This is a genomic window from Klebsiella sp. HMSC25G12, from assembly GCF_001807705.1.
Classification (GTDB): domain Bacteria; phylum Pseudomonadota; class Gammaproteobacteria; order Enterobacterales; family Enterobacteriaceae; genus Klebsiella; species Klebsiella variicola.
On sequence record NZ_KV789908.1, the window covers coordinates 355579 to 469522 of the forward strand.

A 113944-nucleotide genomic window follows, 5' to 3' on the forward strand; every position below is an offset into this window, starting at 1 on the left:
CTCCGGCGGCCAGCGCCAGCGGGTGGCGATGGGCCGGGCCATGGTCAGAAACCCCCAGGTTTTCCTGTTCGATGAGCCGCTGTCGAACCTTGACGCCCAGCTGCGGATGGAGCTGCGCGCGGAGATCAAATCCCTTCACCAGCGCATCAATACCACCATGATCTATGTCACCCATGACCAGGTGGAGGCGATGACTCTGGCCGATCAGATTGTGGTGATGCGCGACGGGCAGATCGTCCAGCAGGGGGCGCCGCTGGCCATTTACGACCAGCCCTGCAATACCTTCGTCGCCCGCTTTATCGGCTCCCCGCCGATGAATCTCCTGCCCGGTCAGCGCGCCGTGCGCGACGGTCAGCCCGGCGTCGCCTGCGGCGCGCTGTGGTTTCCGCTGGCCGAACGCTGGCATCAGGCCGTGGCGCAGCAGGGCGATGCCCCGCTGATTGTCGGTCTGCGCCCGCAGGATATTCTGCCGGATGCGCATGGCGCGCCGGCAACGGTAAACATCATGGAGGTGACGGGGGAATCCACCCTGTTGCATCTCGACTGGCAGGGTTTTCCGGTGCATGTGCAGGTTGCCGGCAGGGTGGCGGTCGCGGCGCAGCAGACGCTGGGGCTGACTCTCCGCCGCGAAAACCTGCATCTGTTTGATGCCGCCAGCGGCGAGCGGCTGGCGGAGACGCGCTAAGGGCGAAGGGAGCCGGTCATCATCCGTGTGGCCGGGCTCCGGGCGAGGTCGTGTTCCAGGGCTACTCCTCTTCCCGCTCCGCTGGGGTCCAGGTCGGCAGCGTCTGGAAGGTGTGCAACAGCCCTTCGGACCACGCCTTGCGGATGCGGTTGAAGTAGGGATCGCTGTCGGTGATGCGATGCTGCCCGGCACTGCTCAGGCTGCCGCTGCGGTAGAGCAGCGTATCCAGCGGCAGGCCGACGGACAGATTACTGCGCAGCGTCGAGTCAATGGAGATCAACGCGCAGCACATCGCCTGCTCCAGCGGCGTATCGATGGTCAGCACCCGATCGATGATCGGCTTGCCGTACTTGCTTTCGCCGATCTGGAAATAAGGTGTGTCGCGGGTGGCTTCAATAAAGTTGCCCTCCGGATAAATATGGAACAGACGATGGGTTTCGCCGGCGATCTGACCGCCAAGCAGCAGGTTGCAGTTGAAGTTGGTGTTACTGCAGTTCTGCTGGTTGCTGCTGTCGCGCTGGATCACCTCCAGCAGCGTTTTACCGATCAGCATCGCGGCGTCGTAGAGGGAGGTGACCTGCATCAGATTCGGCTCCTGCTGGGTACGGATGCGCGCGCTGAGCAGGCTTATCACGCTCTGGGTGGTAGCCAGGTTGCCAGCGGATTGCAGCACCAGTACCCGTTCCCCCTCCTGATGGAAAACGTGCAGCTTTTTAAAAGTGGCAATATGGTCGACGCCCGCGTTGGTGCGGGAGTCGGAAGCAAACACCAGTCCATCCGCCAGGCACATGGCCACACAGTAGGTCATTGCGGTTTTTCCCGTATTATTGCTGCTGCGCCTGCTGGCTGTGTTCGCGCACTTCAGCGTTGGTTAACATAATCTCCCCGCCGCCGCCCAGCCGGGTGCCCCGTACCGGGCAGGCGTCGAGATAATCCAGCCCGGTCGCCAGCCGCAAATGCTGATTCAGGCGACGGGTATTATTGGTGATATCAAACGACAGCCAGCGGCCGTCGAGCCAGACTTCCGCCCAGGCGTGCATCGCCACATGCTGAGCGTTATCGCTGTAAACATAGCCGCTGACGTAGCGCGCCGGGATCTCCAGTGCGCGGCAGCAGGCCAGAAAAACATGGGTATGATCCTGGCACACTCCCTTCGCGCGGGCGAAGGCGTCGGCGGCGGAGTCCTGCACCTGGGTCGCGCCGGGGGAGTATGGCATTCTTAACAGCAGATCCGCCATCAGTTGATTCAGACTTTCTTCCGCCGCATCGGGACGATAGAGGCGCTGGGCAAACTCACGGATCGCCGTATCGGCGCGGGTTAGCGGCGTACAGCGCAGAAAAACCAGCGGCGACAGCAGCTCGGCCTCTTCATCACGCGTCTCCTCCCCTTCGTCGGCGATATCGACAATCCCGCTGGCGCGGATAGTGATTTCCTTGTGCGGGTTATCCAGCGTCAGCACATGCAGCACATTGCCCCAGCCGTCGGTAGTGGTCACCGCCGCCCCGTCCGGCAGGGTCAGCGTCCAGGCGGTGATAGTCTGCCGGCCGGTACTGCGCGGCGTCAGGCGCAGATACTGGGTGGAAAACTTCACTTCTTCATCGTAGCCATAGCGGGTGAGATGATCGATGACCAGTTTCATAAGGCCTCCAGATAGGTTTGTCTGATGCTGTCGGACAGCGCGTTAATTCTCGCCAGCAGGCCGTTAAGGGTGGTCTGCAGGTCCGCCTGCGCCAGGTCGTCGCGGGTGCTGAAGCGCAGGTCAACGTTGAGCTGATGGGCCAGGCGCAGCGGTTGATAGGAGCGATCGTTGGCGATCTTCTCCAGCTCACCGACCAGATCGGCAATGCTGGCGCGCAGCGAACGCGGAATATCGTTACGCAGGATCAGCAGCTCCATCACCGTTTCGCGACTGACTGGCTGGCGATAGAGGCTGTTGTAGGCTTCGCGGGCGCTGACCGCATTGAGCAAGGTATCCAGTCGATAGTATTCCCGCACCGGATCCGGGTCGTTGGTCAGTTGTTGATCCTTAATCAGCAGCAGCTGGGTGGTGGCGAAGGCGCGCTCTATCAGCGTGCCGATGCCGATAAAGCTCAGCGCGTCGTTGCGCAGCAGCGTGCCAATCACCGCCCCGCGAAACAGATGCACCCGCTCTTTCACCCACTCGAAAAAGCCGTCGCTGCCGAGTTCGCCCAGCCCCTGCTGGCGCAGGGTTCGCAGCTCGATGCGGGTGGCGTTGATGCTCTCCCACACCTCGGCCGACAGACTGCCGCGCACCGCGTGCGCATTGTTCCACGCCATCTCCACGCAGCTGTAAATACTGCAGGGGTTGTTGCCATCGAGGGCAAAAAAGTTGAGCAGGTTGCTCATGGTAAAGCGGGCATGGCGCGCCTGAAACAGCTCGTGGGTCATCGACAAATTCAGCGGCAGCGCCAGATCCCGCGACTGCTGGCTGTGCCGGGGGATCATCGATAATTTCCAGGTCACGTCCAGTACCCGGGCGTAGCTTTCCGCCCGCTCGAGATAGCGGGCCATCCAGAACAATTCACTCGCCGTACGACTTAGCATGATGCGTCATCCTCCATCACCCAGGTATCCTTGGTTCCGCCGCCCTGCGACGAATTGACCACCAGCGCCCCTTCGGTCAGCGCCACGCGGGTCAGGCCGCCGGGCACCAGCCGCATCTCCTGCCCGGACAGCACGTAGGGCCGTAAATCGATATGTCGCGGCGACAGACCTTCATCAACGAAGGTGGGGCAGGTCGACAGCGCGAGGGTGTCCTGGGCGATATAGTTGGCCGGATTGGCCAGCAGGCGCTGGCGGAAGGCCTCTCGCTCCTCTTTAGTCGAACGCGGGCCAACCAGCATGCCGTAGCCCCCGGCGCCATGGACCTCCTTGACCACCATCAGCTCAAGGTTACTCAGCACATAGCGCAGGTCCTCTGCTTTCCGGCACTGCCAGGTGGGGATATTGCTGAGGATCGGCTGTTCGCCGAGGTAAAAGCGGATCATTTCCGGAACGTACGGGTAGATTGATTTGTCGTCGGCGACGCCGGTGCCGATAGCGTTGGCCAGCACCACGCCGCCGGCGCGATAGACTGACAGCAGCCCCGGTACGCCGAGCATGGAATCGGCGCGGAAGGCCAGCGGGTCGAGCCAGGCGTCGTCGATGCGGCGATAAATCACATCCACTCGCCGCGGCCCCTCGGTGGTCCGCATATACACCGCGCCGTTCTTAATGAACAGGTCGGCGCTCTCCACCAGCTCGACCCCCATCTGCTGCGCCAGGAAGCTGTGCTCAAAGTAGGCGCTGTTGAAGCGCCCCGGGGTCATCACCACGACGCAAGGGTCATCCACCAGCGAGCTTTCGCGCAGGGTCTGCAGGAGGTAGCTCGGGTAACGCTCCACTGGCGCAATGTGATGCTGCTCGAACATCTCCGGATAGAGGCGCATCATCATCTTACGGTTTTCGAGCATGTAGGAGACGCCGGACGGCGTACGCAGGTTATCCTCCAGCACGTAGTATTGACCGTCGTTATTGCGCACCATATCGACGCCGGTGATATGGGCATAGGTGTTGTTTGGCAGGTTGATGCCCTGCATGCATGGCTGATACTGCTCGTTGGCCAGCACCTGCTCGGCCGGGATCAGCCCCGCGCGCAGAATATTCTGCTCATGATAGATGTCATAGAGGAAGGCGTTCAGCGCTTTCACCCGCTGGCGAATGCCGCGGTCAATGCGCTGCCACTCCCCGGCGGGTATGATCCGCGGCACGCTATCAAACGGGATCAGCCGCTCGGTTCCCTCATCCTCGCCGTACACGTTAAAGGTGATGCCGATACGGTGAAAAAGCAGTTCCGCTTGCGCTTTTTTCTGCCGGATAGAGAATTGATCGGTGTTGCGAAACCATTGCCACCAGGCATTATAGTGCGGCCGCTGTTCACCCTGCGCGGTCAGCATCTCGTCATAATAATGCCCGTCAGGTAGCGTAATTTTAATCATGGCTATCCCCTCCGGTTGTACTCACTTTGTGGTAATCCCGGTAAGAGATAAGCATTAATTATGCCAGGTCATCTACCGCCGCGGCGTTGTGCAAATCTGTTCTGACCCGCCGTCTGATTGTGCAAAAAATCGCCAGAACAGCCGCCCGCGCCCGGCTGCGGTTGCACCGTCGTGAGGCAGCGCTACGATTTTTGCGCCATCGTGGACGCCAGCGCCTTCAGCCAGGCGGCATAGGCCGTGGGCCAGGCGGTCGTCGGCGTTCCCGGGCGCCCCATACCAAAGCCATGGCCACCGCGGGTATAGCGGAAAAGCTGCACAGGAACCTGATGCTGGCGGCAGGCGTCAGCCATCAACAGCGTATTGTGCGGATTGGAAATCGGATCGTCCTGCGCCTGTACCAGAAAACAGGGCGGTGTGGCCGTTGTCACCCAGGTTTGTACCGACCAGGCGCGGTCGGCCGCCTCGCTCGCCTGCGGCCCCACCAGCAGACGATGGGTCGCCGTATGGCTCCAGGGCGGCAGGAGCGTGATCACCGGATAGATCAGCGCGGCGCCGTCGGCGGTGGCGGGCTGGTGGTCCAGCGCATCCTCCGGCGGGTAGCTGGCAAACGCCGGCCGACAGGCGGCCATCCCCAGCAGATGTCCCCCCGCCGAAAAACCGAGCACGCTGACCTGCGATTCCCGGGCGCGGATCAGCCGCAGGGCCCGCTGCGCATCCTGCAGCGGCGCCAGCGCACCGGCCTGCCAGCCCTCCCCCGGCAAGCGGTAGCTCAGCACATAGGCGGTATAGCCGTGCGCCGTCAGCCAGTGCGCCGCAGGCCAGGCCTCACTGCCCATCTCGATCCGCTGGTATCCGCCGCCGGCCGCCACCAGCACTCCGTGGCCAGTGGCCCGGGCGGGTTGCCAGACCGTCAGCACAGGACGAGGGATATGGCTCAGCGCACCGCGGGCGGATAACCGAGCCTCGCCCCCCGGCCCGCCTCCCCCCGGCGGTTGATCCGACCACAGCGGCAGCGTCAGCGCCGGAGCAGTGGCCGCCGCGCCCCGCACCGCAGACAGCGCAGCGGCGCTAAACAGCAGAAATTGACGTCGATTCATGACTGGCTCCCGGGCGCGTTGGCTTGCCTGTAAACCTAACCGCTTTGCTGGTGGTTATATCAGAAAACCTGGCAGGTAAATCCTCTGTTTTCGCGCAAAATGTTACCCCTGACACGCGCAGCGGCAGATATTCGTCTAAGGTTTCTGGATGGCCAAACGTCGTGGCCCGCAGTCGATAATGATAAGGAGAACTCCCCATGACGAGTACTGATGCACATCGTCCCGCTGCTTTGCCCTGTACCCTGCGCCTGGCGATCGGCGGCGCCCTGCTCGCCCTGATGAGCCTGAATGTCCAGGCGGAAGACGGCAAAACCGCGCCGCCCCCCTCGCCGGATATTCTGCTGGGCCCGTTGTTCAATGATGTCCAGAGTGCGAAGCTCTTTGCCGATCAAAAAACCTTCGCCGACGCGATCCCTAACAGCGATCCGCTGATGATCCTTGCTGATTACCGGATGCAGAAAAACCAGGCCAGCTTTGACCTGCGCCACTTCGTCGAGCTGAACTTCACGCTGCCGAAAGAAAATGACACCTATGTGCCGCCTAAAGGGCAAACCCTGCGTCAACATATCGATGGCCTGTGGCCGGTCCTGACCCGCAGCACCGTCGAGGTGGAAAAATGGGACTCGCTGCTGCCGCTGCCTAAGCCCTACGTGGTCCCCGGAGGACGCTTTCGCGAAGTCTATTACTGGGACAGCTATTTCACCATGCTGGGTCTTGCCGAAAGCGGTCACTGGGATAAAGTCGAAGATATGGTCGCCAACTTCGCCGCGGAAATTGACACCTGGGGCCATATCCCCAACGGCAACCGCACCTATTACCTCAGCCGTTCGCAGCCCCCCTTCTTCTCCTTTATGGTGAGCCTGCTGGCGACGCACGATGGCGACCAGGTACTGAAAACCTACCAGCCGCAGCTGGAGAAGGAGTATCGCTACTGGATGGCCGGAGCGGACGCGCTGGCCCCCGGCAGCGCCGACAAACGGGCGGTGCGGATGGCGGACGGCGCGCTGCTCAACCGCTACTGGGACGATAACGACACCCCGCGCCCCGAGTCCTGGCTTGACGACGTCAAAACCGCCAAAAGCAACCCGAATCGTCCGGCAACCGAGATCTATCGCGACCTGCGCTCCGCCGCCGCCTCCGGCTGGGATTTCAGCTCCCGCTGGATGGATAATCCGCAGCAGCTCGCCACCATTCGCACCACCTCGATTGTCCCGGTCGATCTCAATGCCCTGATGTTCCATCTGGAGAAAACCCTCGCCCGCGCCAGCAAGGCATCCGGGGACAGCGCCGGCGCTACGCAGTACGATGCGCTGGCTAATGCCCGCCAGCAGGCCATCGAGAAATATCTGTGGAATGATAAAGAGGGATGGTACGCCGATTACGATCTGAAAACCCGCAAGGTGCGCAATCAGCTGACCGCGGCGGCGCTGTTCCCGCTGTACGTCAATGCGGCGTCACGCGAGCGGGCGACGAAAGTGGCCGCCGCCGCTGAGTCGCGGCTGCTCAAACCCGGCGGGCTGACCACCACCACCGTCAACAGCGGTCAGCAGTGGGACGCCCCGAACGGCTGGGCGCCGCTGCAGTGGGTGGCGGTCGAGGGCCTGCAAAACTACGGCCAACAAAAGATCGCCATGGAGGTCAGCTGGCGCTTCCTGAGCAACGTTCAGCATACCTATGACAGCAAGCAAAAGCTGGTGGAGAAGTATGACGTAAGCTCGACCGGGACCGGCGGCGGCGGTGGCGAATATCCGCTACAGGATGGCTTTGGCTGGACCAACGGTGTCACCCTGAAGATGCTGGATCTGATCTGCCCGCAGGAGAACCCCTGCGATGCCCTGCCCGCCACGCGCCCGGCGGCGGCCCCTTCCGCGCAGAGCAAGCCAGCCGCCAACGACCCCGCACCGGCGGCAGCGCAAAAAACCGGCGCCTGACGCTTTTCACGCACCCCCTACCAAATTCGGTAGGGGGTAGTCGTCTCCCTGCTGACAACGTCCCCGTGCAGCCCCGCTCTGCGGCCCGCGGGAAGCACGTCACTCCCCCCATCGCCCTGAACCGGTCACCTTTCGCTTGATCACATAAATACAAACAATAATAATTCGCATTACTTTTTAACGAACAATGACAGATTCGTTTTTCCCGCGGCGGCGTACAGGAGTACCAGACCGCGTTGGTTCAGGATGATCTTATGAACGTGGCTATTTTCCGAAAACGCCCGAGGCTGCTGTACGCCCTCGTGGTCGCCCTTCCCCTCACCGCGCAAGCTGAAGAGACCGTGGTGGTCACTGCCAGCCCGCCGGCGTCCGCCAGCGCGCCGACTGAAGGCTACAGCGCCAGCACTTCGCTCGGGGCGACGAAAACCGACCAGCCGTTAATCACCACCGCCCAGTCGGTATCGGTGGTCACCCGCCAGCAGATGGCGGACCAGGGGGCGAATACCATCAGCCAGGCGCTGGAATATACCCCGGGGGTCTACTCCAGCTTCGGCGGCGGCGCGACCCGGTTCGACGCTATCTCCCTGCGCGGCTACCACGGCGGCGACGTCGATAACCTGTTCCTCGACGGTATGCGCCTGATGAGCGACGGCGGCAGTCATAACGTTGTGCAAATCGACCCGTGGTTTATCGAACGCGTCGATGTGATCCGCGGCCCCTCCTCCGCGCTCTACGGGCAGAGCGTGCCGGGCGGCGTGGTCAACCTGACCTCCAAACGCCCGCAGTTTAGCCAGCAGGGCCACGTCCGCCTGACCGGCGGTACGCAAAATACCAAAGGCGCGGCCTTCGATTACACCGACGCCATCAACGAGCAGTGGGCATGGCGGCTGATCGGGATGACCCGCAGCAGCGACACGCAGTATGACCATACCCGCGAAGAGCGCTACGCGATTTCGCCTTCCCTGCTGTGGCAGCCGGACAGCGACACCTCGCTGCTGCTGCGCGCCTATCTGCAAAAAGATCCTTCCGGCGGCTACCACGGCTCTTTGCCGCTGGACGGCACCCGCTACGCGCATAATGGTCGTAAGCTCTCCCCCAGCACCAACGAGGGCGATCCGGGAGATGGCTATCAGCGCCGCCAGCAGATCTACAGCTATGAGTTTGACCACCAGTTCACCGACGTCTGGTCGGTCTATTCCGCCGGGAGCTACACCCACACCAACGTCTCCCTCGATCAGGTCTATCAGGTCGGCTGGATAGATGACAGCGACATGCTGGCCCGCGGCTACAGCGGTTCGCGCGGTTCGCTGGACGGCTGGTCGACCGATAACCGCCTGCGCGCCGATTTCAATACTGGCGACCTGGCGCATACCCTGATCCTCGGCGCCGAATATCATCGCTTCCGCAACGATCTGTGGACCGGCGCCGGCGGTGCGGCGCCGCTAAACCCGTTTAGCGGCTATACTGCGCAGACCGGGCATACCGTCACCTATAGCGATGACAATCATCGCCGCTATTATCAGACCGGGCTGTATCTGCAGGATGAGATGGTCTGGAACCGCTGGCATGTGGATGTTTCCGCACGCTACGACCGCATCGTTTCCCAGCAGGTCAGCGATACCTTCGGCACCTCAAACCGCCGTTCAGACGACCATATCAGCGGCCGCGCCTCGCTGTTGTACGCCCTGGATAATGGCCTTTCGCCTTATCTGAGCTACAGCCAGGCGATCACCCCGGCGATGCTGCCGGGCGCGGACGGCAAACCGCTGAAACCGACCACCGCCGAGCAGGTCGAAGCCGGTCTGAAGTTCCAGCCGCCGGGCAGCCGCGACCTCTATAGCATTGCAATTTACGACCTGACGCAAAAGGATGTCGCCACCCGCGACCCGAACATCGCCACCGCCACCTATATTCCGGCGGGTAAGGTCCATTCCCAGGGCGTTGAGCTGGAAGCACACCACCAGATCACCCCGCAGCTGAGTACTATCGCCTCGTATACCTGGAATCGTCTGCGCTTCCAGGACACCAGGGACGGTACCGATAACAACACGCCGCAGCTGACCCCGGATCAGATGGCCTCCTTCTGGGCGCGCTATCAGTTCCCGGCGGGGATCTCGGTGGGCGCTGGCGTCCGCTACATCGGCAAACAGTGGGCGGATGATGCCAACACCGCGCGGCTGCCGTCGGTCACGCTGATGGATGCCATGATGCGGGCCGACCTCGGCGTCTGGTCGCCAACGCTGAAAGGCGCTTATGTGCAGGTTAACGCCAACAATATCGGCGACCGCGAGTATATTTCCGGCTGCTACGGCACCGGCAACTGCTACTGGGGAGCAGAGCGCAGCGTCATGGCCACCGTGGGCTACGACTTTTAACTGACCGCAGCAATATAAGCCTCCGGCCATGACGGCGGAGGCTTTCATGAAGACTTTTATCTCGCTTTTATTGCTGAAATTAACTTAAAAATGCCACCCCATTATTTCACTTGCCCCCCGCGGATGAGAAAGCTTACTATGCTGGCGCAAACCGGTTATAGCGCTCACAAGGAATAAAAGTGAACCCCGTCATTAGCTATATTGCCAATTTACATCCGTTATCATTTATGGGTTATTATGTATTATCCACCACAGTGATATATATTCTGCTGAATATGATTATTGTGAAGACCCGCCCTGCTGGAAATACCACCGCCGTCCCGGCGCCCTATTCTATCTCCCCCTCTTTTTTAGCCTGGCTACGTCATCGCGCCACCCGCGTCATTCAGCTGGCCATGTTCCGGCTGTTAAGAAAAAACTATGTCACCCTCATCCATTCTGCTGAAGATATTCAGCTCTGCGCCAATCAGCAGTATGCCGAATGCAAAATGACCTGCGTGGAAAAAATACTGTTTGACCATTTCGCTACGCCAAAATCCTGTCACCAGGATCTCCCGCTTTCTCTGCACGTCGCTGAACAAAACCACTGGGCTACCGATCCCCACTGCAGTGGGCTACGGCTAAGCCCAACGCACCAAACGTGGAACATGATAGTGATTGCCGCCCCCTCCCTGCTGTTAATCGCTGTGCTCGTCTGGAAAACACTATTTGATCATCAGGCGATAATTCACTCCAGCGTATTGAGCTGGCTGGTGATGTTTATGGTTTCCGGACTGTGGTGGCTGTGGCTATTATGCATCACCTTAAATGCCACCCGGCTCGACCGGGAGGGGATCGCTATTAATATTCTTCACCACTATATTGATACCCTGAAAGAGACGCTTATTGCTGACGCAGATACCCTGACCGATGAAAACGCCGATTATTGCGTGGCGATTGGTACAACCACCCTGCTTCCCGAAAGATTTGCTGAATATGTAAAAATCATCAACCTTATTCAGTATCCCTTTTGTCTGCAGCGCCTGGATTAACGAGGGGACAGTATGTGGAATTTTATGATGCATCTGCATCCACTGCTGTTTCTTGGCGGATTTATGTTTATCGTCCCGGGTATCTATATTGCTATCGGTACGACGATCGTCGTGACACGGCCAGCGGCTCAGCCCCAGCCGCACGCGACGGAGGTCAGTCCATGGCTGCTGGCCTGGCTGACCGGAGAAGGGACCCGGGTGATCCAGCTGGCGATGTTCAGCTTACTCAGTAAAAAGTATCTGTGGATCCCGGAGGCCGGGCAGGTTTTGGCCAACGGACGCTATGCAAACCAGGAAATGAACGTCATTGAAAGAATACTGTTTGACCATTTTGAGGTGCGAAAGCCGTGTCATGAAGATCTGCCCTGCAGCCTGAGTATTGCCGGACGTAACCTCTGGCAGGAACAGATAGCGAGCGCGGGCTTAGCCTTAAGTCCGCTGCGCCGCGGGTGTAATATGCTGGCCATCAGCATCCCTTCGCTCGCCCTCGGCATTATCGTTTTCAGTAAGACCTTTATCTGGCTCGACTTCACCGCGTACAGCATCTTTAGTTGCCTGCTCATGCCCACGGGTTGCGTTTTGTGGGGCGGGTTATGGATAGAAGCCATTAGCAAAACCATTCGTCTCGATATCTGCGGCATCTCACATCATGACGCCCATGCCTGCATCGATGCGTTACGAGAAGCGTTAGCGCTGAAAGGCGATCAGGAAGATGACGCGACAGCCATGCTCTGCGTGGCGGTGAACGGCCCAGGATCCCTTCCCGAGCGCTACCGGGACTATAAAACGCTCATTGCGCCGATGAGCGCTATCTCCTCGCTGCGTACCGAGGATTAGGCGAGTGAGAAGCACTCACCCCGCCAGGTCAGCGGGGTGAGCGTAGGCCTACATGGCGTCCAGCGCTTTCTGCAGTTTCCAGATATAGCGCGGCGCCTGCGGTGCCGGGTGTTTTTTCACCACATGCTCGAAGAACTCATCGGCGTCGAGATCGTTAATCTCATCGATGGCGTCCTGGCGATCCGACGAGAAGGTGCGCAGCAGGGCGCCGGCACCGTTGGCATAGGAGACCACCACCGCGTAGCGCATCACCTGCGGGTCTTTGATCCCCGCCAGCGGACCGTTCTCCAGAATGCTCAGATAGGCGGCCCCCATCGAGATATTACGTTCCGGGTTTTTCAGCTCACTGACCGACGGCTCGCCGCGCCAGCCCATCCGCCGGTAGACATCGCGTCCGGAGGTCGACGGCTTGAGCTGCATCAGCCCGACGGCGCCGGATTTACTCACCACCGCAGGATTACCGCCCGACTCGATGGCGATGATCGCCGTGATCAGCTGCGGGTCCACGCCCCAGGCGGCGCCGGCTTTTTCACTGATCGGCATCCACTGCATCGCCCGCTTCACCGGGACCTCGGGGTTCCACGGCGGGTTAGTGTAATCATGTTTCGAACTACAACCGGCCAGAAAAACGACTAAAATAAGCAACCATCTCAATTTCACACATCTATCCTTATCTACCCAAACGCCATCATGCTGCAGAACGACGGCAGCGGTACGTCCCCCGCCGGCCGACAACCTGAAGGATGACGGGTGCGGACTGAAGTTAGCCACCTGGAGATGACAATCGCCATTCCAGGCGGCATCATAACCCTTTCATTCATAGCAAGGAATTATCATGTCTCAGTTTTATCTGGTCGCGCCATCGGGTTATTGCATCAACCAGCAGGCGGCAGCCCGCGGCGTCGAGCGTCTGCAGCAGGCCGGACATGAGGTGGCCCACCAGCAGGTCATTCCCCGCCGGCAGCAGCGTTTCGCCGGAACTGAACAGGAACGCCTGGCCGATATTAACCAGCTGGCCCAGCTGCCCGGGCGCAACCGTATCGTCCTCGCGGTGCGCGGCGGCTACGGCGCCAGTCGCCTGCTGCCGCATATCGACTGGCAGGGACTGATTGCCCGCCAGCAGCGCGACCCACTGCTGATTTGCGGCCACAGCGATTTCACTGCTATCCAGTCGGGCCTGCTGGCTACGGGCAACGTCATCACCTTCAGCGGGCCAATGCTCGCGGGCAACTTCGGCGCGGAGACCCTCGATCCGTTTACCGAGCACCATTTCTGGCAGGCGCTACGCCAGGCGGAATTTACCCTCGAATGGCCGGGCGAAGGGCCGAACTGCCAGGTGGAAGGCACCCTGTGGGGAGGAAATCTGGCGATGCTGACCTCGCTTATCGGCACGCCGTGGCTACCGGCGATCCGCGACGGCATCCTGGTGGTGGAGGATATCAACGAGCACCCGTTCCGCGTCGAGCGCATGCTGCTTCAGCTGTTGCACAGCGGCGTGCTGGCGGCGCAGAAAGCAGTGATCTTCGGCAGCTTCACCGGCAGCGCGCCAAACGACTATGACGCGGGGTACGATTTGCCGCAGGTCTTTGATTACCTGCGCCAGCAGCTCTCCCTGCCGTTGATTAGCGGACTGGAGTTTGGCCACGAGCAGCGCACGGTGACCCTGCCGCTGGGCGCCCGCGCGCGACTGGTGAATCAGGCAGCTACCACCACTCTGACGATCAGCGGCCACCCGGTGCTGACAGAATAAATTTCCCGGACGCATAGGCGGATCCCCTGCGAATTGTTAAAATAGTGTCACTTTTAGCCATTTTTTCACGCCAGTCAGGGAGTACGTGAACATTGGACGCCGCTGCGGTCATTAGTCTGTTTATTCTGGGTTCTGTTTTAGTAACCTGCAGTATCTTATTGAGCTCCTTTTCTTCGCGCCTTGGCATCCCGATTCTGGTCATCTTTCTGGCCATCGGGATGCTGGCAGGCATTGACGGCATCGGTGGCATCCCCTTCGACAACTACCCCTTCGCCTATATGGTGAGTAACCTGGCGCTGGCGGTGATCCTGCTGGACGGCGGGATGCGCACCCAGGCCAGCTCCTTTCGCGTCGCACTATGGCCCGCGCTATCGCTGGCGACGGTCGGGGTACTGATCACCTCGGCGCTGACCGGGATGATGGCGGCCTGGCTGTTCAAGCTGGATATGATCGAAGGCCTGCTGATCGGCGCCATTGTCGGCTCCACCGACGCTGCGGCGGTTTTCTCGCTGCTCGGCGGCAAGGGGCTCAACGAGCGCGTCGGCTCAACGCTGGAGATTGAGTCAGGCAGTAACGACCCGATGGCCGTCTTCCTGACCATCACCCTGATCGAAATGATCCAGCAGCACCAGACCGGCCTCAGCTGGATGTTCGCCGTGCATATCATCCAGCAGTTTGGTCTCGGGATCGCCATCGGCCTCGGCGGCGGCTACCTGCTGCTGCAGATGATCAACCGTATCGTGCTGCCCGCCGGGCTCTATCCGCTGCTGGCGCTGAGCGGCGGGATCATGATTTTTGCCGTCACCACCACCCTCGACGGCAGCGGTATCCTTGCCGTCTATCTCTGCGGCTTTCTGCTGGGCAACCGGCCGATCCGCAACCGACACGGGATCCTGCAGAACTTCGACGGCCTGGCATGGCTGGCGCAGATTGCCATGTTCCTGGTGCTGGGCCTGCTGGTGACGCCATCCGACCTGCTGCCGATCGCCATCCCGGCGCTGCTGCTGTCGATGTGGATGATTTTCATTGCCCGCCCACTGTCGGTGTTTGCCGGCCTGCTGCCGTTTCGCGGCTTTAACCTGCGCGAACGGGTGTTTATCAGCTGGGTTGGCCTGCGCGGCGCGGTGCCCATCATTCTCGCGGTGTTCCCGATGATGGCCGGGCTGGACAACGCCCGCTTGTTCTTCAATGTCGCCTTCTTCGTGGTGCTGGTGTCGCTGCTGCTGCAGGGCACTTCGCTGTCGTGGGCGGCGAAGAAAGCCAAAGTGGTGGTGCCGCCCATCAGCTGGCCCATCTCCCGCGTCGGGCTGGATATTCACCCGGAAAACCCGTGGGAGCAGTTTGTCTATCAGCTGGGCGCCGATAAGTGGTGCATCGGCGCGGCGCTGCGCGATCTGCATATGCCGCCGGAGACGCGGATTGCGGCGCTGTTTCGCAACAATGCCCTGCTGCACCCCACCGGCAGCACCCGCCTGCGGGAAGGCGATATCCTGTGCGTCATTGGTCGGGAGCACGACCTGCCGGCGCTGGGCAAAATGTTCAGCCAGTCGCCGCCGGTGGCGCTCGATCAGCGCTTTTTCGGCGACTTTATTCTTGATGCCGAGGCCCGCTTCGCCGATGTGGCGCAAATCTACGGCCTCGATGGCGGAGAGGAGTTCCGCGAGCATCAGCAGTCGCTCGGGGAAGTGGTGCAGCAGCTGTTGGGCGCGGCGCCGGTGGTGGGCGACCAGGTGGAGTTCGCCGGGATGGTGTGGACGGTGGCAGAAAAAGAGAACGATCACGTGCTGAAGGTCGGGGTGCGGGTCGCGGAAGACGAGGCGGAGTGATCCGCCCCGGAATAGGTTACAGGGTCACAACCGGCACCCGCGGCGCCAGGGCGCACATCAGCTCATAGCCGACGGTGCCGCTGCTGGCCGCCACGTCGTCGATTTTAATCTCTTTGCCCCACAGCTCGACCGGCGCGCCGATCCCGGCCTGCGGACAAGGCGTTAAATCGACCGCCAGCATATCCATCGATACGCGTCCAACGGTAGTGGTGCGTACGCCATCCACCAGCACCGGCGTGCCGCTCGGCGCCACCCGCGGATAGCCATCGGCATAGCCGCAGGCGACGATGCCGATCCGCTGCTCCTGGGTGGTGCGGTACAGGCCGCCATAGCCAATCGCCTCGCCGGGGCGCAGGTTCTGCACGCCGATGATTTCGCTGCGCAGCGTCATGACCGGCTTCAGCCCGGTGTTCGCGATGTCCTGCCACTGCCCGGAAGGCGACGCGCCATACAACACGATGCCCGGACGCACCCAGTCAAAATGCGCTTCCGGATGCCAGAGGGTCGCCGCCGAGTTGGCCAGCGAGCGCGGGCAATTCAGCCCCTCCGCCGCCTGTTCAATACGGCGCATCGGCTCGACAATCCCCTGTGGGTTCTCCGCCTCCGCGAAGTGCGACATCAGCGTCATCTCGCCGACGTTGCTTATCGCCCGCAGCTGCTGCCAGACGGTATGCACCCGCTCCGGCATAAAGCCCAGCCGGTTCATACCGCTGTTCACCTTGAGATAGATATCCAGCGGCGCGCGCAGCTTCGCCTGCTGCAGCGCCTTAATCTGCCAGTTGCTGTGGACGCTGGTGGTTAAGCGATATTGATCGAGCACCGCCAGCTCATCGGCATGGAAGAAGCCCTCCAGCAGCAGGATCGGACCTTTCCAGCCCTGCTCGCGCAGCAGGATCGCCTCTTCCAGGTTGAGCAAGGCGAAACCATCCGCCCCGCTTAACGCACTCCATACGCGCGCAACGCCGTGGCCATAGGCGTTGGCTTTGACCACCGCCCACAGGCGCGACCCGGGGGCCGCGCGACGCACTATCTGTAAATTCTGCCGCAAGGCCAGCAGGTCGATGCTGGCCACTACCGGACGGGTCATGCAAGCTCCTTAGTTGTGTGCGCCATGCAGATGCTGCGGACGCACCGGGGTGAACCCGGGGCTGTAGCGGGCGACCGCCAGATCGTCGTAAGGGATCGCCGGCGTGCGCCCGGAGATCAGATCGCTGATAAGCTGCCCGGAGCCGCAGGCCATGGTCCAGCCAAGCGTGCCGTGGCCGGTGTTGAGCCACAGATTTTTATACGCCGTGCGGCCGACCACCGGCGTGCCGTCCGGTGTCATCGGCCGCAGGCCAGTCCAGAACGTCGCCTGCTCCACGTGGCCGCCGCGCGGGAACAGATCGCGCACCACCATCTCCAGGGTTTCGCGACGCGGCTGCAGCAGCGCTTTGTTAAAACCGACAATCTCGGCCATGCCGCCGACGCGAATGCGCTGATCGAAGCGGGTAATAGCGATTTTGTATGTTTCATCAAGGATAGTGGAAACCGGCGCGCCGTCCTCCTGGGCAATCGGAATGGTCAATGAGTAGCCTTTCAGGGGATAGACCGGTATATCCACCAGCCCTTTAAGCATCGCCGTTGAGTAGGAGCCGAAGGCCATCACATAGGCATCGCCCTTGATAATCTCATCGCCGCATTTCACCCCGGCAATGCGATCGCCCTCCTGTAGCAGGGCGTCCACTGCGGTGTTGAAGCGGAAAGTGACCCCGGCCTGTTCCGCCATTGCCGCCAGACGGGTGGTAAACAGCTGGCAGTCGCCGGTTTCATCGTTGGGCAGGCGCAGGCCGCCGGTCAGTTTATGGCTGACTTCCGCCAGTGCCGGCTCCACCTCCGCCAGCCGCTTCGCTTCCAGCAGCTGGTACGGCACGCCGGCGTCTTCCAGCACCGCGATGTCGCGGGTGGCATTTTCATACTGTTTGGCGGTCCGGAACAGCTGCAGCGTCCCGCCCTGACGCCCTTCATACTGAATGCCGGTGGTGTCGCGCAGCGCTTTCAGGCAGTCGCGGCTGTACTCCGCCAGGCGCACCATACGGCCTTTGTTCTCCATATAGTGGCGGGTGTCGCAGTTACGCAGCATCTGCCACATCCACTTCAGCTGGAACGACGTGCCGTCAAGACCGATCGCCAGCGGCGCATGGCGCTGAAACATCCATTTGATCGCCTTCAGCGGCACCCCCGGCGCCGCCCAGGGCGCCGCATAGCCGGGAGAAATCTGCCCGGCGTTGGCCGCGCTGGTCTCCTCTGCCGGACCGGGCTGACGGTCGATAACCGTCACCTCATGACCCGCCTGACTCAAATACCACGCGCTGGCTACCCCAACCACTCCACTTCCCAGTATGACGACACGCATAGCGACTCCGTAACAGTTAAAGAACAATCATCTAATTACAAATTGATAACTCAGTTGAAAATATTATTCAACATACGCTTTATTTATGGTGACTTAACTCACAGCAAACCGCACCAGCCCTGCGCTGCGAGATTTACGATCTCATGCTGCGCTTTATTTTTACCCAGCATTAAATTCTGTAAATAAGCGCAAAAAACGGCTTTGAGATGGGGAAATCGCGAAGAAAAGAAATTGTCTGACGATACAGTTTGCCATCCGGTGTTCTATGCTTGTTTAGAGGTTTTCCGTTCAGAGAAAACCAACAACAACGAGGGCGCGCTAATGGCTACGATTGACTCCATGAACAGGGACACCACCCGTTTAAGCGATGGACCCGACTGGACGTTCGAGTTACTGGAGACCTACCTGGCCGAAGTGGACCGGGTCGCCAAGCTCTATCGTCTTGACACCTACCCGCACCAGATCGAAGTCATTACTTCCGAGCAGATGATGGACGCCTACTCCAGCGTCGGCATGCCCATCAACTATCCGCACTGGTCGTTCGGCAAGAAATTCATTGAGACCGAGCAGGCCTATAAGCACGGCCAGCAGGGCCTGGCGTATGAGATAGTCATCAACTCCAACCCCTGTATCGCCTACCTGATGGAAGAAAACACCATCACCATGCAGGCGCTGGTCATGGCGCACGCCTGCTATGGGCACAACTCATTCTTTAAAAATAACTATTTGTTTCGCAGCTGGACCGACGCCAGCTCGATCATCGATTACCTGATCTTCGCCCGCAAATACATTACCGAGTGTGAAGAGCGCTATGGTGTCGACGAAGTGGAGAAACTCCTCGACTCCTGCCACGCGCTGATGAACTACGGCGTCGACCGCTATAAACGTCCGCAAAAAATCTCCTTGCAGGAGGAGAAAGCGCGGCAGAAAAGCCGGGAAGAGTATCTGCAAAGCCAGGTGAATATGCTGTGGCGCACCCTGCCGAAGCGCGAGGAAGAAAAAGCGATTGAGTCCGCCCGTCGCTACCCTTCCGAACCGCAGGAGAACCTGCTGTACTTTATGGAGAAGAACGCCCCGCTGCTCGAATCGTGGCAGCGCGAGATCCTGCGCATCGTGCGTAAAGTCAGCCAGTATTTCTACCCGCAGAAACAGACCCAGGTGATGAACGAGGGGTGGGCCACCTTCTGGCACTACACCATCCTCAACCATCTCTATGATGAAGGGAAAGTGACGGAGCGCTTTATGCTGGAGTTTCTCCATAGTCACACTAACGTGGTGTTCCAGCCGCCGTACAACAGTCCGTGGTATAGCGGGATTAACCCCTACGCGCTGGGCTTCGCCATGTTCCAGGACATCAAGCGCATCTGTCAGTCGCCCACCGAAGAGGACAAGTACTGGTTCCCGGATATCGCCGGTTCTGACTGGCTGGAAACATTGCATTTCGCCATGCGTGATTTCAAGGACGAGAGCTTTATCAGCCAGTTCCTGTCGCCGAAGATCATGCGCGATTTCCGCTTCTTTACCGTGCTCGACGACGATCACAACAATTATCTCGAGATCTCGGCGATCCACAACGAAGAGGGCTATCGCGAGATCCGCAACAAGCTCTCGGCGCAGTATAACCTCAGCAATCTTGAGCCGAACATCCAGGTATGGAACGTTGACCTGCGCGGCGACCGCTCGCTGACCTTGCGCTATGTGCCACACAACCGCGTCCCGCTGGACAAAGGCCGGCGCGAAGTGCTGAAACATGTGCATCGTCTGTGGGGATTCGATGTGCTGCTGGAGCAGCAGAACGCCGACGGCAGCATTGAGCTGCTGGACCGCTGCCCGGCGCGCCCGAACGCGCTATAACATTGCGGGACGATGAAAACGACGAAGGGGGCCACTGGCCCCCTTATTGTGTTTATCGATCGCCAATATCCGGCTTAACGCATATTCATGGCTAAATCGCCGGGCAGCGATTTCTGCATCCGATGCCAGATCTCCCCGCTGTCATGGCCGTAGCGACGGACCAGCTCATACACCTGATCGTGCAGACCGCCTTCGCACACCTTCGCCAGCTGATGATAAAAGCCCAGCGCCAGGCTGCGCGCTTCCGGACTGGAGAAATAGTGGCGGCCGATGCGGGTATACAGCCCCTTCATGCCGTTGAGGATCAGGCCGTAAATCGGGTTGCCGGAGGCAAACGCCAGACCACGGAAAATGTTGTAATCGAGGTCGGCAAAGGCGTCGGCGTGATCTTCCACTTCCCGGGCGCTGTCCAGTACCGCCAGCGCTTTATCCGGATGCTGACGGAACGCGGTGCGAATAAAAATCGTGGAAATATTGGTGCGCACGGAGAGCAGGTTATCAATCAGCTGCGGCACGCTGTCGTGATCAAGGCGTGCCAGCGTTTCGAGGATATTCAGCCCGGAGGTCTCCCAGAAGTTATTCACTTTGGTGGGTTTGCCATGCTGAATGGTCAACCAGCCGTCACGCGCCAGACGCTGCAACACTTCGCGCAGAGTGGTGCGGGTGACACCGATCAGCTCAGAAAGCTCGCGTTCAGCGGGGAGAATCGATCCAGGTGGGAAGCGGTTATTCCAGATGCTCTCAATGATATACTCTTCCGCGAAACCCGCAGGGCTCTGCGCCTTAATGACCATAATAATATTTCCATTACACATTGTTGCAATTGCACTCATCATACCAGAGCCGCTATAGCGCAGATAGCATCGCAAGTGAATTAAAAAGGGATCGCCGTTTCATTTTCCGTTTTTACTTTGCGCTTTTCCTTATCACCCGTCACCGCCGCCGCGGTGCGAAGAAAGTTGCTTCTCATTTTGCTCAACTGATACTCTTGCCAATAGTTACGCACAAAATCATGTACTAATTGACGGGGAAGGATTCTGTCGTGGAAATTTCATATGGCCGCGCGCTGTGGCGCAATTTTCTTGGCCAGTCGCCGGACTGGTACAAGCTGGCATTAATCATTTTCTTAATCGTAAACCCGCTGGTGTTTGCCGTGGCGCCGTTTGTCGCCGGCTGGCTGCTGGTGGTTGAGTTTATCTTTACCCTCGCCATGGCGCTGAAGTGCTATCCGCTGCTGCCGGGCGGCCTGCTGGCCATTGAGGCGCTGCTGATCGGCATGACCAGCCCGACGCATGTGCGGGACGAGATCGCCGGCAACCTTGAAGTGCTGCTCCTGCTGATCTTCATGGTCGCGGGCATCTACTTTATGAAACAACTGCTGCTGTTCGTCTTCACGCGCCTGCTGCTGGGGATCCGCAGCAAGATGCTGCTGTCGCTGGCCTTCTGCCTGGCGGCCGCCTTCCTCTCCGCCTTTCTCGATGCGCTTACCGTGGTGGCGGTGGTGATTAGCGTCGCCGTTGGGTTCTACGGCATCTACCACCGCGTCGCTTCAGCTCGCCCTGATGATAACGATCTGCTGGACGACAGCCATATCGAGCAGCACTACCGCGAGGTGCTGGAGCAATTCCGCGGCTTTCTGCGCAGCCTGATGATGCACGCCGGCGTCGGGACCGCCCTCGGCGGAGTCATGACCATGGTTGGCGAACCGCAAAATCTGATTATCGCCAAAGCGGCGGGCTGGCATTTTGGCGAGTTCTTTATCCGCATGGCGCCCGTCACCGTGCCGGTGATGGTGTGTGGGCTGTTGACCTGCCTGCTGGTCGAAAAGTATCGCCTGTTTGGCTACGGCGAACCGCTGCCGCCCACGGTACGGAAGGTGCTGCAGGACTTTGACGACCGCAGCCGCGCCCAGCGCAGCCGTCAGGAGCAGCTGCGGCTGCTGGCCCAGGCGGTGATTGGTGTCTGGCTGATCGTCGCCCTCGCCTTTCATCTGGCCGAAGTCGGGCTCATTGGCCTGTCGGTGATCATCCTCGCCACCACGTTTTCCGGGGTGACTGATGAGCACGCCATTGGCAAGGCGTTCACCGAGGCGCTGCCCTTCACCGCGCTGCTGACGGTGTTCTTTGCCATTGTGGCGGTGATCATCGACCAGCAGCTGTTCACCCCGGTCATTGAGTTTGTGCTGCAGGCCTCGCCGCACGCGCAGCTGTCGCTCTTTTACCTGTTTAACGGCCTGCTGTCGTCCATTTCGGATAACGTTTTTGTCGGCACGGTCTACATTAACGAAGCGAAAACCGCCCTCGAACATGGCGTTATCAGCCTGCCGCAGTTTGAGATGCTGGCGGTGGCGATCAATACCGGCACCAACCTGCCGTCGGTCGCCACCCCCAACGGCCAGGCGGCATTCCTGTTCCTGCTGACCTCCGCGCTGGCGCCGCTTATCCGACTCTCCTATGGCCGCATGGTATGGATGGCGCTGCCCTACACTCTCGTACTGACGCTGGTCGGCCTGCTGTGCGTCGAGTTCACCTTGATGCCGGTCACCAACTGGCTACTGGCGCACGGCTGGGTGACCACGCCCACGCTGCCCTGACCCGATCCTGGCCCGGATTCATCCGGGCCATTCAATAACCCGTTACGTAATATTTTCTGCCGGGCCGCTGGCGTCGGTTCGGTTTTCGTTTACACTGCCATGATTTAGCATCTTCCAGGGAAATGATTATGTTGCAATATTTAAACCAGTGCTCAAGGGGACGCGGTGCCTGGCTCCTGATGGCATTAACCGCTTTTATTCTCGAACTCGTTGCGCTGTGGTTCCAGCATGTGATGCTGCTGCAGCCGTGTGTGATGTGTATTTACGAACGCTGCGCGCTGTTCGGCATCATGGGCGCGGGGCTGGTCGGCGCCATCGCCCCCAAAACGCCGCTGCGCTATGTCGCCATGGTGATCTGGTTGTACAGCGCAATACGTGGACTGCAGCTGGCGTGGGAGCATACGATGATCCAGCTGCACCCTTCGCCGTTCCAGACCTGTGATTTCGCCGCCCGCTTCCCAACCTGGCTGCCGCTGGATAAATGGCTGCCGCAGGTTTTCGTCGCGTCCGGCGACTGTTCAGTGCGTCAGTGGCAATTTCTGTCGCTGGAGATGCCGCAATGGCTGGTCGGTATTTTTGCTGCCTATCTGCTGGTCGCCATCCTGGTGATCATTGCTCAGCCTTTCAAAGCGAAAAAACGCGATCTGTTTGGCCGCTAAGCCGCTGCGAGTACCGCACACAATGAAACGCCCTGCGGGGCGTTTTTTTATGTCTGCTGCGCATCGTTGCATCGTTTCCTGCCTGTGGTTGACCACAGCCCCTAAAAGGTGCATATTAAATACATCTTTTAAAGCCCCACAGGAGCTCACATGTCATCTTTACTGATCCCCGCAGACTGGAAAGTTAAACGCTCCACCCCGTTCTTTACTAAAGAGAATGTCCCCGCCGCCCTGCTGAGCCATCACAACACCGCGGCCGGCGTCTTCGGTCAGCTGTGCGTCATGGAGGGAACGGTCACCTATTACGGTTTTGCCGATGAGCAGGCGACGGAGCCGGAAAAGAAAGTGGTCATTCATGCCGGACAGTTTGCCACCAGTCCGCCGCAGTACTGGCACCGCGTCGAACTCAGTGACGACGCCCGCTTCAATATTCACTTCTGGGTGGCCGAAGAAACCGACGGTGAAAACGGGCTGTTTCACGCGAAGAAAGCGTGATCCGGCGCTTAACGCGCCCTGTCAGGCAGATTGAGGATATGATCCTGCCAGTCGACGACGGTGGACTCGGGCACCGCAATATGGCGAACAGAGATGCGTTCGCCATGCATCGCCGCTTTTGAGCCGGTCAGCAGCGGATGCCAGGCCGGCAGCGATTTGCCCTCCGCCAGCAGGCGATAGGCGCAGGTCGGCGGCAGCCATTCGAAGGTTGGCAGGTTTTCGCGGGTAAGCTTGATGCAGTCTGGCTCGTACTCGAAGCGACGTTCGTAGTTACGGCACTGGCAGGTTTTGATATTAAGCTGACGGCAGGCGACGTTGGTGAAGTAGATCTCATCGGTGTCTTCATCCATCAGCTTGTGCAGGCAACACTGGCCGCAGCCGTCACACAGCGATTCCCACTCCGCGTCGGTCATTTCATCCAGTGTTTTTTGTTGCCAGAAAGGTTGTTCGCTCATCGGAGTGTCCGTCGTTGCCAGTTAAGGGTGCACCTTATAACCAGTCTGGCACGCCGATGCAAGTTTTGCCGCCCCAAGAGGCGGCAAGCAGCGCTTACAGCACGCGGGTGGTGAGCGACAGGCCGTTGAAGCCAACTTCCAGTTCGTCACCGCTATGCAGCGGCCCCACCCCTTCCGGGGTGCCGGTGAGGATCACATCCCCGGCTTTGAGGGTAAAGAAGCGCGACATATAGGCGATCAGCGGCACAATCTTATGGATCATGTCGGCTGTGGTTCCCTGCTGGCGCACTTCACCGTTAATCTTCAGGCTTAACGGCGTATTCTGCGGGTCGCCGTGGAACTCAGCGGCCGGGATAAAGCCGGAGATTGGACTGGCGTTATCGAAGCCTTTCGCCTTCTCCCACGGTTGCCCGGCCTTTTTCATCTTAGCCTGCAGGTCGCGCAGGGTGAGATCCAGCGCGACGCCATAGCCGGCGATCCCTTTCTGCACATGCTCTTCCGTCGCCTGACGCAGCGTGCTGCCGATCAGCACCGCCAGCTCGACTTCGTGGTGCACTGAGCCCAGCCCTTCAGGAAGCACCAACGGCTGACGGAGATCGCACAGCGCGGTCTCAGGTTTAATAAACAGCACCGGCTCTTCCGGCGTCGCACTGCCCATTTCCTTGATGTGTTTTGCATAATTACTGCCGACGCAAACCACTTTGCTCACTGGATAATCCAGTAGCGCACCCTGCCAGTTATGATGTTGGTACATTATTTTCCCTCGTGGGTTAATCGGATTGTTTCCCCTGTTCCGCCAGGTGTTTCTTTAGTAGATTTTCAGATGGCGGGGGAAGTTGCAGGTAATAGCCCTGCTCGCTCAACGCCTGTTTCACTTTTTCCAGGTCGGCGTTAACCAGCTTTTTGCGCCCATCCAGCGGCAGCAGCATCGCCATTTGCGGCGTGCCGAAGCCGCGCATTAGCTCGTCAGGAACGCGTGAGAAATCGTCTTTTTTTTCGACGTATAAATAGGTTTGTTCACGTTTAGTACTTCGATAGATCACACAAAACATAGTTTTACTCGGAATTAGACCCGTGGTCACTTGCCTCAATATATGAGTGACTATAACATGCCTTTTAGTCTTCGGAATATCACCGCACTTCTGCGGTTGATAAACAGCAAATTGAGTAAGGCCAGGATGTCAAATACGCCAATCGAACTTAAAGGCAGTAGCTTCACGTTATCTGTCGTTCATTTGCACGATGCAAATCCCGAGGTTATTCGTCAGGCGTTAGAAGACAAAATCGCCCAGGCTCCCGCCTTTTTACGCCATGCGCCGGTGGTGGTGAATATCGCCAGCGTGGAGGAGGAGGTCGAATGGCGCGCCATTAACGAGGCCATCGCCGCGACCGGTTTACGCATTATGGGCGTCAGCGGATGCAAAATCCCGCGCCTGAAAACCGAAATCGATCGCGCCGGGATCCCGTTATTAACCGAAGGGAAAGAGAAAGCCCCTCGTCCGGCACCGTCCGAACCCACCCCTCCGCCGCCGCCAGTTGCTAACCAGATCACAAAAACGCGTTTGATTGATCAGCCGGTACGTTCCGGTCAGCGCATTTATGCGCCACACTGTGATCTTATTGTTACAAATCATGTGAGTGCCGGTGCGGAACTTATCGCTGACGGCAATATCCATGTATATGGCATGATGCGAGGACGCGCGCTGGCAGGCGCCGGTGGCGACAGAGACGCCCAGATATTTTGTACCCACCTTGCGGCGGAGCTGGTCTCCATCGCCGGGGAATATTGGCTGAGCGATAACATCCCGGCCGAATTTTATGGCAAAGCGGCACGCCTGCGTTTAGGTGAAAGCGCTTTGACAGTTCAACCGTTGAATTAATCCCTTTTTAACAAGGAATTTCTATGGCACGCATTATTGTTGTGACTTCGGGTAAAGGGGGCGTTGGCAAGACCACCTCCAGCGCGGCCATCGCTACAGGTTTGGCCCAGAAGGGAAAGAAAACCGTCGTTATCGACTTCGACATCGGCCTGCGTAACCTCGATCTGATTATGGGCTGCGAACGTCGCGTCGTTTATGATTTTGTCAACGTCATCCAGGGCGATGCCACGTTGAACCAGGCGCTGATCAAAGATAAGCGCACGGAAAATCTCTACATTCTCCCGGCCTCTCAGACCCGGGATAAAGACGCCCTGACCCGCGAAGGCGTCGACAAAGTTCTCGAAGAACTGAAGAAAATGGACTTCGATTTCATCGTCTGTGATTCACCGGCAGGTATCGAAACCGGTGCGCTGATGGCGCTCTATTTTGCTGATGAAGCCATCATCACCACCAACCCGGAAGTCTCCTCCGTTCGCGACTCCGACCGTATCCTTGGCATTCTCGCTTCGAAATCCCGTCGTGCGGAAAATGGCGAAGAGCCGATCAAAGAGCATTTACTGCTGACCCGCTACAATCCAGGCCGCGTCAATAAAGGCGATATGCTGAGCATGGAAGACGTGCTGGAAATTCTGCGCATCAACCTGGTGGGCGTGATCCCGGAAGACCAGTCAGTTCTGCGCGCATCCAACCAGGGTGAGCCCGTGATTCTGGATGCCGCGTCGGACGCAGGCAAAGCCTATGCCGATACCGTTGAACGTCTGCTCGGAGAAGAACGCCCTTTCCGCTTCATTGAAGAAGAGAAGAAAGGATTCCTCAAACGCCTGTTCGGAGGATAAATTATGGCTTTACTCGACTTTTTTCTCTCGCGAAAAAAGAACACGGCTAATATTGCGAAAGAACGCCTGCAAATCATCGTCGCCGAGCGTCGCCGCGGCGACGCGGAGCCGCATTACCTGCCGCAGTTGCGCAAAGATATTCTGGAAGTGATCTGTAAATACGTGCAGATCGACCCGGAGATGGTCAGCGTGCAGCTGGAGCAGCGGGATGGTGATATTTCGATTCTTGAGCTGAACGTGACCCTACCCGAAACGGAAGAGTCGAAACCCTGACCCTGTTGTTCCGCCCCGAAAAAAACCGGCAACGCCCTGCGCCGCCGGTTTTTTATTGCCTGGAACTGGCCGTTCGTTAACGCGGATAGTCGTTTAACAGCGACTTCAGCCGCCCGGCCATCAGTTCGCCACGCCAGCCGGAAATCAGCTCAGGCTCACCGGCTTGCGTTTTCAACTGCCAGTGCCAGTTCAGCAGCTGGTTGATCTGCCGACGCGAGGCCAGCAGTTCCGCGCTCACGCCCTTATCGGCGCTCACTTCCTGCACCAGCGCTTTAATATCTTTAAAGGCTTTGCGGTAACCCGGCATGTCAATGAGGTTCTGCAGCGGCGCCGGCAGGGCCGACTCCGGCAGCGCCTGGGCTTTCTCGACCAGATTAATCAACGTTTTGCCGTGAAAGCGAATTTCACTGCCGGACAACCCGAGGCTGTCGAGCTCGCCGAGGCTGGTGGGCATATAGCGCGCCACGCTCCACAGATGCTCTTCCCGCACCACAAAGTTCACCGCCAGGTCGCGCTCACGCGCTTTGCGCAGACGCCACTCTGCCAGCAGCTGCAGGCAGCCCAGCTGGCGGGTACGCAGCTGCCAGGCGTTGCCGATGTCGCGCCAGGCCTCGGCCGGGTCAACCACCTCCTGACGACGCTGCTGCATCAGACGACATTCGTCCAGCGCCGCCGATAGCCAGCCTGCGCGGTCGGTCTCCGCCATTAATTGGCTGGCGATCGGCAACAGGTACCAGACGTCAGCTGCGGCGTATTCACACTGACGCTCGGTCAGCGGGCGCGCCAGCCAGTCGGTGCGGGATTCACTTTTATCCAGCGCCACTCCGGAATATTCTTCCACCATAGAGGCAAAGCCCCAGGACATCGGGCGGCCGCAGAACGCCGCCAGGATCTGGGTGTCGATCAGCGGCTGCGGCATCAGGTTGAACGCATTGAGGAAGACTTCTAAATCCTCGCTACCGGCATGCAGATATTTAGTCACATCCTGGTTGAGCAGCAGCTCGCGCATCGGCGCCCAGTCGCTAATCGTCAAGGGATCGATCAGAGAGACCTGGGTGCCGTCGAACAGCTGCAGCAGGCCCAGCTGCGGATAGTAGGTACGGGTACGGACAAATTCCGTATCCAGAGCGACGGCGGAGGCCGCGCTTGCCGCTTCGCAGACAGCGCGCAGGCCATCGTCGGTGGTGATCATCTGATAGTTCAAAGCATACTCTCTTAACTTGCGCCCATAAAAAACGCCGGCGTAGCCGGCGTCAGGCGACTCATTCGTTACTTAGCCTTTATTGTCCACTTTAGCGCGCGCTTCGTCACGCAGTTCTCGCCGCAAAATTTTCCCGACATTGGATTTCGGCAGTTCGTCACGGAATTCCACCAGCTTCGGCACTTTGTAGCCGGTGAGATGGCGGCGGCAGAACGTAATCAGCGCCTCTTCGGTTAGCGCGGCCTCTTTCTTGACCACGAAAATCTTCACCGCTTCACCGCTGCTGCCGGACGGCACGCCGATGGCCGCCACTTCGAGGACGCCGCTGTGCTGCATGACCACATCTTCGATTTCATTCGGATAGACGTTAAAACCCGACACCAGGATCATATCTTTTTTCCGGTCAACGATGCGCAGGAATCCCTCTTCATCCATCACCGCGATGTCCCCGGTGTGCAACCAGCCGTCTTTGATAATCTCATCCGTCGCGTCAGGACGCTGCCAGTAGCCCAGCATCACCTGCGGCCCCTTGATACAGAGCTCGCCCGGCTGACCCGGCGCCACTTCGTTATCGTCGTCGTCCACCAGTTTGGCTTCAGTGGAAGGCACCGGCAGGCCAATGCTGCCGCTGTGGTAGTCGATATCGTGCGGGTTGACGCTGACCAGCGGCGAACATTCGGTCAGGCCGTAGCCCTCCAGCAGATATTGTCCGGTCAGTTTTACCCAGCGCTCGGCCACCGCCTGCTGCACCGGCATCCCACCGCCGGCGGACAGGTGCAGCGAGGAGAAATCAAGCTGCTGAAACTCTTTGTTGTTCAGCAAGGCGTTGAACAGGGTATTGACCCCGGTCATGGCGGTAAAGGGATATTTCGCCAGCTCCTTCACCAGCCCGGGAATGTCGCGTGGGTTGGTGATCAGCAAATTTTGCCCGCCCAGTTCGATAAACAGCAGGCAGTTCATGGTCAGGGCGAAAATGTGATACAGCGGCAGCGCGGTCACCACGAACTCTTTGCCGCGATGCAGCAGCGGGCCGTAGGTGGCATTGACCTGCTCGAGGTTCGCCAGCATGTTGCGGTGGGTCAGCATCGCCCCTTTGGCCACGCCGGTGGTGCCCCCGGTGTACTGCAGAAACGCCAGATCTTCCGCAACGATCTCCGGCTTCACGTACTGCATGCGGTAGCCATGCTGCAGCGCGCTGCGAAACGAGATGGCATCCGGCAGGTGGTACTTCGGCACCAGTCGCTTGATGTACTTGACCACGAAGTTCACCAGCGTGCCTTTGGCGGTGGAGAGCTGATCGCCCATGCGCGTCAGGATCACGTGCTTAACCTGAGTTTTCGCCACCACTTTTTCCAGGGTATGGGCAAAGTTGGAGACGATGACGATCGCCGCCGCGCCGCTGTCGTTGAGCTGATGCTCCAGTTCACGCGGGGTATACAAGGGGTTGACGTTGACCACGATCATCCCGGCGCGCAGGATGCCAAACAGAGCCACCGGATACTGCAGCAGGTTAGGCATCATCAGGGCCACGCGATCGCCCTTCTGTAATCCTAACCCCTCCTGAAGGTAAGCGGCAAAGGCGCGACTACGCTCTTCCAGCTTACGGTAGGTCATCACTTCACCCATATTGATAAACGCCGGTTGGTCAGCGTAGCGGGTGGTGGCATGCTCAAACAGTTCAACCAGGGATTGATAGCGGTCAGGGTTTATCTCCGCAGGAACATCTGCGGGATAACGGTTTAGCCAAACCTTTTTCACTGCATCACCTCTGAAATAGTTATTCGTCGTCATCACAGCCCCTGGTAAATACATTTTGTTAACATTATATTAACTCAGCGTACCAGTTTATTAATTAGGCAATGAGCAGGTTGCGAAGCGCGTCACTATTTTTTTTCTTATTCGAATGAAAACAAAGAAACAGCGGACCGGCCGCTGTTTCTTTGAACTAACATAAACAACAGAATCATTCGGTTACGACGTTTCTCACCTCAGCAGGGCCGGGGTTGTACCAGCCCCAGCCGCCATAGCCGTAACCCCAGGGGCGCGGACCCAGCATCCACGGATCGATGGGCTGCGGGGGCATCACCACCTGCTGCACCACGTTCCAGCGTTTGTAACCGATGGCGTTCATCAGCATAAATTTATACGGCGTGCTGCCCACTTTGCCGTCGACCACGCCGGCAATCGGCCCGACCACGGTGACCAGCTGGCCGCGGTAGTCGACCGGATCGAGGAAGCCGTTAACGTCGGCATAGATCCGCCCACGAGACGGTTCGCCCAGCACAGGCCGTGCGCCGCTGTCCAGCGGTACGGTGGCGATTTCTAAGCGGGTTTTACCCTGCTGGTTCTGCACATTGACCACTTTGCCGCCAAAGCGTGCTTCCTGGCCAACGTACAGCTGCGGGGCGTTCATCACCCGCACTAAATCCTGCTGCGGCGTAGGGCTGGTGCCTTTGATGGCATCCGGCACTGACACGCAGCCGCTTAGCGCAACGGCAACCGCCGCGGCTAACAGCCAGCGAACGCCCTGTTTTTGACCCGCCATGATGCGACTCCTTTTCTCAGTCTTCTTGTTACTGAGATTCACTCGCGGCCTGGAAGTTTCTTCCACGCCACCTCGTTTCGCAAATAAACCGGCTCCGCTTTCTCCACGGCCACGGTTTTCCCCGCCGCCAGCAGGTAACAGGCTAACGGCAGCATATCCTCCGCCGCCGGCAGTTCAATTTCGCCGCTGCTTAAGGTCAGTCCGCTCGCTTTCGCCAGATCCGGCCACGCCTGCCATCCGGTGCCGACGGTGGCCCATTCGCCGGAAAGCTGTGCCAGCCGTTCGGCTACCGCTTCCGGTTTGAGCACCGCTTCCGTCTCTTCGCCATGCCAGACGCCCTGCTCGTCACGCTGGTACTCGGCCCAGTAGACTTCGCCCATTCGCGCGTCAATGGCCGCCAGCACGCGGGTGGCGCCGGTTTTGCGCCAGGCGCCCTGCGCCATGGTGGCCAGCGTCGAAACGCCGATCATTGGCAGCTCAGCGCCCAGCGCCAGCCCCTGAGCGATACCGATGCCGATGCGCACGCCGGTAAAGCTACCCGGACCGCGGCCAAAGGCCAGCGCGTCCAGCTCGGTCAGTGTGGCGCCGCTCTCGGTGAGGACCTCCTGCACCAGCGGCAGGATACGTTGGGTATGTTCGCGGGGACAAATTTCGAAATGAGCACTAAGGGTGCCATCATTCCACAGCGCCGCGGAGCAGGCCTCTGTGGCGGTATCGATAGCCAAAATTCGCATGGGTGGTCACGCTCTCGTTACATAGTTCAGGCCTTCAGGCAGCCTGTTTTCCGGCAAACGGCCAACCCGCCGCCATGCCGCCCGAAGTCTATTGGGAACCGCTAATTAACAAAATGGCGCGCAGCTTAACACATTTTAGTGCGGATTACCTTGCCGGCGGCACGGCGAGGAAGCGCACCGCCCGGCGGATATCGCGGGTCCGCGGCGCGGGCGGCAGGCTGGCCAGGAACACCGCGCCGTAGGGGCGCATCACCAGCCGGTTGTCGCAGATCACCAGCACCCCGCGATCGTCGATATCGCGGATCAGACGCCCCACCCCCTGTTTGAGGGTGATGACGGCTTCCGGGAGCTGTACTTCATCGAACGGATCGCCGCCGCGCAGCCGACAATCTTCCATGCGCGCTTTCAGCAGCGGGTCGTCCGGCGAAGTAAACGGCAGCTTATCGATAATCACCAGCGACAGCGCATCACCGCGCACGTCGACCCCTTCCCAGAAGCTGCTGGTGGCCACCAGCAGGGCGTTGCCGGCGCTGACGAATTGCTGCAGCAGTTGGCCTTTGCTGGTTTCCCCCTGCAGCAACACCGGTAGCGTCATGGTGGCGCGGAACTGCTCCGCCAGATCGCGCATCATGGCGTGCGAGGTACACAGCATAAAGCAGCGACCGTCGTTGGCCTCGATCAGCGGCTTGAGCATCGCCGCCAGGTGGCGCGCCGCGCCAGGCTGGTTCGGCAGCGGCAGATTGCGCGGCACGCAGAGCAGCGCCTGATGTTGATAATCAAAGGGGCTCGGCAGCAACAGGGACTGCGCCTCGTCGATCCCCAGCCGGGCAGTGAAGTGATGCAGATCGTCGTTCACTGACAGCGTCGCCGAGGTAAAGATCCAGCTCCCCGACTTCTGCGCCATCACCTCTTTAAACTTCTCGGCCACGGTCAACGGCGTCAGGGCGAGAGTAAAGTGGCGCGAGGTGCACTCATACCAGTAGCTGTAGCCCGGCTGGTTAATCTCTTTCAGCCGCTTTAAGCGCCCGCGATAGAGGGTGGCGCGCTCAAAGGCGGCATCGAGCAGCGCCGAGCGGCCCAGCGAAAGTTTGGCGACGTCATAGCATAGCTCGAGCGCGTCATCGAGCAGCAGCAGCGCGCGCTGAATGTGGCTATCCGCCAGCAGTTCGCGCAGGTTGCCGCGATAGCCGGGATCCCCCAGCTGCAGGCGAAAATCCTGAGCGCTTTGCGCCAGCCGGTCGGCGCATTTTTGCAACTGCTGGGTGTCTTTCAGTTCGGTGCGGTAGGCAATGGTGATGTCTTTCGCCAGATCCAGCAGCTGGCGGCTGGAGAGCGACTGACCAAAGTACTGACTGGCGATATCCGGCAACTGATGGGCTTCATCGAAGATCATCACTTCCGCCTCGGGGATCAGCTCGGCAAAGCCGCTCTCTTTGACCACCATATCGGCCAGGAACAGGTGATGGTTGACCACCACCACGTCGGCGTCCATCGCTTTTTTACGCGCCTTCACCACGAAGCAATCTTTATACAGTGGGCAGTCGCTACCGAGACAGTTATCGTTGGTGCTGGTGACCAGCGGCCAGGCCTGGGAGTCTTCCGCGACGCTGGCGCAAGTGCTGATATCGCCATCCTGGGTTTGATTCGACCAGGAGCGCAGGAGGATCACATCGCTGAGGGTTTGTACCGGCAGATCGCCGCCCGCCAGCGCCTGCTGCTCAAGACGTTCAAGGCACAGGTAGTTGGAGCGCCCTTTAAGCAGCGCCAGTTTACCGGTGAATTTGAGCGCCTTGGCGACGGTGGGCAGATCGCGGCTATAGAGCTGATCCTGCAGCGCTTTCGAGCCGGTGGAGATAATCACCTTTTTTTTCGCCCGCAGCGCAGGCGCCAGGTAAGCGTAGGTTTTACCGGTTCCGGTCCCCGCTTCCACCACCAGCGGTCGGGAGGCCTCAATCGCTTCGCTCACCGCTTTCGCCATCTGGCGCTGCGGCTCGCGCGGCTTAAATCCCGGTATGGCTTTGGCTAACTGGCCGTCTGCTGCAAAATCGTCGATCACATTGCCCCCTGGTTATTTGGACAGTGATTATGTCAGGGAGGACGGCGTTTCGCCAGTCCAGGTAGTGACGCGAGCGGAACATTATGGCAGTCTTGCCGCAGCCGAATGGAATGCTCAAAGAGGAAAAAGAAATGACAATTACGCGTATTGATGCCGAAGCCCGTTGGTCAGACGTGGTGATCCACAACCAGACCCTGTACTACACCGGCGTGCCGGCAAATCTTGATGCCGACGCCTTCGAGCAGACCGCCAATACCCTGGCGCAGATTGACGCGGTGCTGGAAAAACAGGGCAGCGACAAGTCGCGTATTCTTGACGCCACCATCTTCCTCGCCGATAAAAGCGACTTTGCGGCGATGAATAAAGCCTGGGACGCGTGGGTGGTGGCCGGTCACGCCCCGGTGCGCTGCACGGTGGAAGCGACGCTGATGAACCCGCAGTATAAAGTTGAGATCAAAATTATCGCCGCGGTGTAATTAGTCGTCCTCATCTTCGTCTTGATCTTCATCCTCATCTTCAAAGCGCGCGACGATCTGCTCGCCGGTATGCGTTGCGCGCAGCTCTTCCGCCACCAGGGCAATCGCCTGGCCGCTGCTCATCCCCTGGGCCATTAGCTCATGGATACGTTCGACCGCTTTTTGCTGTTGCTCGTGGCTCAGCGAAGGTAAACCTGCAAACATCTTTTACTCCTGCTACATTGTGGGGCGTAATTATTTCACGCCGTCCCCGCCTACGCCAGAGGGACGGCAACGTTCAGGATCGAGAAAGATGTTGTCCCCCGCGATTATTACCCTGCCCTGGCGCCCGGATGCGGCCGAACACTATTTTGCGCCGTTAAGCGCCCTGCCCTGGGCGATGCTGCTGCATTCCGGCTTTGCCGACCATCCGCATAACCGCTTTGATATTCTGGTGGCTGCCCCGCGCGCCACGCTGCTGACGCGCGGTGAACAGACGTGGGTCGATGACGGCGAAACCGCTTTTGTCTCCGCGGAAGATCCGCTGCAACTGCTTCAACAGCAGTTGGATCGTCAGCCGTTCACGCCGCAGCCCCATGACGATCTGCCGTTTCTTGGCGGCGCGCTGGGACTATTCGGGTACGATCTGGGCCGTCGCTTTGAGCGTCTCCCTTCGCACGCCCAGGCCGATATCGCGCTGCCGGATATGGCGGTGGGGATCTATGACTGGGCGCTGATTGTCGACCATCAGCGCCAGCAAATTTCGCTGCTCAGCTATGACGATCCGCAGCAGCGCCTGCAGTGGCTGCAGTGGCTGCAGGCGCAATCCCGTCCGGCGATGAAACCTTTCGCCCTGACCTCTGCCTGGCAGTCAAATATGAGCCGCCAGCAGTACGGCGAGAAATTTCGCCAGGTGCAGGCCTATCTGCACAGCGGCGACTGCTATCAGGTCAACCTCGCCCAGCGTTTTCAGGCCCGCTACGTCGGTGATGAATGGCAGGCCTTCCGCCAGCTGAACGTTGCCAACCGCGCCCCCTTTAGCGCCTTTATTCGCCTCGAGGAAGGGGCGATTTTAAGCCTGTCGCCGGAGCGATTTATTCAGTTGCGCCAGGGAGAGATCCAGACGCGCCCGATAAAAGGTACTCTGCCGCGGCTCGATTCGCCGCAGGAAGATGCGCGGCAGGCTGAGAAGCTGGCGAACTCCCCGAAAGACCGCGCCGAGAATTTAATGATTGTCGACCTGATGCGCAACGACATCGGCCGCGTCGCCGTGCCGGGCAGCGTGCGGGTCCCCGAGCTGTTCGTGGTGGAGCCGTTCCCGGCGGTCCATCATCTGGTCAGCACCATCACCGCCCGCTTACCGGCGACGCTGCATGCCAGCGATCTGCTGCGCGCCGCCTTCCCCGGGGGATCTATCACTGGCGCCCCGAAGGTCCGGGCGATGGAGATTATCGATGAACTGGAACCTCAGCGACGTAACGCCTGGTGCGGGAGCATTGGCTACCTGAGCTATTGCGGCAATATGGATACCAGCATCACCATTCGCACCCTGACGGCCTGGCAGGGGCAACTGTATTGCTCCGCTGGAGGCGGTATCGTCGCGGACAGCGAGGAAGATGCGGAATATCAGGAAACTTTTGATAAAGTTAATCGTATCCTGCACCAACTGGAGAACTAGACCATGGCGGACCACGCCCTCAATCTGGATGATTTTCTGTCCCGCTTCCAGCTGCTGCGCCCCCAGCCTTCGCGCCATGCGCTCAATCAGCGGCAGGCGGCGGTGCTGGTGCCGATCGTGCGCCGGCCGCAGCCCGGCCTGCTGCTGACCCAGCGTTCGCCGTTGCTGCGCAAGCACGCCGGTCAGGTCGCCTTTCCCGGCGGCGCGGTAGATAATACCGATGCGACGCTTATCGCCGCCGCCCTGCGCGAAGCCCAGGAAGAGGTCGCGATCCCGCCGGAAGCCGTCGAGGTGATCGGTGTTCTGCCGCCGGTGGACAGCGTCACCGGTTTTCAGGTGACGCCGGTGGTGGGCATTATTCCCCCCAATCTGCACTATCACGCCAGTCAGGACGAAGTCTCAGCGGTATTTGAAATGCCGCTCGCCGAAGCCCTGCGCCTGGGGCGCTACCATCCGCTCGACATCCACCGTCGGGGTAACGACCACCGCGTCTGGCTCTCCTGGTACCAGCATTATTTTGTCTGGGGAATGACCGCCGGGATCATTCGCGAACTGGCGCTGCAAATTGGCGCTCGACCTTAGCTATACTGTTTATGAGAGAGCGCTCTCACTATTAGTAAAATCGCGGTTATCCATTAGTTTAATTCATGTGAATAGTTCAACTGGCAGCGCGCTTCCCTCTTACACTATGCGCAGTTATTACATCGTTACCGCACCCGCGGTAACCCTGTCAGGAGTATTATCGTGATTAGTCTATTCGACATGTTCAAGGTGGGGATTGGTCCCTCATCTTCCCACACTGTTGGCCCGATGAAGGCCGGTAAACAGTTCGTCGATGACCTGGTCGAAAAAGGATTGCTTAATGCGGTGACCCGAGTGGCGGTTGACGTCTACGGCTCGCTGTCATTAACCGGCAAAGGCCACCATACGGACATCGCCATTATCATGGGACTGGCGGGCAATCAGCCCGATACGGTCGATATTGACGCGATCCCGGCATTTATCCGTGACGTCGAGGCGCGCGGCCGACTGCTGCTGGCCAACGGCCAGCACGAGGTCGACTTCCCGGCGGATGACGGCATGCGTTTTCGCAGCGACAACCTGCCGCTGCACGAAAACGGCATGACCATTCATGCCTGGGCCGGCGAGAAAGAGATCTACTGCAAGACCTATTACTCGATTGGCGGCGGCTTTATCGTCGATGAAGAGCACTTCGGCAAAGAAAACGCCAACGAATTGCAGGTGCCCTACCCGTTTAAATCGGCGCAGGAAATGCTGGCGTATTGTAAAGAGACCGGCCTGTCGCTCTCCGGGATGGTGATGCAAAACGAGCTGGCGCTGCACAGCAAAAAAGAGATCGAGGACTATTTCGCCAACGTCTGGCAGACCATGCGCGCCTGTATCGACCGCGGGATGAACACCGAAGGCGTGCTGCCTGGTCCGCTGCGCGTGCCGCGTCGCGCCTCGGCGCTGCGTCGTCTGCTGGTGGCCAGCGATAAGCTCTCCAGCGATCCAATGAATGTCGTTGACTGGGTCAATATGTTCGCACTGGCGGTCAATGAAGAGAACGCCGCCGGCGGTCGCGTGGTGACCGCGCCGACCAACGGCGCCTGCGGCATCGTTCCGGCGGTACTCGCCTATTACGACCACTTTATCGAATCCGTCAGCCCGGAAATTTATATCCGCTACTTTATGGCCTGCGGGGCGATCGGCGCGCTGTACAAGATGAATGCCTCCATTTCCGGGGCGGAAGTCGGCTGTCAGGGTGAAGTGGGCGTTGCCTGCTCGATGGCGGCGGCGGGCCTGGCTGAACTGCTCGGCGCCAGCCCGGAACAGGTTTGCGTGGCGGCGGAGATCGGCATGGAACACAACCTCGGCCTGACCTGCGACCCGGTCGCCGGCCAGGTGCAGGTGCCATGCATTGAACGTAACGCCATCGCCTCCGTCAAGGCAATCAACGCCGCGCGAATGGCGATGCGCCGTACCAGCGAACCGCGCGTCTCGCTCGACAAAGTGATCGAGACCATGTACGAAACCGGTAAAGACATGAACGCCAAGTACCGCGAAACCTCCCGCGGCGGCCTGGCGATTAAAGTTCAGTGTGACTAAACTGTTCGTCCCCCCCTGCGCCCGCAAAGCGCGCAGGGGGATAACCCTGGTGACTGAAATCTCCCTGATGCGCCTTCAACGGCGCATTTTCTTTTTTCTATACCTGGCGATATTCTGCCACTACAATTGCTCTATTAAATAAGCCACGCTTAACCACTCGTCCTGTCGACAGGGTGTCGCACATGCAGACTGCACAAAAAGTCATTACGGCCTATCGTCGCAAACGCATTATTGTCTGCCTGCTGGTAGCCCTGCTAACCTGGGTACCACCTTAGCTATCCGATTTATTTCACAGCGTAGCGTAAATGAAGAGTACATTCGCACTGCCGCCAGCCAGCGGGTCACGGCGCTGGATAACATCCTGCGTCCGCTGAGCGCAGAGCGGGCGACGCTACTCTCCCTGGTCGACAAACCCTGCATGGATATTCATCTCACACTGCGCAAAATGGCGGCCTCGCTGCAGACGGTCCGCTCCGTCGCGCTGGTGGCGTCAGGGATGATCTACTGTTCCAGTATCTTTGGGCAACGGCAGGCGGATCTGCACCAGCTGCAGCCCGCGCTTCCGGCTCACCACCCCTTACTGCTCTTTTCTACCGACAACTCACTGCTCAAAGGCACACCGGTGCTGATCCAGTGGTATCCAGCCTCGGAAAGCGGCTTCGACGGCGTGATGTTAATTGTCAATATCGAGCTGCTGGGAACCTTAATTCTCAAGGAAAAATCGCCCCTGATCAGCGACGTCAGCCTGCAGGTCGGCGACCATTATTTTATCAGCGGCCTCGGCCTGATTGACAAAGCGCACGCCCCGCAGGCGTCGGTGATTTATCGCCAGCGCTCCACAGAATTTCCCTTTACCATCAACATTAACGGTCCGGGTGCCGCGACTATCGCGCTGGAGGAGCTGCCCGGTGAGCTGCCGCTGGCCCTCATCTTCAGCCTGTTGATGACCGGCATCGCCTGGCTGGCCACCGCCGGCAGAATGAGTTTCTCGCGAGAGATAAGTCTCGGCATCACGGCCCGGGAATTTACCCTCTGGTGCCAGCCGCTGCAGGATGCGCGCAGCGGACGCTGCTGCGGGGTGGAGATCCTGCTGCGCTGGAACAACCCCCGCCGCGGCGAGATTTCGCCCGAGGTATTTATTCCCATCGCCGAAGGGGACAATCTGATTATTCCCCTCACCCGCTATGTGATCGCCGAAACCGCCCGCCGCCTGGATGCCTTCCCCAGCGAGCCGCATTTTCATATCGCGATTAATGTCGCTGCCCGTCACTTTGCCCACGGTTTGCTGCTGCATGACCTGCACAATTACTGGTTTAGCGTCAATCCGGTACAACAGCTGGTGGTTGAACTCACCGAACGCGATGTCCTGCAGGATGGCGACCAGCACATGGCCGAACATTTGCATTTAAAAGGGGTCCAGCTGGCGATAGATGATTTTGGCACCGGTAACAGCTCGCTCTCGTGGCTGGAAAAACTGCGGCCGGACGTGCTGAAGATCGACCGCTCGTTTACCAGTTCCGTCGGGATAGACAGCGTCAATGCCACGGTGACGGATATTATTATAGCCCTCGCCGACCGTCTGAATATCGTTACCGTGGCCGAAGGGGTGGAGACGCTGGAGCAGGAAAGCTATCTCCGGGGCCACGGCGTCGATGTGCTGCAGGGATTTTATTATGCCCGGCCGATGCCGATAGAGGCGTTTCCGGCGTGGCTGGCAGACAGAGAGGGGCAGAAAAGCGAGGGGGGAGAATAGCTCGCCGGCCACAGGGGCCGACGAGCAGGGCAATTACTCTTCTTCGTCGCTCAGCGGACGGGTGACCACCGCGCGGACCAGGTCGACCCGGTAATCATTCGCTTCCACCACGGTAAACTGCAGCGGCGGTAGCGACACGGTGTCGCCAATGCGCGGGATATGGCCATTGACGGCGATCACCAACCCGGCCACCGTGGCAATATCCTCATCTTCATTGACCAGCGCATCCAGTCCAAGCGCCTGCTGCAGCGCATGCAGGTCGGTCGAGCCTTTGATCAGCCAGCCATCGCCGTCAATGACGATCTCCGGCGTCTCATCGGCATCCGGGAATTCACCGGCGATGGCTTCCAGGACGTCCAGCGGCGTCACCAGCCCCTGTACCATGCCAAACTCGTTGGTCACGATGACAAAGCTGCCGCGCGCGCGGCGCAGAACGCCGAGCAGATTGATCGGGTCCAGCGTTTCCGGGACGACAATCGCCGGGGAGGCAGAGGCCAGCGCCGCAACGTTTTCGCCCGCCTCAAGGGCCACCAGCAACTCTTTCGCCCGCACGATACCGATGATTTCATCCAGCTCTCCGCGGCAGACCGGGAACAGACTGTGCGGCGACGAGAGCAGCTGACGACGAATTTCGTCATCACTCTGTTCGGCGTCGACCCAGCTGATTTCACCGCGCGGGGTCATAATACCGCGCAGGGAGCGCTGGGCCAGCGTCAGCACGCCGTTAATCATGTAACGTTCTTCTTCGGCAAACGCCCCTTCCGGCACCGGTATGGCTGCCGGGCTGTCGGCGTCATGGCTGACGGAGGTCTGTTTCCGGCCGCCCATAAGGCGCAGGATCGCATCCGCGGTACGGGCACGCAGAGGCAGCGTCGACTGATGTCGGGCAAAGTTGCGTCGCGCCACCTGGTTGAAGAACTCGATGATGATCGAGAAACCGATCGCCGCGTACAGATACCCTTTCGGAATATGGAAGCCAAACCCTTCCGCCACCAGGCTCAGGCCGATCATCAACAGGAAGCTCAGACAGAGCACCACCACCGTCGGGTGCTGGTTGACAAAGCGCGTCAATGGCTTCGACGCCAGCAGCATCATGATCATGGCGATCACCACCGCCGCCATCATCACCGGCAGATGGTTAACCATCCCGACCGCCGTGATCACCGCATCCAGAGAGAAGACGGCGTCCAGCACCACGATCTGCAGTACCACCACCCAGAAACTGGCATACCCTTTACCGTGACCGCTATCGTGCTGGCGGTTTTCCAGCCGCTCATGCAGTTCAGTCGTCGCCTTAAACAGCAAGAAGATCCCGCCGAGCAGCATGATAAGGTCGCGCCCGGAAAAGGAGAAATCAGCGATAGTAATCAGCGGCTTCGTCAGGGTCACCATCCAGGAGATCACCGACAGCAGCCCCAGGCGCATCACCAGCGCCAGCGAAAGGCCGATCAGTCGCGCTTTATCGCGCTGCTTCGGCGGCAGTTTGTCCGCCAGGATGGCAATAAACACCAGGTTGTCGATACCGAGCACAATCTCCAGAACGATAAGCGTCAACAGGCCAGCCCAGATTGAGGGATCCATTAACAATTCCATGTACGACTCCGGTTAGCGGCAAGCTGAGTCATCGCCATGTCATGCATGGGCGCGACAATAGGTGCTGAGAGAAAAGCGTGATGCGTGGAGGTGGCAACCAGGTGCCAGAAAGTGAAAAGACGTCGATGACGGTCCATACTGCGGGCTATGCCCTATACTCCTGAGTAATTAAACGGAAGTTAAACATAGCAAAATATAGATCGAAATTGGAAAAAATTTACCTGAATTTGCAATAACTAAGGCTATTTTTTGCGCTGCAAAATTATTACCAGGCGATGCCTGATTAACGGATCTTCATCACATTAATTATTTTTTCACTGTCTAAAATAATTCGCGGTAGTAACTATTTTCTATCTTACACCCTAACTGAATCGATTTTGTCCTCAAGAGTGATTCAGGATGTATCAAAGCAGATGATGCATTCACGATAATAAAGGAGGTAGCAAGTGACGATTGCTATTGTAATAGGCACACATGGTTGGGCTGCAGAACAGCTGCTGAAAACAGCAGAGATGCTGTTGGGCGAGCAGGAAAACGTTGGCTGGATCGATTTCGTTCCGGGTGAAAACGCCGAAACGCTGATCGAGAAATACAATGCCCAGTTGGCAAAACTGGATACCAGTAAAGGCGTGCTATTTCTCGTCGATACATGGGGAGGCAGCCCGTTCAACGCTGCGAGCCGCATTGTCGTCGATAAAGAGCATTACGAAGTTATCGCTGGCGTCAACATCCCGATGCTGGTGGAAACCTTCATGGCCCGCGATGATGACCCTTCGTTTGATGAACTGGTCGCCTTAGCGGTGGAGACCGGTAGCGAAGGCGTGAAAGCGCTGAAGGCCAAACCGGTGGAAAAAGCGGCTCCCGCGCCAGCCCCTGCCGCGGCGCCAAAAGCCGCCGCGCCGGCCAAACCGATGGGCCCGAACGACTACATGGTGATTGGCCTCGCGCGCATTGACGACCGCCTGATCCATGGTCAGGTCGCCACCCGCTGGACCAAAGAGACCAACGTCACCCGCATCATCGTCGTCAGCGACGAAGTGGCCGCGGATACGGTGCGCAAAACCCTGCTGACCCAGGTTGCACCACCGGGCGTCACCGCCCACGTGGTGGACGTCGCCAAAATGATCCGCGTTTACAACAACCCGATGTACGCCGGGCAGCGCGTCATGCTGCTGTTTACTAACCCGACCGACGTTGAGCGTATCGTCGAGGGCGGCGTGAAAATCACCAGCGTCAACATCGGTGGTATGGCGTTCCGCCAGGGCAAAACCCAGGTTAACAACGCGATTTCGGTCGATGCCAAAGATATTGAGGCGTTTAACAAGCTGAACGCACGCGGTATCGAGCTGGAGGCACGTAAAGTGTCCACCGACCCGAAACTGAAAATGATGGATCTGATCGCCAAGGTTGATAAATAACCCGGCCGATCGCGCCCCAGTTTTCACTTTAAGACTTAATCAACAGGAGAAGTACAATGGAGATTACCCTTCTTCAGATTGTGCTGGTGTTCATCGTCGCGTGTATTGCGGGTATGGAGTCGGTGCTTGATGAATTTCAGTTCCACCGTCCTCTGGTCGCTTGTACGCTGATCGGTGCCGTTCTCGGCGATATGAAAACCGGTATTATCATCGGCGGTACGCTGGAAATGATCGCTCTGGGTTGGATGAACATCGGTGCGGCGGTTGCACCTGATGCCGCGCTGGCGTCCATTATTTCCACCGTTCTGGTTATTGCCGGCCATCAGAGCATCGGTGCCGGTATCGCGCTGGCTATCCCGCTGGCGGCGGCAGGCCAGGTGCTGACCATTATCGTTCGTACCATCACCGTAGCCTTCCAGCACGCGGCAGATAAAGCGGCGGAGAATGGCAACCTGACCGCCCTGTCGTGGTTGCACGTCTCGTCCTTGTTCCTGCAGGCGATGCGTATCGCTATCCCGGCCGTCATCGTCGCCATTTCCGTCGGTACCAGCGAAGTCCAGGGCCTGCTGAACGCGATCCCTGAAGTGGTCACCAGCGGTCTGAACATCGCCGGCGGTATGATCGTGGTTGTCGGTTATGCGATGGTCATCAACATGATGCGCGCAGGCTACCTGATGCCGTTCTTCTACCTCGGCTTCGTCACCGCCGCCTTCACCAACTTCAACCTGGTAGCCCTGGGTGTGATTGGTGCGGTCATGGCTATCCTCTACATCCAGCTGAGCCCGAAATATAACCGCGTCGCCGGTGCGCCGGCTCAGGCGGCTGGTAACAACGATCTCGATAACGAACTGGACTAACAGGTGAGCGAAATGGTTGATATGACTAAAAATACCACCGAGAAAAAACTCACTCAGAGTGATATTCGTGGCGTGTTCATTCGTTCTAACCTGTTCCAGGGGTCATGGAACTTCGAACGTATGCAGGCGCTGGGCTTCTGCTTCTCTATGGTTCCGGCAATCCGTCGCCTGTACCCGGAGAACAATGATGCGCGTAAGCAGGCGATTAAACGTCACCTTGAGTTCTTCAACACCCATCCTTACGTTGCCGCTCCGGTACTGGGCGTAACCCTGGCGATGGAAGAGCAGCGCGCCAATGGCGCAGAGATTGACGATGGCGCCATCAACGGCATCAAAGTCGGTCTGATGGGGCCGCTGGCCGGCGTCGGCGACCCGATCTTCTGGGGTACCGTGCGTCCGGTGTTCGCGGCCTTAGGCGCTGGGATCGCGATGAGCGGTAGCCTGCTCGGTCCTCTGCTGTTCTTTATCCTGTTCAACGCAGTGCGTCTGCTGACCCGTTACTATGGCGTCGCCTATGGTTACCGCAAAGGCGTGGACATCGTTAAAGATATGGGCGGCGGTTTCCTGCAGAAACTGACTGAGGGGGCGTCAATCCTCGGCCTGTTTGTCATGGGGGCGCTGGTTAACAAGTGGACGCACGTGAATATTCCGATGGTGGTGTCAAAAATCACCGGTTCTGACGGACAGGTTCACGTCACCACGGTGCAAACCATCCTCGACCAGTTGATGCCGGGCCTGGTACCGCTGCTGTTGACCTTCGCCTGTATGTGGCTGCTGCGCAAGAAAGTTAACCCACTGTGGATCATCGTTGGCTTCTTCGTCATCGGTATCGCGGGCTACGCTGTCGGCCTGCTGGGTCTGTAATTTCCAGGTTGTACGCCGGGGGCTTGCCCCCGGCTTTTTTTTATCAGGAGGAACGCAAAGCAATGACATTCACGGACCTGGTGATCATCCTGTTTATCCTTGCGCTACTGGCCTACGCGGTGTATGACCAGTTCATTATGCCGAGGCGGAACGGCCCGGTGCTGCTGGCCATTCCCCTGCTTCGCCGCAGCCGCGTTGACGGTCTGATCTTTGTCGGCCTCACCGCCATTCTGATCTATAACAACATTACCCAGCACGGCACCCCGATCACCACCTGGCTATTATCTGCCCTGGCGCTGATGGGTCTCTATTTATTCTGGATCCGTACGCCGAAAATCATTTTTAAACCGCGCGGTTTTTTCTTCGCCAACGTGTGGATAGAATATCAGCGAATTAAAGAGATGAATTTATCCGAGGACGGCGTGCTGGTGATGCAATTAGAGCAACGGCGGCTGCTTATTCGCGTACGAAATATCGACGACCTGGAGAAAATCTACAAACTTCTCGTTTCAACTCAATGAGTTATAAATATAGCCAGCGCTATATTTTCCAGTTTTTCTCTGGAAAAACATATAGCCATGGCTATATTTCCCCTGCCTCCTCTTCCCTTTTTTATTAACTATTTATTTACTTATAAATTTAAATGAAAATCGTTATCATTTGGTTATTAAAATAGCCGTCTTCTGTTATTGTTTTATATTCTAAAAATATGTTAAGGTTGCGCCCGTCGTTGGGGAGTAGCCGATTTCCTGTTTGCCAGGAAATGTACGTGTCAACATACTCGTTGCAAAACGTGGCACGTACGGGTTGAAGTGATTCAATCAGGCGAGACCATAGATACATCACTGCTGTACGTATTGCTCAGCCATTGAGCGGCTCCGCGTATATTTACTGGGGGCAGCGATGTGTCATATGGATTATCCCCGGTCAGGACACGCACATGAATTTATCCGCTACCATTCTTCTCGCCTTCGGCATGTCTATGGACGCCTTTGCAGCCTCTATCGGCAAGGGTGCCACCCTGCACAAACCTAAATTCTCAGAAGCCGTCCGCACCGGGCTGATTTTTGGCGTGATTGAAACCCTGACCCCGCTGGTCGGCTGGGGACTCGGCATGTTGGCCAGCCAGTTTGTCCTCGAGTGGAACCACTGGATTGCCTTTATTCTGCTGGTGTTTCTCGGCGGGCGAATGATCGTGGAAGGTGTTCGCGGCGACAGCGACGAGGCGTGCGACGCGCCTCGCCGTCATGGTTTCTGGCTGCTGGTCACCACCGCCTTCGCCACCAGCCTTGACGCGATGGCCGTTGGTGTGGGTCTGGCCTTCCTGCAGGTCAGCATTGTGACCACCGCACTGGCGATCGGCTGCGCGACGTTTCTTATGTCGACGCTGGGGATCATGGTCGGTCGCTTTATTGGCCCGCTGTTGGGCAAACGGGCCGAAATCCTCGGCGGTATTGTGCTGATTGGCATCGGCAGCGAAATCCTCTGGAGCCATTTCGCCGGTTAAGCCTTACGCCTCGCGCTGCCAGCAATGGATCATGAAGTCGGTCTGGCAGCCAAACGTCGCCTGCTGACGCAGCGCGGCGTGCACCTCAGGCTTAGCCCGCCACGCGAACGGCGTCATCTGCAGCAGCGCCTGCGCTTCACTTCCCGTCAGGGTCATCGGATAGGCCAGCTGCTGCTGAGCGTCCAGGCGGAATCCCGGCATCGCTTCCGTCTTCAGCTCATGCAGGCGTACCTCATCGTAAATCAGCCCTTTTAGCTCCAGCAGATGGCGGGGTCCCGGCGTGGCGGTGATCACCCATCCGCCAGACCGCACCACCCGCGCCAGCTCTTCGGCGTTGCAGGGGGCGTAAATGCGCACTACCGCATCGAAGCTGTTATCGGAGAACGGCAGACGCTGGCTGGAGGCGACGCAAAAACTGACCTGCGGGTAGCGTTTTGCCGCCGCGCGGATCGCTGGCTTCGACACGTCCAGCCCCCAGCTATGGCTGGCGATGGTGGCAAACGCGTGGGTGTAATACCCTTCGCCACAGCCGATATCCAGTAAATCCGCAGGGGCGTAGTGCAGCAGCCGTTCGGCGATCGCCTCCCGTAGCGGCTGATAATGACCCGCATCCAGAAACGCCCGCCGGGCCTGCATCATCTCAGCGCTATCGCCGGGATCGCGCGACCGCTTGAACTGCACCGGTAGCAGATTGACGTACCCCTCTTTCGCCAGATCGAACTGGTGCCGCTGCGGGCAGGAATAGTGGTTGTCGCCTTGGCTTAACGGCGCGTGGCAAAGGGGGCAACTGTATGACATGACGGCTCCGGTGTTGCTAAAGGGCGAAAGTGTAGCGCTATTCGCCCCTGCAGACCACTGTTACAGCGCCGGCGCCAGCGGATGGCTGTCGTGCATCACGATCAGATTCTCCGCCCCTTGCGGCATGCCGTCCGGCATGACGTTCTCCAGCCGCAGGACATCCCCCATGATCTGGCTGAAGACCGGCGCGGACACCGCCCCGCCGTAATAGGAGCCATTACTCGGATCGTTCATCACCACCACCAGCGCAAACTGTGGACGACTGGCGGGCGCCACGCCGGCGGTGTAGGCCACATATTTATCGATATATTTGCCGTCCGGACCGATTTTCTTCGCCGTCCCGGTTTTTACCGCCACCCGGTAGTCGCGCACTGCCGCTTTGGTCCCGCCCCCCCCCGGGAGCGCCACGCTCTCCATCATATGCTCTACGCTGTGCACGATGTTCTCCGGCATCACCCGCGTACCTATCACCGGCGGATCGATGCGGGTTATCGATAACGGTCGTTCAATACCGAAACCGCCGATAGTCGCGTAGACGTGCGCCAGCTGGAGCGGCGTCACCATTAACCCATAGCCGAACGCGAAGGTAGCGCGATCCAGCTGCCCCCAGTAGCGGCGATGCGGCATCAGCCCGGCGCTTTCCCCGGTCAATCCCAATCCGGTCGGCTCGCCGAACCCAAATGCCTGATAGGTATCAAGCAGATGCTGCACCGGCATAGCGAGCGAGAGATGCGACACGCCGGTATCACTGGATTTTTGCAGGATCCCGGTCAGACTCAGCTCCGGATAATAGCCAACATCGCGGATGCGGTGGCCGTCGAGGACAAACGGATGGGTGTCCACCACGCTATCCGGCTGGACAATCCCCTGCTGGAGCGCGGTCATGATCACCAGCGGTTTGACGGTCGACCCGGGTTCGAAGGTGTCGCTGATGGCGCGGTTGCGGAAATCATCCAGCGTCGCGCTGTCGCGATTGTTCGGATTGAAGTCCGGGTAGCTGGCCATCGCCAGAATCTCACCGGTATCAATTTTGATCAATACCGCCGCCCCGGATTCCGCCTTATTCCAGCGAACGGCATTATCCAGCGCATCTTCGGTCACCGTCTGCAGACGTTCATCAATACTCAGCTGCAGATTATGCGCCGGGACTGGCGGCACTTCGGTAATATTTTCAATAACATTGCCATGTTTATCTTTGCGCACCAGGCGTCGTCCGGGTTTGCCGGTCAGCTGGGCATTAAAGCTTTTCTCCACCCCTTCGATGCCCTGATTATCGACGTTGGTAAAGCCCAGCAGATTGGCAGCCACATGACCAGCCGGATAGAAACGTCGCGATTCATCGCGCAGATAGACGCCCGGGAGATGCAGTTTATCAATCCACTCCGCCTGCTCCGGATTGATCTGACGCGCCAGATAGAGAAAACGGGCGTGAGGATGACTTTGTACCCGTTGGGCCAGCTCCCCGAGGTTGAGATGCAGTGCTTCGGCCATTGCCTGCCAGCGAGGACCATAACCAACACCACCCTTCTCCATGGTGGTCTGCGGGTCGATCCAGATAGCGCTGACCGGTACGCTCACCGCCAGCGGTCGTCCTTCGCGGTCGCTAATCATGCCGCGCTCCACCGCCACGGGCTCTTCGCGCAGAGAACGCATGTCTTCTTGTTTTACCAGGTTATCGGGAGAGACAATTTGCAGCCAGCCCACGCGGGCCAACAGCAGTCCCAGACAACCAAGAATGGCCACACAGAGTAACCCGAAGCGAATCGGGGTAAAGCTGGCGGCGGACTTCATTTTTTTCTTTAGCACCATAGCTCCGGCATCATTTTGCAACCATCTGATTTAACAGAAAATTAGCAAAACAGACTGCTACACAATGCTAATAAAGTTGACTATTTGCAACAAGACGCGACGGAAGGGGGTAAAATGACATGCTTTGCAATAAAAACGCAAAAGCCCCGCGCAGGCGAGGCTTTTATACAAGAAGAGTGGTCTTGTATCAGATAGCAGTTACGTTAACTGCAGCCGGACCTTTCTGGCCGTCCTGAATTTCGAACTCAACGTTCTGGCCTTCAGCCAGAGTTTTGAAGCCGTTACCCTGGATAGCGGAGAAGTGTACGAACACGTCTTTGCTGCCATCAGCCGGAGTAATGAAACCAAAACCTTTAGACTCGTTGAACCACTTAACTTGACCTTTAATCTTTGCCATTTGCAAAATTCCTTAGACTGTTTTCTTCGCCTGCTGGCGTTTACATAGATAAAACTGACACATAACTGCATGAGGCACTAATTTAAGGTTCGGCAGAGAAGCGGTATTCAACGACAACGTGTTTACTCAGGACTTCTTTACTGAAAATGCCACACATAAACAGAACTGTACCTCGTTTAACCCGAAACGTGTTATCACATACTACGTAAATAATGGCAAGCCATTTTTAAACGTGTCACGATCGTTCGCACAAATTATAAGGTAATCATTTGATCGCCTGCACATTTATGCGTCTTTGCCGCTCCTGGCAAGGCGTTATAGCATTCGCTAATATCACCTGGTTGCTGCCTCATTACTGCAACTTTTTTACCATAGCTCAACAACTTCGCTTCGTCCAGGTATGTACGTATACGAACCGCCATGCTGACGGCGCTTCGCTGAAGGCGATGAATATTGATGCGCATAATTACTCATAACAGCAGACGAAAAATCGCTAAAGCCGTACCAGTGTAGTGATAATAAAACCTGTTAGTCGTCACGCTAAAAATAGAGCTAATTCTGCACCTTAATAATGAAAAAATGATGACAGTGTCACATTCCAGGGCAATAAACGCGGCGGGAATGACTTTATTTACAGCGTGTAAAAAAGGGAATAATGCGCGGGGAAAGGAATAATGGAATAAGAATAAGCTATTACTGCCAGCTATCATGCAGGTGCGCATCTTATGATGCACACCTGTGGAGGTACTTAGCGCTCTGCCACCAGGCGGATAAACTCATCCTCTCCTTTCGCCTTGCCTGCGACGGTCGGCTCGGCCACGTCCTCTTTTTCCGGCGCATTAGCTTCGCAAAGGCGACGTAACAGCGCATTCTGCCGCTTTTGCTGATCCAGCAGCGCTTGCAGCAGTTCTATCTGCTCGTTCGCCCGCGAACTGGCGCGGTTGACGAAGAACCATAACAACAGACCGACAAGCAGCAACGCGACGGATACAGCCAGCGAAGCCAGATTTAAGATCCCAGGATTTAGTAACTCACTCATTTCACCACCTCAAAGAGAAGGCGTTCATTCTACCACCCACACCGCAGAAGGAAATCAGTCGTCAGAAAAATGTCTTACCACGGGATGAATTTATTGATAGTGCAAATGCCGCTGAAAAACTGAACATCCTGGTCGCACATTACGTTAAGCATCTGAGTCCACAGCAACAGGCAGCCTGCTATGATGACTATCAGTAAAACCCACCGTAATTTTTTCACTCCACTCTCCGCATTAGTACTTTATCTCACCAGGATAACACGGCCTTCTTAAACCGCGGCTAACTGTAATACGAACGGCAAGTTTAGGAATCATCGACTTGTTTCAAAACGTGTTCGTGTCAAAATCACGGCAAGGATCATACAAATAATGAGGCATCAATGCGATTAATCATTCGTACTATTGTCGTCGTGGCTATCTTATGGATTGGCGTATTATTAAGCGGCTATGGCGTATTATTCCACAGTGAAGAAAACGTCGGTGGTCTGGGTCTTAAGTGTCAGTATCTCACCGCCCGCGGGGTCAGTACCGCACTTTATGTGCATTCCAATAGCGGTGTGATCGGCGTCAGTAACTGTCCCATTCTGCGCAAAAGCGCAACCGTGGTTGATAACGGTTAAAATCACTCCGGCGAGCGCGACAATAGCACCGCGCTCGCCGGATGTTTCAGCTACCGCGTCAGAACGGGTAGTCGTTGTATCCCATTTGCTCAGAAATCTTGCGCGCCGCCTGATGCAGCATCGCCACATATTCATGCAAACGTTCTTCTGAGAAACGTAGCGTCGGGAAAGAGATGCTCAGTCCGGCGATAACCACGCCGAAACGATCGAACACCGGTACCCCGATGCAGCGTAGTCCCTCTTCCTGCTCTTCGTTATCTTCGCCATATCCCTGCTCGCGTACGCCATCCAGCACCTTCAGCAGCGCTTCCGTGCTGGTGATGGTCCGCTCGGTGCTGCGTTTATACTCCACGCCCTCGAGGATCTGCTCCACTTCGCTGCGATCGCGCCACGCCAGCAGTACCTTACCAATCGCGGTACTGTACAGCGGATTGCGACGGCCGATACGCGAGTACATCCGCAGATTGTACATCGAGTCAATCTTGTGGATGTAGACGATGCTGTCTTCATCCAGCGCCCCGAGGTGAATAGTCTCTTTCGTCAGCCGGGAGAGTTCGCGCATCTGAATATCGGCGCTGCGTACCAGGTCGACGTTCTGCAGCGCACGAGCGCCCAGCTCGAACAGCTTGAGCGTGAGGGAGTATTTCTCTGACTCGCCTTCCTGCGCCACATAGCCCAGTGATTTCATGGTCTGTAAAAAGCGATAAACGGTGCTTTTCGACATCATGACGCGCTGGGACAGTTCGGTAATGCCAATTTCACGCTCTTCACCCAGCGCCTGTAAGATGCCAAAAACCTTCAATACCGAAGAGACAGAATCTGGCTGTTTATCCAAATCTGCACCTGCCATTTATCACCTCGCCGTAACTGTTTTATAAAATTTAGAACCGGTTTTTATTATAAATTCGCCGCCTCTGCGCCGCAATCATTCTTCTGCCACTTCGTTACAAATCTGCGACATACTGCGGAATAATCAATGCTAAACTCATCATTCAAAAAACCGTTTCATTTAAGACTTATATTCACCATGGATAAAAATTCTTCCGATGGCGTGCCGCTGCCGCAACGCTATGGCGCCATTCTGACCATCGTGCTGGGGCTGACCATGGCCGTGCTCGACGGGGCTATCGCCAACGTCGCGCTCCCGACCATCGCCAGCGATCTTAACGCCTCGCCGGCGGCGTCAATCTGGATCGTTAACGCCTACCAAATCGCCATTGTCATCGCCCTGCTACCGCTCTCTTTCCTCGGCGATATGGTCGGCTATCGCCGCATCTATAAGATAGGCCTGGTGGTATTTATCTTTACCTCGCTGGCCTGCGCCCTGTCGCGCAGTCTCGACATGCTGACCTTCGCCCGCGTCGCCCAGGGGCTGGGCGGCGCCGCGCTGATGAGCGTGAACACCGCGTTGATCCGCCTGATTTATCCGCAGCGCTTTCTCGGCCGCGGCATGGGCATCAACTCCTTTGTCGTCGCCGTCTCTTCGGCAGCAGGCCCGACGATCGCCGCGGCGATCCTCTCCCTTGCCTCATGGCAATGGCTGTTTTTAATTAACGTTCCCCTCGGGATCGTCGCTTTTGTTCTGGCCATGCGCTTTCTGCCACCCAACAGCGCGCGCAGCAAAATCATCCGCTTCGATCTGCCGAGCGCCATCATGAACGCCCTCACCTTCGGGCTGCTGATCACTGCGCTCAGCGGGTTCGCCCAGGGACAGTCTGTTCAGCTGGTGCTGGCGGAAGTGGCCGCCATGCTGGTGGTGGGCTTTTTCTTCGTTCGCCGCCAGCTCAGCATGCCCGTCCCCCTGCTGCCGGTCGACCTGCTGCGCATCCCGCTCTTCTCACTCTCTATCTGCACCTCCATCTGCTCCTTCTGTGCGCAGATGCTGGCGATGGTCTCCCTGCCCTTCTTCCTGCAGACGATGATGGGGCGCAGCGAAGTGGAGACCGGCCTGCTGCTGACGCCGTGGCCGCTGGCGACCATGGTGATGGCGCCGCTGGCCGGTTATTTGATTGAGAAATGCCATGCGGGACTGCTGGGGGCCATTGGGCTGCTGGTTATGGCCTGCGGCCTGTTCGGCCTGGCGCTGCTGCCCGCGTCGCCTTCCGATCTGGATATTATCTGGCGTATGGCGCTGTGCGGCGCCGGTTTCGGGCTGTTTCAGTCGCCGAATAACCACACTATTGTCGCCTCGGCTCCGAGCCATCGTAGCGGTGGCGCCAGCGGGATGCTGGGTACCGCTCGCCTGCTCGGTCAGAGCACTGGCGCGGCGCTGGTCGCCCTGCTGTTCAACCTGCTCGGCAACAGCGGCACCCATACCGCCCTGCTGCTGGCCGGCATTCTGGCGACCGTTGCCGCACTGATTAGCGGTCTGCGCGTCACCCAGCCGCGCGCGGCCTGATAAACGGCGGCAAAAAAAATCCGCAGCTTTCGGGCTGCGGATTTTTATTTTTAGCGTCGAAGCGACGGATTACTTCAGATACTCACCGCTACGCAGGGCTTCAATACGTTTATCCAGCGGCGGGTGAGTCATAAACAGCTCGCTCATGGATTTCGCTTTACCATTGATGCAGAACGCCATCATGCTGCTGGCTTCCTGTGGCTCATAGCTGGTTTTCAGACGCTGCAGGGCAGCAATCATCTTCTCGCGGCCCACCAGTCGCGCCGAGCCGGCGTCAGCGTGGAACTCGCGATGACGAGAGAACCACATGGTAATAATGCTGGCCAGAATACCGAACACCAGTTCCAGCACCGTGGCGACAGCGAAGTAGATCAGCGGGTTACCATTGCTGCTCTCCCCTTCATCTTCCCGGTTGCCGCCGAGGAAACCGGCCGCAATCTGGGCAATCACGCGCGAGATAAAGATAACGAAGGTGTTCACCACCCCCTGAATCAGCGTCATGGTCACCATATCGCCATTAGCGATATGGCTGATTTCATGGGCAATGACCGCTTCCGCTTCATCACGGCTCATGTTTTGTAGCAGCCCGGTGCTGACGGCGACCAGCGAGGCGTCGCGACGCGCGCCGGTAGCAAAAGCGTTAATATCAGGCGCGTGATAGATAGCCACCTGCGGCATGGCAATGCCCGCCTGCTGCGCCTGTTGGGCGACGGTGTGCATCAGCCAGCGTTCCGTTTCGTTGCGCGGCTGCTCGATCACTTCCCCACCCACAGACTTCAGGGCCATCCATTTCGACATCATCAGCGAAACGATAGAACCACCGAAGCCGAACAGCAGGGCCATAATCAACAGACCGGTCATGCTGCTGGATTGGATCCCCGTGAGGCTTAACACCAGCCCGAACACGACCATTACTGCCAGGTTCGTCAGCAGGAAAAGCGCGATTCGCATCATAATTTTCTTTTTACCTCAATTTAACAAAACGCACTATGCGATTACCCACATCGTATGGGTCAGGCTGCAATTTTCAACCATCAACCCCCGCTAAGTCACGATAAAAACACAACTTTACATTTTGTAGCATCTTGCTGACAGCGGCCGGGCAGGTTGACATTTTGTTAGTTGAGCTGAAAGGTGATGACAAAAGCACAAAATAAAACGGGCACCCTCTGAGGTGCCCGTTTGTTATTTATTTACTGGCTGGCGGTTCCACCGCCGGGCGCGCTTTTTCAAGATGCGCCAGGTCTACCGCGATATGGACCGTTTCATCAAGATACGGATCCGGCTCCTGGTAATCCTTCGGCAGGTCATCCAGTTTTTTCAGCAGCGGTTTGCCTTCGCGTTTCAGGCGATCGTTAATCCGCGCCAGACGAATCGCATCATCCTCTTCGTTCTCTTTCTCACGCTGGGCGTAGTTCAGAGAGACGATGTTACGCTTGTCCTTCATCGCGTTATAACGGGCAATATCCTTCATGATGTACTGGAACTCTGGATCCTGCGCGATACGCTCATCATGGCGCTTGAGCAGTTCCGGTCCAAACGGGGTCAGATCCCCGGACTTCACGTAGGTGGCTGCGTTGATGCTATCCCACGGCAGCGCGTTGTCTTCATACTGCTCGCCGGTCTCACGATCTTCATTACCGGTTGGCATCATGATATCCGGCGTCACGCCTTTACGCTGCGTACTGCCGCCGTTAATACGGTAGAACTTCTGGATGGTGTACTGGACGGAACCTAACGCCGGCCAGTCCGGACGCAGCATCTGATCGTAGATACGATTCAACGAGCGATACTGCTGTACCGTCCCTTTACCGAAGGTCGGCTCGCCAACGATCAGCGCGCGGCCATAATCCTGCATCGCCGCGGCGAATATTTCAGACGCCGAGGCGCTAAAGCGGTCAACCAGCACCACCAGCGGCCCTTTGTAATAGACCACGCCATCGTTGTCGCTGTCTTCGCGGACCTTGCCATTGTTATCACGGACCTGCACTACCGGGCCGGACGGAATAAACAGACCCGAGAGCGATACCGCCTCGGTCAGCGCCCCGCCGCCGTTGCTGCGCAGATCAATGACGATGCTGCTGACGTTCTGTTTTTCCAGCTTCTGCAGTTGCACCTTCACATCATCGGTGAGACCAACGTAAAAGCCCGGAATATCCAGCACGCCGACTTTTTCTTTACCAACGGTTTTCACCGACATCTTCACCGCACGGTCTTCCAGACGGATCCGCTCGCGGGTCAGGGTCACGATACGCGTCTTGGCCCCTTTGCCTGCCGGCAGGATCTCAAGGCGCACTTTGCTGCCCTTCGGTCCTTTAATCAGCGCGACCACGTCATCCAGACGCCAGCCGATGACATCAACCATCGGCTTCCCGGTCTGGCCAACGCCAACGATACGGTCGCCGACGCTGATCGCTTTGCTCTTCGCGGCCGGGCCGCCCGCCACCAGCGAATTGATGACGGTGTAGTCATCATCCATTTGCAGGACAGCGCCGATCCCCTCAAGAGAGAGGCTCATCTCAGTGTTGAACTGCTCGGTATTACGTGGAGACAGGTAGTTGGTGTGCGGGTCGATTTCGCGAGCGAAGGCGGTCATCGCCAGCGAGAAGACATCTTCGCTGTTGGTTTGCGCCAGACGACGGATCGCGAACTTATAGCGACGCGTTAAGGTGTCGCGGATCTCTTTATCGTCTTTACCCGCCAGCTTCAGGCTTAACTGGTCAAACTTCACCTTGGCGTCCCACAGCGTGTTCAGCTCGGCCTCATCTTTTGGCCACGGCGCTTTGGAGCGATCAAGGTTAAAATTATCGTTGCCGGTAAAGTCCATCGGACGTTCCAGCACCTTCAGCGCATACTGATAGCGCTCAAAGCGACGCTGCTGCGCCAGGTTGTAAAGGTCGTAGAAGACGTCCAGTTTCCCGGTGCGCAGTTCGTCGCCGATTTGGTCTTTTTTGGCCGCGAACTTCGCCACATCGCTGGCCAGCAGCACATTGTGGCTGTAGTCCAGCAGGTTCAGATAACGGTCAAAAATCTTTGCCGAGAAGGCGTTGTCGAGATCAAACTGACGGTAGTGAGAACGGGTAAAGCGCGACGTCACGCGCTCGCTCACCGTCGCGTGCTGCGGCTCTTCTTTCAGCACGGGTATTTGATCTGCACGGGTTATTTCATCAACAGCGAAAGCATGGCCTGCTATTGCCAGCAGGCCCGCAAGCGCGGTGATTTTAAAAAATGTGTTCATGCCTGGCCCGGCCTCCGTTTCAGAACACCAGGTGTTCTGCGCGTACAATCATTGACATACCAGAAGTCAGCTGTACACGAACGCCATCTTTGGTGATTTCCAGAACGGTGGCGTCCATTGCGTTATTGCCTGCTTTTACCTTCAGCGCCTGGCCGACGGTCAGAACGGAAACATCCGAAACCGGAGTATGACGCTCTTCACGCGGGGCTTTGGCCGCAACAGGACGCGGTTTACGCTGTTCAGCGCCTTCTTTACGACGCGGCTGCTGAGGACGCGGTTTACGCTCGCGGCGAACCCCTTCATCCTGCTGACCTGCGGCGGCGGCGGCTTCGCGTTTTTTCGCCTGCTGGGCAGCGCGCTGCGTCTGAACGCGAGCTTTCGCTTCTTCCAACTGCTGGCGCGCATGGGCAATGTGCTGTTCTTCCAGTTCGCCGCACGGGTTGCCGTCCAGGTCAACGCGGATAGCGCCGGCTTTCACGCCGTACAGATAACGCCAGCTGGACGTGTAGAGACGTAATGCAGCGCGAAGCTGGGTTTTGCTGAGATTCATCTCACCACCCACTCGCTCAACGAGATCCTGAAAAATACCAATTTTCAGGGGGCGCGCTTCGCCTTCAGCGCTAAAGCACTGCGGGAAACGCTCGGCCAGAAAGGCGATAACTTCTTTACTGCTATTCAACTTAGGTTGATTTTCCATGAAATTTCCTGATTACAACGGACGTAGCCAACAAGCCGCAGGCATGAACAGGCGACATTATAATGACGTCCTCGCTAAATGCTACGTTATCCGTTGATTATCCCACGACACGGGTAAAGATTTTTTGATAATCAGTGGCCGCGATAAGTTTTTCCAGTTGCTCGACCAGCGTGCGCAACCCCTGCTCATCTTCAGCTGTGAAGCGGCCGTACGCCGTGCTGTCGATATCCAGCACGCCGATAATCTGGTCGTTCACGCGCAGGGGAAAGACAATTTCTGAATTACTGGCCGCATCGCAGGCAATGTGACCATCAAACGCATGCACGTCCTCTACGCGCTGGACCTGGGCTTGCGCCACCGCGGCGCCGCAGACGCCGCGACCAACCGGAATGCGCACACAGGCCAGTTTGCCCTGGAACGGCCCCAGTACCAGGGTATCGCCTTCCAGAAGATAGAAACCGGCCCAGTTGACCTCGCTCAGCCGCTCGAACAGCAGCGCGCTGGTATTGGCGATCATCGCCAGAAAACTGGTTTCACCTGCCATTAATGCCTGGAAATCGCGGTTCAGATCCGCGTAAAATTCTGTTTTGCTCATTATATCTTCACTTGGTTGTCTTACTGCCTGATACGTACAGCCTACTAAAATAAGCATTAAATGCGCTTAGGCTCAAGATGAATTCATTCATAGGTTAAGATAGTGAGATACATTCATTCCTGTACGTAATAAATGCCGATAAAAACACCAACGATTAAACCTGCGAAGAAGTTGGTCGTGCATGCCGTCAGCACACCGCTTCCCTATGCGCATTATCAGCGCTGTACGCAGTGTGACATGCTCTTTCGCTTACCGGTGCTTAAACGCAACCAAAGCGCCTGGTGTCCACGCTGCAACGCCAAGGTGCGCGATGGGCGCGACTGGTCGCTGACGCGTTTGGGCAGCATGGCCGTTGCGATGCTGCTGCTCATGCCTTTTGCCTGGTCGGAGCCTCTGCTGCGCCTGCACCTGCTGGGCGTGCGCATCGACGCCAACGTCCTGCAAGGGATCTGGCAGATGACCGCGCAGGGTGACCCGCTTACCGCCGCCATGGTGCTGTTTTGCGCGGTGGTCGCCCCGGTGCTGCTGGTGGTCTCGATTAGCTATCTCTGGCTGGGCAACGTGCTGGGGATGAACCTGCGCCCGGTGCTGCTGATGCTCGGCAAGCTCAAAGAGTGGGTGATGCTGGATATCTATCTGGTGGGTATTGGCGTCGCCTCCATCAAGGTGCAGGATTACGCCTTTCTGCAGCCCGGCATCGGCCTGGTAGCGTTTATCTCGCTGACGCTGCTGAGCATCCTGACGCTTATTCACATGAACGTCGAAGAGCTGTGGGAGCGTTTCTATCCTGAACGGCCGGCGACCCGCGCCGATAACAATTTACAGGTGTGCACCGGCTGCCACTACACCGGCTACCGCGACGCGCGTGGCCGCTGCCGACGCTGCCACTCCCCGCTGCATTATCGCCGGCCGCAGAGCCTGCAGCGCAGCTGGGCGGCGCTGATTGCCTCGCTGATATTTCTCTTACCAGCCAACCTGCTGCCGATCTCGATCATCTATGTTAACGGTGCGCGCCAGGACGATACGATCCTTTCCGGGATCATCTCCCTTGCCAGCAGCAATATCGCCATCGCCGGAGTGGTATTTATCGCCAGTATTTTGGTGCCATTCACCAAAGTTATAGTGTTATTTACCCTATTGGTCAGCATACAATTCAAGTGCGAGCAAGGCTTGCGCACCCGCATCCTGCTGCTGCGGCTGATAACCTGGATTGGCCGCTGGTCGATGTTGGATCTGTTTGTTATTTCACTCACCATGTCGCTAATCAATCGCGATCAGCTCCTCGCTTTCACCATGGGGCCGGCGGCGGTTTACTTCGGCGGTGCGGTAATTTTAACTATTCTTGCAGTTGAATGGCTGGACAGCCGCTTACTTTGGGACGCACATGAGTCAGGAATCGCCCGCTTCGCAGACTGAAGCCAGAATAAAAACTAAACGCCGTATTTCGCCATTCTGGCTGTTGCCGGTTATCGCGCTGCTGATTGCCGCCTGGCTCATCTGGACCAGCTTTGACGACCGCGGATCGACGATTACCATCGATTTCCAGTCCGCTAACGGCATTGTGCCGGGGCGGACGCCTATCCGTTATCAGGGGGTCGAGGTCGGCACCGTCCAGGATATTAGCCTCAGTAAAGATCTGAGTAAGATAGAGGTTTCCGCCAGCATCAAACGCGATATGAAAGATGCCCTGCGCAAAGAGACCCAGTTCTGGCTGGTCACCCCAAAAGCCTCTCTGGCGGGGGTCTCCGGGCTGGATGCGCTGGTGGGCGGGAACTACATTGGCATGATGCCTGGCAAAGGTGAGCCCGAAGATCACTTCGTGGCCCTCGACACTCAGCCGAAATACCGCATCAACAACGGCGAGCTGATGATCCACCTGCAGGCGCCGGACCTTGGCTCCCTGAACAGCGGCTCGCTGGTCTATTTCCGCAAGATCCCGGTCGGGCGCGTGTATGATTTCACCCTGAATGCCAATAATCAGGGGGTCACCATCGATGTCCTGATCGAGCGCCGGTTTACCAACCTGGTGAAAAAAGGCAGCCGATTCTGGAACGTCTCCGGGATCAAAGCCGACGTCGGCCTGAGTGGGGCAAAAGTGCAGCTGGAGAACCTTTCTGCGCTGGTGAACGGCGCTATCGCCTTCGATTCACCTGCCGATTCGCAGGTTGCGGCGCAAAACGATGACTATCATCTGTACGAAGATCTGGCGCATAGCCAGCGCGGTGTGCTGGTCACCCTCGACCTGCCCGACGGCGATGGGCTGAAAGCAGGCTCGACGCCGCTGATGTATCAGGGGCTGGAAGTGGGTCAGTTAAGTAAGCTGAATCTTAACCCCGGCGGCAAAGTGACCGGCGAGATGACCGTCGACCCGAGCGTGGTGACGCTGCTGCGTGAGAAGACGCTGATTCAGATGAAGAAGCCGAAGATTTCCCTCGATAACCCCAGCGTCAGCGCCCTGCTCACCGGCAATACCTTTGAACTGGTACCCGGTGAAGGCGAGCCGCGCAACCACTTCTCCGTCATGCCAGCAGATAAAGCGCTGCTGGAGGAGCCCAACGTCGCCACCGTCACGCTCTCGGCGCCGGAAAGCTACGGGATTGACGGCGGCCAACCGCTGGTGCTGCACGGAGTAAAAGTCGGCCAGGTGCTGGAGCGCAAACTGACGGCCAAAGGGGTGACCTTCCAGGTGGCGATTGCCCCCGAATACCGCGATCTCATTCGCGGTGACAGTAAGTTTGTGGTTAACAGCCGTCTGGATGTTAAAGTCGGACTCGATGGCGTGCAGGTGCTGGGGGCCAGCGCCAGCGAATGGGTTAATGGCGGGATCCGGGTCATTCCGGGAGAAAAAGGCGAAATGCAGAGCAGCTACCCGCTGTACGCCAACCTCGAAAAGGCCCAGGAAAACAGCCTGAGCGAAGTGCCGACCACGACCTTAAGCCTCTCAGCCGAGACCCTGCCTGACGTTCAGGCCGGCTCGGTGGTGCTGTATCGTAAATTCGCCGTCGGCGAGATCATCGCCGTCAAACCGCGCAAAGACGCTTTCGATATCGATTTGCATATCAAGCCGGAGTACCGCTACCTGCTGAGCAACAACAGCGTCTTCTGGGCCGAAGGGGGGGCGAAGGTCAAACTTGACGGCAACGGACTCACCGTTCAGGCCTCGCCGCTGGCGCGCGCCATTAAAGGGGCGATCAGTTTCGATAACCTCAATGGCAGCAGCGCCAACGCGCGGCTGAATAACAAACGTATCCTTTACGCTTCGGAAACGGCGGCGCGCGCCGTGGGCGGCCAGATCACCCTGCACGCGTTTGACGCCGGGAAGATGGCGGCCGGGATGCCGATTCGTTATCTCGGCATCGATATCGGTCAGATCCAGTCCCTGGAGCTGATCACCGCCAAAAACGAAGTGCAGGCGAAAGCGGTGCTCTACCCGGAATACGTCGGTACCTTCGCCCGGGCCGGGACCCGCTTCTCGGTGATCACCCCGCAAATCTCCGCCGCGGGCGTCGAGCATCTCGACACCCTGTTCCAGTCCTATATTAACGTTGAGCCGGGACGCGGGCCGGCGCGCCGCGACTTTGAGATCCAGGATACGACGATCAGCGACTCACGTTATATCGACGGCCTGAACATCGTGGTGGAAGCGCCGGAGGCGGGGTCGCTTGGCATCGGTACGCCGGTCCTGTTCCGCGGCCTTGAGGTGGGGACGGTCACTGGCCTGTCGCTGGGGTCAATGTCCGATCGGGTGATGGTGAAACTGCGTATCAGCAAGCGCTACCAGTATCTGGTACGCAATAACTCGGTGTTCTGGCTGGCCTCGGGTTACAGCCTCGACTTCGGCCTGATTGGCGGCGTGGTGAAAACCGGGACCTTCAACCAGTTTATCCGCGGCGGGATCGCCTTTGCCACGCCACCGGGGACACCGCTGGCGCCGAAGGCCCAGGATGGCAAGCACTTCCTGCTGCAGGAGAGCGAGCCGAAAGAGTGGCGGGAATGGGGCACCGCCCTGCCGCAGTAACCCTCACAACGCCTTCTCCCGCACCGGCCAACGCCGGGGGCGGGAAGATGACTCACCGCACGCCCCGGTGTCCTGCACCGGGGCGTTTGTGCTAAACTGCGCACCCTTTTTTTCTGTGGTGCGCTGCCTGTGGCTGAAAATACTGTCTATTTCCCTGAAGCGTTTCTCGCTCAAATGCGTGCGGCAATGCCCGCGCATCTCTCTTTCGACGACTTTATCGCCGCCTGCCAGCGCCCGCTACGCCGCAGTATTCGCGTCAACACGCTGAAAATCAGTGTGGCCGATTTTCTGTCTCTGGTCGCCCCGTATGGCTGGCAGCTGACGCCGGTCCCCTGGTGTGAAGAGGGATTCTGGATCGAGCGGGACGGCGACGATGCCCTGCCGCTGGGCAGCACCGCCGAACATCTCAGCGGGCTGTTCTATATTCAGGAGGCAAGCTCGATGCTGCCGGTCGCCGCTCTGTTCGCCGATAACCCGCAGCCTGAACGGGTGATGGATGTTGCCGCCGCGCCGGGGTCTAAGACCACCCAGATTGCCGCCCGAATGGGTAACGCGGGCGGCATTCTGGCCAATGAGTTCTCCGCCAGCCGGGTGAAGGTGCTGCATGCCAACATTAGCCGCTGCGGCATCAGTAACGTCGCCCTGACTCACTTCGACGGCCGGGTTTTCGGCGCGGCGCTACCCGAAGCTTTCGATGCCATCCTGCTTGATGCCCCCTGTTCGGGCGAAGGCGTGGTGCGTAAAGATGCTGACGCACTGAAAAACTGGTCGCCGGAGAGCAACCTCGACATTGCCGCCACCCAGCGCGAACTTATCGACAGCGCCTTCCATGCCCTGCGTCCTGGCGGGACGTTGGTGTATTCGACCTGTACCCTGAATCGCGAGGAAAACCAGTCGGTTGTTCAGTGGCTGCTGTCCCGTTATCCACAGGCGGTGGAGATCCTGCCGCTGGGAGATCTGTTTTCCGGCGCGGCCGATGCCTTAACCGCAGAAGGATTTTTGCACGTGTTCCCGCAGATCTACGATTGCGAAGGCTTCTTTGTCGCTCGCCTGCGCAAGACCGCGGCGATCGATCCGCTCCCGGCGCCAGGCTATAAGGTCGGCAAATTCCCGTTTACGCCGCTGAAGAGCCGGGAGGCCGCCGCGGTAACTGCCGCCGCCAGCGCTGTTGGCCTGGTGTGGGACGCAGGTCATACGCTGTGGCAGCGGGATAAAGAGCTGTGGCTGTTCCCGCAGGCTATGGAGCCCCTGTTTGGTCAGGTGCGTTTTTCACGCATCGGCGTACGCCTGGCAGAGGTGCACAATAAGGGGTACCGCTGGCAGCATGAGGCGGTTATCGCCTTTGCCGCGCCGCAGCGCGCCTTCGAGCTGACCCAGGAGGAAGCGGAGGAATGGTATCGCGGACGCGACGTCTATCCGCAGACCGCGCCGCAGCAGGATGAGGCCATCGTGACCTTCCAGGGTGTCCCGCTGGGTCTGGCCAAGCGCGTCGGCTCCCGTCTGAAGAATAGCTACCCGCGCGAACTGGTGCGCGATGGGAAACTTTTTGCCGGCAAGGTGTGACGCCGCGCAAAAAACGCGCACTTTTTGACTGGCGGTTTTCACCCCATTGACTACGCTGAAAAATGACGGCCTCAACTGGTCGTACCACAACTCAGCTGAAAAATGGGGTGAAGCGATGAGTAAAACCAATGTCCGCATCGGCGCGTTTGAGATAGACGATGCCGAACTGCACGGTGAACATCAGGGAGAGCGAACGTTAAGTATTCCCTGCAAATCCGATCCAGATTTATGTATGCAGCTTGACGCCTGGGATGCCGATACCAGCGTGCCCGCTATTCTCAATGGCGAACATTCCGTGCTCTACCGTAAACATTACGACCGCCAGTCTGATGCCTGGGTCATGCGCCTTGCCTGACTCAAATGAACCCGTCGCCTGAGACGGGTTATTTATTTTCCCGTCCCGCCGTCATCCCCTACACTAAAGAGTATGTGAACCCGAGCATGAGGCCAGGATGTTTGCCTTGGTGTTGTTTATTTGCTATCTGGATGGCGGCTGCGAGGACATTGTGGTTGACGTCTACCGCGAGGAAACGCAGTGCTTAGTGGCGATGGAGGATCAGCGGATCCGCCACGGCGGCTGCTATCCGATAGAAGATTTTATTGATGGCTTCTGGCAACCCGCCAGCGAATACAGCGATTTTTAACCTGCCGATTGCAGCGCCACCAGCGTCAGCGTTCCGCCAAACACGGCGCCCGTATCAATATAGTGTTGATTATCGCGTTCATAAGGCGTGCGAAGCGGCGTATGGCCAAACCAGAAATGGTCTGCTCCGGCGATGGCGCCATGACGTCCCGCCAGATGTTCGCTCAGGCGATGACGGCTCCATAACACCCGCTGGGGATCCACCGGCTGCTGCCAGCGATAGACTGGCGCCGGATAATCGGCATGGGCGATCACATGCCGGGCATCTGCACACCCAACTTCAATAATCAACGGTAGCCGCTGACAACGCGCTAACAGCCGGTCGGCCTCGGCGCGCTGCTGCGCGGTGCCCCGGCCATACCAGTCGCCGCCATTCATCTGCCAGAGTGCCATATCCCCGCTCTCCAGCGCCTCCAGCGCCATCTGTTCATGATTCCCCCGAACGGCCCTGAACCAGCGGCAGCGCAGCAGGCCGAGGCAGTCAGCGCTCTGCGGTCCGCGATCGATCAGATCGCCCACGGAAATGAGCAGATCGGCCCAGGGATCAAAGCGCAGCTGACGCAGGCGGCCCATCAGTAGCGCAAAGCAACCATGCAGATCGCCCATCAGCCAGATATTACGCCAGTCGCTACCATTAATACGTTGATACATATAATTACCTCTCTGCTGTAATTATAGGTAATTGCGCCGAATCCCCCGTGATTTTTATTTACACCTCAATCGATTTTAAACAAACGGGAAATATAGTCGGCCAGAGGATTAAGCTTATCAGAAGCTCGCTTTAAAATAGGAGGAAATAACAACGAGGTGTTTATCGTGACAGACAATAGCCTGCATTCAACCAGCGTGCTTGCGCCGCGCTCGCATCTTATTGCCGATCTGGTGATGGGCAGACTAATACCTGCACCTATCTGGCGGCAGAAAAATTTTCGCCTCAAATTTCTGCTGCGTACGGCGTTATTTTATAGCCCCACCAAAGCAATGCTTGAGTCGCTTAGCGCCCGTGATGATTTTAATCAGCTTCTGACCGCGCAGGCGACCTTGCCGGGGAAAGTGCACCGTCAGTACCTGACGCGCGATCTTAACGCCTGGCAGCGGGCGATGGCGGTGATAAGTCATTATCGCTACATCGATACCCTGCAGGGGTCGCTGCTGGCGCATGCCATGACCGCGGTGAGCGAGGTCCCGCTGCTGACGCTGAACGGAAAAGACGACAGCCCGTTCACTCTCTCCGCCTCCTCAGCCGGGAAGGCTGAGCGCGAGGGCGAAACCACATTATGGCTACGCGACGGCGATCACACCCTGTTGGCCAGCGCAACCTTTAGCGTGACCTGGGACGGTGAAGCCTGGCAACTGGTCATCGGCGGCCTGCAGGGGCCACGGCGCCACGTTTCCCATGAGGTGATTAAGCAGGCCACTCGCGCCTGCTTCGGCCTGTTCCCGAAGCGCCTGCTGCTGGAGTTCATTTGGCTACTGGCCGCTCGCAGCGCTATCGAGTCGATTTATGGCGTCAGCGATAACGGCCATGTGTTCCGTGCCCTGCGCTATCGTCTGAGCAAGGGCCGCCATTTCCACGCCAGCTACGACGAGTTCTGGCAGTCCATCGATGGTAAGCCGGAAAGCGCGTGGCGCTGGCGGCTGCCGCAGCGTCTGGAACGAAAATCACTGGAGAGTATCGCCAGCAAAAAACGGGCCGAATACCGGCGTCGGTTCCAGCTGCTGGATCAGCTGGCTGAGCAGGTGGACATCCTGACGCAACCGCGCCATGGTGCGTAAATGTCGCTGCGGATAGCGCCGCGCTGACACGCGGCGTTTGCTTATTCGGTCGTTATTTCGCTACTATCATGGCCCCTGGCGCCATTGGATAGTGGTTGGCATGATGAGTAAAACCGAAATTTTCCTGCTGATTCTTCTTGCGGTCATTCTGCTGGGCTGCGTATGGTTTATTTTTAGCGATGAAATTTGGCTTTTGCTCTGCTATCTCGAAAGTAAAATATATCCCACCTTTAGCGTCCCTGAATAATTTTAGCCGCTGTAAATAGCGGCGCATTCGCTTATTATTTTTAGCGATACGGTCGTTCATTGATAGCTAATCGCATGAATTGCCAAACCTATTAGACTTTGCTTATTTTATTTGTCATACAAATGTGTATACTAGCAGGCTTCCGATGTTGGCCCGCCAGTTAACCTGCACGCCGGGCCTGGTTAGGTGCAGGTTTTTTCTTTTCTCTTTCCACCCCAGCTTCAGATCTCTCCTTCCCGACGCAACCCTTCCTCAGGATGCGATTTGTGTGTAAATGGATTGTGTATGCTAAAAACGGTGTGCTATAACGGGACATCCAGAGGCCAGCCTGGGGTTTGACTGACATGATGTCGCTGGCTATTGCGAAAGCAGAAAGTTACCGATAAAAAGAGACCGAATACGATTCCTGTATTCGGTCCAGGGAAATGGCTCTTGGGAGAGAGCCGTGCGCTAAAAGTTGGCATTAATGCAGGCTAAGTCGCCTTGCACTATAAGAATAGTTTAACGCGTCAGCTTTTCCAGTCCGTGGCCAATGTGGTCGTATAATTCCTGGGAAACGGCTGTCAGCCAGTAAAAAACCGCCACTGCCGTTATCCGGCAAGGGCGGTTTTTTTTATGCTATTACAGTAAGATAACGCGGAACGCTAGCAGAGCTTCTGCGCTCGCTCGATAAATGGCGCAAGACTCATTTTTTGTCCCGGATGCTGCGGATCGTCGATCTGGATCACCGAGATCGGCTGCGCGGTCGTCTTGCCGGCTTTAACCTGCTGTTCCGCGACGTCATTGAGCGGATACTGGACCAGCGTACTCGGGTTGATGGCGTAAAGCGCGTTACCCGGACGGCAGGTCAACATCACCTCTTCACGGTTGAACGCCCAGCTCTCCTTCCCCACTTCAAAGCGGCTCACGGTGATAATTTGCGGCGCCGCCAGAGCAGCCCCGGAGCTTGCCAGTAACAACATGGTCAGAACAATTTTTTTCATGATTTTGCCAGTTAATTCAATAAGGTTCCCAGGTGGCAAACAGACTGACGGCCAGCAGCGCCAGCGCGCCCAGCCCTATCTCAGCCTGCGTGGTTCGCAGGATCAGGCTTTCCGCCCGCGAACCGCTTGCCGACATGCGCGGTACCAGAACATACCTGTTCACTAAGGCAATTACCACCATCCCGGCGACCAGCGCACATTTGATCAACAGCATGCGCCCCCAGGGCGAGGTGCCGATCACCGCCCCCTGGATCAACAGCGCATTGACCACGCCGCTGGCAAGGGTGCCGGCCACCGCCAGATGTCCATAACGCGAAAAGCGCGCCATGGTATAGACCGCAGCCTGACGCCAGCGCCCCTGCGCCAAACGCAGGCAGTAGATGAAGGGCAACAGGCCGCCGAACCAGCTGGCGACGCAGAAGAGGTGGACGGCATGATTAGTCCGCTGCAGGGCGCCGAGTAAGCCATCGTGCATAGCAGCATGCCCAACCCCGGCGGAAAGCAGCAGCTGGGCCGCCAGCAGGGCCATCAGTTGCCTGGCGCCGTGATGGGGACGGATCCACACCACGGCGAGAGCAGTCAACGCCAGCAGGATCTGCCAGATCCACACCCCGCCGAAGCGGGTACCCGCTACCGCCTGCCAAACGGCGGGCTGCCAGACATCCGCCCAGCCCTCGCCCATTATCCCCCCCTGCAGCAGATACAGCGCCACGGTTGAGAGCGCGCCAATCAACATCAGGGGGCGCAATAGCGGATAAAAGCGGTGCATCAGCACGCGCCTCAGCGGTACCGGCGCCCACCAGGCGCCATACAGCACGCAGCCAAAAGCCAACATCAGGGTGATAAAGTGCCCAAAACGCAGCGTGATATAGAGCCCGGTCAACATCGATCACTTCACGCTAAAAGTGTATTGCCCTTTGGTTTTATGGCCGTCAACCGAGACCACATGCCATGCTACGGTGTACTCCCCCGGAGGCAACGTTTCCGCCAGGGGTAAGGTGACCTGAGCGGGGTTGTCAGCGCTGCGGGTCAGTTTACCGGCGGCTACCGCGTGCTGCTGCGGACCGGTGACGGTCACGCCGCTGAAGGCCGGTTCGATCCCTTCTGAGAAACTGAGCGTCAGCGTCTGAGGAGGCGCGGTCAGTTGGGCACCCGCGGCGGGGATCTGCTGTTGCAGGTGAGCATGGGCGAAGGCGCCTGCCGCGGTTAACATACCGGCAAACGCAACGGAGAGGCGCAACGCGCGTCCAGCGAGGAGTCGCATATTCGTCATTCCCTTTTGTTATGTCTGTAGGACAGAGAATAACCCTGTATAATGGCAGAGTCGAGCTAAGCGTCAGCGCCTCGACCGGGTTTACCAGCACACTGGAGTTAATAATGGAAAGAAATCTGGCCAAAATTTCGCAAGCTGAGATGGATAAGGTCAACGTCGATCTCGCCGCCGCCGGCGTCGCCTTTAAGGAGCGATACAACATGCCGGTGGTCGCTGATTTGGTCGAGCGTGAGCAGCCCGCCCATCTGCGCGACTGGTTCCGCGAACGACTGATCGCCCATCGGCTGGCCTCTGTCTCGCTTTCCCGACTGCCCTGGGAGCCGAAGCAGAAATAATGCGCGCCCGCCTGCTCCCCATCGGTTGGCAAGACCACCCAATTCCTTTACGCTTGTTGTTTTGCTCTGGAGCGAGCCATGCTGCGCGTCATTGATACCGAAACCTGCGGCCTGCAGGGGGGCATCGTCGAAATCGCCTCGGTCGATATTGTCGACGGGCGAATCACTAACCCGATGAGCCATCTGGTGCGTCCTGATCGGCCCATCACGCCGCAGGCGATGGCTATCCACCGTATAACGGAAGAGATGGTCGCCGATAAGCCGTGGATTGAAGAGATTATTCCGCATTATCTTGGCAGCCCCTGGTATGTCGCGCACAACGCCAGCTTTGACCGCCGGGTGTTACCGGAGATGAGCGGCGAGTGGATTTGTACCATGAAGCTGGCCCGCCGCCTGTGGCCGGGGATCAAATACAGCAATATGGGGTTATATAAATCACGTAAGCTGAATGTGGCGACCCCGCCGGGGCTGCATCACCACCGCGCGCTGTATGACTGCTATATCACCGCCGCGCTGCTGCTGGATATCATCAACGTTTCCGGCTGGACGCCTGACGAAATGGCCGATATCACCGGCCGCCCGGCGCTGCTCACCACCTTTACCTTCGGCAAATACCGGGGTAAAGCGGTGGCCGAAATTGCTGAAAACGACCCCGGCTACCTGCGCTGGTTATTCAACAATCTCGACCGGATGAGCCCCGAACTGCGTCTGACCCTCAAACACTACCTCGGGGAATAATCGTCACACAGCCGCTTTTCCCGGCAGTGTCCCCTGCGCCAGGGCAATGAAAAAGGCATACTCCAGGGCCACCCCTTCATAGCTTTTAAAGCGCCCGGATTTGCCGCCATGGCCGGAATCCATATCGGTACAGAGCAGCAGCAGGTTATCGTCGGTTTTCAGTTCCCGCAGTTTGGCCACCCATTTCGCCGGCTCCCAGTATTGCACCTGGGAATCGTGCAGTCCGGTGGTGACCAGCATATGCGGATAAGCCTGCGCCCGGACGCCGTCGTAGGGGCTGTAGCTTTTCATGTAGTGGTAATAGGTTTCATCCTGTGGATTCCCCCACTCTTCAAATTCCCCGGTGGTCAGTGGAATAGATTCGTCCAACATGGTGGTCACCACATCGACGAACGGCACCTGGGCTATCACGCCATGAAACAGCTCAGGACGTTCGTTAACGGCCACGCCCATCAGCATCCCGCCGGCGCTGCCCCCCATGCCATAGCAGAGCTGCGGATCGCCGTACCCCTGGGCCAGCAGCGCGTCACAGACGTCCAGATAGTCGTTGAAGGTATTTTTCTTACACAGAAATTTGCCGTCCTCATACCACTGCTGCCCCAGCTCGCCCCCGCCGCGGACATGGGCGATGGCGTAGACAAAGCCGCGGTTGAGCAGGCTCAGCCGGCTGGCGCTGAAATCGGCATCGATACTCTCGCCATACGAGCCGTAGCCATAGACCAGCAGCGGATTGCTCCCTTTGCGGAAATGGTCGCGATGGTAGACCAGCGATACCGGAACCTCGACGCCATCGCGGGCGGTCACCCACAGGTGTTCGCTCTGGTAGCAGCTCGTGTCCAGCCCCTTCACTTCCTGCTGCTTGATAACCCGCCGCTCGCCGGTATCCATATCCAGTTCAAACAGGGTGTCCGGCGTGGTCATGGAGGAATACCCGTAGCGCAGTCGCGACGTTTCAGGTTCCGGATTATAGGCAAGCCAGGTGACATAGGCCGGATCGTCAAAGGCGATCCCTACCACCTCCCGGGTCTTGCGGTTAATTTGCCGCAGGCTGGTCAGGCCGCGCTGGCGCTCCTCGACGACCAGCCAGTCAGTAAACAGGGTAAATCCTTCGAGCATCACGTCGTGACGCGGCGGGATCAGCGTGGTCCACTGATCTTCATCGCGCAGCACAGTACGGTAGAGGCCAAAATTCTTCCCCTCCCGGTTGGATCGCAGATAGAACGCGTGCTGATAGTGATCGAGGCTGTATTCGTGATCTTTCCGCCGCGGCAGGAAGCAGACCGGCTCGGCGTCAGGGAGTTCGGCGTTGAGCAGTAATGCTTCACTGGTGGTGGCGCTGGAGAGATAAATCACCACGAACTGCTGGGAAGTGGTCTTATGTACGCTGACGTAGAAGGTCTCATCTTTTTCTTCATAGACCAGCACATCACTCTGCGCCGCGGTACCCACCGTGTGGCGCCAGACCTGATAAGGCAGCAGTGTGGTGGGATGTTTACGCACGTACCACACAAAGCGGGAATCATTGCTCCAGGCAAACCCGGAGGTAACATTTTCCAGGATCTCCGGGTACCATTCATCGCTGCTAAGGTTGCAGAAGCGCAGGCCATACTGGCGGCGGGAAAGATAATCCTCCGCCACCGCCATCAATTGGTTATTCGGCGCGACGCCCAGTCCGCCAAGGGTGTAGAACTCACTCTTCGCCGCCCGCTGGTTGCCGTCGAGCAGGATCTCCCACTCGTCCCACTCCTCTTTGAGCACCGACTGGCGCTGATAGATGGCGTATTCACAGCCCGGCTCGTAAACCTGACGGTAGCGAAAACCATTTTTACTGTAAGGGGCGGAGACTTCCCGTTGCGGAATGCGGTCGATAATTTCTTTCAGCAGACGTTCCTGCAGGCTGAGCTGCGAATCCATCACCCGCTTGCCATAGGCGTTCTCCGCGTGCAGGTACTCCAGCACGTCAGGTCGCGCGCGCTCATCGTCGCGCAGCCAGTAATAGTTATCGATGCGTGTATCGCCATGCAAGGTCATGGCGTGAGGGATCCGTTTGGCTTTAGGTGGCATGTTGTTCTTCTGCTGCTTTATCGTGACACAAGAGCATTCAGGTCACACGGCGGCGCCTGAATGATGACGTGTCTATAAGGGTGGCAAAAGACGCGGGCGATGCAAGCGAAACGTGATAATTTAGACGCTTAGCGCTTGTTTTTGTGACTGGATATCCTGTTCTATATCGGCCCGGACATCCTTTGGCAGTGACAAAGCGTCTCCCAGCGCGTTCAGATAACTGCGTTCCATAAAGTGGTCGATATCAATGACCGCGCAGCTGACGTAGTAGATCTCCAGTGCCTCCTGCGGATCAACGATGCCCTCCGCCAGACGCTGAGGATCCAGCGGTTGGGCCAGCGCCTGGTCGATCAGCACCCGGGCCTGAACGTCGATATTGGCCGCCCGCAGCTGGGCTTCAATATTAGCCCGTTCGTGATCATCTATATGACCATCGCTCCTGGCGGCAAAAACCAGCGCGGTGATCAGTCGCACGCTGCGCGGATCAACGTCCGCCGGCACGGCAGCCGGCGTGTTCGCCCCGGGGACAGGCGCGTTTTGAGCGCGCATCTTCTGCTGATACTTGTTCCATAACACCGTACCCGCCACCGCCCCACCGCCAGCCAGCAGCGCGCTGGTGCCGTACTTCGCCAGCAGTTTGCGTGAGGATTTACTGGCCACCAGCAACCCGGCCAGCCCGCCAATCGCGCCGGGCAGCAGTGCGCTCCCTTTTGACGACTCGCCTGTCGATGACGCGCCCTGCTGCCCGAGCAGCGACTGCAGTTGATTAAGCCAGTTAGCCATGGTTTTCCTCTCAGGTGATAAAACACTGCTATCAGCCTAAACGACGCGATGTCAGGAAATGTTAGATCTGGCTAAAGATGCGCAAAGGTGGGCGCGGCAGACAAATCCCTGCCAAGCCAGGCCATAGCTGGCTGCCGCCAGTCAGGCCACTTTCGCCTTACGCGCTTTGGTCGCTGGCGCCGCGGCGTCTTCCGCTGGAGAAGCCTCTTCTGCCGCCGACGGCGCGGGTGAGTCGTGCGCGGACGCATCCTGCTCCGGCAATCGGCCGACGCGCAGGATATGCTGCAGCGCCTCTTTTCGCTCTGCCAGCCACATCGCCATGGTGTCACGCTGGGCGTCATCCATCTCCAGCGGCGATGCCACCAGCCAGTCATTCAGCACCTCTGCCAGATCGAGCATTTTGTCGTAAGCGTCGGCCTCTTTTTTGCTGGCAAAAGACATTTTTTCCTCACCTTCGCGGATCACAACATATTTAATTTCAACCGCCATGCTGCAGCCTCTCAATACTGTATTTTTATACAGTATAACAAATTTCCTCTCCGGACTCAACTCACGCGCGTAAAGACAGACGCAAACGTTTTCGTTTATAATCGGCAGCATCTTTTTTTACTGCGGAAGAGAGTTATGACTGTATTAGGCACCGCGCTGCGCCCGGCAGCCACCAAAGTAATGCTGTTAGGTTCCGGCGAGCTGGGCAAAGAAGTCGCTATTGAATGTCAGCGTCTGGGCATTGAAACTATCGCCGTCGACCGCTACCCCGATGCCCCGGCGATGCAGGTCGCCCACCGCGCCCATGTCATCAATATGCTGCACGGCGAGAGCCTGCGCGCTCTGATTGAACAGGAAAAACCCGATTACATCGTGCCGGAGATCGAAGCTATTGCTACCGATACCCTGGTTGAACTGGAACAGGCCGGGCAGAAAGTAGTCCCCACGGCGCGGGCGGCTAAGCTCACCATGAACCGCGAAGGCATTCGCCGCCTGGCGGCAGAAGAGCTGCAGCTCCCCACCTCCAGCTATCGCTTTGCCGACAGCGAAGAAGGCTTCCGCGCGGCGGTCACCGACATCGGTTTGCCGTGCATCGTCAAACCAGTGATGAGCTCCTCCGGCAAAGGTCAGAGCTTTATCCGCTCGGCTGACCAGCTCAGCGAAGCCTGGCGCTATGCGCAGCAGGGCGGCCGCGCCGGCGCCGGGCGGGTGATCGTCGAGGGGGTGGTGAATTTCGATTTCGAAATCACCCTGCTCACCGTCAGCGCCGTCGACGGCGTGCATTTCTGCGCCCCGGTTGGCCATCGCCAGGAAGACGGCGATTACCGTGAGTCCTGGCAACCGCAGCAGATGAGCGACCTGGCCCTCGAACGTGCCCAGGCCATCGCCCGCAAGGTAGTGCTGGCGCTGGGGGGTCATGGCCTGTTTGGCGTGGAACTGTTCGTATGCGGCGACGAGGTGATCTTCAGCGAAGTTTCCCCGCGCCCACACGACACCGGCATGGTAACGCTGATCTCGCAGGATCTCTCGGAATTCGCCCTGCACGTTCGTGCCTTTCTTGGACTGCCCGTCGGCGCTATCCGCCAGTACGGTCCGGCCGCTTCCGCAGTGATCCTTCCGCAGCTGACCAGTCAGAACGTCAGCTTTGGCCAGCTGCAATCGGCCGTCGGGGCTGGCCTGCAGCTGCGACTGTTCGGCAAGCCCGAGATTGACGGTACCCGCCGCCTGGGGGTGACCCTCGCCGTTGCCGATTCGGTTGAAGAGGCCGTAGCGCGGGCTAAAACCGCCGCCGCTGCGGTCATCGTCGAAGGCTAAAGACAAAAAAACCCGGTCGCGTTGCCGCTGACCGGGTTGTCGACCCTGAGGCGCGGTTTACTTCGCGCCTTCCACCGCTTCACGCGCCAGGGTGGTGATGCGATCGTAGTCGCCGGCCTCCAGCGCGTCGGCTGGCACCAGCCAGGAACCGCCGATGCACAGCACGCTATTCAGCGCCAGGTAGTCACGGTAGTTGGCCGGAGAAATACCGCCGGTAGGGCAGAAACGAATGTGGCCGAACGGACCAGCAATCGCCTGCAGGGCTTTCACGCCGCCGTTGGCTTCCGCCGGGAAGAATTTAAACTCTTTCAGACCATACTGCATACCCAGCATCAGCTCGGAAACCGTGCTGATCCCCGGGATCAGCGGAATGGTGCCGTCTTCGGTCGCCGCTTTCAGCAGGGATTCGGTCAGTCCCGGGCTGATAGCGAACTGCGCGCCAGCTTCCGTTACCGCTTTCAGTTGCTCGACGTTGGTGACCGTGCCCGCGCCGACAATCGCGTCCGGCACTTCTTTAGCAATCGCGCGGATCGCTTCCAGGGCGCACTCGGTGCGCAGGGTGACTTCCAGCACGCGCACGCCGCCCGCGACCAGCGCTTTCGCCATCGGTACCGCATGCTCCAGCTTTTTCACCACGATAACCGGGACAACCGGACCGGAGGTGAGGATTGCTTCTGCTGTTGTTTTCCAGTTTTTCATCAGGATTTTCTCTCGCCAGATCTAGAAATAAAATCGTCTTAAAAAGTGATGCAGGTTGCGCCCTGTTCCGCGCCAGAGAGCTTCTCACGCAGCGCCCCAAACATCTCCCTACCGGTTCCCACGCGCGACGCGCTGAGGTCAGGGATATGCGGCTGACGCGCCGCCAGTTCGGCATCGTCCACCAGCAGCGTCAGTTCTCCCGTCTGCCCGTTCACGCGAATCACATCGCCATCGCGCACCTTCGCCAGCAACCCACCATCATAGGCTTCAGGCGTGACATGGATTGCTGACGGGACTTTACCGGAGGCGCCAGAGAGTCGACCATCGGTCACCAGCGCTATTTTGAAACGGCGGTCCAATAATACACCAAGTGGCGGCATAAGTTTATGTAATTCTGGCATCCCGTTCGCTTTTGGCCCCTGATGACGGACCACCACCACACAATCTTTATCCAGCAGGCCCGCTTCAAAGGCCGGCAATACGTCGTGTTGGCTCTCGAACACCACCGCCGGCGCTTCGATCACCTGATTCTCCACCGGGACAGCCGAGGTTTTCATTACCGCGCGCCCCAGGTTGCCGCTCAGCACCTTGGTGCCGCCGTGACGGGAGAACGGTTTCTCGAAGGTCGCGATGACCTGATCGTCAAGCGGCGCTGTGGCCCCTTCACGCCAGTCCAGCTCGCCGTTGTTGAGCCACGGCTCCAGGGTATAACGCGACAGACCAAAGCCAGCGACGGTGTGAACATCCTCATGCAGCAGGCCGCCTTTCAGCAGCTCGCGCACCAGTACCGGAACGCCGCCCGCCGCCTGGAAGTGGTTGATATCCGCCGGGCCGTTGGGATAGAGGCGCGCCAGCAGCGGCACCACGTCTGACAGGTCAGAGAAATCGTCCCAGTTAATGATGATCCCCGCCGCGCGGGCCATCGCCACAAGGTGCATGGTATGGTTGGTAGAGCCACCGGTCGCCAGCAGCGCCACGATGCCGTTGACCACCACTTTTTCGTCGAACATTTTCCCCAGCGGCATCCACTCGTTGCCATTGCCGGTCATGCGGGTGACCTGGCGCGCGGCGGCGGCGGTCAGCGCGTCCCGCAGCGGGGCATCCGGATGGACAAAAGAGGAGCCCGGCAGCTGCATGCCCATAAACTCAACCACCATCTGGTTGGTGTTCGCCGTCCCGTAGAAAGTACAGGTCCCCGGCGCGTGGTACGAGGCAGCTTCAGACTCCAGCAGGGCCATACGATCCACTTTACCTTCCGCGTACAGCTGGCGAATGCGGACCTTCTCTTTATTAGCCAGGCCGCTGGCCATTGGACCGGACGGAATAAAGACCGACGGCAGATGGCCGAAAGAGAGTGCCGCCATGGTCAGGCCAGGAACAATTTTATCGCACACCCCGAGGTACAGCGCGCCGTCGAACATGTTATGCGACAGACCGATAGCGGCGGACATGGCGATCACTTCGCGGCTCAGCAATGAGAGCTCCATACCGTCCTGCCCCTGGGTTACGCCGTCGCACATTGCCGGCACGCCGCCGGCCACCTGGCCGACCGCATTGGCGCTATGCAGCGCTTTACGGATGATGTCCGGATAGTGTTCGTAGGGCTGGTGAGCGGACAACATATCGTTGTAGGAGGTAATGATGGCGATATTGTTGCGCAACATGCTTTTCAGAGAGGCTTTGTCGTCAGCCTGACAGGCCGCGAAACCGTGAGCCAGATTGCCGCAGGCCAGTTGCGCACGATGCACGGTGTCGGTTTTGGCCTGGTTAATCCTTGCGAGGTAAGCCGCGCGGGTGTCACGCGACCGTTCGATAATGCGATTTGTTACCCGTAACATTGTCGAATTCATAAAGGCTCCTCAAATTTGTATCTGTCCGGCCGCTGCGTGATGACGTATTTTTGTGCTAAAGGCCACCAACACCAGCGCTCAGGGGCAAAATGTCTGAAAGCAGTGTAATAAAAAAAGCCCCGTGGGTGAATCCTCACGGGGCTTAAAAGATTAAAAAGCGTGCGACTTTCTGCGTCAGATCATGTTACCGGTAAAATAACCCTGACGGATTAGGCGGCGAGCTTACTCGAACTCGTTCCATGAGCGGCCGTCACGGGTGATCATCGCCACCGACGCAACCGGTCCCCAGGTCCCTGCCTGATACGGTTTCGGCGCATCGCGGTCGGCAGCCCAGGCTTCGGTGATGGAATCCACCCATTTCCACGCCTCTTCCACTTCATCACGGCGGACGAACAGCGCCTGGATACCGCGCATGGTCTCCAGCAGCAGACGCTCATAAGCATCGGCCAGGTGCGTCTGGTTGAAGGTCTCGGAGTAGCTCAGATCCAGCTTGGTGATCTGCAGATTATGCTTATGGTCGAGGCCCGGCACTTTGTTCAGCACCTGGATATCCACCCCTTCGTCCGGCTGCAGACGAATGGTCAGCTTGTTCTGCGGCAGCTCCTGCCAGGTCTCTTTAAACAGGTTCAGCTCCGGAGTTTTGAAGTAAACCACTACCTCAGAGCATTTGGTCGGTAGACGTTTGCCGGTGCGCAGATAGAACGGTACGCCGGCCCAGCGCCAGTTATCGATATCGACGCGGATAGCCACGAAGGTTTCGGTGTTACTGGTTTTGTTGGCGCCCTCTTCTTCCAGGTAGCCCGGCACTTTTTTGCCCTGGGCAAAGCCGGCGGTGTACTGGCCGCGAACGGTTTTCTCACGCACGTTGGAGCGATCAATGCGGCGCAGGGATTTCAGGACCTTGACCTTTTCATCACGGATGCTGTCGGCGCTGAGATCGGACGGCGGTGACATGGCAATCATGCAGAGGATCTGCAGCAGGTGGTTCTGGATCATGTCGCGCATCTGCCCGGCCTGGTCGAAGTAACCCCAGCGCCCTTCAATACCCACCTCTTCCGCGACGGTGATTTCGACATGGTCGATAGTGCGGCAGTCCCAGTTATTGACGAACAGAGAGTTGGCAAAGCGCAGCGCCAGCAGGTTGAGGACCGTCTCTTTACCGAGGTAGTGGTCGATACGGTAGACCTGGCACTCTTCAAAAAACTCGCCGACCTGGTCGTTGATTTCACGCGAGGTTTCCAGCGAGGTACCCAGCGGTTTTTCCATCACCACGCGCGCAGGCTTGGAATTGAGCTTCGCTTCGCCCAGACCTTTGCAGATCGCGCCAAAGGTGCTCGGCGGCATGGCGAAATAGTTGATGGTGACACGGTTCTGTTGATCCAGCATCTCACCCAGACGCGTGAAGCCGCTGGTGTCATTGACGTCAAGATTACAGAACTCCAGGCGTCCGCTCAGGGAATCCCACAAACCCTCATCAATTTTTTCCTTCATGAAGGTTTCCAGCGCTTCGCGCACGACTTTGGTGTAAGCCGCTTTATCCCAATCGGCACGGCCGACGCCAATGATGCGGGTGTCGGCGTGGATCTGGCCCGCTTTTTCAAGCTGATACAGGGAAGGCAACAATTTACGTCGCGCCAGGTCGCCCTTCGCGCCGAAAATGACCAGGTCGCATGCCTGGGCCGTTTGCGTTACCGCCATGTCATTCTCCTCAGTTGATAGTCTGGTGCTTCTGCCAGGCTATATTTGTAATTTTCTTACACTGCACTGTACTGTGTTTACGTATTTCCCGAAAGCCTTCCCCTTCGTTTGCGGCGGTAAAACCGCACAGGGTGAAAACATTCGGCGATGATTTGGGCATCTGGCTGATATTGTTCGTTGTTTGTACCTGTTTCAGGTCAGTAAAATACGACTCTGATCATGTAATGAAAAAAAACAACATTATTTCACGTCATTCCTCACCGCTTGCGCTTGCGGAGGGGTATATTCTTGCTAAAACGCCCGATGATTTCACCCATTAATGAAATCGTTTCCATTGATGAGCGCCCTGTTACTAATGAACATGCTGGAAAAAATCCAGTCCCGACTGGAACACCTTAGCAAATCTGAACGCAAAGTGGCGGAAGTGATCCTCGCCACCCCCGCGCAGGCCATTCATTCGAGCATCGCCGCCCTCGCCCTTGAGGCCGGGGTGAGCGAACCGACCGTCAATCGCTTCTGCCGCAGTCTCGAAACCCGCGGGTTTCCTGATTTTAAACTGCACCTTGCCCAGAGCCTCGCGCACGGCACGCTCTATGTTAACCGGAATGTTGATGAAGACGACAGCGTTGAGTCATACACGGGAAAAATATTCGAATCGGCCATGGCGAGTTTAGATCAGGTCCACCATTCTCTCGACATGTCGGCGGTGAATCGCGCGGTGGATCTGCTGACTCAGGCCAAAAAAATCGCCTTTTTCGGCCTCGGTTCCTCGGCGGCGGTCGCCCATGATGCGATGAACAAATTTTTCCGCTTTAACGTGCCGGTCATCTATTCCGACGACATTGTCCTGCAACGCATGAGCTGTATGAATTGCGATGACGATGATGTGGTGGTGATTATCTCGCATACCGGAAGAACCAAGAGCCTTGTGGAGCTGGCGCAGCTGGCCCGTGAAAACGATGCCATGGTGATCGCCCTCACCTCCGCCGGTACCCCCCTGGCCCGGGAAGCCACGCTCGCCATCACCCTCGATGTGCCGGAAGATACCGACATCTATATGCCGATGGTCTCCCGTCTCGCCCAGCTGACCGTCATCGACGTATTGGCGACGGGGTTTACGCTGCGTCGAGGGGCAAAATTCAGAGATAACTTGAAGAGGGTCAAGGAAGCGCTGAAGGAATCGCGTTTTGATAAAGAACCGTTCGTACCCAGTGATAATCAATAAAAGTTGATAACAAGCAGTACCCCATTACACCTTCGATAACGATCCGGCTGTGCGACGTTGCAGGCTGGCGCTACCGAATCCATGTTCACGCAACACCAAAGTTGTATCAGTCAACGGAGTATTACATGTCCAGAAGGCTTCGCAGAACCAAAATCGTTACTACCTTAGGCCCAGCAACTGACCGCGATAACAACCTGGAAAAAGTTATCGCCGCGGGCGCAAACGTAGTGCGTATGAACTTCTCTCACGGCACCCCGGAAGATCATCAGCTCCGTGCCGACAAAGTGCGTGAGATTGCGGCAAAACTGGGCCGTCACGTGGCCATCCTCGGCGACCTCCAGGGACCAAAAATTCGCGTATCGACCTTCAAAGAAGGCAAAATTTTCCTCAACGTCGGCGATAAATTCCTGCTCGACGCTAACCTTGGTAAAGGTGAAGGCGACAAAGAGAAAGTCGGGATCGACTACAAAGGCCTGCCGGCGGATGTCGTGCCGGGCGATATCCTGCTGCTCGACGATGGTCGCGTGCAGCTGAAAGTCCTCGAAGTTCAGGGGATGAAAGTGTTCACTGAAGTGACCGTCGGCGGTCCGTTGTCTAACAACAAAGGGATCAACAAGCTGGGCGGCGGCCTGTCTGCCGAAGCGCTGACCGACAAAGACAAGGCCGATATCGTCACCGCCGCCAAAATCGGCGTCGACTACCTGGCGGTCTCTTTCCCGCGCTGCGGCGAAGACCTGAACTACGCCCGTCGCCTGGCGCGCGATGCCGGCTGCGATGCGAAAATCGTCGCCAAAGTTGAGCGTGCGGAAGCGGTCTGCGATCAGGATGCGATGGACGACGTGATCCTCGCCTCCGATGTGGTCATGGTTGCGCGCGGCGACCTCGGCGTCGAAATCGGCGATCCAGAGCTGGTGGGTATCCAGAAAGCGCTGATTCGTCGTGCCCGTCAGCTGAACCGTTCCGTCATTACCGCCACCCAGATGATGGAGTCGATGATCACCAACCCGATGCCGACTCGTGCGGAAGTGATGGACGTGGCCAACGCCGTGCTGGATGGCACCGATGCGGTGATGCTCTCTGCGGAAACCGCTGCCGGTCAGTATCCGTCGGAAACCGTGGCCGCGATGGCGCGCGTGTGTCTGGGCGCCGAAAAAATCCCCAGCCTCAACGTTTCCAAACACCGTCTGGACGTCCAGTTCGACAACGTGGAAGAAGCGATTGCCATGTCGGCGATGTATGCCGCCAACCACCTGAAAGGCATCACGGCCATCATCACCATGACCGAATCGGGCCGCACCGCGCTGATGACCTCGCGCATCAGCTCCGGTCTGCCGATTTTCGCCCTTTCCCGCCACGAGCGCACCCTGAACCTGACCGCACTCTACCGCGGGGTGACCCCGGTGTTCTTCGACAGCCAGAATGACGGGGTAGCCGCTGCGCACGATGCCGTCAATCTGCTGCGGGACAAAGGCTACCTGGTCTCTGGTGACCTTGTGGTCGTTACCCAGGGTGACGTGATGAGCACCATCGGCAGCACCAACACCACCCGTATCCTCACCGTCGAGTAAGCCTCGGTGTCGACCTGCCAGCGATGCGCTGGCAGGTTTTTTTTTGCCCACTATCTGGCAGATTACACCACCCAGCTCAACAACAGCGTCGCGGCGATCACCGTCGACGCCCCGCCGATCCGCGTCGCAATCTGGGCAAACGGCATCAACCCCATCCTGTTTGACGCCGAGAGGATGGCCACATCTCCGGTTCCTCCAAGGCCGCTATGGCAGCTGGTCACGATAGCGGCTTCCACCGGATACATATTCAGGCGAGTAGCGATAAAGAAACCGCTCAGCGCCATGGCAATAACGATGGAGCCGCAAACCACGACGTAGCCAATGGAGAAGACCGAGACCACGCTCTCCAGCGGCACATACAGCATGCCCAGGCCGATCATCAGCGGCCACACCAGCGCGGCGGAGACAAACTTGTAGCAGCTGTGCGCCCCCAGCTCCATCGCCGCCGGGATAACGTTGGTATATTTGCAGAAGACGGCCGCCAGAATCATCAGCACCGGCCCGGGAATATGCACCACCTTCTCCAGCAGACCACCGACGATGAAAAATGCACAAATCATCAGCAACCCGGCGCCCATCAGCTGAAAATCGGTGGGCTGGGTACTCTGATGTTGCGCAAAGACGCTATTATCGTCATGGCTGCGGATCAGCATCCCATTGCCGGAGAGCGCCGGACGACGTGCGCCCATGCGCGCCAGAAAACCAGCGCAGATAATGGCGAAAATATTCCCAACCACCGCGGCCGGCGCCAGCTGGGCAACATAGACATCAGGTGTTTGCCCGAGAATGGCCGAATAAGCCAGCGACAAAGGCAGGATCCCTTCGCCAATGCCGCCGCCGATAATCGGCACGATGATAAAAAAGAAGGTGTGGTAAATACTGTAGCCAAATAAGCTGCCCACCAGCAGGCCGGTTAATATTGCCGCCCCGGTCCCGGCCACCAGCGGGACAAACATACGCACCATCCCCTGGATCAGAATAGTGCGGTTCATTCCCAGAATACTCCCGACAACCAGGCAGGCGATGACGAAATAGAGGAGATTGGCCTCCTTCATCAGCAAATGCACGGTATCGAGCGTATGGGCTTCAAACACGCCAAAGTAGACCAATACTGAGGGCATCATCAGGCACAATATGGCCGGCCCGCCAATGTCTTTTAGTACTGGCACCATGCGGCCAATCTTAGCCAGCGCGAATCCCAGGGTCATAATGACCGCCAGTCCGCCAATCATATTTTTCGGCAGCAGGCCCGCGCTCGCAGAGAGCGCGACGATCGCAGCGATACCAATAAAGAGCGTTAACGGTACGGCACCAACGTCGATATTGGATAAAAGTCGTGTCGATTGGCCGTTCGGTTGCGTTTTATCTATCGGGTGGTTGAGTGAATTATTTTCCATATTTTTACCTGAATGATAAGGAGGTAGCGTAGGGTAGTAACGCAATATTAAAATTTGCGTAGCAACATAAATGAAATAGCACTAAACACCGGCTCACCAAAATACGCTCAAAACGGTAGCACAGGCGTTTAAAACAAAAAATGACAAACGGATTTCTTCTGTTGGCTTTGTGACTAAACTATAAAATTGATTTTAAGTAATTTAATTTATCGTCATAAAGCTAAAGTTTTCATCAATGGTGAAATTTAAATGCCTTAGATACAACCCCATGATTTAACCCTGTTTTCTTTATTTGTAAGTAAAGTATCCGAGACGAAATTATTTAAAGGCAGGCGACTGTGATGACTATCACCTTTTAAATATTACGGGATCGCTAGATTGGCGACACAACAACCCGATAAAATATGTCAGGACATCTTATGCCTTCACTACTCTTACAATCTCTTTTCCCATTGGTATTTATCATGCTGCTGGGATGGCTTAGCGGTAAACTAGGCTATACCCGGCGCGAGGATGCCTCCGTTCTGGCCACGGTGGTGATCCGCTTTGCGCTTCCGTTCCATCTTTTTATCGGCGCGTTAAATACCCATCCCGATAAAATTAAAAACTTCACCTTTATGGCGGTGTTAGTCATTGGCCTGATGGGGTCCTATTTTCTCACGCTGCTGATCTCACGCTATGTTTTCCGTCATGATATTAAAACCAGCGCGATTCAGTCGCTGGTTTGCGCCTTCCCCGATATGGCCTACTTTGGCGCGCCCGTTCTGGCGGTACTGATAGGTCCGGAGGGTTTTCTCGGCGTGCTTATCGGAAACCTGGTGACCAGCGTATTGATGATCCCCCTGACTATTATCCTGATTCGCATGGGAGACAAGCACCGGAGCGTGGATGAACCCCAGCTTCACGCCGGGCAGCTGATCCTGCAAAACCTACTGAAGGCCGTGAGAAACCCCATCGTCTGGATCCCGATTTCCGGCGTATTGCTCAGCCTGGCGGGAGTCCAGCTGCCGCATATGCTCAGTATGCCTATTGAAATGGTGGGTAAAATCGCCGGCGGTCTGTCACTGTTCGCCCTGGGACTGCTGTTTTACGGCGAACGCCCGACGGTCAATATTCAAACCTGTACCAATATCAGTATCAAAAATCTGATCCAACCGGCAATGATGGCCCTGGCCGGACTGGCCTTTGGGCTCAGTCATACCTTAATGCAACAGGTTATTATCATCGGCGCGACGCCTTCCGCCATCGCGGCAGGGATGTTTGCGCTGCGCAGCGATACCTATATTGAGCCGGCCTCATCCTCTATTTTGCTGGGTACCGCCATCGGCGTCGTCACCGAAGGCATCATGATTTATCTCATTTCGTAATCACGGAAATAAAACACCAAGACATCAGGCAATGTTTTAATTTGATATTCAGGAGTCATCCAATGTTAGCCACAGAAACCTTATACACTCCCTATAACGGTGCCGTCCTGCTGGAAAATCCGTTATTAAATAAAGGCCTTGCTTTTACCGAAAGTGAACGCACGGCATTTAATCTTCAGGGACTGTTACCCCATAATGTTGAAACCATTGAAGAACAAACCGAGCGCGCATGGGGCCAGTTTTGCCAGTTCAAAAAGAGTATTTCGCGCCATATCTATCTCAGGAATATTCAGGATACTAACGAGACATTATTCTATAACCTGCTGCGTAGTCATATGAAAGAAACGCTGCCGGTGATCTATACCCCGACGGTGGGTGAAGCGTGTGAACATTTCTCAGAAATATATCGCCGGGGACGCGGTTTGTTTATTTCCTGGCCCAACCGTCACCAGATTGACGAAATGCTGCAGGGATTTTCCCGCAATGATATCAAAGTCATTGTCGTGACCGATGGCGAGCGCATTCTGGGGCTGGGCGACCAGGGGATTGGTGGCATGGGGATCCCCATTGGCAAACTCTCGTTATATACCGCCTGCGGGGGCATTCACCCGGCATCCACGCTGCCTATCATGCTAGATGTCGGCACCAACAACCCGCAGCATCTGGAGGATCCGCTGTATATGGGCTGGCGCCATCCGCGCATCAGCGACGAGCAGTACCTGGAGTTTATGGACATGTTTGTCCATGCCATTCAGCAACGTTGGCCGAATGTATTACTTCAGTTTGAAGACTTTGCCCAAAAGAATGCCACGCGACTGCTCAACCGCTATCGTCACCAGCTGTGCTGTTTTAACGATGATATCCAGGGCACCGCCGCCGTGACCTCAGGGACGCTGATCGCCGCCGCGGCCGCGGCCGGGACGCCGATCCGCGACCAGCGGGTAGTTTTCCTTGGCGGCGGTTCGGCCGGATGCGGCATTGCGGAAAAAATCATTGCGCTGATGGTGGATGATGGGCTTTCGCAGGAGGAAGCGCGCCGCCGTATCTTTATGGTTGACCGCTTTGGCCTGCTGACGGATGAGATGCCCAATCTGCTCGATTTTCAGCGCGACCTCGTCACGCCGCGAGCCAGTATTGCCCACTGGGATACCGAGTCCGCCCAACTGTCGCTGATGGATGTCGTACGCAACGTCCACCCTACCGTACTGATTGGCGTGTCTGGCCAGCCGGGGTTATTTAGCGAAGAGATAGTGAAGGAGATGCATCGGCACTGCCCGCGTCCGATTATTATGCCGCTCTCTAACCCCACCTCCCGGGCCGAAGCCCAGCCGAAGGATTTGCTGGAGTGGACCCGGGGAAGCGCGCTGATCGCCACCGGCAGCCCGTTCGAACCCGTCTTCTACGACGGCAAAACCTACGATATCGCTCAGTGCAACAACGCCTATATTTTTCCCGGTCTGGGGCTGGGGATCCTCGCCAGTAAAGCGCAGCGCGTCACGGAAGCGATGCTGATCACCTGCAGTAAAACCCTGGCAGCCCACTCGCCTTTGGCGAGCCGTGAAACCGGTGCTTTACTGCCGCCGGTTGAAGAGATCGAAATGATTTCCCGGGCTATTGCCGCAGAGGTCGCTCGCGCCGCGCAGCGGGACGGCGTTGCGCCGCAGATTGACGAGGCACAGCTGGCGGCGAATATCGATAAAACCTTCTGGCGAGCGCGCTACACCGCCTATAAACGATCGTCATTCTGATCGTCATTGCTCCGCTCATCTTACGGGAGGCCGGCTGGCTTCCCGCCACACCGGGGAACCACGCATGTTCAATGTGCTGATCGTCGATGATGATCCCATGGTAGCCGACCTGAACCGGCTGTTTATCAGCCGGGTAGCTGATTTTCACTGCTGCGGGGTGGCGGCGACGATCGGCGACGCCAAAGCGATGCTAAGCCATCTGGCGCAGGTCGATCTACTGCTGCTGGATGTCTATATGCAACAGGAGAATGGCCTGGACCTGCTGCCGGCGCTTCGCGCAGATGGGCGGAATATTGACGTCATCATGATGACGTCTGCCGCCGATACGCTCACGCTACAAACGGCGCTGCACTATGGCGTGGTGGATTACCTGATTAAACCGTTTCAGTTTCCGCGCTTTGAGGAGGCCCTGCAGGCATGGCGCAAAAAGCGTGAGGTGACGCAGGCGAAATCCTGTTATGCCCAAGCGGATATCGACACCCTGCTGCGCCGCGGGATCCCGCAACAGGAAAGCGCCCGCCGCCTGCCGAAAGGGCTGACGCCGCAAACCCTTCGCCTGGTGTGCCAGTGGATTGACGACCATCAGGCGCGCGATTTTTCGACAAACGAGCTGGCGGCGGCGCTGCAGATATCCAGGGTGTCATGCCGTAAATACCTGATTTGGCTGGAGCAGATAAACGTGCTCTTCACGACCAATCACTACGGTATCACTGGCCGCCCGGAGTATCGCTACCGGCTTGTCGTCGAGAACCTGATGTTACTGACGCAATATAGCCAGTGAGCCAGGAACGCCCACTGGCTCTCTTTTAGACTACTTCTTTGGGAACAGCTCTTTGCGTTTGTAGGGCTCGATTTCACCCGGCTTGCGCGTTTTCAGCAGCTTCAGGATCCAGGTGTACTGCTCGGTGTGCGGCTTAACAAACACTTCCACTTCTTCGTTCATCCGCCGGGCGATCGTCGTATCGTCTGCGTCCAGCAGGTCGTCCATCGGCGGGCGGACCAGCACCGTCAGGCGATGCGTTTGGCCATCATAGACCGGAAACAGCGGTACGACGCGGGCGCGGCATACCTTCATTAAACGGCCAATCGCGGGCAGCGTCGCCTTGTAGGTGGCAAAGAAATCCACAAATTCACTGTGCTCAGCGCCGTGATCCTGATCGGGCAGATAGTAACCCCAGTAGCCCTGGCGCACCGACTGAATAAACGGTTTGATCCCGTCGTTGCGCGCGTGCATACGCCCGCCAAAACGACGGCGCACGGTATTCCACACGTAATCAAAGACCGGGTTACCCTGGTTGTGGAACATCGCCGCCATCTTCTGCCCACCGGAGGCCATCAGCATCGCCGGGATATCCACGCCCCAGGCATGCGGAACGAGGAAAATCACTTTCTCGTTATTACGCTGCATCTCGTCGATGATCTCTTTCCCCTGCCAGTCGACGCGGGCAAGGATTTTCTGCGGATCGCGCAGGCCCAGCTCGGCCATCATCACCATCGCCTGCGGCGCCGAGGCATACATGGCGTCGATGATCGCTTCCCGTTCGTGCTCGCTTTTTTCCGGAAAACAGTAGAGCAAATTAATCTGCGCCCGGCGCCGCGAGCTTTTCGCCAAACGCCCTACGAAGCGGCCGAGTTTTCCGAGGATCGGATCGCGAAAGGAAGGCGGCGTCAGCGCGATGCCTGCGAAGGCAAAGACGCCCAGCCACGCGCCCCAGTAGCGCGGCAGTAAAAAGGATTTCTCAAACTTAGGGATAAACTCAATATTATTTTTTTTCGTTTCCATGCCCAATCCGCAGGTCGACTGCTTAATCAAGATAATGGGATAGTGTAGCGAGACGTTAGGTAACCTACAAAAGAAAAAGCCGGCGCCCTGGGGCACCGGCTTTCCACTGACCGGTGGTTAGTCAAACCGCAGCTGCGGGACGACCTCTTTGACCTGCGCCAGGTAATCGGTACGGTCGGAACCGCTCAGCCCTTCGGTACGCGGCAGCTTAGCCGTCAGCGGGTTGACCGCCTGCTGGTTGATCCACACTTCATAGTGCAGGTGCGGCCCGGTAGAACGGCCGGTATTCCCCGACAGCGCGATACGATCGCCGCGCTTCACTTTCTGCCCCGGTTTCACCAGCAGCTTACGCAGGTGCATATAGCGGGTGGTATAGGTGCGACCGTGGCGGATAGCAACATAATACCCGGCAGCGCCGCTGCGCTTGGCCACTACCACTTCGCCATCACCCACTGCCAGCACCGGCGTCCCCTGCGGCATCGCGAAATCGACGCCACGATGCGGCGCGACGCGCCCGGTGACCGGATTCAGACGACGCGGGTTAAAGTTAGAGGAAACGCGGAACTGACGCGCCGTCGGGAAGCGCATAAAGCCTTTCGCCAGCCCCGTCCCGTTACGATCGTAGAATTTGCCGTCTTCGGCACGGATAGCATAGTAATCCTTACCGTCGGAGCGCAAACGCACGCCCAGCAGCTGACTTTGCTCGCGCTTGCCGTCGAGCATTTCGCGCGACATCAATACCGAGAACTCGTCGCCTTTTTTCAGCTTACGGAAATCCATCTGCCACTGCATGGCCTTGATCACCGCGCTGATTTCGGTACTGGTCAGGCCGGCATCGCGCGCGCTGGAGACAAAGCTGGCGCCGACGGTGCCCTTCAGCACATTGTTGACCCAGTCGCCTTTCTGCAGCTCGCTGCTCATTTTAAAACCGTTGTCCACACGGGTATAAGTGCGGGTTTCGCGGCGGGACATCTCCCAGGTCAGGCTCTGCAGATCGCCGTCCGCGGTCAGGGTCCAGGAGAGCTGCTGGCCAATCTTCAGATTACGCAGCTCTTTATCGGCGGAGGAAAGCTGGGCGATATCGCCCATATCGATACCGTACTGGTTCAGGATGCTGCTGAGCGTATCGCCAGTCGACACCACATATTCATGACCGCCGGCATCGGTATCGGCCTTCTCGTCGAGTTCATCCTGAGGAATGGCTTCTTCTTCCTGCGGGGCCTGGTCGATCGGCTCGGAGGCTTCCGGCAGCAGGGAACGGATCTCGCTTTTTTCCAGTTCAATGGTTCTGACGATGGGGGCGGATTCCGGGTGGTAAATGTAGGGTCGCCAGACGGCGACCGCTAAGGTAAGAACGCTAAGCGACCCCAACATGACGCGATGAGGTCGTGGCAGATTGTTGAATGCCTGAGTGACAGCGCGGGCTATCTGTTGCACGTATTCACTTCCTCGTTAATCTCCTTTCAGGCAGCTCGAATACTGATTCGCCAGCTGGGTCAGGAATTGCGGGTAACTCGCTTTACCCAACGTAATTCCAGTACCCAGCGGATCCAGGGTTCCCATGCGCACAGACGTGCCCCGGGCAACAGCTTCGATAACCGCTGGCCTGAACTGTGGCTCAGCAAAAACGCACGTGGCCTTCTGCTCAACCAGTTGTGTTCTGATTTCGTGTAAACGCTGCGCACCAGGCTGTATTTCAGGGTTGACGGTAAAGTGCCCCAGCGAGGTCAAACCGTAGTGTTTTTCAAAGTAACCGTAGGCGTCATGAAAAACGAAATAGCCCTTCCCTTTCAGCGGTGCCAGCTCATTGCTAACCTGCTTGTCAGTCGCCGCCAGCGCGGCCTCGAACTGCTGCAGGTTGCTGTCGAGTTTGGCTCGACTCTGCGGCATAAGTTCTAATAATTTATCGTGGATTGCAACCGCCGAAAGCCGCGCTATCTCTGGGGATAACCACAGATGCATATTGTAAATACCGTGATGGTGATCGCCGTCACTTTTTTCTGCTGCGCCGTGGTCATGACCATCATGATCGTCATCGTCATCCGCCCCGGTCATCAGCAGCGGCTTCACCCCTTCCAGCTCCGCGATGGTCACCTTTTTATTCGCCGCAATGCTTTGCGTCGACCTATCCATAAAGGCTTCCATTTCCGGCCCAATCCATACCACTAAGTCTGCGTTCTGTAAGCGTTTTACATCAGAAGGCCGCAGTGAATAGTCATGCTCTGAGGCGCCGTCGGGCAATAGCACCTGAGTATCTGTCACCCCATCGGCGATGGCGGCTGCGATAAAGCCCAGCGGTTTCATGGAAGTCACTACGGCGGCGCTGGCCAGCGGAACCTGCGCGAACAAAAAAACAGCGCCAAGTCCAGCGCAAAGAAGCGTATTTTTATGTAACATAATGCGTCTAGTCATCGAAACGAGTGAATGTGATGTGATATTATAACATTCACTAGCTTGTGCAACCCTAAATTACTATGACAAACCTTGTTACGCTGGAAAATGTGTCGGTGGCCTTTGGCCAACGCCGCGTGCTGTCTGACATTTCGCTGGCACTCACGCCAGGCAAAATATTAACCCTGCTGGGCCCGAACGGCGCCGGTAAATCGACCCTTGTGCGAGTGGTTCTGGGGCTGGTAGCACCAACAGAGGGTGTCATCAAGCGGGAAGACCGCCTGCGGATTGGCTACGTGCCGCAGAAGCTGCATCTTGACGCCACGCTGCCGCTGACCGTCAGCCGCTTCCTGCGTTTGCGCCCGGGAACCCGCAAAGACGACATCCTGCCGGCACTGAAACGTGTGCAGGCCGGGCATCTGATCGACGCGCCGATGCAAAAACTCTCCGGCGGCGAAACCCAGCGCGTACTGCTGGCCCGCGCCCTGCTCAACCGCCCACAGCTGCTGGTGCTGGATGAACCGACCCAGGGTGTTGACGTCAATGGCCAGGTGGCGCTTTACGATCTTATCGACCAGCTGCGCCATGAACTGGACTGCGCAGTGCTGATGGTATCGCACGACCTGCATCTGGTGATGGCCAAAACCGACGAAGTCCTGTGCCTGAACCAGCATATCTGCTGCTCCGGCGCGCCGGAGGTGGTCTCCATGCATCCGGAGTTTATCTCCATGTTCGGCCCGCGCGGCGCGGAACAGCTGGGGATTTACCGCCACCACCATAATCACCGCCACGACCTTCAGGGGCGAATTGTACTGCGTCGGGGAAACAGCCGCTAATGATTGAACTTCTGTTACCTGGCTGGCTGGCCGGGATGATGCTGGCCTGCGCCGCCGGTCCGCTGGGCTCCTTTGTGGTCTGGCGCCGCATGTCCTATTTTGGCGATACGCTGGCGCATGCGTCGCTGCTCGGCGTCGCTTTCGGCTTATTACTTAACATCAATCCGTTTTATGCGGTGATCGCCGTGACTTTGCTGCTGGCCGGCGGGCTGGTGTGGCTGGAAAAACGCCCCCATCTGGCGATCGATACCCTGCTGGGCATCATGGCGCACAGCGCACTGTCGCTGGGGCTGGTGGTGGTCAGTCTGATGTCTAACGTCCGCGTCGATCTGATGGCGTACCTGTTCGGCGATCTGCTGGCAGTGACGCCGCAGGATTTGATTGCCATCGCCATTGGCGTAGTGATTGTGATTGGTATCCTGCTCTGGCAGTGGCGACCGCTGCTGGCGATGACCATCAGTCCGGATCTGGCGTTTGTCGATGGCGTGAAGCTGCAGCGCGTGAAGTTGCTGTTGATGCTGGTCACCGCTCTGACTATCGGCGTGGCGATGAAGTTCGTCGGCGCGCTGATCATCACTTCCCTGCTGATTATCCCGGCCGCCACCGCCCGCCGTTTTGCCCGCACGCCGGAGCAGATGGCCGCCGTGGCAGTGGGCGTGGGCATGCTGGCCGTTACCGGCGGGTTAACCTTCTCGGCCTTCTACGACACCCCGGCCGGGCCGTCGGTGGTGCTGTGCGCCGCCGTGCTGTTTATTCTCAGCATGACAAAAAAAGCCGCCAGCTGAAAATGAAAAAGCCCGGTCGCGCTGCTGACCGGGCCTCATAATGAACGACACATCCGTCGCGAACTACGGCATTTCCGGCGGCGTGATCCCGAAATGATTCCAGGCGCGCACCGTCGCCATTCTTCCCCGTGGCGTACGCTGCAGAAAACCCTGCTGAATTAAGTAGGGCTCCAGCACATCTTCAATGGTTTCCCGCTCTTCGCCGATCGCGGCGGCGAGGTTATCCAGCCCCACCGGCCCACCAAAGAATTTATCTATCACCGCCAGCAGTAGTTTACGGTCCATATAGTCGAACCCTTCCGCATCGACATTCAGCATATCCAGCGCCTGGGCAGCAATGTCGGCAGAGATGCTGCCGTCGTGGCGCACTTCCGCGAAGTCGCGCACCCGGCGCAGCAGACGGTTGGCAATACGCGGCGTGCCGCGTGAACGACGGGCCACTTCCAGCGCGCCTTCGTCGCTCATCTCCAGCCCCATATGGCGGGCGCTGCGGCTGACGATATGCTGCAGATCGGGTATCTGATAGAACTCCAGGCGCTGCACGATGCCAAAGCGGTCGCGCAGCGGCGAGGTCAATGAACCGGCCCGGGTGGTGGCGCCAATCAGGGTAAACGGCGGCAGATCGATTTTGATGGAGCGCGCCGCCGGACCTTCGCCAATCATAATATCCAGCTGATAGTCTTCCATCGCCGGGTAAAGCACCTCTTCCACCACCGGCGAGAGGCGATGGATCTCATCGATAAACAGCACGTCGTGCGGTTCGAGGTTGGTGAGCATCGCGGCGAGATCGCCCGCTTTCTCCAGCACCGGGCCGGAGGTGGTGCGCAGATTCACCCCCATCTCATTGGCGACAATGTTCGCCAGGGTGGTTTTCCCCAACCCAGGCGGGCCAAAAATCAGCAGGTGATCGAGGGCGTCGCCGCGCAGTTTCGCCGCCTGGATAAAGATCTCCATCTGGGAGCGCACCTGCGGCTGGCCGACATACTCTGCCAGCAATTTTGGGCGGATGGCGCGGTCAACGGCCTCTTCTGCGCCGCTGCTGTCTGCCGATACCAGCCGGTCTGCTTCAATCATCCCTTACCTCACAACGCGGCGCGCAGCGCTTCGCGGATTAGCGTTTCACTGTTGGCGTCCGGACGGGCAATCTTGCTTACCATCCGGCTGGCCTCCTGCGGTTTATAGCCCAGCGCGACCAGCGCGGCAACCGCTTCCTGTTCGGCATCATCTGCCGTCGGGCCTGCCGGCGAGGTCAGCACCAGATCGGCCGCCGGAGTGAACAGGTCGCCGTGCAGCCCTTTGAAGCGGTCTTTCATCTCGACGATCAGGCGTTCTGCGGTTTTTTTGCCAATCCCCGGCAGCTTCACCAGCGAGGCGACTTCTTCCCGCTCAACGGCATTGACGAACTGCTGCGCCGACATGCCGGAGAGGATCGCCAGCGCCAGCTTTGGCCCCACACCGTTGGTTTTAATCAGCTCTTTAAACAGCGTACGTTCCTGTTTGTTGTTAAAACCATACAGCAGCTGGGCATCTTCACGCACCACAAAGTGGGTAAAGACTATCGCCTCCTGACCGGCCTCCGGCAGCTCATAGAAGCAGGTCATTGGCATATGCACTTCATAGCCGACGCCCGCCGTTTCCAGCAACACCAGCGGGGGTTGTTTTTCGAGAATGATGCCTCTGAGTCTGCCTATCACGTGGGGCTCCTGCGTTATGGTCTAAGTATCTGGCGGTATCATAAAAAAAGGCTGGATAGATATCCAGCCTGATTTGCGATTATCGTAAGCGCCCTCGCGCCAGATTGAGCCGGGTCTCGCTGACCTGAGCAACATTCTGGCTGATATGGCAATGGGTGATGGCAATCGCCAGCGCATCCGCCGCATCCGCTTGCGGATTGGCAGGCAGTTTGAGCAAGGTGCGCACCATGTGCTGAACCTGGCTCTTTTCGGCGCTGCCGATCCCGACAACGGTCTGCTTGACCTGACGGGCGGCGTATTCAAACACCGGCAGCGACTGATTGGTCGCTGCAACGATCGCCACTCCCCGCGCCTGCCCAAGCTTTAACGCCGAATCGGCGTTCTTCGCCATAAAGACCTGCTCAATGGCGAAATAGTCGGGCTGAAACTGGGTGATGATTTCCGTCACCCCGGCGTAGATCAGCTTCAGCCGCGACGGCAGATCGTCCACTTTGGTGCGGATGCATCCGCTGCCAAGGTAGCTCAACTGCCGTCCAACCTGGCGGATCACGCCATAACCGGTGACGCGCGACCCCGGGTCAATGCCGAGAATAATAGCCATCACGCGCCTCCGGTTAACCGTGGATGCGACTGCATCACAGGGTGGCCGCGACCTCGTCGGAGATCTCGCCGTTATGGTACACTTCCTGCACGTCGTCGCAGTCTTCCAGCATATCGATCAGACGCAGCAGCTTCGGCGCCGTCTCGGCATCCATATCCGCTTTGGTGGACGGGATCATCGAGACTTCGGCAGCGTCGGCTTTCAGGCCAGCGGCTTCCAGCGCGTCGCGCACAGCACCCATCTCTTCCCACGCGGTGTAGACGTCGATGGCGCCGTCGTCATAGGTCACCACGTCTTCTGCGCCAGCTTCCAGCGCCGCTTCCATAATGGTGTCTTCATCGCCTTTCTCGAAGGAGATGACGCCTTTCTTGCTGAACAGGTAGGACACGGAGCCGTCGGTACCGAGGTTACCACCGGTTTTGGTGAAAGCGTGACGCACTTCCGCAACGGTACGGTTACGGTTGTCGGACAGACATTCCACCATTACCGCGGTACCGCCAGGGCCATAGCCTTCGTAAATGATGGTTTCCATGTTCGCGTCTTCATCACCGCCGACGCCGCGCGCGATGGCGCGGTTCAGGGTGTCGCGCGTCATGTTGTTAGACAGCGCTTTATCAACGGCCGCACGCAGGCGCGGGTTGGAAGCCGGATCGCCGCCGCCCAGACGCGCCGCAGTCACCAGCTCGCGAATGATTTTCGTAAAGATTTTACCGCGTTTAGCATCCTGTGCCGCTTTGCGGTGTTTGGTGTTGGCCCATTTACTATGACCTGCCATAAAAAACTCTCCAAAAAGCGCGCCCTTTCAGGCGGCGTTAATTACAAATTCTTCAATCGCCTGCCGGTTGCTCCACGACTTGGTCAGCGCAGCGGCTTCCGTCGCGCTGACCCAGCGGTAGGCCAGATGTTCGGTGAAGGTAATCTCCCGCTCATGAGGCAGCGCAAGACAGAACCAGAATTCTGTATTGCGCTCTACACCCGGCGCATAGCGATGACGCAAATGAGAAAATATCTCGAACTCCACCGTGCGCTGACAGTCAATTAAGGTCAGTTGCTCGCAGGCAACATCAATGGCGACCTCTTCCTTTACTTCACGCGCGGCGGCCTGCAGCGCGGTCTCTCCTGCTTCCAGGCTGCCGGTCACCGACTGCCAGAACGCGGGATCGTCGCGCCGCTGTAACATCAGCACCCGTTTCGTATCTTCGGCGTAAATCACCACCAGCACCGAAACGGGCAGCTTAAATGACATATTACTTGTTCTCCAGAGACGCTTTCGCCTCTTTCTCCACAACCTGAATACCCAGTTCACCGAGCGCAGCCGGATTGGCGAAGCTTGGCGCTTCGGTCATCAGACAGGCCGCGGCGGTGGTTTTCGGGAAGGCGATAACGTCGCGGATGTTATCGGTACCGGTCAGCAGCATGGTCAGACGGTCAAGACCGAACGCCAGACCCGCGTGCGGCGGCGTACCGTATTTCAGCGCATCCAGCAGGAAGCCGAATTTTTCACGCTGCTCTTGTTCATTAATGCCCAGAATACCAAATACGGTCTGCTGCATGTCGCCACGGTGAATACGTACAGAACCGCCGCCGACTTCATAACCGTTAATGACCATATCATAGGCGTTCGCTACGGCCTCTTCCGGCGCAGCTTTCAGCTCGTTCGCGGTCATATCTTTTGGCGAAGTGAACGGATGGTGCATCGCCGTCAGGCCGCCTTCGCCGTCGTCTTCGAACATCGGGAAGTCGATCACCCACAGCGGCGCCCATTTGCTCTCGTCAGTCAGGCTCAGGTCTTTACCGAGCTTCAGACGCAGCGCGCCCAGCGCGTCCGCCACCACTTTCTTGTTGTCGGCGCCGAAGAAGATCATATCGCCGTCCTGCGCGCCGGTGCGTTCGAGGATCGCTTCCACGATCTCAGCGGTGAGGAATTTCGCCACCGGGCTGTTGATCCCGTCCATGCCTTTCGCACGCTCGGTCACTTTAATATAGGCCAGCCCCTTCGCGCCGTAGATCTTCACAAAGTTGCCGTATTCGTCAATCAGCTTGCGGGTCAGAGAGGCACCGCCCGGGACGCGCAGGGCCGCCACGCGCCCTTTCGGATCGTTGGCCGGGCCGGCAAAGACCGCGAATTCCACGGACTTCAGCAGGTCGGCGACGTCCACCAGCTCCATCGGGTTACGCAGATCCGGTTTATCGGAGCCATAACGACGTTCGGCTTCGGCGAAGGTCATGATCGGGAAATCACCCAGGTCGACGCCTTTAATTTCCAGCCACAGCTGACGCACCATTGCTTCCATGATCTCACGCACCTGCGGCGCGGTCATAAAGGAGGTTTCCACGTCGATCTGGGTAAATTCAGGCTGACGGTCGGCACGCAGGTCTTCATCGCGGAAACATTTAACGATCTGATAATAGCGATCGAACCCGGACATCATCAGCAGCTGTTTGAACAGCTGCGGGGACTGCGGCAGCGCGTAGAATTTGCCTTTATGCACGCGGGAAGGCACGAGGTAATCGCGAGCGCCTTCCGGGGTGGCTTTGGTCAGCATCGGAGTTTCGATGTCGAGGAAGCCATGGTCGTCCATAAAGCGGCGCACAAAGCTGGTGATTTTCGCGCGGGTTTTCAGACGCTGCGCCATTTCCGGACGACGCAGGTCGAGGTAGCGGTATTTCAGACGCGCTTCTTCGGTGTTGACGTGATTGGAGTCCAGCGGCAGCGATTCTGAGCGGTTAATGATCGTCAGATCGGAGGCCAGCACTTCGATGGCGCCGGTGGCCATGTCCGCGTTGATGTTTTTCTCTTCACGCGCGCGGACGGTGCCAGTGACCTGAATGCAGAACTCATTACGCAGTTCAGAGGCTAATTTCAACGCATCCGCACGATCCGGGTCGAAAAACACCTGAACGATGCCTTCGCGGTCGCGCATATCGATAAAAATGAGGCTACCGAGATCGCGACGGCGGTTGACCCAACCACACAGAGTCACCTGCTGCCCAACGTGGGACTGTCGAAGCTGTCCGCAATATTCTGTACGCATGAGATATCCCTTAACTTAGCCGTCGGCGGATTGTCGTCTGCCCTGCAGGCGACGAGGTCGCAGCTTTAGCTGATGTCACAACTGAATGAAAAAAGGCGGCTATTATACTGGAAATTCTGTCGTTCGATAAGTCCGACGCACGATGTACGCTGCTTTGCTGCGCGCTTAACGTCTACACTCACATAAATTAACAATATTTGTTACCCTTTTGCTGAAGCCGCGCAGGTATTGTAGCCGCCTGACAACAGAAGAAGATACGGGGATACCATGTTAGAACTCAATGCAAAAAAAACGGCGCTGGTGGTGATCGATCTGCAGGAAGGCATTCTGCCTTTTGCCGGCGGACCACATCGGGCTGACGAGGTGGTGGCGCGTGCCGCTCGCCTGGCAGACAAGTGTCGACAACAGGGTTCACCGGTCATCATGGTCCGCGTCGGCTGGTCGGCCGATTTCGCCGAAGCGCTGAAACAGCCTGTCGACGCTCAGGCCGGGGCGCATACGCTGCCTGAAAACTGGTGGACCTACCCGGCCACGCTGGGTAAGCAGGAGAGCGATATCGAAGTGACCAAACGCCAGTGGGGCGCGTTCTATGGCACCGACCTTGAGCTTCAGCTGCGCCGCCGCGGTATCGACACCATTATTCTCTGCGGTATCTCCACCAACATCGGCGTCGAATCCACCGCCCGCAACGCCTGGGAGCTGGGTTTTAACCTGGTCATCGCTGAAGATGCCTGCAGCGCCGCCTCCGCCGAGCAGCATCAGGGCAGCATGACGCATATTTTCCCGCGCATCGGTCGGGTGCGCAGCACCGAGGAGATCCTCGCCGCGCTATGATTTATATTGGGCTTCCCCAGTGGTCGCACCCGAAATGGGTGCGCCTTGGCATCACCAGCCTTGAAGAGTACGCCCGCCACTTCAATTGCGTGGAGGGTAACACCACCCTGTATGCGCTACCGAAGCCGGAGATTGTCACCCGCTGGTATGAACAAACCCATGATGACTTCCGCTTCTGCTTTAAATTCCCGGCCACCATCTCGCACCAGGCCGCCCTGCGTCATTGCGACGATTTAAGCAGTGAATTTTTTGCCCGCCTGGCGCCGCTGGCCTCGCGCATCGGCCAGTACTGGCTGCAGCTGCCGGCGACCTTCGGTCCTCGCGATCTCCCCGCGCTATGGCATTTTCTCGACGGGCTGCCGAAGGATTTCACCTACGGCGTCGAGGTTCGTCACCCCGAATTCTTCGCCAAAGGCGAAGCGGAACAGCAGCTCAACCGCGGGCTGCACGAGCGCAACGTTAACCGCGTGATCCTCGATAGCCGCCCGGTCCACAGCGCTGCGGCCACCAGTCCGGCGATGATCGACGCGCAGAAAAAGAAACCCAAAGTGCCGGTACATGCGGTGATGACCGCCCGGCAGCCGATGGTACGCTTTATCGGCGGTGACGACATGGCCCACAACCGGGAACTGTTTCGCGTCTGGCTGCAGACCCTGCCGAAGTGGCATCAGTCTGGCACCCCGTGGCTGTTCCTGCATACCCCAGACATTGCTTACGCGCCGACGCTGGTCGATACGCTGTGGAGCGATCTGCGCACCGCCCTGCCGGCGGCAGGAAATGCGCCGTCGATTCCGCAGCAATCCTCCCTTTTCTGATATCCTGCTATCATAATCGGAGCCATCTGCCAGAGTTAAAGGGAGTTTTCGTATGGTCAGCGCGCTGTATGCCGTTTTAGGTGCGTTATTGTTAGTGAAGTTCTCGTTCGACGTGGTGCGGTTACGCACCCAATACCATGTAGGCTACGGTGACGGCGGCTTTAGCGAGCTACAGGTCGCCATCCGCGTTCACGGTAATGCCGTCGAATATGTGCCGATTGGCCTCATTTTGCTGTTATTTATGGAGATGAACGGCGCCCAGACCTGGATGGTGCACGTTTGCGGCATTTTATTGATTGTCGGGCGACTGATGCACTCCTGGGGTTTTCATCACCGCGTCTACCACTGGCGCCGCTCCGGCATGAGCGCCACCTGGTGCGCCTTGTTGCTGATGGTGCTGGCCAACCTCTGGTATATGCCCTGGGAGTTGGTTTTCTCCCTCCGTTAGCGCACAATACGCCGTTTTCGTTTTTTCGGGTTTAACGTTATGTCTCACCGCGATACGCTTTTTTCCGCGCCGATTGCCAGCCTCGGCGACTGGACCTTTGATGAACGGGTTGCTGAAGTCTTCCCGGATATGATCCAGCGCTCTGTGCCCGGCTATTCCAATATCATCTCGATGATCGGCATGCTGGCCGAGCGCTTCGTTCAGCCCAACACCCAGGTTTACGATCTTGGCTGTTCGCTGGGCGCCGCCACCCTCTCTGTGCGCCGCAATATTAGTCATCCGGGCTGTCGCATTATCGCCATCGACAACTCTCCCGCGATGGTAGAGCGCTGCCGTCGCCATATTGACGCCTATAAAGCGCCGACGCCGGTCGAGGTCATTGAAGGGGATATCCGCGATGTGGCCATTGAAAACGCCTCGCTGGTGATCCTGAACTTTACCATTCAGTTCCTTGAGCCGGGCGATCGCCAGGCGATCCTCAATAAAGTCTATCAGGGGCTTAATCCGGGCGGCGCGCTGGTGCTCTCGGAGAAATTCAGCTTCGAAGACGCCCACGTCGGCGAGCTGCTGTTCAATATGCATCATGATTTTAAACGCGCGAACGGCTACAGCGAGCTGGAGATCAGCCAGAAACGCAGCATGCTGGAAAATGTGATGCTGACGGACTCCGTGGAAACCCATAAAGCCCGCCTGCGTCAGGCTGGGTTTGAACATGCCGAACTGTGGTTCCAGTGCTTTAACTTTGGCTCGCTGGTGGCAGTAAAATCCGGGGAGCAGGCATGATCGACTTCAGTAATTTCTATCAGCTGATCGCCAAAAGCCCGCTATCTCACTGGCTGGAAACCTTGCCAGCTCAGGTAGCCGCCTGGCAGCGCGAGGCCCTGCACGGCAAGTTTCGCGAATGGGAGCGCGCCGTTGAGTTTCTTCCGGAATTAACGCCGTGGCGTCTGGATCTCCTGCACAGCGTCACCGCCGAGAGCGAAACGCCGCTCAGCGAAGGTCATCAGCTGCGGGTAGAAAACCTGCTTAAAAACCTGATGCCGTGGCGCAAAGGGCCTTATTCGCTGTACGGCATTAATATCGATACCGAATGGCGTTCCGACTGGAAATGGGAGCGCGTCCTGCCGCACCTGTCCGATCTTACCGGGCGGACTATCCTCGACGTGGGCTGCGGCAGCGGCTATCACATGTGGCGAATGATCGGCGCCGGCGCGCATCTGGCGGTCGGCATCGATCCCACCCAGCTGTTCCTGTGCCAGTTTGAAGCGGTGCGTAAGCTGCTCGGCAACGACCAGCGGGCGCATCTCCTGCCGCTGGGCATCGAGCAGCTGCCGGCGCTGGAGGCCTTCGACACCGTGTTCTCGATGGGCGTGCTCTACCACCGCCGCTCGCCGCTGGACCATCTGTGGCAGCTGAAAGATCAGCTGGCGCCGGGAGGCGAGCTGGTGCTGGAGACGCTGGTGGTCGAAGGGGATGAAAATACGGTGCTGGTTCCGGGCGACCGCTATGCGCAGATGCGCAACGTCTATTTTATTCCCTCGGCGGCGGCCCTGAAAATGTGGCTGGAGAAGTGCGGGTTTATCGATGTGCGCATCGTCGATGCCTGCGTCACCTCGACCGATGAGCAGCGGCGCACCGAATGGATGACCAGTGAATCGCTGGCCGATTTCCTCGACCCGCAGGATCAGCGCAAAACCGTGGAGGGGTATCCGGCTCCGCTGCGCGCGGTGATTATCGCCACCAAACCGGAAACGCAGCAGTCGCTGGCAAAAAAAGCGAGATAAAAAAAGGCCCCTGTTTAATGGGCAGGGGCCTGGTACGGGCAATCATCATATTGGGCGACATGATGTGCAGCAAAAAACCGTTTAACTTCTCCAGGCGGAGATAATCCCTTTCATCTCCGCCACCGCTTCGCCATTGACGGCGTAGCGCCTGTATTCGTCCGCATCGGGATCGGCTGACATCGAAACGCCTGGATGACGAAAGCGCATGTCCGATGGCAACCACTGGCCTGCAGAGCTATGAACCTCTTTCACCCCCGCCTGCAGCAACAGCGGCAGGTTCGCGGCGCGCACTCCCGCACCGGCCATAATGATTGGAGTATCCCCTGCGGCAATAAGTTCCGTAATTAATGAAATACCTTTCTCCGCCGAGGATTGCTGACCGGAAGTCAGGATACGTTTAACCCCCAGCTCACCCAGCGTCTTCCAGGCCTGACGCGGGTCGGCACACAGATCGAACGCGCGATGAAAGGTCACCGCCAGCGGCCCGGCCGCGGCCATTATTTTTTTCATCCGCGGGATATCGACCTGGCCATCGGCATTCAGTACGCCGGTCACCAGCCCGGGAAAACCGAGCTCCCGCACCATGCGGATATCGCTAAGCATCGCGGCGAACTCCTCTTCGGTGTAGCAGAAATCGCCGCCGCGCGGGCGAACGATCGGATGCACCGGGAGGGTAATCGCCTCGCGGACCGAGACCAGCACCCCATAAGAGGGTGTTAATCCCCCTTCCTGCGGCGCGGCGCAGAGTTCAATACGATCGGCGCCGCAGCGCTCAGCCTCCCGAGCGCACGCCATGCTGTAGCAACACACTTCCAGTACCGCCATTCCTCTCTCCCTGATCCAGACAACCTTTGCAGCATGTCATGATTTCACGCGGCAGACGCCGCGCGGCTTCACACTGTTACGTATCGGCTTGCTCGCTGGCGACGATTTGTTCAATCGACCACGGATGAAATTTCACCGTCACGCTGCCGTCGGTCACCGCCAGGGTGGGATTCGGCAGACGCTCATGCTGCCCTTTCGGCGAGCTGGTTTTGACGACGATCCCCGGCTGGCTGAGTCCGTCATCGGCCAGCAGCGCCAGCGCGCGGGCATTTAAGGTTGCCGGATCGCCAGGCAGGACAATTTCAATATGCTCCCAGCCTTCATGGGGATAACGCTTTTCACCCGGCCACGGCAGCTCAATGATATGGAAGCGCCAGTGCGCCACGCAGACCGGCTCCGCCAGTTTAAACAGACAGATAGGCCGGCCGTTGATCATATTCTCCGACAGCAGGGTTCCGCACTGTTCCAGACCGCGGCGCCAGCGTTCCGCAGTGGTATTCTGATGACAGCGCAGGGAGATATGGTCGGCGTCGAGCCCGGCGATCTCCAGTCCCAGTCGCGCAGTGAAGCGCTGAAGCGCATCGGAAAATCGCGGGAGATCCGCCGTAATATCGGCCAGTTGTTCAATTTGCTGCCAGTTTGCCATGGGTTTGCTCGTCAATGATGCTCGTCAGTAATGAAAAGGTAATTTACCGTGTTTCGGTCTGCGGACCAACCGCCGCCCTGCTGATGGGCAACTGAACGGCGATGGATTGCGCACGCCGCCGCGCCGCGCGCAATGCTGACGGACGGGGACAAATGCAGTATACTCCCGCCCTAATTTGTCCACATTATGGCGCTGCCTCCCTCGGGGGCAGGCGCATTACACGTAAGGTATTCCGGTGAATATTCAGGCTCTTCTCTCAGAAAAAGTCAGCCAGGCCCTGATCGCGGCAGGCGCGCCTGCCGATTGCGAACCTCAGGTCCGCCAGTCAGCAAAAGTTCAGTTCGGTGACTATCAGGCCAACGGCGTGATGGCTGTCGCCAAAAAACTGGGCATGGCGCCGCGACAACTTGCAGAGCAGGTACTGTCTCATCTTGACCTCAACGGCATTGCCAACAAGGTTGAAATCGCCGGGCCGGGCTTTATCAATATTTTCCTCGATCCTGCTTTTCTGGCGGACAACGTCAACCGCGCGCTGCAGTCTGAGCGCCTGGGCGTCACGAAACCGCAGGCGCAGACTATCGTCGTCGACTACTCGGCACCCAACGTAGCGAAAGAGATGCACGTTGGCCATCTGCGTTCGACCATCATTGGCGATGCTTCAGTCCGTACCCTGGAGTTCCTGGGTCATAAGGTGATCCGCGCCAACCACGTCGGCGACTGGGGCACCCAGTTCGGTATGCTGATCGCGTATCTGGAAAAACAGCAGCAGGAAAACGCCGGTGAGATGGCCCTGGCCGACCTCGAAGGTTTCTATCGCGAAGCGAAAAAGCACTACGACGAAGACGAAGCCTTCGCCGAGCGCGCACGTAGCTACGTGGTTAAACTGCAGGGCGGCGATCAGTACTTCCTGCAGATGTGGCGTAAGCTGGTCGACATCACCATGTCGCAAAACCAGATCACCTACGATCGCCTGAATGTGACGCTGACCCGCGATGACGTAATGGGTGAGAGCCTGTACAACCCGATGCTGCCGGGGATCGTCGCCGATCTGAAAGCCAAAGGGCTGGCCGTCGAGAGCGAAGGCGCCACCGTGGTGTTCCTTGATGAGTATAAAAACAAGGAAGGCGAACCGATGGGCGTCATCATCCAGAAAAAAGATGGCGGCTACCTTTACACCACCACCGATATCGCCTGCGCGAAGTATCGCTATGAAACGCTGCACGCCGACCGCGTGCTCTATTACATCGACTCTCGTCAGCACCAGCACCTGATGCAGGCGTGGACCATCGTGCGTAAAGCAGGCTACGTGCCGGACTCTGTGCCGCTGGAGCACCATATGTTCGGTATGATGCTGGGGAAAGACGGCAAGCCGTTTAAAACCCGCGCCGGCGGTACCGTGAAGCTGGCCGATCTGCTGGACGAAGCGCTGGAGCGCGCCCGTCGCCTGGTAGCGGAGAAAAACCCGGACATGTCGGCTGACGAGCTGGAAAATCTGGCGAAAGTGGTCGGTATCGGCGCGGTGAAATATGCCGATCTGTCGAAAAACCGCACCACCGATTACGTTTTTGACTGGGATAATATGCTGGCGTTCGAAGGCAACACCGCGCCGTATATGCAGTATGCCTATACCCGCGTGCTCTCCGTCTTCCGCAAAGCCGGCATCGACGAAAACGCGATGAACGACGCGCCGGTGGTCATCGCCGAAGATCGCGAAGCCCAGCTGGCCGCGCGCCTGTTGCAGTTTGAAGAGACCCTCTCCGTGGTCGCTCGCGAAGGGACGCCGCACGTGATGTGCGCCTACCTGTACGATCTGGCGGGGCTATTCTCCGGCTTCTACGAGCATTGCCCGATCCTCAGCGCGGAAAGCGAAGAGACCCGCAACAGCCGCCTGAAGCTGGCGCTGCTGACGGCGAAAACCCTCAAGCTGGGTCTCGATACCCTGGGTATCGAAACCGTAGAGCGTATGTAACAAACAACCCGGCGAAAGCCGGGTTAGTTTTATTCGGCGCCCCGTCAGCGGGGCCCCTGCTCAGAAATACTTGCGCAGATACTCCGTCAGACAAAGGATCGCCATCGCCTGGCCATAGGGCATCGAGGTAAGCGGGATCTGGCGATAAAAATCAAGGTCTGCCCCCATTCCGGTGCCAAACGAGGTCTGCAGCAGCTCCCCCTGCGGCGAAATATTCTGCACAATCCCGCGAATCGCTTTTTCAGCCACCCCGGCATAGTGCTGCCCGACGTAACGCTTGCGCACCGCTTTGAGAATGCCGTAGGCAAAGCCGGCGGTCGCGGAGGCCTCAGGATAAGAGTGCGGATCGTCCAGCAGGGTATGCCACAGGCCGCTGTCGTCCTGGCATTTTGCTAAGGCGGCAATCTGTGCGTCGAGTACCGTCATCAGATAACGCCGTACCGCGTTCCCCTCGGGGAGATCCACCAGCTCCAGAAAGTCCGGGATCACCATGGTGAGCCAGCTGTTGCCCCGCGCCCAGCGCGCCCGGGCAAAGTTGTGCCGCCCCTCATAACTCCAGCCGTGAAACCACAGCCCGGTCTCCCGGTCCATCAGGTTCTGCACATGGAGCAGGAACTGATAGGTCGCCTCCTCCACATACTGCGGGCGATTAAGCAGCTTGCCAATTTTGGCTAACGGCAGCACGGTCATCATCAGCGTGTCATCCCACATTTGCTGATGGTTCTCCTCCGCCAGGGTCATGTGCTGCATGCCGCCCTGCTCGGTGCGCGGCATCTCATGCATCGCCCACTCCGCCCAGCTCTCCAGCCACGGCACATACGCCATCCGGCCGGTCTCTTCAAAGCGGTATGCCAGGGTCAGGAACGGGGCCATCGTATTGACGTTTTTGGTCGTTGCCCCCTCGGCGAAGCGGTCGGCAAACCAGCGGTCGATGATATCGCGCATCTCGATATCGCCGGTTTGCTGATAATACTGATAGATGCCGTACAGCCCAACGCCGTGGGTCCACTCCCAGCCGGCCCAGCCTTTGGTATCGATCACGCGCCCGTCATCGAGGCGCAGTAAAAATTGCCCGCTCTCATCCTTAATGTTCACCAGGTTTTGCGTCACGTTGCGGATCAGTGCCTGCAGTTCGCTGCGGGCGATAAAACGCTCAGGCTGACACAGTAATGGGCTATGTTTGACTGGCCAAACTTTCATGTTGTTAACCTCGGGTGTATGTCGAATTTAAAGCGCCGCCCTGGGTGAGCCCCGGGGCAGCAGGTTTATGACGATTCAGATAGCCAATATTGTTATTGCCCCACAGGCAGTCGTAAGGCATCCCCGCCAGCATCTCGACCACCGCGCGGTGTTCTGCAATGGTCTGTTCCGGCTGGGCACTGCCGAGATCGCGCATTCTGAGGGTTTCACTGCGCAGGATGCTGTGGGTGTGCAGGTTGAGCTTGAAGCGTAGCGAGACGAGGAAGCCGCAGGCTAACACCACCAGAGTGCCGACGCTGAGGATCAGCAAAATGGTATGACTCACCCCTGGCGGTTGTATTTTTTGCCCGGAGACAAACCCCGACAGCTGCATGATGATGCCCACCAGCATGACCGCCCCCGCCTGCGAGGCTTTGCGGGTCAGCGTCATGATGCCGGCAAAAATTCCTTCGCGGCGCTGGCCGGTGATCGCCTCGTCGACGTCGGCAATATAGGTGTAGGTATTCCACGGTACGTAGTTAATCCCGCCGCGTCCCAGTCCGGCGACAGCAGAGATGAGCAGCAGTAAGGAATAGACGTCGCTCAGTCCGGCGTAATAGAGCAGCGCATACGAGAGCGAGCTCAGGCCAAACAGGACCACCACCATGCGGTAGGACGGCGCCGGGCCAAAGCGAATGCACAACGGGATCATGGCGATCACCGCAATAAACTGGAAGATGGCCATCGTCCCGAGCAGATTCGAGGCGACAGAGGCTTCCTGCATCAGGACAAAGACCACGTAGTAGGTAAACACGGCATTGAAGACGTCCTGGGCGATATAGCCCCCCAGATACATGCCGAGGTGCTGGCGGAAAATTTTTATCCGCAGCGTGGAGCTTAGCTCAATCACCAGGCGATTGAGGCTCTGAGCGAGGGTTAAGTTTTGTTTTTCCGCTTCCGCCCGCAGCGCCGCCTCTGACCACGCCTCACGCGGCCGTTCCCACGTGAAGCACCAGACGAAGGTCAGCATCACCGCACACAGGACCGAGAACACCAGACTGGCATAAAAGAATGAGCTGGCATTGTTTTTCCCGAGCCAGGTGAGGAGGATCCCCGGCAGAAAGGAGGCTAAAATCGCCGACATTTGCGCCATCGAGATGCGCGCGCCAGAAAATTTGGTTTTCTGTTTAAAGTCATCAGTCATCTCTGGCACCAGCGTTTCGTAGGGCACCAGAATCATGGTGTAAACCATATCAAACAGCAGATAGGTGACGAGGTAGTACCAGAAGCCCATCTCGCCGACCCACATCGCTGAATAGCTGAATACGCACGGAATGCCGAGCAGAATAAAGAATTTTCTGCGGCCGAAGCGCTTTCCGAGCCAGGTGGTGCCGAAGTTATCGGTGAGAAAGCCCATCAGCGGGCTCACCACCGCATCCAGCACGCGGGCAGCAGCAAAAATAAGCGTGGCCTCAATTGGGGTCAGTCCGCAGAAGGTCGTGTAAAAGTAGAGTAGCCATGCGGCAGTTAGCGCTGTCGTGCCGGCGCCGAGAAAATCGCCCGCGCCGTAGGCCAGGTAGTTAGCCAGTCCAATTTTTCGTGTTTTCATCGCCGTGATCCTGTGTCTTTTATTAAAAGAACGCCGACAATCGTTCCGGATTTGCCACCGGAAGGGAGTGGGTACCTGGCTACACTAAAAGCAGTGAAACGACGTTACCTTTGTGTTTTTGCCACGGAACAACCGCCGGTGGCAAAATGACAAAGAGACGATGTCTCTACTTCACTCATTTATAAAACAGCATTTCTTTTAAATAAAAAGGCAGGTTCATTTATGTGATCTTGTGAGGAAAACACGGACTGGCGAAGAGCGTCGCAAATCACGGGAGCAACCCTTGCGCCGCTGGGGAAACAGGAGTAAAGAAAGAAGGGTTATTCCGCGTATCTCAAGGAGGCCAGATGCCTTATTCACATCTGCTGGTTGCCGTCGCGCCAACGCCGGAAAGTCAGATATTAATTAAAAAAGCGGTGTCGATTGCCCGCCCCGTTAACGCGAAAGTGAGCTTTATCACCTTCGCCACGGATCCGGAAATGTATAACCAGTTCGCCGCACCGATGATGGAAAATCTGCGTGAGCTGATGCAGGAAGAAACGCGGGAGTTTCTCAATGAGCTGGCTCGTCAGGCGGACTACCCGATAGAAAAAATGACCATCGCCTGCGGCGAACTGGGTCACCATGTCAAAGACTTTTGCCAGTCGCACAAGGTTGATCTGGTGATCTGCGGCAATCACAACCACTCGCTTTTCTCGCGCGCCACCTGCTCGGCGAAAAATATCGTCGGCAGTAGCGGCGTCGATGTTCTGCTGGTTTCCCTTGAAAAGGGCTAACGCCGGTTAGCCCTTTTCCTGAACTAGGCCAGTTTAGGGAAGGTGGCTATCTTCCCCCGCAGGCGGCTCTCCTCGCTGCGCGGCGAAATATGCTGCAGATCGTCGACAAAACGCGCCTGCCAGTTATGAATATCATTCTCTCTGATCACGTCCAGCATCGCGGAATGACGGGCGATACGTTCCGCCAGCGGCATGCTGAGAGCACGATCCAGCGCGGTGGCAACCTCATCGCGATCGTAAGGGTTGACGATCAGCGCGCTGGTCAGCTCCTGCGCCGCCCCGGCAAACTGCGACAGCACCAGCACCCCGGGGTTATCCGGATCCTGCGCCGCGACGTATTCTTTCGCCACCAGGTTCATGCCATCACGCAGCGGCGTCACCAGCCCGACGTCAGAGTAGCGGAAGACCTTCATCAGCAGCTTACGGTCAAAATGCTGGTTCAGGTAGTAGAGCGGGGTCCAGCCAAGCTGGCCAAACTGGCCATTGATGCGTCCGGCTGCAGTTTCCAGCTGGTGACGAATATCCTGATAGGCCTGTACATCGCCACGGGAAGTGGGCGCGATCTGGGTATAACGGATCTTGCCATGATGTTGAGGGTACTTCTCAAGCAGCGTCTCATAGGCGAGGAATCGCTCCGGCAACCCTTTCGAGTAGTCAAGCCGCTCCACGGAGAAGATATTCTTCACATTTTTCAGCTCATTCTTCAGCTGAGCCAGCTTCGGCGGCAGCGGGCCTTTGGCGTTGCGCGTAATTTCGTCCGGATCGATCCCAATCGGATAAACCTCGGTACTGAACGCCTTACCCCATGCCTGATAGCGTTTGTCCCCGAGATCGGAGAGTCGGGTCTGCATGGCAATGCTGTCAAGAAAGGCGGTTCTGTCGCTTTCGGTCTGGAAGCCCAGCAGATCGTAATCGCACAGTTGCTCCAGCAGCTCGGCATGCGGCGGTAGCGCGTTAAAAATCTCCGGCGTCGGGAATGGAATATGCAAAAAGAAGCCGATCCGGTTGTTCACTCCGCGCTTACGCAGTTCACTGGCGAAAGGCAGCAGATGGTAATCATGGATCCACAGCGTATCGTCTGGCTCGATCAGCGGCAGAAGCTTGTCCGCCAGCATCGCGTTGACCCGCAGATATCCCTCCCAGGCTTCGCGCTGGAAGCTGACCAGGTCAAGACGATAGTGGAAGGCCGGCCACAGCACGGCGTTGGAAAACTGGTTGTAATATTCATCATGGTCCCGTTCATTCAGGTTGAACGACGCCCAGGAGATATTTCCGCGGGAGACCTGCTTCAGCGGCTGCTGGTCATCGCCAATTTCGCCGCTCCAGCCAAACCACAGACCCCCCGCCGCTTTCAGTGCCCCCAGGATGCCGACGGCCAGACCGCCAGCGCTCGATTTTTTATCGTCCGGTAAGGCGATACGGTTAGAGACTACGACTAAACGACTCATGGTCATCCCTCCTTTCGGTTTGCGCGTCATACGCCAGATGTTGCAACCACGTCCTTACAGCGGCGGCATCCGCCAACCGCCAGTGCGCCTGAGTTTCCCCGGCGCCGACTTTTACCGACATTCCCTGCAGTTGATTAACCACGCTAAATCCCGCCTCATCGGTCAAATCATCGCCGACAAAAACCGGTTCGCGGCCGGCAAACGGCGCCTCCTGCATGAAGGCGCTGATCGCCTCCCCTTTGTTCACTCCACGGGGTTTAATCTCCACCACGCATTTACCCAGCTGCAATGCCAGCAGCGGGTAGCGCTGAACGATGCGCTGAGCCAGCTCCAGTACTGCGCTCTGCTGCTGCGGAGCCTGGCGGTAGTGCAGCGCGAAGGCCATCTCTTTACTCTCCAGCTCGCAGCCGGGGAGCCCCTGCAGCGCCGAGGTCAGCTCAGTCGCGATTTCATCGCGCAGCGCCGACGGCAGAGAAACGATATAGGTTTTACCATTGATATCACGGCGTTCTGCCCCGTGAACGCCGGCCAGCGGTAGCCGCCAGGGATGGGTTAGCGCGTCAAGTTCAGCCATTGAGCGCCCTGAAATCAATGCCACCGCCCCACCCTGCTGCTGGGCCAGCGCGTTGAGCGCCTGCAGCGTGTTGTCGGGTATCACCACCTGATCGGGGTGCGGTTGGATATCGGCAAGAGTACCGTCGAGGTCAAAGAAAAAAGCGTAGTTTCCGGTTAGCGCAGGCGGTACAGATATCTGGTTATCCACCCTGTTTCCTCCTTATCATGGCCAGCCGAAGCTGGTTGTTAATTATATGTTAGCCATGTAAGTATAGACAGTGTGACCAACCTCGCCATTTTTGATAGTTACCGCCAGCGAAACGGGCGCTGGCGGTAATTACTCTGTAGACTTAAAAGTTATGCCTGAAATCAGGCCGCGCGTTTGGCTTTTTGTTTGTAGCGGTCAAAAATCACCGCCGCCAGCAGGATCACACCGCGCACGACGTATTGTGAGAAAGGCGAGATGTTCAGCAGGTTCATCGCGTTCTCCACGGTCCCGAGGATCAGGATCCCGGCGACCACGTAGGAGATCTTGCCGATCCCGCCCTTCAGCGATACCCCGCCCAGCACGCAGGCTGAAATAACAATCAGCTCATAGCCAATCGAGGTCATCGGCTGGCCGCTGGTCATCCGCGACGCCAGAATGATCCCCGCGGCGGCCGATACCAGACCGGAGAGCACAAAGATAATAATCTTGGTGCGCACCACCGGGACCCCGGCCAGACGCGCCGCCTCTTCATTGCCGCCAATAGCCAGCGTATTACGGCCAAAGGTGGTTTTGTTTAGTAATAATCCGAAAACCACCAGGCAGGCGACCGTCAGCCAGATTGGCGCCGGCAGACCAAACCAGTTGGCGTAGCCGAGAGTGAAGAAGCGCTCATCTTCGATCCCCACCGCTTTCCCGTCGGAGATAATGTAGGCCAGGCCCCGGACGATTTGCATCGTCGCGAGGGTGGTGATCAGGGCGTTAATCTTCAGGCGCGCAATGACAAAGCCGTTGACCAGACCACTGACCGCGCCCAGCAGCAGGCCGGCGGCAATCCCCAGCCACAGGCTTTCGCTCAGGTTAATCACCACTGCGGTAGTGACCCCGGCACAGGCGATAACCGACGCCACCGACAGGTCAAAATCGCCGGAGGCCAGGCAGAAGAGCATGCCGCAGGCCACCATTCCGGACATCGAGATCGCCAGCCCCAGCCCCTTCATATTGACGAATGAGGCAAAGTTGGGCACAAAAATTACGCAGCCGATAAACAGCACAGCAAACACCACCAGCATGCCAAACTGATCCCAAATGCGGGCAAAGCTAAAGGCAGAGCGGGTAGCGCCAGACGTAGTCACAGATGACATCATTTACTCCTTACTCAGGCGACAGCCTGACTCACTTTTGGCATCGCAAGGCTTAACGCCTGCTGTTCATTGGCTTCTTCATGCAGCAGTTCGCCGGCGATTTGCCCTTCGCGCATCACCACGATGCGGTCAGCGACGCCCAGCACTTCCGGCAGGTCGCTGGAGGCAAACACCACGGCAACACCTGAGGCGGCGAGGCCATATATCACGTTGTAAATTTCATGTTTGGCGCCGACGTCGATGCCGCGGGTGGGCTCATCGAGCAGGATCACCTTCATCTCTTCCGACAGCCAGCGGCCAAGGATTGCTTTCTGCTGGTTGCCGCCCGACAGGTTCATGATCAGCTGTTCCGGGCCCGGCGTTTTAATGTTCAGCGACTGGATATGCTGATCGGCATTGTCTGCCTCCCAGGCGTTGTTGATCAGGCAGCCAGCGTGAATATGCTTGCGCCGGGCGCTGATATTGATATTGTCGCGTACGGAGTGAACCGGAATAATCCCCTCCGCTTTGCGATCTTCCGGGCACAGCATCATCCCGGCCTGGATGGCCTGGGCCGGTTTACGAATGTCCACGGGCTGGCCATCGATATATACCTGACCGTCGGTGATCCGGGTGCCGCCAAATAAGCCTTTCATCAGTTCGCTGCGACCGGCGCCCACCAGCCCGAACAGGCCGACGATTTCGCCACTGCGTACCGAGAGGCTGACCGGCGTACGCACGCCCGGTGCTTTGACCTCCTCCAGACGCAGCCGCTCTTCGCCATAGGGGCGAGGTTTCCAGCCGTATATATCGCCCAGATTGCGCCCCACCATCGCCTGAACCAGGGCGTCATGACTGACACTCGGCATATCGTCAAAGGTGCAGACATAGCGGCCATCCTTAAAGACGGTGATGGCATCGCTGAGGGCAAAAATTTCTTCCATCCGGTGCGAAACATAGATGATGACTCGCCCCTCCTCCCGCAGTTCGCGGATAACGCGAAACAGATTGTCGATCTCCCGGGCGGAGAGCGAACTGGTCGGTTCATCGAAAGCGATGATCTTGGCATTGCGCGCCAGCGCTTTGGCAATCTCCACCATCTGCCACTGGCCTATAGAGAGATACTTCAGCGGCGTCTCCGGATCGATATCCAGCCCCAGATGTTCCAGCTGCAGGCGGGCCTCATAGTTGAGCAACGATCGGTTGACGATACCGCCTCTGTGCGGTAGCTGGCCAAGATAGATATTTTCAGCGACGGTCATCTCCGGGATCAGATGCAGCTCCTGGTAGATAATCGCCACGCCGGCGTTCAGCGCCTCCATGGTATTGCTGAATGCCATCTGCTGGCCGCCGATCTGCAGGTGGCCAGCGGTCGGAATATAGTTGCCGCTGAGAATTTTCAGCAGCGTCGATTTGCCTGCGCCATTTTCACCCATCAGCGCGTGGATCTGTCCGGGGTAGCAGTCAAAACTGATATCGGACAAGGCCTTTACGCCAGGGAACGTCATGGTGATGCCGCGAAATGAGAGATAAGGGGTAGACTGTTGCATAACGACTCCGCTCTTCAGCACTCAGCCCCCGCCGCGGCGGGGGCCAGTTCAACCAGGCTGTTACAGCCCTTTTTTCGCCAGCTCTTCTTTGAAGTTATCGCGGGTAATCAGCACCACATCGGTCACCGCCGTGAACTTCGGCGGCTCAACGCCCTTAGTGACCCAGTTGTAGAGCATTTCGCTGGTTTTATAGCCATGAATATCCGGGCTTGGCAGCAGGGAACCATAGAAGCCGGTCGGTTGCGCCTTCGACAGTTCGTTGACCGCATCCACACCGTTGATGCCGATGCCAATCATATCCGGTGCTTTAAAGCCCTGGCCTTCAGTGGCACGCACGCCGCCGAGCACGGTGTTGTCGTTCATCCCCACGATCAGCCAGTGTTTCACCTGCGGGTGCTGGACCAGCATGGAGTTACCGGCGTCAAACGCCCCCGGGATATCGTTAGATTTTGTCGGCACGCGGTAGATTTGCGCGTCCGGGAAGCCGGCTGCCTTCAGGGCATCGATGGAGCCGGTGGTGCGACGACGGGCGGTGTCCAGCTCATCGGCGGTGATAGCCATCACCGCGGTGTCTTTAACATCCCAGCCGCGTTTTTGCATCTCTTTATAGAGTTCCTGCCCCTGGCGGGCGCCGATTTCGCTGGCCGCCATCATCACCAGCGGTACGCTCTCCATCGGTTTGCCTTTCGCATTGACGAACTGGTCATCGACGGTAATGACCTTCATGTCATAGCCACGCGCTTTGGCGACAATCGCCGACCCGAGCTTGGGATCGGGGGTACAGATGACAAAGCCCTTCGCGCCGCTGGCTGCCAGGCTGTCGATTGCGTTGAGGGTTTTCTCACCATCCGGAACCGCAATTTTAATGACGTCAAACCCTAAATCTTTTCCTGCTTTATCAGCAAATTTCCACTCAGTCTGGAACCATGGCTCTTCCGGCTGCTTCACCAGAAAACCCAGTTTCAAATTTTCCGCCATAGCTGATTGTGACATAACCGCAGCGAGACCAATGGCCGCCAGCGCTTTAGTAAATTTGTGCATGGTAAACTCCAGCTTTAATTCGCTTTCATGTAGGGAAAAATCGGAATTAACAATTTTATCGGCATCAAAACAAGGCATTAGAAAAATCGCATTCCCCACTGCCGTTGTTAGAGTAGTAATACCCGGAAATTATTTCTCCATACGAGAGCATTATCACATCGCGGAATTACAGTAATTGCGTACATACATTTAGCAAAAAATGACATAAAAAATGACACAATTGTCATACAATTTTACCGGGCTATAGCAGGATCATCTATACCACCAGCAGACTTATCCTTGTGATGTCAGAGGATGTTTAACAGAGGGTTACAGCGCTGTTATCCCCGGCGATTGCCAGCCTCGTAAAGGGCGTTTGCCTCTGTACCTCATCAGTGACAACAGCCCCGCATCGCCGGGCGACCGGGACCGCTTAATATCGCGAAAAAACGGATCTTTTCCGTAATTAATACCGAATTGAAAAAATATTCCGCTTCAAATAAAAGCCTGCAACAAAAAATAAAAATAATGATCATTAGCCAGAAACATTACGCTTGAAATAACTTATTCCGCTCTGTTCTACGACAAATTTCGTAGTCAAATACCTATAACTTATCACTAACGCGATGCCAGCAAGCCCCGGCCAACGGCGCATGATTTCAGTCCAGATACCCTCTAAAAATAATGGTGTAACAAAACGTAAATTACCGCAATTGAGAGTTTTCTTAATTCCGTTGAGCGAGTATTCTTAAATCGTCGGCAAATGGAAAAAAATACCCGACTCATACGGAATGTGTAGAGTTTTATTATTCTGCAACAGTGCCGCGTGTCACTATTTTATCTTGTGGTTATCCGCAGGATCTGTCGACACGCATCAGTAACCCCTTCCCGGTTAATAAGGATATTTTTTTATGGCAGTTCCAGG

The 113944-nt window shown here is 57.7% G+C and carries 109 protein-coding genes, 4 pseudogenes and 1 riboswitch (1 of these 114 cut by a window edge); of the genes and pseudogenes, 51 read left to right on the top strand and 62 right to left on the bottom strand.

The genetic code is table 11. The annotated features are described in order from the left end of the window. Positions 1 to 685: ABC transporter ATP-binding protein (locus HMPREF3096_RS31545; protein WP_228704805.1), on the top strand; the 685-nt coding region annotated here is incomplete at its 5' end. 61 nt (positions 686 to 746) lie between these two features. On the opposite strand, the gene HMPREF3096_RS20305 is transcribed toward HMPREF3096_RS31545, so the two are convergent. The 5 genes from HMPREF3096_RS20305 to HMPREF3096_RS20325 form a co-directional block, all read right to left on the bottom strand. Beyond that, positions 747 to 1493 carry a proteasome-type protease gene (locus HMPREF3096_RS20305; RefSeq protein WP_008804320.1) on the bottom strand — a complete coding sequence of 249 codons (747 nt, stop codon included), beginning with the start codon at positions 1491 to 1493 and terminating at the stop codon, positions 747 to 749. 16 nt (positions 1494 to 1509) lie between these two features. Further along, positions 1510 to 2325 carry a transglutaminase family protein gene (locus HMPREF3096_RS20310; protein ID WP_008804319.1) on the bottom strand — a complete coding sequence of 272 codons (816 nt, stop codon included), beginning with the start codon at positions 2323 to 2325 and terminating at the stop codon, positions 1510 to 1512. Next, on the bottom strand, positions 2322 to 3251 hold the full coding sequence (locus HMPREF3096_RS20315) for an alpha-E domain-containing protein (protein WP_002910835.1): 930 nt from the start codon (positions 3249 to 3251) through the stop codon (positions 2322 to 2324). Before HMPREF3096_RS20315 ends, HMPREF3096_RS20310 begins: the two co-directional genes overlap by 4 nt. Continuing rightward, the gene (locus HMPREF3096_RS20320) at positions 3245 to 4684 is read right to left on the bottom strand and encodes a circularly permuted type 2 ATP-grasp protein (protein ID WP_070544566.1); all 1440 of its coding nucleotides are present in this window, start codon (positions 4682 to 4684) and stop codon (positions 3245 to 3247) included. The genes HMPREF3096_RS20315 and HMPREF3096_RS20320 overlap by 7 nt, the downstream gene beginning before the upstream one ends. A gap of 182 nt (positions 4685 to 4866) precedes the next feature. Then, positions 4867 to 5781 carry an alpha/beta hydrolase gene (locus HMPREF3096_RS20325; RefSeq protein WP_042947076.1) on the bottom strand — a complete coding sequence of 305 codons (915 nt, stop codon included), beginning with the start codon at positions 5779 to 5781 and terminating at the stop codon, positions 4867 to 4869. A gap of 197 nt (positions 5782 to 5978) precedes the next feature. Between HMPREF3096_RS20325 and HMPREF3096_RS20330 the strand changes: the two genes are divergently transcribed. The 4 genes from HMPREF3096_RS20330 to HMPREF3096_RS20345 all read left to right on the top strand — a co-directional run bounded on the left by HMPREF3096_RS20330 (position 5979) and on the right by HMPREF3096_RS20345 (position 11955). Then, the gene (locus tag HMPREF3096_RS20330) at positions 5979 to 7712 is read left to right on the top strand and encodes an alpha,alpha-trehalase (protein ID WP_043875076.1); all 1734 of its coding nucleotides are present in this window, start codon (positions 5979 to 5981) and stop codon (positions 7710 to 7712) included. Positions 7713 to 7966: 254 nt separating this feature from the next. Next, positions 7967 to 10087, top strand: coding sequence for a TonB-dependent siderophore receptor (locus HMPREF3096_RS20335; protein WP_070544567.1), 2121 nt, complete (start codon positions 7967 to 7969; stop codon positions 10085 to 10087). Between the two features lie 179 nt (positions 10088 to 10266). Then, entirely contained in the window at positions 10267 to 11118 is an 852-nt protein-coding gene (locus tag HMPREF3096_RS20340; RefSeq protein WP_070544568.1) for a DUF2207 domain-containing protein, read from the top strand. A 12-nt stretch (positions 11119 to 11130) separates the two neighbouring features. Beyond that, on the top strand, positions 11131 to 11955 hold the full coding sequence (locus HMPREF3096_RS20345; protein WP_023297865.1) for a TIGR04222 domain-containing membrane protein: 825 nt from the start codon (positions 11131 to 11133) through the stop codon (positions 11953 to 11955). A 48-nt stretch (positions 11956 to 12003) separates the two neighbouring features. On the opposite strand, the gene emtA is transcribed toward HMPREF3096_RS20345, so the two are convergent. Then, a complete protein-coding gene (gene emtA, locus HMPREF3096_RS20350) occupies positions 12004 to 12615 on the bottom strand; it encodes a membrane-bound lytic murein transglycosylase EmtA (protein WP_008804313.1) in 612 nt (203 codons plus the stop codon). Positions 12616 to 12790: 175 nt separating this feature from the next. Between emtA and ldcA the strand changes: the two genes are divergently transcribed. Both ldcA and HMPREF3096_RS20360 read left to right on the top strand, forming a co-directional pair. Beyond that, positions 12791 to 13705, top strand: coding sequence for a muramoyltetrapeptide carboxypeptidase (gene ldcA, locus HMPREF3096_RS20355; RefSeq protein WP_008804312.1), 915 nt, complete (start codon positions 12791 to 12793; stop codon positions 13703 to 13705). A gap of 92 nt (positions 13706 to 13797) precedes the next feature. After that, entirely contained in the window at positions 13798 to 15531 is a 1734-nt protein-coding gene (locus HMPREF3096_RS20360; RefSeq protein WP_008804311.1) for a potassium/proton antiporter, read from the top strand. A 16-nt stretch (positions 15532 to 15547) separates the two neighbouring features. On the opposite strand, the gene dadX is transcribed toward HMPREF3096_RS20360, so the two are convergent. From dadX to HMPREF3096_RS31015, 3 genes and pseudogenes are all read right to left on the bottom strand, one after another. After that, on the bottom strand, positions 15548 to 16618 hold the full coding sequence (dadX, locus tag HMPREF3096_RS20365; protein WP_048330463.1) for a catabolic alanine racemase DadX: 1071 nt from the start codon (positions 16616 to 16618) through the stop codon (positions 15548 to 15550). A gap of 9 nt (positions 16619 to 16627) precedes the next feature. Further along, entirely contained in the window at positions 16628 to 17926 is a 1299-nt protein-coding gene (locus HMPREF3096_RS20370; RefSeq protein ID WP_064144083.1) for a D-amino acid dehydrogenase, read from the bottom strand. A gap of 98 nt (positions 17927 to 18024) precedes the next feature. Further along, positions 18025 to 18159: pseudogene (locus tag HMPREF3096_RS31015) on the bottom strand (hypothetical protein); the annotation flags it as partial. Positions 18160 to 18247: 88 nt separating this feature from the next. Between HMPREF3096_RS31015 and HMPREF3096_RS20375 the strand changes: the two are divergent. Then, positions 18248 to 19780, top strand: a complete 1533-nt coding sequence (locus HMPREF3096_RS20375) for a SpoVR family protein (protein ID WP_004203310.1) — start codon at positions 18248 to 18250, stop codon at positions 19778 to 19780. Positions 19781 to 19854: 74 nt separating this feature from the next. Here HMPREF3096_RS20375 and fadR read toward each other — a convergent pair whose 3' ends face one another. Next, positions 19855 to 20574 carry a fatty acid metabolism transcriptional regulator FadR gene (fadR, locus tag HMPREF3096_RS20380; protein WP_012541278.1) on the bottom strand — a complete coding sequence of 240 codons (720 nt, stop codon included), beginning with the start codon at positions 20572 to 20574 and terminating at the stop codon, positions 19855 to 19857. Positions 20575 to 20822: 248 nt separating this feature from the next. On the opposite strand from fadR, the gene nhaB reads away from it, so the two are divergent. The 3 genes from nhaB to HMPREF3096_RS20395 all read left to right on the top strand — a co-directional run bounded on the left by nhaB (position 20823) and on the right by HMPREF3096_RS20395 (position 23527). Further along, positions 20823 to 22373, top strand: a complete 1551-nt coding sequence (nhaB, locus tag HMPREF3096_RS20385; protein ID WP_032735956.1) for a sodium/proton antiporter NhaB — start codon at positions 20823 to 20825, stop codon at positions 22371 to 22373. 128 nt (positions 22374 to 22501) lie between these two features. Then, positions 22502 to 23032 carry a disulfide bond formation protein DsbB gene (dsbB, locus tag HMPREF3096_RS20390; protein WP_008804305.1) on the top strand — a complete coding sequence of 177 codons (531 nt, stop codon included), beginning with the start codon at positions 22502 to 22504 and terminating at the stop codon, positions 23030 to 23032. A 150-nt stretch (positions 23033 to 23182) separates the two neighbouring features. Beyond that, positions 23183 to 23527 carry a TehB family protein gene (locus HMPREF3096_RS20395; RefSeq protein ID WP_022065914.1) on the top strand — a complete coding sequence of 115 codons (345 nt, stop codon included), beginning with the start codon at positions 23183 to 23185 and terminating at the stop codon, positions 23525 to 23527. An 8-nt stretch (positions 23528 to 23535) separates the two neighbouring features. Here the strand turns inward: HMPREF3096_RS20395 and HMPREF3096_RS20400 are convergent, their stop codons facing one another. The 3 genes from HMPREF3096_RS20400 to HMPREF3096_RS20410 all read right to left on the bottom strand — a co-directional run bounded on the left by HMPREF3096_RS20400 (position 23536) and on the right by HMPREF3096_RS20410 (position 25034). Then, on the bottom strand, positions 23536 to 23982 hold the full coding sequence (locus HMPREF3096_RS20400) for a YcgN family cysteine cluster protein (protein WP_008804304.1): 447 nt from the start codon (positions 23980 to 23982) through the stop codon (positions 23536 to 23538). A gap of 94 nt (positions 23983 to 24076) precedes the next feature. After that, positions 24077 to 24736 carry a fumarylacetoacetate hydrolase family protein gene (locus tag HMPREF3096_RS20405; RefSeq protein WP_012967776.1) on the bottom strand — a complete coding sequence of 220 codons (660 nt, stop codon included), beginning with the start codon at positions 24734 to 24736 and terminating at the stop codon, positions 24077 to 24079. A 16-nt stretch (positions 24737 to 24752) separates the two neighbouring features. Then, the gene (locus HMPREF3096_RS20410; protein WP_004203320.1) at positions 24753 to 25034 is read right to left on the bottom strand and encodes a YcgL domain-containing protein; all 282 of its coding nucleotides are present in this window, start codon (positions 25032 to 25034) and stop codon (positions 24753 to 24755) included. Between the two features lie 126 nt (positions 25035 to 25160). Between HMPREF3096_RS20410 and minC the strand changes: the two genes are divergently transcribed. The 3 genes from minC to minE are packed head-to-tail and all read left to right on the top strand — an operon-like array spanning position 25161 to position 26971. Further along, positions 25161 to 25862 carry a septum site-determining protein MinC gene (gene minC / locus HMPREF3096_RS20415; RefSeq protein ID WP_008804301.1) on the top strand — a complete coding sequence of 234 codons (702 nt, stop codon included), beginning with the start codon at positions 25161 to 25163 and terminating at the stop codon, positions 25860 to 25862. Between the two features lie 23 nt (positions 25863 to 25885). Beyond that, the gene (minD, locus tag HMPREF3096_RS20420) at positions 25886 to 26698 is read left to right on the top strand and encodes a septum site-determining protein MinD (RefSeq protein WP_008804300.1); all 813 of its coding nucleotides are present in this window, start codon (positions 25886 to 25888) and stop codon (positions 26696 to 26698) included. A 3-nt stretch (positions 26699 to 26701) separates the two neighbouring features. Further along, positions 26702 to 26971, top strand: a complete 270-nt coding sequence (minE, locus tag HMPREF3096_RS20425) for a cell division topological specificity factor MinE (protein ID WP_004103270.1) — start codon at positions 26702 to 26704, stop codon at positions 26969 to 26971. Between the two features lie 76 nt (positions 26972 to 27047). Here minE and rnd read toward each other — a convergent pair whose 3' ends face one another. The 5 genes from rnd to HMPREF3096_RS20450 all read right to left on the bottom strand — a co-directional run bounded on the left by rnd (position 27048) and on the right by HMPREF3096_RS20450 (position 33507). Beyond that, positions 27048 to 28163: a ribonuclease D gene (rnd, locus tag HMPREF3096_RS20430; RefSeq protein ID WP_162823071.1), complete on the bottom strand. Its 1116-nt coding sequence runs from the start codon at positions 28161 to 28163 to the stop codon at positions 27048 to 27050. Between the two features lie 81 nt (positions 28164 to 28244). Further along, positions 28245 to 29930 (bottom strand): long-chain-fatty-acid--CoA ligase FadD, encoded by a 1686-nt coding sequence (fadD, locus tag HMPREF3096_RS20435; protein WP_032701002.1) that lies wholly within the window; start codon positions 29928 to 29930, stop codon positions 28245 to 28247. A 205-nt stretch (positions 29931 to 30135) separates the two neighbouring features. Beyond that, positions 30136 to 30717, bottom strand: a complete 582-nt coding sequence (locus tag HMPREF3096_RS20440) for a Slp family lipoprotein (RefSeq protein ID WP_008804297.1) — start codon at positions 30715 to 30717, stop codon at positions 30136 to 30138. A gap of 38 nt (positions 30718 to 30755) precedes the next feature. Beyond that, complete coding sequence (gene tsaB / locus HMPREF3096_RS20445; protein WP_008804296.1) at positions 30756 to 31451, bottom strand: tRNA (adenosine(37)-N6)-threonylcarbamoyltransferase complex dimerization subunit type 1 TsaB; 696 nt, start codon at positions 31449 to 31451, stop codon at positions 30756 to 30758. 145 nt (positions 31452 to 31596) lie between these two features. Continuing rightward, positions 31597 to 33507 (bottom strand): ATP-dependent DNA helicase, encoded by a 1911-nt coding sequence (locus HMPREF3096_RS20450; protein ID WP_008804295.1) that lies wholly within the window; start codon positions 33505 to 33507, stop codon positions 31597 to 31599. Between the two features lie 131 nt (positions 33508 to 33638). On the opposite strand from HMPREF3096_RS20450, the gene HMPREF3096_RS20455 reads away from it, so the two are divergent. After that, positions 33639 to 33983 carry a RidA family protein gene (locus HMPREF3096_RS20455; protein ID WP_002910910.1) on the top strand — a complete coding sequence of 115 codons (345 nt, stop codon included), beginning with the start codon at positions 33639 to 33641 and terminating at the stop codon, positions 33981 to 33983. On the opposite strand, the gene HMPREF3096_RS20460 is transcribed toward HMPREF3096_RS20455, so the two are convergent. Continuing rightward, on the bottom strand, positions 33984 to 34187 hold the full coding sequence (locus HMPREF3096_RS20460) for a YoaH family protein (RefSeq protein ID WP_008804294.1): 204 nt from the start codon (positions 34185 to 34187) through the stop codon (positions 33984 to 33986). 88 nt (positions 34188 to 34275) lie between these two features. Here HMPREF3096_RS20460 and pabB point away from each other — a divergent pair, with 88 nt between their 5' ends. The 4 genes and pseudogenes from pabB to HMPREF3096_RS20480 all read left to right on the top strand — a co-directional run bounded on the left by pabB (position 34276) and on the right by HMPREF3096_RS20480 (position 39502). After that, complete coding sequence (gene pabB / locus HMPREF3096_RS20465) at positions 34276 to 35640, top strand: aminodeoxychorismate synthase component 1 (RefSeq protein ID WP_064144081.1); 1365 nt, start codon at positions 34276 to 34278, stop codon at positions 35638 to 35640. Positions 35641 to 35643: 3 nt separating this feature from the next. Next, positions 35644 to 36222, top strand: coding sequence for a CoA pyrophosphatase (locus tag HMPREF3096_RS20470; RefSeq protein ID WP_008804292.1), 579 nt, complete (start codon positions 35644 to 35646; stop codon positions 36220 to 36222). 162 nt (positions 36223 to 36384) lie between these two features. After that, entirely contained in the window at positions 36385 to 37749 is a 1365-nt protein-coding gene (sdaA, locus tag HMPREF3096_RS20475) for an L-serine ammonia-lyase (RefSeq protein WP_004151445.1), read from the top strand. Between the two features lie 182 nt (positions 37750 to 37931). Then, positions 37932 to 39502: pseudogene (locus HMPREF3096_RS20480) on the top strand (EAL domain-containing protein). A gap of 33 nt (positions 39503 to 39535) precedes the next feature. On the opposite strand, the gene yoaE reads toward HMPREF3096_RS20480, so the two are convergent. Continuing rightward, the gene (gene yoaE / locus HMPREF3096_RS20485) at positions 39536 to 41095 is read right to left on the bottom strand and encodes a CNNM family cation transport protein YoaE (protein ID WP_070544569.1); all 1560 of its coding nucleotides are present in this window, start codon (positions 41093 to 41095) and stop codon (positions 39536 to 39538) included. A gap of 446 nt (positions 41096 to 41541) precedes the next feature. On the opposite strand from yoaE, the gene manX reads away from it, so the two are divergent. The 5 genes from manX (at position 41542) to mntP (ending at position 45741) form a co-directional block, all read left to right on the top strand. Then, entirely contained in the window at positions 41542 to 42513 is a 972-nt protein-coding gene (gene manX / locus HMPREF3096_RS20490; RefSeq protein WP_008804289.1) for a PTS mannose transporter subunit IIAB, read from the top strand. A 56-nt stretch (positions 42514 to 42569) separates the two neighbouring features. Continuing rightward, a complete protein-coding gene (locus HMPREF3096_RS20495; protein ID WP_004203359.1) occupies positions 42570 to 43370 on the top strand; it encodes a PTS mannose/fructose/sorbose transporter subunit IIC in 801 nt (266 codons plus the stop codon). Between the two features lie 12 nt (positions 43371 to 43382). Then, on the top strand, positions 43383 to 44234 hold the full coding sequence (locus tag HMPREF3096_RS20500; RefSeq protein ID WP_004145526.1) for a PTS mannose transporter subunit IID: 852 nt from the start codon (positions 43383 to 43385) through the stop codon (positions 44232 to 44234). Positions 44235 to 44296: 62 nt separating this feature from the next. Then, a complete protein-coding gene (locus tag HMPREF3096_RS20505; protein ID WP_008804288.1) occupies positions 44297 to 44755 on the top strand; it encodes a DUF986 family protein in 459 nt (152 codons plus the stop codon). Positions 44756 to 44954: 199 nt separating this feature from the next. Then, positions 44955 to 45057: riboswitch (yybP-ykoY riboswitch) on the top strand. Positions 45058 to 45174: 117 nt separating this feature from the next. Further along, positions 45175 to 45741 (top strand): manganese efflux pump MntP, encoded by a 567-nt coding sequence (gene mntP, locus HMPREF3096_RS20510; RefSeq protein ID WP_008804287.1) that lies wholly within the window; start codon positions 45175 to 45177, stop codon positions 45739 to 45741. Positions 45742 to 45744: 3 nt separating this feature from the next. Here mntP and rlmA read toward each other — a convergent pair whose 3' ends face one another. The 7 genes and pseudogenes from rlmA to mgrB all read right to left on the bottom strand — a co-directional run bounded on the left by rlmA (position 45745) and on the right by mgrB (position 50002). Next, the gene (gene rlmA, locus HMPREF3096_RS20515; RefSeq protein WP_023322886.1) at positions 45745 to 46539 is read right to left on the bottom strand and encodes a 23S rRNA (guanine(745)-N(1))-methyltransferase; all 795 of its coding nucleotides are present in this window, start codon (positions 46537 to 46539) and stop codon (positions 45745 to 45747) included. 60 nt (positions 46540 to 46599) lie between these two features. Continuing rightward, positions 46600 to 48348: a peptidoglycan glycosyltransferase FtsI gene (gene ftsI / locus HMPREF3096_RS20520; protein ID WP_008804285.1), complete on the bottom strand. Its 1749-nt coding sequence runs from the start codon at positions 48346 to 48348 to the stop codon at positions 46600 to 46602. A gap of 187 nt (positions 48349 to 48535) precedes the next feature. After that, positions 48536 to 48745 carry a transcription antiterminator/RNA stability regulator CspE gene (cspE, locus tag HMPREF3096_RS20525; protein WP_001062678.1) on the bottom strand — a complete coding sequence of 70 codons (210 nt, stop codon included), beginning with the start codon at positions 48743 to 48745 and terminating at the stop codon, positions 48536 to 48538. Between the two features lie 85 nt (positions 48746 to 48830). After that, positions 48831 to 48902, bottom strand: a pseudogene (locus HMPREF3096_RS29685) (DUF2627 domain-containing protein); the annotation flags it as partial. Positions 48903 to 48999: 97 nt separating this feature from the next. Continuing rightward, positions 49000 to 49209, bottom strand: coding sequence for a hypothetical protein (locus HMPREF3096_RS31020; RefSeq protein ID WP_153242727.1), 210 nt, complete (start codon positions 49207 to 49209; stop codon positions 49000 to 49002). A gap of 284 nt (positions 49210 to 49493) precedes the next feature. After that, positions 49494 to 49784, bottom strand: coding sequence for a YebO family protein (locus HMPREF3096_RS20530; protein ID WP_002911374.1), 291 nt, complete (start codon positions 49782 to 49784; stop codon positions 49494 to 49496). Between the two features lie 74 nt (positions 49785 to 49858). Continuing rightward, positions 49859 to 50002: a PhoP/PhoQ regulatory lipoprotein MgrB gene (gene mgrB, locus HMPREF3096_RS20535; RefSeq protein ID WP_002911375.1), complete on the bottom strand. Its 144-nt coding sequence runs from the start codon at positions 50000 to 50002 to the stop codon at positions 49859 to 49861. Positions 50003 to 50161: 159 nt separating this feature from the next. On the opposite strand from mgrB, the gene HMPREF3096_RS20540 reads away from it, so the two are divergent. Beyond that, positions 50162 to 50401: a YobH family protein gene (locus HMPREF3096_RS20540; protein ID WP_008804283.1), complete on the top strand. Its 240-nt coding sequence runs from the start codon at positions 50162 to 50164 to the stop codon at positions 50399 to 50401. A gap of 58 nt (positions 50402 to 50459) precedes the next feature. Here the strand turns inward: HMPREF3096_RS20540 and kdgR are convergent, their stop codons facing one another. Next, on the bottom strand, positions 50460 to 51251 hold the full coding sequence (gene kdgR, locus HMPREF3096_RS20545; protein ID WP_008804282.1) for a DNA-binding transcriptional regulator KdgR: 792 nt from the start codon (positions 51249 to 51251) through the stop codon (positions 50460 to 50462). Positions 51252 to 51428: 177 nt separating this feature from the next. Here kdgR and HMPREF3096_RS20550 point away from each other — a divergent pair, with 177 nt between their 5' ends. After that, the gene (locus HMPREF3096_RS20550) at positions 51429 to 52799 is read left to right on the top strand and encodes an MFS transporter (RefSeq protein WP_012967757.1); all 1371 of its coding nucleotides are present in this window, start codon (positions 51429 to 51431) and stop codon (positions 52797 to 52799) included. Between the two features lie 69 nt (positions 52800 to 52868). Here HMPREF3096_RS20550 and htpX read toward each other — a convergent pair whose 3' ends face one another. The 4 genes and pseudogenes from htpX to HMPREF3096_RS20570 all read right to left on the bottom strand — a co-directional run bounded on the left by htpX (position 52869) and on the right by HMPREF3096_RS20570 (position 57329). Then, complete coding sequence (gene htpX, locus HMPREF3096_RS20555; protein WP_008804280.1) at positions 52869 to 53753, bottom strand: protease HtpX; 885 nt, start codon at positions 53751 to 53753, stop codon at positions 52869 to 52871. Between the two features lie 235 nt (positions 53754 to 53988). Then, positions 53989 to 56037: a carboxy terminal-processing peptidase gene (gene prc / locus HMPREF3096_RS20560; protein ID WP_008804279.1), complete on the bottom strand. Its 2049-nt coding sequence runs from the start codon at positions 56035 to 56037 to the stop codon at positions 53989 to 53991. 19 nt (positions 56038 to 56056) lie between these two features. Next, complete coding sequence (gene proQ / locus HMPREF3096_RS20565) at positions 56057 to 56734, bottom strand: RNA chaperone ProQ (protein ID WP_008804278.1); 678 nt, start codon at positions 56732 to 56734, stop codon at positions 56057 to 56059. An 81-nt stretch (positions 56735 to 56815) separates the two neighbouring features. Further along, a pseudogene (locus tag HMPREF3096_RS20570) lies at positions 56816 to 57329 on the bottom strand (GAF domain-containing protein). 132 nt (positions 57330 to 57461) lie between these two features. Here HMPREF3096_RS20570 and yebS point away from each other — a divergent pair. From yebS to HMPREF3096_RS20595, 5 genes are all read left to right on the top strand, one after another. Next, positions 57462 to 58745, top strand: a complete 1284-nt coding sequence (yebS, locus tag HMPREF3096_RS20575) for a membrane integrity lipid transport subunit YebS (RefSeq protein ID WP_012541267.1) — start codon at positions 57462 to 57464, stop codon at positions 58743 to 58745. Beyond that, entirely contained in the window at positions 58714 to 61347 is a 2634-nt protein-coding gene (locus HMPREF3096_RS20580) for a PqiB family protein (protein ID WP_016161386.1), read from the top strand. Before yebS ends, HMPREF3096_RS20580 begins: the two co-directional genes overlap by 32 nt. 129 nt (positions 61348 to 61476) lie before the next feature. Continuing rightward, complete coding sequence (gene rsmF, locus HMPREF3096_RS20585) at positions 61477 to 62910, top strand: 16S rRNA (cytosine(1407)-C(5))-methyltransferase RsmF (protein WP_008804274.1); 1434 nt, start codon at positions 61477 to 61479, stop codon at positions 62908 to 62910. Between the two features lie 115 nt (positions 62911 to 63025). Continuing rightward, on the top strand, positions 63026 to 63265 hold the full coding sequence (locus HMPREF3096_RS20590; protein ID WP_002911393.1) for a YebV family protein: 240 nt from the start codon (positions 63026 to 63028) through the stop codon (positions 63263 to 63265). Between the two features lie 97 nt (positions 63266 to 63362). Then, complete coding sequence (locus HMPREF3096_RS20595; protein WP_002911395.1) at positions 63363 to 63554, top strand: YdfD/YebW family protein; 192 nt, start codon at positions 63363 to 63365, stop codon at positions 63552 to 63554. Here HMPREF3096_RS20595 and pphA read toward each other — a convergent pair. After that, complete coding sequence (gene pphA / locus HMPREF3096_RS20600) at positions 63551 to 64204, bottom strand: protein-serine/threonine phosphatase (protein ID WP_008804273.1); 654 nt, start codon at positions 64202 to 64204, stop codon at positions 63551 to 63553. The two genes, HMPREF3096_RS20595 and pphA, sit on opposite strands and share 4 nt — an antisense overlap. Before the next feature lie 156 nt (positions 64205 to 64360). Between pphA and HMPREF3096_RS20605 the strand changes: the two genes are divergently transcribed. Both HMPREF3096_RS20605 and HMPREF3096_RS31025 read left to right on the top strand, forming a co-directional pair. Then, the gene (locus HMPREF3096_RS20605) at positions 64361 to 65329 is read left to right on the top strand and encodes a VirK/YbjX family protein (RefSeq protein WP_162493241.1); all 969 of its coding nucleotides are present in this window, start codon (positions 64361 to 64363) and stop codon (positions 65327 to 65329) included. Positions 65330 to 65432: 103 nt separating this feature from the next. Beyond that, on the top strand, positions 65433 to 65576 hold the full coding sequence (locus HMPREF3096_RS31025) for an Ecr family regulatory small membrane protein (protein ID WP_048268691.1): 144 nt from the start codon (positions 65433 to 65435) through the stop codon (positions 65574 to 65576). 644 nt (positions 65577 to 66220) lie between these two features. Here HMPREF3096_RS31025 and HMPREF3096_RS20615 read toward each other — a convergent pair. From HMPREF3096_RS20615 to yobA, 3 genes are read right to left on the bottom strand one after another with little or no spacing between them, the layout of a single operon-like run. Continuing rightward, on the bottom strand, positions 66221 to 66559 hold the full coding sequence (locus HMPREF3096_RS20615; protein ID WP_008804271.1) for a YebY family protein: 339 nt from the start codon (positions 66557 to 66559) through the stop codon (positions 66221 to 66223). Positions 66560 to 66575: 16 nt separating this feature from the next. Beyond that, complete coding sequence (copD, locus tag HMPREF3096_RS20620; protein WP_023322895.1) at positions 66576 to 67445, bottom strand: copper homeostasis membrane protein CopD; 870 nt, start codon at positions 67443 to 67445, stop codon at positions 66576 to 66578. A gap of 3 nt (positions 67446 to 67448) precedes the next feature. Further along, positions 67449 to 67823, bottom strand: a complete 375-nt coding sequence (gene yobA / locus HMPREF3096_RS20625) for a CopC domain-containing protein YobA (protein ID WP_016161388.1) — start codon at positions 67821 to 67823, stop codon at positions 67449 to 67451. A 113-nt stretch (positions 67824 to 67936) separates the two neighbouring features. On the opposite strand from yobA, the gene HMPREF3096_RS20630 reads away from it, so the two are divergent. Then, a complete protein-coding gene (locus HMPREF3096_RS20630) occupies positions 67937 to 68167 on the top strand; it encodes a DNA polymerase III subunit theta (RefSeq protein WP_012541260.1) in 231 nt (76 codons plus the stop codon). Positions 68168 to 68245: 78 nt separating this feature from the next. Further along, complete coding sequence (gene exoX, locus HMPREF3096_RS20635) at positions 68246 to 68905, top strand: exodeoxyribonuclease X (RefSeq protein WP_008804267.1); 660 nt, start codon at positions 68246 to 68248, stop codon at positions 68903 to 68905. 3 nt (positions 68906 to 68908) lie between these two features. Here the strand turns inward: exoX and ptrB are convergent, their stop codons facing one another. The 3 genes from ptrB to HMPREF3096_RS20650 form a co-directional block, all read right to left on the bottom strand. After that, positions 68909 to 70969 (bottom strand): oligopeptidase B, encoded by a 2061-nt coding sequence (ptrB, locus tag HMPREF3096_RS20640; protein ID WP_032738870.1) that lies wholly within the window; start codon positions 70967 to 70969, stop codon positions 68909 to 68911. 120 nt (positions 70970 to 71089) lie between these two features. Next, positions 71090 to 71752, bottom strand: a complete 663-nt coding sequence (locus tag HMPREF3096_RS20645) for a tellurite resistance TerB family protein (RefSeq protein ID WP_012541257.1) — start codon at positions 71750 to 71752, stop codon at positions 71090 to 71092. A gap of 141 nt (positions 71753 to 71893) precedes the next feature. Continuing rightward, complete coding sequence (locus tag HMPREF3096_RS20650; protein ID WP_012967680.1) at positions 71894 to 72241, bottom strand: YebG family protein; 348 nt, start codon at positions 72239 to 72241, stop codon at positions 71894 to 71896. Positions 72242 to 72376: 135 nt separating this feature from the next. On the opposite strand from HMPREF3096_RS20650, the gene purT reads away from it, so the two are divergent. Then, positions 72377 to 73555, top strand: a complete 1179-nt coding sequence (gene purT, locus HMPREF3096_RS20655; RefSeq protein ID WP_012541255.1) for a formate-dependent phosphoribosylglycinamide formyltransferase — start codon at positions 72377 to 72379, stop codon at positions 73553 to 73555. 57 nt (positions 73556 to 73612) lie between these two features. Here purT and HMPREF3096_RS20660 read toward each other — a convergent pair whose 3' ends face one another. The 4 genes from HMPREF3096_RS20660 to HMPREF3096_RS29705 all read right to left on the bottom strand — a co-directional run bounded on the left by HMPREF3096_RS20660 (position 73613) and on the right by HMPREF3096_RS29705 (position 77962). After that, positions 73613 to 74254, bottom strand: coding sequence for a bifunctional 4-hydroxy-2-oxoglutarate aldolase/2-dehydro-3-deoxy-phosphogluconate aldolase (locus tag HMPREF3096_RS20660; protein WP_002911423.1), 642 nt, complete (start codon positions 74252 to 74254; stop codon positions 73613 to 73615). 38 nt (positions 74255 to 74292) lie between these two features. Continuing rightward, positions 74293 to 76104, bottom strand: a complete 1812-nt coding sequence (edd, locus tag HMPREF3096_RS20665; RefSeq protein WP_008804261.1) for a phosphogluconate dehydratase — start codon at positions 76102 to 76104, stop codon at positions 74293 to 74295. Positions 76105 to 76326: 222 nt separating this feature from the next. Then, positions 76327 to 77802, bottom strand: coding sequence for a glucose-6-phosphate dehydrogenase (gene zwf / locus HMPREF3096_RS20670; protein WP_023322898.1), 1476 nt, complete (start codon positions 77800 to 77802; stop codon positions 76327 to 76329). 10 nt (positions 77803 to 77812) lie between these two features. Next, positions 77813 to 77962, bottom strand: a complete 150-nt coding sequence (locus HMPREF3096_RS29705; RefSeq protein ID WP_004145554.1) for a hypothetical protein — start codon at positions 77960 to 77962, stop codon at positions 77813 to 77815. Positions 77963 to 78121: 159 nt separating this feature from the next. Here HMPREF3096_RS29705 and HMPREF3096_RS20675 point away from each other — a divergent pair, with 159 nt between their 5' ends. Together HMPREF3096_RS20675 and pyk are read left to right on the top strand one after the other, a co-directional pair. Continuing rightward, positions 78122 to 79027 (top strand): MurR/RpiR family transcriptional regulator, encoded by a 906-nt coding sequence (locus tag HMPREF3096_RS20675; RefSeq protein ID WP_162493240.1) that lies wholly within the window; start codon positions 78122 to 78124, stop codon positions 79025 to 79027. Positions 79028 to 79152: 125 nt separating this feature from the next. Further along, positions 79153 to 80595, top strand: coding sequence for a pyruvate kinase (pyk, locus tag HMPREF3096_RS20680; protein WP_002911440.1), 1443 nt, complete (start codon positions 79153 to 79155; stop codon positions 80593 to 80595). 62 nt (positions 80596 to 80657) lie between these two features. On the opposite strand, the gene HMPREF3096_RS20685 is transcribed toward pyk, so the two are convergent. After that, a complete protein-coding gene (locus HMPREF3096_RS20685; RefSeq protein WP_012967679.1) occupies positions 80658 to 81992 on the bottom strand; it encodes a 2-hydroxycarboxylate transporter family protein in 1335 nt (444 codons plus the stop codon). Positions 81993 to 82411: 419 nt separating this feature from the next. Here HMPREF3096_RS20685 and HMPREF3096_RS20690 point away from each other — a divergent pair, with 419 nt between their 5' ends. From HMPREF3096_RS20690 to dcuR, 3 genes are all read left to right on the top strand, one after another. Next, positions 82412 to 83359: an AEC family transporter gene (locus tag HMPREF3096_RS20690; RefSeq protein ID WP_023322899.1), complete on the top strand. Its 948-nt coding sequence runs from the start codon at positions 82412 to 82414 to the stop codon at positions 83357 to 83359. Between the two features lie 62 nt (positions 83360 to 83421). After that, positions 83422 to 85107, top strand: coding sequence for an NAD-dependent malic enzyme (locus tag HMPREF3096_RS20695; protein ID WP_012541252.1), 1686 nt, complete (start codon positions 83422 to 83424; stop codon positions 85105 to 85107). 64 nt (positions 85108 to 85171) lie between these two features. Beyond that, a complete protein-coding gene (gene dcuR / locus HMPREF3096_RS20700) occupies positions 85172 to 85888 on the top strand; it encodes a two-component system response regulator DcuR (protein ID WP_008804254.1) in 717 nt (238 codons plus the stop codon). A gap of 30 nt (positions 85889 to 85918) precedes the next feature. Here the strand turns inward: dcuR and lpxM are convergent, their stop codons facing one another. From lpxM to znuA, 3 genes are all read right to left on the bottom strand, one after another. Further along, positions 85919 to 86890: a lauroyl-Kdo(2)-lipid IV(A) myristoyltransferase gene (gene lpxM, locus HMPREF3096_RS20705; RefSeq protein WP_008804253.1), complete on the bottom strand. Its 972-nt coding sequence runs from the start codon at positions 86888 to 86890 to the stop codon at positions 85919 to 85921. Positions 86891 to 87007: 117 nt separating this feature from the next. Continuing rightward, complete coding sequence (gene mepM, locus HMPREF3096_RS20710; protein WP_012541251.1) at positions 87008 to 88327, bottom strand: murein DD-endopeptidase MepM; 1320 nt, start codon at positions 88325 to 88327, stop codon at positions 87008 to 87010. Positions 88328 to 88342: 15 nt separating this feature from the next. Continuing rightward, positions 88343 to 89287 (bottom strand): zinc ABC transporter substrate-binding protein ZnuA, encoded by a 945-nt coding sequence (gene znuA / locus HMPREF3096_RS20715; protein ID WP_008804251.1) that lies wholly within the window; start codon positions 89285 to 89287, stop codon positions 88343 to 88345. A gap of 110 nt (positions 89288 to 89397) precedes the next feature. Here znuA and znuC point away from each other — a divergent pair, with 110 nt between their 5' ends. Both znuC and znuB read left to right on the top strand, forming a co-directional pair. Further along, on the top strand, positions 89398 to 90117 hold the full coding sequence (gene znuC / locus HMPREF3096_RS20720; protein ID WP_229531798.1) for a zinc ABC transporter ATP-binding protein ZnuC: 720 nt from the start codon (positions 89398 to 89400) through the stop codon (positions 90115 to 90117). Further along, on the top strand, positions 90117 to 90902 hold the full coding sequence (gene znuB, locus HMPREF3096_RS20725) for a zinc ABC transporter permease subunit ZnuB (RefSeq protein ID WP_008804249.1): 786 nt from the start codon (positions 90117 to 90119) through the stop codon (positions 90900 to 90902). The genes znuC and znuB overlap by 1 nt, the downstream gene beginning before the upstream one ends. Before the next feature lie 63 nt (positions 90903 to 90965). Here the strand turns inward: znuB and ruvB are convergent, their stop codons facing one another. From ruvB to aspS, 6 genes are all read right to left on the bottom strand, one after another. Next, positions 90966 to 91976, bottom strand: coding sequence for a Holliday junction branch migration DNA helicase RuvB (gene ruvB / locus HMPREF3096_RS20730; protein ID WP_012541250.1), 1011 nt, complete (start codon positions 91974 to 91976; stop codon positions 90966 to 90968). An 8-nt stretch (positions 91977 to 91984) separates the two neighbouring features. Then, entirely contained in the window at positions 91985 to 92596 is a 612-nt protein-coding gene (gene ruvA, locus HMPREF3096_RS20735) for a Holliday junction branch migration protein RuvA (protein ID WP_002911454.1), read from the bottom strand. Positions 92597 to 92675: 79 nt separating this feature from the next. Continuing rightward, positions 92676 to 93197, bottom strand: coding sequence for a crossover junction endodeoxyribonuclease RuvC (ruvC, locus tag HMPREF3096_RS20740; protein WP_008804247.1), 522 nt, complete (start codon positions 93195 to 93197; stop codon positions 92676 to 92678). Between the two features lie 34 nt (positions 93198 to 93231). Next, complete coding sequence (locus HMPREF3096_RS20745; protein WP_002911459.1) at positions 93232 to 93972, bottom strand: YebC/PmpR family DNA-binding transcriptional regulator; 741 nt, start codon at positions 93970 to 93972, stop codon at positions 93232 to 93234. Between the two features lie 27 nt (positions 93973 to 93999). Next, complete coding sequence (gene nudB, locus HMPREF3096_RS20750) at positions 94000 to 94443, bottom strand: dihydroneopterin triphosphate diphosphatase (RefSeq protein WP_002911477.1); 444 nt, start codon at positions 94441 to 94443, stop codon at positions 94000 to 94002. Position 94444: 1 nt separating this feature from the next. Continuing rightward, positions 94445 to 96232: an aspartate--tRNA ligase gene (gene aspS / locus HMPREF3096_RS20755; protein WP_008804246.1), complete on the bottom strand. Its 1788-nt coding sequence runs from the start codon at positions 96230 to 96232 to the stop codon at positions 94445 to 94447. A gap of 267 nt (positions 96233 to 96499) precedes the next feature. Between aspS and HMPREF3096_RS20760 the strand changes: the two genes are divergently transcribed. From HMPREF3096_RS20760 to cmoB, 5 genes are read left to right on the top strand one after another with little or no spacing between them, the layout of a single operon-like run. Next, a complete protein-coding gene (locus HMPREF3096_RS20760) occupies positions 96500 to 97066 on the top strand; it encodes a hydrolase (protein ID WP_008804245.1) in 567 nt (188 codons plus the stop codon). Beyond that, positions 97063 to 97881, top strand: a complete 819-nt coding sequence (locus HMPREF3096_RS20765) for a DUF72 domain-containing protein (protein ID WP_012967677.1) — start codon at positions 97063 to 97065, stop codon at positions 97879 to 97881. Before HMPREF3096_RS20760 ends, HMPREF3096_RS20765 begins: the two co-directional genes overlap by 4 nt. A gap of 52 nt (positions 97882 to 97933) precedes the next feature. Continuing rightward, a complete protein-coding gene (locus HMPREF3096_RS20770; RefSeq protein WP_008804243.1) occupies positions 97934 to 98329 on the top strand; it encodes an MAPEG family protein in 396 nt (131 codons plus the stop codon). A 39-nt stretch (positions 98330 to 98368) separates the two neighbouring features. Beyond that, positions 98369 to 99112, top strand: a complete 744-nt coding sequence (gene cmoA / locus HMPREF3096_RS20775) for a carboxy-S-adenosyl-L-methionine synthase CmoA (RefSeq protein ID WP_008804242.1) — start codon at positions 98369 to 98371, stop codon at positions 99110 to 99112. Next, on the top strand, positions 99109 to 100113 hold the full coding sequence (cmoB, locus tag HMPREF3096_RS20780) for a tRNA 5-methoxyuridine(34)/uridine 5-oxyacetic acid(34) synthase CmoB (protein WP_008804241.1): 1005 nt from the start codon (positions 99109 to 99111) through the stop codon (positions 100111 to 100113). Before cmoA ends, cmoB begins: the two co-directional genes overlap by 4 nt. Positions 100114 to 100194: 81 nt before the next feature. Here the strand turns inward: cmoB and cutC are convergent, their stop codons facing one another. Both cutC and HMPREF3096_RS20790 read right to left on the bottom strand, forming a co-directional pair. Then, on the bottom strand, positions 100195 to 100938 hold the full coding sequence (gene cutC / locus HMPREF3096_RS20785; protein WP_064176189.1) for a copper homeostasis protein CutC: 744 nt from the start codon (positions 100936 to 100938) through the stop codon (positions 100195 to 100197). Positions 100939 to 101014: 76 nt separating this feature from the next. Next, positions 101015 to 101584 carry a VOC family protein gene (locus HMPREF3096_RS20790; RefSeq protein WP_008804239.1) on the bottom strand — a complete coding sequence of 190 codons (570 nt, stop codon included), beginning with the start codon at positions 101582 to 101584 and terminating at the stop codon, positions 101015 to 101017. 235 nt (positions 101585 to 101819) lie between these two features. Between HMPREF3096_RS20790 and argS the strand changes: the two genes are divergently transcribed. Continuing rightward, entirely contained in the window at positions 101820 to 103553 is a 1734-nt protein-coding gene (gene argS / locus HMPREF3096_RS20795) for an arginine--tRNA ligase (protein WP_012541245.1), read from the top strand. 60 nt (positions 103554 to 103613) lie between these two features. Here argS and HMPREF3096_RS20800 read toward each other — a convergent pair whose 3' ends face one another. Together HMPREF3096_RS20800 and HMPREF3096_RS20805 are read right to left on the bottom strand one after the other, a co-directional pair. Next, entirely contained in the window at positions 103614 to 104753 is a 1140-nt protein-coding gene (locus HMPREF3096_RS20800; RefSeq protein ID WP_070544570.1) for a beta-galactosidase BglB, read from the bottom strand. 4 nt (positions 104754 to 104757) lie between these two features. Next, complete coding sequence (locus HMPREF3096_RS20805) at positions 104758 to 106341, bottom strand: MFS transporter (protein ID WP_023322901.1); 1584 nt, start codon at positions 106339 to 106341, stop codon at positions 104758 to 104760. 347 nt (positions 106342 to 106688) lie between these two features. On the opposite strand from HMPREF3096_RS20805, the gene uspC reads away from it, so the two are divergent. Then, positions 106689 to 107117, top strand: a complete 429-nt coding sequence (gene uspC, locus HMPREF3096_RS20810; protein ID WP_008804235.1) for a universal stress protein UspC — start codon at positions 106689 to 106691, stop codon at positions 107115 to 107117. A 23-nt stretch (positions 107118 to 107140) separates the two neighbouring features. Here the strand turns inward: uspC and otsA are convergent, their stop codons facing one another. The 5 genes from otsA to HMPREF3096_RS20835 all read right to left on the bottom strand — a co-directional run bounded on the left by otsA (position 107141) and on the right by HMPREF3096_RS20835 (position 113040). Continuing rightward, positions 107141 to 108565 carry an alpha,alpha-trehalose-phosphate synthase gene (otsA, locus tag HMPREF3096_RS20815; protein ID WP_008804234.1) on the bottom strand — a complete coding sequence of 475 codons (1425 nt, stop codon included), beginning with the start codon at positions 108563 to 108565 and terminating at the stop codon, positions 107141 to 107143. Further along, on the bottom strand, positions 108540 to 109328 hold the full coding sequence (gene otsB / locus HMPREF3096_RS20820) for a trehalose-phosphatase (RefSeq protein WP_008804233.1): 789 nt from the start codon (positions 109326 to 109328) through the stop codon (positions 108540 to 108542). Before otsB ends, otsA begins: the two co-directional genes overlap by 26 nt. A 161-nt stretch (positions 109329 to 109489) precedes the next feature. Further along, positions 109490 to 110470, bottom strand: a complete 981-nt coding sequence (gene araH / locus HMPREF3096_RS20825) for an L-arabinose ABC transporter permease AraH (protein ID WP_004203438.1) — start codon at positions 110468 to 110470, stop codon at positions 109490 to 109492. Positions 110471 to 110484: 14 nt separating this feature from the next. Further along, on the bottom strand, positions 110485 to 111999 hold the full coding sequence (gene araG / locus HMPREF3096_RS20830; protein ID WP_008804232.1) for an L-arabinose ABC transporter ATP-binding protein AraG: 1515 nt from the start codon (positions 111997 to 111999) through the stop codon (positions 110485 to 110487). A gap of 60 nt (positions 112000 to 112059) precedes the next feature. Continuing rightward, complete coding sequence (locus tag HMPREF3096_RS20835) at positions 112060 to 113040, bottom strand: arabinose ABC transporter substrate-binding protein (RefSeq protein ID WP_070544575.1); 981 nt, start codon at positions 113038 to 113040, stop codon at positions 112060 to 112062. Between the two features lie 890 nt (positions 113041 to 113930). Here HMPREF3096_RS20835 and HMPREF3096_RS20840 point away from each other — a divergent pair. Then, a protein-coding gene (locus HMPREF3096_RS20840) for a non-heme ferritin-like protein (RefSeq protein ID WP_012541238.1) crosses the window boundary here: on the top strand, positions 113931 to 113944 show its 5' end (the start). It continues 496 nt past the right edge of the window; only the first 14 of its 510 coding nucleotides appear in the window; it begins with the start codon at positions 113931 to 113933; its stop codon lies beyond the right edge, outside the window.

Bases quoted from the DNA above. Each gene is read 5' to 3' on its own strand.
- HMPREF3096_RS20305 (WP_008804320.1), bottom strand. From the start codon at position 1,493: ATGACCTACTGTGTGGCCATGTGCCTGGCGGATGGACTGGTGTTTGCT.
- HMPREF3096_RS20310 (WP_008804319.1), bottom strand. From the start codon at position 2,325: ATGAAACTGGTCATCGATCATCTCACCCGCTATGGCTACGATGAAGAA.
- HMPREF3096_RS20315 (WP_002910835.1), bottom strand. From the start codon at position 3,251: ATGCTAAGTCGTACGGCGAGTGAATTGTTCTGGATGGCCCGCTATCTC.
- HMPREF3096_RS20320 (WP_070544566.1), bottom strand. From the start codon at position 4,684: ATGATTAAAATTACGCTACCTGACGGGCATTATTATGACGAGATGCTG.
- HMPREF3096_RS20325 (WP_042947076.1), bottom strand. From the start codon at position 5,781: ATGAATCGACGTCAATTTCTGCTGTTTAGCGCCGCTGCGCTGTCTGCG.
- HMPREF3096_RS20330 (WP_043875076.1), top strand. From the start codon at position 5,979: ATGACGAGTACTGATGCACATCGTCCCGCTGCTTTGCCCTGTACCCTG.
- HMPREF3096_RS20335 (WP_070544567.1), top strand. From the start codon at position 7,967: ATGAACGTGGCTATTTTCCGAAAACGCCCGAGGCTGCTGTACGCCCTC.
- HMPREF3096_RS20345 (WP_023297865.1), top strand. From the start codon at position 11,131: ATGTGGAATTTTATGATGCATCTGCATCCACTGCTGTTTCTTGGCGGA.
- ldcA (WP_008804312.1), top strand. From the start codon at position 12,791: ATGTCTCAGTTTTATCTGGTCGCGCCATCGGGTTATTGCATCAACCAG.
- dadX (WP_048330463.1), bottom strand. From the start codon at position 16,618: ATGACCCGTCCGGTAGTGGCCAGCATCGACCTGCTGGCCTTGCGGCAG.
- HMPREF3096_RS20370 (WP_064144083.1), bottom strand. From the start codon at position 17,926: ATGCGTGTCGTCATACTGGGAAGTGGAGTGGTTGGGGTAGCCAGCGCG.
- HMPREF3096_RS20375 (WP_004203310.1), top strand. From the start codon at position 18,248: ATGGCTACGATTGACTCCATGAACAGGGACACCACCCGTTTAAGCGAT.
- fadR (WP_012541278.1), bottom strand. From the start codon at position 20,574: ATGGTCATTAAGGCGCAGAGCCCTGCGGGTTTCGCGGAAGAGTATATC.
- dsbB (WP_008804305.1), top strand. From the start codon at position 22,502: ATGTTGCAATATTTAAACCAGTGCTCAAGGGGACGCGGTGCCTGGCTC.
- HMPREF3096_RS20395 (WP_022065914.1), top strand. From the start codon at position 23,183: ATGTCATCTTTACTGATCCCCGCAGACTGGAAAGTTAAACGCTCCACC.
- HMPREF3096_RS20400 (WP_008804304.1), bottom strand. From the start codon at position 23,982: ATGAGCGAACAACCTTTCTGGCAACAAAAAACACTGGATGAAATGACC.
- HMPREF3096_RS20405 (WP_012967776.1), bottom strand. From the start codon at position 24,736: ATGTACCAACATCATAACTGGCAGGGTGCGCTACTGGATTATCCAGTG.
- HMPREF3096_RS20410 (WP_004203320.1), bottom strand. From the start codon at position 25,034: ATGTTTTGTGTGATCTATCGAAGTACTAAACGTGAACAAACCTATTTA.
- minC (WP_008804301.1), top strand. From the start codon at position 25,161: ATGTCAAATACGCCAATCGAACTTAAAGGCAGTAGCTTCACGTTATCT.
- minD (WP_008804300.1), top strand. From the start codon at position 25,886: ATGGCACGCATTATTGTTGTGACTTCGGGTAAAGGGGGCGTTGGCAAG.
- minE (WP_004103270.1), top strand. From the start codon at position 26,702: ATGGCTTTACTCGACTTTTTTCTCTCGCGAAAAAAGAACACGGCTAAT.
- rnd (WP_162823071.1), bottom strand. From the start codon at position 28,163: ATGATCACCACCGACGATGGCCTGCGCGCTGTCTGCGAAGCGGCAAGC.
- HMPREF3096_RS20440 (WP_008804297.1), bottom strand. From the start codon at position 30,717: ATGGCGGGTCAAAAACAGGGCGTTCGCTGGCTGTTAGCCGCGGCGGTT.
- tsaB (WP_008804296.1), bottom strand. From the start codon at position 31,451: ATGCGAATTTTGGCTATCGATACCGCCACAGAGGCCTGCTCCGCGGCG.
- HMPREF3096_RS20455 (WP_002910910.1), top strand. From the start codon at position 33,639: ATGACAATTACGCGTATTGATGCCGAAGCCCGTTGGTCAGACGTGGTG.
- HMPREF3096_RS20460 (WP_008804294.1), bottom strand. From the start codon at position 34,187: ATGTTTGCAGGTTTACCTTCGCTGAGCCACGAGCAACAGCAAAAAGCG.
- pabB (WP_064144081.1), top strand. From the start codon at position 34,276: ATGTTGTCCCCCGCGATTATTACCCTGCCCTGGCGCCCGGATGCGGCC.
- HMPREF3096_RS20470 (WP_008804292.1), top strand. From the start codon at position 35,644: ATGGCGGACCACGCCCTCAATCTGGATGATTTTCTGTCCCGCTTCCAG.
- yoaE (WP_070544569.1), bottom strand. From the start codon at position 41,095: ATGGAATTGTTAATGGATCCCTCAATCTGGGCTGGCCTGTTGACGCTT.
- HMPREF3096_RS20495 (WP_004203359.1), top strand. From the start codon at position 42,570: ATGGAGATTACCCTTCTTCAGATTGTGCTGGTGTTCATCGTCGCGTGT.
- HMPREF3096_RS20500 (WP_004145526.1), top strand. From the start codon at position 43,383: ATGGTTGATATGACTAAAAATACCACCGAGAAAAAACTCACTCAGAGT.
- HMPREF3096_RS20505 (WP_008804288.1), top strand. From the start codon at position 44,297: ATGACATTCACGGACCTGGTGATCATCCTGTTTATCCTTGCGCTACTG.
- mntP (WP_008804287.1), top strand. From the start codon at position 45,175: ATGAATTTATCCGCTACCATTCTTCTCGCCTTCGGCATGTCTATGGAC.
- rlmA (WP_023322886.1), bottom strand. From the start codon at position 46,539: ATGTCATACAGTTGCCCCCTTTGCCACGCGCCGTTAAGCCAAGGCGAC.
- ftsI (WP_008804285.1), bottom strand. From the start codon at position 48,348: ATGGTGCTAAAGAAAAAAATGAAGTCCGCCGCCAGCTTTACCCCGATT.
- cspE (WP_001062678.1), bottom strand. From the start codon at position 48,745: ATGGCAAAGATTAAAGGTCAAGTTAAGTGGTTCAACGAGTCTAAAGGT.
- HMPREF3096_RS31020 (WP_153242727.1), bottom strand. From the start codon at position 49,209: ATGCGCATCAATATTCATCGCCTTCAGCGAAGCGCCGTCAGCATGGCG.
- HMPREF3096_RS20530 (WP_002911374.1), bottom strand. From the start codon at position 49,784: ATGAGTGAGTTACTAAATCCTGGGATCTTAAATCTGGCTTCGCTGGCT.
- HMPREF3096_RS20540 (WP_008804283.1), top strand. From the start codon at position 50,162: ATGCGATTAATCATTCGTACTATTGTCGTCGTGGCTATCTTATGGATT.
- kdgR (WP_008804282.1), bottom strand. From the start codon at position 51,251: ATGGCAGGTGCAGATTTGGATAAACAGCCAGATTCTGTCTCTTCGGTA.
- HMPREF3096_RS20550 (WP_012967757.1), top strand. From the start codon at position 51,429: ATGGATAAAAATTCTTCCGATGGCGTGCCGCTGCCGCAACGCTATGGC.
- htpX (WP_008804280.1), bottom strand. From the start codon at position 53,753: ATGATGCGAATCGCGCTTTTCCTGCTGACGAACCTGGCAGTAATGGTC.
- prc (WP_008804279.1), bottom strand. From the start codon at position 56,037: ATGAACACATTTTTTAAAATCACCGCGCTTGCGGGCCTGCTGGCAATA.
- proQ (WP_008804278.1), bottom strand. From the start codon at position 56,734: ATGGAAAATCAACCTAAGTTGAATAGCAGTAAAGAAGTTATCGCCTTT.
- yebS (WP_012541267.1), top strand. From the start codon at position 57,462: ATGCCGATAAAAACACCAACGATTAAACCTGCGAAGAAGTTGGTCGTG.
- HMPREF3096_RS20580 (WP_016161386.1), top strand. From the start codon at position 58,714: ATGAGTCAGGAATCGCCCGCTTCGCAGACTGAAGCCAGAATAAAAACT.
- HMPREF3096_RS20590 (WP_002911393.1), top strand. From the start codon at position 63,026: ATGAGTAAAACCAATGTCCGCATCGGCGCGTTTGAGATAGACGATGCC.
- HMPREF3096_RS20595 (WP_002911395.1), top strand. From the start codon at position 63,363: ATGTTTGCCTTGGTGTTGTTTATTTGCTATCTGGATGGCGGCTGCGAG.
- pphA (WP_008804273.1), bottom strand. From the start codon at position 64,204: ATGTATCAACGTATTAATGGTAGCGACTGGCGTAATATCTGGCTGATG.
- HMPREF3096_RS31025 (WP_048268691.1), top strand. From the start codon at position 65,433: ATGAGTAAAACCGAAATTTTCCTGCTGATTCTTCTTGCGGTCATTCTG.
- HMPREF3096_RS20615 (WP_008804271.1), bottom strand. From the start codon at position 66,559: ATGAAAAAAATTGTTCTGACCATGTTGTTACTGGCAAGCTCCGGGGCT.
- copD (WP_023322895.1), bottom strand. From the start codon at position 67,445: ATGTTGACCGGGCTCTATATCACGCTGCGTTTTGGGCACTTTATCACC.
- yobA (WP_016161388.1), bottom strand. From the start codon at position 67,823: ATGCGACTCCTCGCTGGACGCGCGTTGCGCCTCTCCGTTGCGTTTGCC.
- HMPREF3096_RS20630 (WP_012541260.1), top strand. From the start codon at position 67,937: ATGGAAAGAAATCTGGCCAAAATTTCGCAAGCTGAGATGGATAAGGTC.
- exoX (WP_008804267.1), top strand. From the start codon at position 68,246: ATGCTGCGCGTCATTGATACCGAAACCTGCGGCCTGCAGGGGGGCATC.
- ptrB (WP_032738870.1), bottom strand. From the start codon at position 70,969: ATGCCACCTAAAGCCAAACGGATCCCTCACGCCATGACCTTGCATGGC.
- HMPREF3096_RS20645 (WP_012541257.1), bottom strand. From the start codon at position 71,752: ATGGCTAACTGGCTTAATCAACTGCAGTCGCTGCTCGGGCAGCAGGGC.
- HMPREF3096_RS20650 (WP_012967680.1), bottom strand. From the start codon at position 72,241: ATGGCGGTTGAAATTAAATATGTTGTGATCCGCGAAGGTGAGGAAAAA.
- purT (WP_012541255.1), top strand. From the start codon at position 72,377: ATGACTGTATTAGGCACCGCGCTGCGCCCGGCAGCCACCAAAGTAATG.
- HMPREF3096_RS20660 (WP_002911423.1), bottom strand. From the start codon at position 74,254: ATGAAAAACTGGAAAACAACAGCAGAAGCAATCCTCACCTCCGGTCCG.
- edd (WP_008804261.1), bottom strand. From the start codon at position 76,104: ATGAATTCGACAATGTTACGGGTAACAAATCGCATTATCGAACGGTCG.
- zwf (WP_023322898.1), bottom strand. From the start codon at position 77,802: ATGGCGGTAACGCAAACGGCCCAGGCATGCGACCTGGTCATTTTCGGC.
- HMPREF3096_RS29705 (WP_004145554.1), bottom strand. From the start codon at position 77,962: ATGCCCAAATCATCGCCGAATGTTTTCACCCTGTGCGGTTTTACCGCC.
- HMPREF3096_RS20675 (WP_162493240.1), top strand. From the start codon at position 78,122: ATGAAATCGTTTCCATTGATGAGCGCCCTGTTACTAATGAACATGCTG.
- pyk (WP_002911440.1), top strand. From the start codon at position 79,153: ATGTCCAGAAGGCTTCGCAGAACCAAAATCGTTACTACCTTAGGCCCA.
- HMPREF3096_RS20685 (WP_012967679.1), bottom strand. From the start codon at position 81,992: ATGGAAAATAATTCACTCAACCACCCGATAGATAAAACGCAACCGAAC.
- HMPREF3096_RS20690 (WP_023322899.1), top strand. From the start codon at position 82,412: ATGCCTTCACTACTCTTACAATCTCTTTTCCCATTGGTATTTATCATG.
- HMPREF3096_RS20695 (WP_012541252.1), top strand. From the start codon at position 83,422: ATGTTAGCCACAGAAACCTTATACACTCCCTATAACGGTGCCGTCCTG.
- dcuR (WP_008804254.1), top strand. From the start codon at position 85,172: ATGTTCAATGTGCTGATCGTCGATGATGATCCCATGGTAGCCGACCTG.
- lpxM (WP_008804253.1), bottom strand. From the start codon at position 86,890: ATGGAAACGAAAAAAAATAATATTGAGTTTATCCCTAAGTTTGAGAAA.
- znuA (WP_008804251.1), bottom strand. From the start codon at position 89,287: ATGTTACATAAAAATACGCTTCTTTGCGCTGGACTTGGCGCTGTTTTT.
- znuB (WP_008804249.1), top strand. From the start codon at position 90,117: ATGATTGAACTTCTGTTACCTGGCTGGCTGGCCGGGATGATGCTGGCC.
- ruvB (WP_012541250.1), bottom strand. From the start codon at position 91,976: ATGATTGAAGCAGACCGGCTGGTATCGGCAGACAGCAGCGGCGCAGAA.
- ruvC (WP_008804247.1), bottom strand. From the start codon at position 93,197: ATGGCTATTATTCTCGGCATTGACCCGGGGTCGCGCGTCACCGGTTAT.
- HMPREF3096_RS20745 (WP_002911459.1), bottom strand. From the start codon at position 93,972: ATGGCAGGTCATAGTAAATGGGCCAACACCAAACACCGCAAAGCGGCA.
- nudB (WP_002911477.1), bottom strand. From the start codon at position 94,443: ATGTCATTTAAGCTGCCCGTTTCGGTGCTGGTGGTGATTTACGCCGAA.
- aspS (WP_008804246.1), bottom strand. From the start codon at position 96,232: ATGCGTACAGAATATTGCGGACAGCTTCGACAGTCCCACGTTGGGCAG.
- HMPREF3096_RS20760 (WP_008804245.1), top strand. From the start codon at position 96,500: ATGTTAGAACTCAATGCAAAAAAAACGGCGCTGGTGGTGATCGATCTG.
- HMPREF3096_RS20765 (WP_012967677.1), top strand. From the start codon at position 97,063: ATGATTTATATTGGGCTTCCCCAGTGGTCGCACCCGAAATGGGTGCGC.
- HMPREF3096_RS20770 (WP_008804243.1), top strand. From the start codon at position 97,934: ATGGTCAGCGCGCTGTATGCCGTTTTAGGTGCGTTATTGTTAGTGAAG.
- cmoA (WP_008804242.1), top strand. From the start codon at position 98,369: ATGTCTCACCGCGATACGCTTTTTTCCGCGCCGATTGCCAGCCTCGGC.
- cmoB (WP_008804241.1), top strand. From the start codon at position 99,109: ATGATCGACTTCAGTAATTTCTATCAGCTGATCGCCAAAAGCCCGCTA.
- cutC (WP_064176189.1), bottom strand. From the start codon at position 100,938: ATGGCGGTACTGGAAGTGTGTTGCTACAGCATGGCGTGCGCTCGGGAG.
- HMPREF3096_RS20790 (WP_008804239.1), bottom strand. From the start codon at position 101,584: ATGGCAAACTGGCAGCAAATTGAACAACTGGCCGATATTACGGCGGAT.
- HMPREF3096_RS20800 (WP_070544570.1), bottom strand. From the start codon at position 104,753: ATGAAAGTTTGGCCAGTCAAACATAGCCCATTACTGTGTCAGCCTGAG.
- HMPREF3096_RS20805 (WP_023322901.1), bottom strand. From the start codon at position 106,341: ATGAAAACACGAAAAATTGGACTGGCTAACTACCTGGCCTACGGCGCG.
- uspC (WP_008804235.1), top strand. From the start codon at position 106,689: ATGCCTTATTCACATCTGCTGGTTGCCGTCGCGCCAACGCCGGAAAGT.
- otsA (WP_008804234.1), bottom strand. From the start codon at position 108,565: ATGAGTCGTTTAGTCGTAGTCTCTAACCGTATCGCCTTACCGGACGAT.
- araH (WP_004203438.1), bottom strand. From the start codon at position 110,470: ATGTCATCTGTGACTACGTCTGGCGCTACCCGCTCTGCCTTTAGCTTT.
- araG (WP_008804232.1), bottom strand. From the start codon at position 111,999: ATGCAACAGTCTACCCCTTATCTCTCATTTCGCGGCATCACCATGACG.
- HMPREF3096_RS20835 (WP_070544575.1), bottom strand. From the start codon at position 113,040: ATGCACAAATTTACTAAAGCGCTGGCGGCCATTGGTCTCGCTGCGGTT.